The organism is Bradyrhizobium sp. UFLA05-125, assembly GCF_059803515.1.
This window is the reverse complement of record NZ_JBANBJ010000003.1, coordinates 113,988-229,330: the sequence shown is the minus strand read 5'-3', so window position 1 is coordinate 229,330 and position 115,343 is coordinate 113,988. Positions and strand designations below refer to the sequence as shown.

Here is a 115,343-nt window from a genome sequence, read left to right as displayed (position 1 = left end):
CACGCGCCACATGTCCTGCTTGGCCACCCGCGCCTGCGCGGCCGCCTGCCTGCTGCCCTTGCGATCCTCATGCACGACAGTCATCGCGAAGGCGATGCCGATCAGCATCGTGACGACGCCTGGAACGATGAAGGCAAAACGCCAGCCGAGATATTGCCCGATCACGCCGGTGACCAGTGCGGACGACGCAACGCCGAGATTGCCCCAGACGCCGTTGAGCCCCATCTCGCGGCCGAGCCTGTCGGCATAGGACACGATCATCGCGGTGCCGACCGGATGATAGATCGAGGCGAAGATGCCGATCGCGAGCAGTGCCGTGCCGAGCTCGACCTGCGTCTGCACGAATCCGACTGAGATCATGGAGGCGCCGATGCCGATGAAGAAGATCACCATCATGTGGCGGCGGCTCCAGCGGTCGCCCAACCAGCCGGTGAGCAGCGATCCCGCGCCGAAGGCGATGAAACCCGGCGTCGCGTAAGGCAGCAGCTCGGAATAGGCCATGCCGAGCGCCGGCCCCATGATGATCACGGCGGCAGCGAAGATCAGCATCGCATAGTGATCGATGAAATGGGCGGCGTTGACGAAACCGATCACGCGGCCGGGGCTGTTCATGACGTGCGAATCCTCTCCTATCCCGAAATGGGTTATATGTCGGAGCCATGACGGGATGCCGCCAATGACTGTCGTCGAAACGCCAATCAAGGAAGTGCGCGGAAACCACCGCTCGACCGCGGGCGTGCACCTTGTCGCGCGCGACTATCCCAAGGGCCTGCGGCTCGACCCGCACATGCACCGCGAGGCGCAGCTCGTCTATGCCGCGAAAGGCACGATGCAGGTGACCACGCCCAAAGGACGCTGGCTGGTGCCGCCGGACCGCGCGGTCTGGGTCCCGGCCCACCTCGAACACGCCATCGACGTGCTCGCCGACATCGAGATGCGCACACTCTATTTCGACCTGCCCTGGCTCAAGCGCGAGCAGCGCGCCAAGGGGCTGGCCAAGGAGTTCGTGGTGCGGGTATCGCCGCTGCTGCACCAGGCGATCCTGGCGCTGTTTGACCGTCGCAATACGTCGGAGCGCACGGAGCTTCTGGTTCGCCTGGTGATGCTGGAACTGCATCAGGCCGAGGATTCCGCGACCTTCGTGCCGCTGCCGCGCGAGCCGCGCTGCCGGCGCGCCGCCCTGATCGTGCTCGACGATCCGACCGGGAGCTACGAGATCGAGGCGCTCGCGCACGAGGTCGGAACCTCCGCGCGCACGCTGTCGCGGCTGTTCTCCTCCGAGACGCAGCTCAGCTTCAAGAGCTGGTGCCAGCGCGCCCGCATCGCAGCCGCGATCGAAAGACTGTCGACCGATGCCGACGTATCGGTCAAGCAGCTCGCCTCCCAGCTCGGCTATGCCAGCGTGCCAGCCTTCTCCGCCGCCTTCCGCCAGGTGACGGGCCGGACGCCGACGGAGTTTGCGCGGAAGGGGTAGCTCCACCGCACGCCGTCATCACCCGCTTTCGCGCAGCATGACAGCTTTCTCGGGACGCATGGCATGGTTAAGATGCCAAATTCCCCCGCTTGATTGTGATAAGCTTGCACCTAAATCCCGTGTAAGCTTCCGCACTGCACAAGCCAGATTCGAAAAGCCAAATGGCCAACGCCTTTTTCTCCGACCTGCTCGCCACCATCTCCGAGCGCGGCCGCACCCTGCTTCGCCGCGGTGACACCTCGGACACAAGACAGGACGCCGATGGCCTGATCGAGCTCTGCGAGGCGCTGCTGTCGGGCCGGGGCGAGGCCTCGGGCACCGCGATGGCGCGCGAGGTGCTCGACCACTATCAGGACCTCGATGCGACCGGACGCCGCGCCTTCTTCGCGGCATTGGTGCGCGATTTCGGCCCCGATCGCGAGAAGCTCGCCCAGACGGTCGAGAAATGGCGCACCCAACCGAGCGACGAGGACGCCAGCGACCTGCATTTCGCGTCTGAGCCGCGTCGACAGGAATTGATCCGCCGCCTCAACCGCGCACCGGGCGGCACCGGCGATCTCGTCGCCATGCGCGCCGACCTGCTCGGCATGACGAACGGGCACACCGACCTCGCCGCGCTCGACCGCGACGTCGTGCATCTCTTGAGTTCGTGGTTCAACAGGGGGTTTCTCGTGCTGCGCAGGATCGACTGGTCGACACCGGCCAACATCCTCGAAAAGATCATCCGCTACGAGGCCGTGCACGAGATCAGCGACTGGGACGATTTGCGCCGCCGTATCGATCCGGTCGACCGCCGCTGTTACGCCTTCTTCCATCCGGCGCTGGTCGACGAACCCCTGATCTTCGTCGAGGTGGCGCTGACCGAGACGATCCCCGGCGCAATCGCGCCCCTGCTTGCGGTCGACCGCGAGCCGGTGCCGACCGAGCGCGCGCGCACGGCCGTGTTCTACTCGATCTCGAACACACAACGGGGCCTTGGCGGCATCTCCTTCGGCAGCTTCCTGATCAAGCAGGTGGTCGAGGAGCTGCGCCGCGAGCTGCCCAAGCTCGACACCTTCGTGACGCTATCGCCGGTGCCGGGTTTCATGCCATGGCTGAAGCAGGACAAGGACCTGCCGCTGTCCGACGAGGATCGCGAGGTGCTGAAGCATCTCGACGAGCCCAAGTGGTTCGACAATGCGGAGCTGACCGCGCAGCTTCGCGGCGTGATCGAGCCGCTCGCTGCCTATTATTTCCTGAAAGCGCGCACCTCGAAGGGCCGGCTGATCGATTCCGTCGCCCGCTTCCACCTCGGCAACGGCGCGCGACTGGAGCGCGTCAACTGGCTGGGAGACCTTTCGCCCAAGGGCCTGCGCGAATCCGCCGGCGTCATGGTCAACTATCTCTACCGCCTCGAGGACATCGAGAAGAACCACGAGGCCTACGCCAACGACGGCACGGTCGTCGCGTCGAGCGCGGTGAAGAAGCTGCTCAAGGGCGAGCGGCGGCTGTTGGATATGCGGTTGTCGTAGGCCTACTCAATCGTCCCGGACAAGCGCAGCGCAGATCCGGGACCCATAACCACGGGATTGAGTTTGACGAAGACTCGGAGTTACCCGCTCGCTCCATAGCTCCTCCCTGTGGTTATGGGTCCCGGCCTTCGCCGGGGCGACATCGAGTAGTTGGCGCGACCTCGCGTCCCAACCTTACTCCGCCAGCGCCTTCATCTCCTTGTAGAGATCCGTTTTCCCCTCGAACCCGATGCCCGGCAGGTCCGGCATGGTGATGTGGCCGTTCTCGACACGGACGCCGTCGGGGAAGCCGCCATAGGGCTGGAACAAGTCGGGGTAGCTCTCATTGCCGCCGAGGCCCAAGCCCGCCGCGATGTTGAGCGACATCTGGTGGCCGCCATGCGGGACGCAGCGGCTGGGCGACCAGCCATGGGTCTTCAGAACTTCCAGTGTGCGCTGATATTCGCAGAGGCCGTAGGAGAGCGCGCAGTCGAATTGCAGCCAGTCGCGATCGGGGCGCATGCCGCCATGGCGGATCAGGTTGCGGGCGTCCTGGTGGCTGAAGAGGTTTTCACCGGTCGCCATCGGCGCCGGATAAAATTCTGCGAGTGCAGCCTGCAGCGAATAGTCGAGAGGATCGCCGGCCTCCTCGTACCAGAACAGCGGATAGTCCCGCAGCATCTTTGCATAGGCGATCGCGGTTTCGAGATCGAAGCGGCCGTTGGCGTCGACGGCGAGCTGCGCGTCCCTGCCGATCTCCTTCAGCACCGCTTCGATGCGCGTACGATCCTCCTCGATTGGCGCGCCGCCGATCTTCATCTTCACGACATTGTAGCCGCGGTCGAGATAGCCGCGCATCTCGCCGCGCAGCATCGAGAGGTCCTTGCCGGGATAGTAGTAGCCGCCGGCGGCATAGACGAACACACGCGGATTGGCCTTGACGCCATGGCGCTCGGCAAGCAGGTGAAACAGCGGCTTGCCGGCGATCTTCGCCACCGCATCCCACACCGCCATGTCGATGGTGCCGACCGCGACCGAACGCTCGCCGTGACCGCCCGGCTTCTCATTGGTCATCATCGCGGCCCAGACCTTGTCCGGGTCGAGATTGTCGCCGGCAGCATCGAGCAGCGACTTCGGATCGGCTTCGAGGATGCGCGAGGCAAAGCGCTCGCGGATCAGGCCACCCTGCCCGTAGCGGCCGTTCGAGTTGAAGCCATAGCCGACGACGCGCTTGCCCTCGCGCACGACGTCGGTGACGACCGCGACCAGGCTCGTCGTCATCCTGGTGAAATCGATATAGGCGTTGCGGATCGGCGAGGAGATCGGCTTGGTGATCTCGCGGACGTCGACGATGCGGACCATGGGCTTGGCTTTCAATTTGTCAGCGCGTCATTCCGGGATGGTCCGAAGGACCAGACCCGGAATCTCGAGATTCTCAGGTGCGCAATTGCGCACCATAATTCTCGCTTCGCGAGCCCCGGAATGACAGTGTTCTATTTCTTATCCCTGAAATACGGCTCGACCGGCCCGTGCACCTTGATCGTGAGCGGATTGCCGTGGCGGTCCTTGGCGTTGCCGGCGGTGACGCGCACCCAGCCCTCGCTGATGCAATACTCCTCGACATTGGTTTTCTCGATACCCTTGAAGCGGATGCCGACGTCGCGCGCCAGGATGTCGGCGTTGTAATACGGGCTGTTCGGATCGACCGACAGGCGGTCCGGAAATTCATCGCTCATGATTGTCTCGCTCACAACAGTGTTTCGATTTGTTGGCGCAGCCCCTCGGGCCGCGCGGTCGGCGCATAGCGCGCCACCACCTTGCCTGCACGGTCCACCAGGAATTTCGTGAAATTCCATTTGATGGACGCACCTAACAGGCCGGATTGCTGACGTTTCAGGTACTCGTAGAGGGGATGCGCGTTGGCGCCGTTGACGTCGATCTTGGCGAACAGCGGAAAGGTGACGTCATAGTTGGTCGAGCAGAACTGCTGGATCTCGCTTGCCTTGCCCGGCTCCTGGCCGCCGAACTGGTTGCAGGGAAAGCCGAGCACCGTGAAGCCACGCGGGCTGAGGTCGCGGTGCAAGTCCTCGAGCCCACGATATTGCGGCGTGAAGCCACATTTGCTCGCGGTGTTGACGATGAGCAGCACCTGTCCCTCAAAGCGTCGCATCGGCACGTCCTCGCCGAGAAGCGAGTTGGCCGAAAAATCGTAGATCGCCGACATCGTTGTCCTCTAGCCCACGGGATCGATCGGTGACGGCGGCACGCCGCCCGCCTCGATCGCCTCGCCGGCGAGCAGGCAGAGGTCCTCGCGATAGCGGCCGGAGACGACATGCACGCCGACGGGCGCCTTGCCGACGAGACCGGTGGAGACGGCGAGGCCCGGCAGTCCCATGAAGGGAATAGCGATCTGTGGCAATTGCGCGTCCCAGACCCGCTTGAAGGATGCCTCGTCCTTGCGATCGAGATGGTCAGGAAACGGCAATTCGCCGGAGACCGGCGTCAGCACCACCGCGTATTTCTCGAAGAACAGCATCCATTCGCGAGTTAGCGTTGCCCGGCGCATCAGTGCCTTGGCATAGGCCGCCTGGTCGAACGGGGTGACCTTGGCGCGGTTGCCGCGCAGGCAGGCGAGCGCGCCGGGATCGCCCTCGCGCTCGGCGGCTTCGAGCGCGGCCTCATAGCCGTCACCGATCCAGAGCTTGGTCTGCCATTCGGCAGCTTCCCGCATCGGCGGGGTATTGTCGATCACCTCCACCGTCCAGCCTGCCCGCTCAAGCCGCTTGCCGGCGTCGCTGACCGCTGCCGTCACTTCCGGTGCAGTCGCGAGCCCGTCCGGCCTGAGGCACAGCGCCGCGCGCTTGGGCATCGCCGGTCCTTCGAGCGGCGCCGGCACCCACCAGGGGTCGCGCACGTCACGGGCCGCCATCGCGGCGAGCGAAATCCGCAAGTCGTTGATGGTGCGCGCGAGCGGCCCGGAGACCGCGCTGATCTGCGGCCCGATCGGGCGCTCCGACAGGGCAGCGTTGAAGGCGGGAATCCGGCCCATGGTCGGCCGCAAGCCATGCACGCCGCAGGCATAGGCGGGGTAGCGGATCGAGCCTGCGATATCGGTGCCGTGGGCGATGTGGCCGATGCCGGCCGCGACCGCCGATCCGGCGCCGCCCGAGGAGCCCCCCGGGGTCAGCGAGGCATCGCGCGGGTTCTTGGTGTCGCCGTGGATCAGGTTGGTGGTGAACCAGCGGTAGGAGAAGGCAGGGCAGTTGGTGCGACCGAGGATGACGGCGCCCGCCTTGCGCAAATTGGCGACGACCGGATTGTCGGCCTTCGCGATCACCTCGCGCTGGATCTTCAGGCCATTGGTGGTGGCAAAGCCCTCCTGGTCGACATTGACCTTCACCGTGACGGGGACGCCGGCCAGGAGTCCCGGATCCTCGCCACGGGCGATCACGCCGTCCACCACTGCCGCCTGCTTGAGCACATCCTCCGGCCGGTGATCGATCACCGCATTGAGCCTGGGATTGACGGCATCGAGCCGGGCAAGGCCCGCATTGGCGGCTTCGGTGGCGGAAATCTTCCTGGACCGGATGAGAGTGGCGAGGTCGGCGGCCGACAGGCGCCAGAGATCTTGCATGGCATGCTCCGTGTGACCGGGTCTTTTAGCGCCGGTCAGCCGGCAAAGCCATGCGCATTGCGCAGGGGCGGAATCCGGATCGTCAGTGCCGCGTTGCGGATTGATCCGGTAGGTCCAGGAGCGCCTCGGTGAAGGGAAATTCCAGCACGATCTCGCCGTCGTCGTCGGTGACCTCGATGACGGCCTCGAGCAGCGCCGGCTGGGTGCCTTCCGACTTCAGCACCTCCAAAATCATCTGGCGTGCGACTTCCCAGGCGCGATCGGGATTGCGCAGGTCCTCGCCGTCAGGATCCACGATCAATTCGTCGCCGATGCGGGTGTTGAAGAAATATCTGGGCATGCCTGATCCAATGGGGTCGCCTGTAGCGGATTGAAAGCCGCTTCATACTCACAACTGCTTTATCCGGACAGGGATCACGCCCTATCGTCGTTCTTATCGTCATGCTTAGCATGGGGTTGTTTTGCTGTTTTTGCGTCATCTCCGCGGCATGGGCGTGCCTTTCTGCGTTTGCAGCGCAGCATTGCACCAGCCTACTACCTAGGTCGCGGAAGATTTAACTGGCGAACTTTTCCGCCCGCAGTAGTTTAACCGGGGGCGGACACGTCCGATTTCTCAGAAAAGGAGAGCCACAATGGCCTGGAAAGCACCGAAAATCGTCGAAGTGCCGTGCGGCATGGAAATCAACATGTATGTGAGCGCCACCCGCAAGTAAGGGCGGCAATTTCACGTTGAGCGCAGGTGGATCCTTCGGGTGCGCAACATTCCCCGACGAAGGGAGTTGTGTCGGCCTGAGATCCACCTCGACACGTGCCTCCAGGAGACGGATCCATGCTTCGCGTCGTCGTCCTGGGCGCCGCGGCTGGCGGCGGGGTCCCGCAGTGGAACTGCGGGTGCACAGGCTGCCGGACAGCGCGCGCTGACCTCCGACAATTGCAGAGAACCCAGGCTTCGGTCGGCTTCAGCGCCGATGGTGACAACTGGTTCCTGATCAACGCCTCTCCCGATCTTCGACAGCAATTCAACGCCACGCCGCAGCTTCACCCCAAGCCGGGCGAGCTGCGTCACACGCCGGTTGCCGGCGTGATCCTGACCAATGGTGAGGTGGACGCGGTGGCGGGACTTTTGTCGATGCGCGAGGGCTCGCCTTTCACGATCTACGCCCATGACAAGGTGCTGGCGATCCTGAAGGCCAACAGCATCTTCAACGTGCTGAACGAGAAGAACGTGAAGCGCCAGCCGATCGGGGTCGACGAGCCGTTCGAGCCGCGCCTTCCCGACGGCGCACGCTCCGGCATCGAGGTGGTTGCGTTCGAGGTAGCAGGCAAATCGGCCTGGTACCTGGAAGGCAAGGCTCATCCCGGCGGGAGCAGTGGTGCCGGCGACACGCTCGGTTTGAAGATCACGGACAAGTCGACCGGCAGGAGCTTCTATTTCCTCGCCGCCTGTGCCGAGGTCACCGACGCGCTGAGAGCGCAGATTGCCGGCGCGTCGCTGGTGTTCTTCGACGGCACGGTGTGGCGCGACGACGAGATGATCCGGGCCGGACTCGGCCAAAAGACCGGCAAGAGCATGGGACATGTCGCCATGTCCGGCGAGGATGGCGCGATCGCGCGGCTTGCCGACCTCGATATCGACAGCAAGATATTTCTGCATATCAATAACTCGAACCCGGCGTTGCTGCCCTCCTCGCCCGAGCGCAAGGCGGCCGAACATGCGGGCTGGCAGATACCCGCCGATGGAACGGAGATCGTGCTGTGAACGCGATGACGCTGCCCGGAATGACCGCACTGTCGATCGGCAAGGACATCAGGCTCAACTCTGCCGAGGAGCTCGAGGCGACGCTGCGCCACATCGGCGCGACGCGCTACCACAGCCTGCATCCGTTCCATAAGCTCCTGCACGGCGGCAAGCTGAACAAGGGCCAGGTGCAGGCCTGGGCGCTCAATCGCTACTATTACCAAAGCACGATCCCGCTCAAGGATGCGGTGGTGATCTCACGCTTCCGCGAGCGCGCCACGCGGGTGGAATGGCGGCACCGCATCGAGGACCATGACGGCGATATCGGCAGCGAGGGCGGCATCGAACGCTGGCTGAAGCTGACCGAGGGCCTGGGCCTCGACACGGCCTATGTGGAATCGACCGAAGGCATTCTTCCCGCAACACGCTTTGCGGTCGAGGCCTATGTGCATTTCTGCCGCGAGAAGAGCCCGCTCGAGGCCATCGCCTCCTCGCTCACCGAATTGTTCGCGCCGAACCTGCACGAAGAGCGCATCAGCGGCATGCTGGAGCACTATGATTTCGTCAATCCTGATATCATGAGCTACTTCAAGCGCCGCCTGGCCCAGGCGCCGCGTGACGCCAATTTCGCGCTCGACTATGTCAGGAAGCACGCCAGGACTCCGGAGGAACGCGCGTCCGTCTGCAATGCGCTGATCTTCAAGACCAACGTGCTGTGGGTGCAACTCGATGCGCTCTATCATGCCTACGTCGATGGACACATTCCGCCGGGCGCTTTCGTGCCCAAAGCGAGCTGAGAGGAAACAGGAAATGGCCGGGCCGCGTCACATCAGCGTCAGCGAAGCGAGCCGGCCCGTGCTGCCGCGGCATGCCAAGCTGAAATACGACGAGACGCGGAAGGTCTGGGTGATCCTGGCGCCGGAACGGGTGCTGGCCCCCGATGAGATTGCGGTCGAGGTCCTGCAGCTCTGCGACGGCATCCGCAACGTCGGCGATGTGGCTGACCAGCTCGCCGCGAAGTATGCTGCGCCGCGCGAGGCGATCCTGACTGATGTGATCGGCATGTTGCAGGATCTTGCGGACAAGGGCTTTCTCACGGAAGCCCGGGAGAAGACGTCATGAGTGACGTGCTCGGCGACCCCGGTGTTCCCCACGACGTCAGCGATAGCCTGGCGGTACTCGAAAAGCAGCGCTCGACGGCGGAGACGTTTGGCATTCCGCTCGCAGTGCTGCTCGAGGTGACGCATCGCTGCCCGCTGCAATGCCCCTATTGCTCGAACCCGGTCGAGCTCGACCGCGCCGGCAAGGAACTGACGACCGAGGAGTGGAAGAAGGTCTTGACCGAGCTCGCCGAGATCGGCGTGCTCCAGGTCCATTTCTCCGGCGGAGAGCCGACTGCGCGGAAAGACCTCGTCGAGCTCATCAAGCATGCGAGCGACGCCGGCCTCTATACCAATTTGATCACTTCTGCCGTGCTGCTGACGCGCGACAAGCTGCGCGAGCTGGCGGATGCCGGCCTCTGCCATGTGCAGATCAGCTTTCAGGGTACCGAAGATATCGCCGCCGATCGCGTCGCAGGCTACAAGGGCGCGCATCACAAGAAGCTCGAAGTCGCGAAGTGGACACGCGAGCTCGATCTGCCGCTCACGGTGAACGCGGTGATGCACCGCCAGAACCTGCACCAGCTCCCCGACATCATCCAGATGGCGGTCGATCTCGATGCCGACCGGCTCGAAGTCGCCAACGTCCAGTACTACGGCTGGGCGCTGAAGAACCGCGCCGCGCTGATGCCGACGGTTGCGCAGCTCGACGAGACCACCCGTCTCGTCGAGGAGGCACGCGAGCGCCTCAAGGGCACGCTCGCCATCGACTACGTCGTGCCGGATTACTACGCGCTGCGGCCGAAGAAGTGCATGGGCGGCTGGGGCCGGCAGTTCTTCAATATCTCGCCAGCCGGCAAGGTGCTGCCCTGCCATGCGGCCGAGAGCATCACCGGGCTCGACTTCGAGTCCGTGCGCTCCAATCATTCGATTGCCTGGATCTGGCAGAACTCGGACGCCTTCAACCGCTATCGTGGCACCGGCTGGATGAAGGAGCCGTGCAAATCCTGCGAATTCCGCGAGATCGATTTCGGCGGCTGCCGCTGTCAGGCCTTTGCACTGACGGGCGATGCGGCCAATACCGATCCGGCCTGCGCGCTGTCGCCGCTGCACGAGACCATCTTCAAGCAGGCCGAGCGCGAAGCCGAAGGCGAGACCAACCGCTTCCTCTACCGCAACTTTGCCGGTGGCACTTTGGAGCCTGACCCTGGGGAGTCCGGCAAGCATGGCGCCTGACGCCGACGCGGCCAAATCGGCCAAACGCGCCGATCCCTTTGCGCCGCTGACTTCGGAAATGCTCGCCGTCTCCGACGGTCACGAGATCTATGTCGAGAGCGTCGGCCGCACTGACGGCATCCCAGCCGTCTATCTGCATGGCGGTCCCGGCAGCGGCTGCCAGCCCGACCATCGCCGGCTTTTTGATCCTGAACGCTTCCATGCCGTGCTGTTCGACCAGCGCGGCGCCGGCCGCAGCCGGCCGAAGGGCTCGCGCGAGCACAACACCACGCAGCATCTCGTCGCCGACATGGAGTCGATCCGCCAAAGGTTCGGTTTCGAACGCTGGATGGTGATCGGCGGTTCCTGGGGCGCGACGCTGGCGCTGGCCTACGCGCAAGCTCATCCTGAGCACGTTTCGGGCATCGTGCTGCGCGCAACCTTTCTCGGCACACGAGTGGAGGTCGAGACCGGCTTCACGTCGCGGCTGCCGCAACTCTATCCCGCGCTCAACGAGGACTTTTTGAGCCTGCTGTCGGCCGAAGAACGAGAGCAGCCGATCGAGGCGTACTGGCGCCGCATTCTCGATCCCGACCCTGACTTGCATGGCCCCGCTGCGCGGGCCTGGCACGACACCGAGCGCACGCTGTCCGAACACAAGCCGGCGCGCACGCGGCTCGATCTCGCCACGCTCAACGTGTGGCGCACGCTGCCCGCGACGCCGTTCATGGAAGCACACTACTTCATCAATGACTGCTTCATGGTGCCGGATCAGCTGCTGCGAAATGCCGGCAAGCTCGCCGGCATTCACGGCATCATCATCCAGGGCCGCTATGATCTGTTGTGCCCGCCTGAGACATCCTGGGCGCTCGCGAAAGTGTGGCCGGGTTCCGAGATCCGCATCGTGGAAGAGGCCGGGCATTCTCTCTATGATCCCGGCGTGAGGGACGCCGTAATGAAAGCGATCGCGGACCTCGGCTCGAAAGCCGCGCGCTAGAACTATCTCCTCATCCTGAGGAGCGCTCCGAAGGAGCGCGCCTCGAAGGATAGAGGCCGAGATGCTGCAGTGGGGCCTTCATGGTTCGAGACGCGCGAAGACGCGCTCCTCACCATGAGGGTCTGCAAGAGGACAACAAGAAGAATGCCACTCGCCGGGAAGGGCATGCTGCTGACGTCGATGAATATCGACGCGGAGCATGAGGCCGATTTCAACCGCTGGTACGATCGCGAACATCTGGAAGAGCGCGTCGCGATCGAGGGTTTCCTGGAGGCGCGGCGCTATATCGCGCACGCAGCCAGCCCCAAATATCTCTGCCTCTATTCGACCACGACGCTCGACGTGCTCGACAGTCCCGCTTATCGGGCGCAGCTTGCAAGCCCGACCGACTGGTCGCGCCGGACCATGGCGCGGTTTGAGAACATGATCCGCGCAGTGGCGCGTATCACCATCAGCCGCGGCACCGGACGCGGTGTCGCGCTCGGCGTGGTACGGCTGCGCCCGCCCCCCGACAATGCCGGTCGATTGCGTGATGCATTGCGGGAAAAGCTCGCGCCGGAAAAACACGACGGCATCATCTCCATGCATCTGCTGGAGAGTGATGCAGAGCTTTCCGGCCCGACATCGGAGATTCCGTCGGTGCGTAATGCAGACGCCAACGATTGGTTCGTGCTGATCGACGGTACGCGTGTCAGCGCCGTCTCTGCCGTGATTGCCGAACGCTTCACCGGCCCAGCAGCATCACCGTCTTCGCTTCCCGTCTCCGTCGGCACCTACTGCCTGATGTGGGATCTTGCGAAGAGCGACATCGCACGCGGCTGACATCATCACACGCATCACGAGATGCTGCACCGCCACATAGAATGCGCGACTGTTAATGCTATGCTTGCGTAGCTCCTATGAAAGCAGGGCATCGCCCAAATTTGCCTTTGTGCGCGCCTCGGAATGGTTCTAATAAGGTAAGCCTATGATCCAATTTAAGAACCATATCGACGCGTAAGCGTTCGCCAAGCTCAAGAAGGCCGCCGGGTCTTTGGGCCTGTGCGGACAGGGTAGGAATGAAACCGACCGATATCGCGGCCCCCGACTACTTTCACAAGGTAGTCGATTGCCAGTGGGCCTGTCCTGCGCACACCCCGGTTCCCGAATACATCCGTCTGATCGCACAAGGCCGCTACAGCGACGCCTATATGGTCAATTGGAAATCGAACGTGTTTCCCGGAATTCTGGGACGCACCTGCGATCGTCCATGCGAGCCGGCGTGCCGCCGCGGACGCGTCGAGGAAACTCCGGTTGCGATCTGCCGCCTGAAGCGCGTCGCGGCCGACTTCAAGGATGACATCAAGCAACGCCTGCCGCGTCCCTCGCCGAAGAACGGCAAGCGCATCGCGCTGGTTGGCGGTGGCCCGGCGTCGCTGACGGTGGCGCGCGATCTCGCGCCGCTCGGTTATCACTGCACCGTGTTCGATGGCGATCCCGAAGCCGGCGGCATGATGCGCACGCAGATCCCGAAATTCCGCCTGCCCAATTCCGTGATCGACGAGGAGACCGGCTACATCCTCGAACTCGGCGTCGAGTTCAAAGGCGGCCACCGCATCGAGAGCATGAAGGCCCTGCTCGCGGACAAGTACGACGCGATCTTCGTCGGCTCCGGTGCGCCGCGCGGCCGCGAGCTCGACATTCCCGGCCGCAAGGAGGCGGCCGCGAACATCCATATCGGCATCGACTGGCTGTCCTCCGTTTCCTTCGGTCACACCAACAAGATCGGCAAGCGCGTGATCGTGCTCGGCGGCGGCAACACCGCGATGGATTGCTGCCGCACGGCGCGCAGGCTCGGCGGCGAGAATGTCAAGGTCGTCGTGCGCTCCGGCTTCGAAGAGATGAAGGCTTCGCCCTGGGAGAAGGAAGACGCGATCCACGAGGACATCCCGATCCTCAATTACATGGTGCCGGTAGAATTCAAGCATGTAGGCGGCAAGCTCATTGGCGTTACCTTCCAGAAGGTCAGGGCCGAATACGACGCCAAGGGCCGCCGCAATCTCGTCCCCTCAGGCGAACCGGACCAGACCATTCCCTGCGACGACGTGTTGGTCGCGGTCGGCCAGGAAAACGCGTTTCCCTGGATCGAGCGCGACTGCGGCATCGAGTTCGACAAGTGGAATATGCCGAAGGTCGATCCCAAGACCTTCGTCTCGACCAACCCGAAGGTCTTCTTCGGCGGCGACGCCGCCTTCGGGCCGAAGAACATCATCTGGGCGGTCGCACACGGCCATGACGCCGCGCTGTCGATCCACAGGCTGCTCTCGGGCGAGGACATCAACGAGCGCCCGCTGCCAGAGGTGCACGTCACCTCCCAGAAGATGGGTATCCACGAATGGAGCTATGACAACGACATCTCGCCGGAGAAGCGCTTCAAGGTGCCGCACCGCGACAAGGTGGTGGCCCTGAAGGACATCCGTGCCGAGGTCGAGCTCGGCTACGACGTCAAGCTCGCGCTCGGCGAGGCGCATCGCTGCCTGAATTGCGACGTGCAGACGGTGTTCTCCACCTCGCTGTGCATCGAGTGCGATGCCTGCGTCGACATCTGCCCGATGGATTGCATCACCTTCACGCAAAACGGCGAGGAAGCCGATCTGCGCCAGCGCCTGAAGGCGCCCTCACCGCATCCCGACCAGGATCTCTACGTTTCCGGCGATCTCAAGACCGGGCGCGTGATGGTGAAGGACGAGGACGTCTGCCTGCATTGCGGTCTCTGCGCCGAGCGTTGTCCCACCGGTGCCTGGGACATGCAGAAATACCTCATCGATATGACTCACGCAGGATCATCATGTCCGACAAAAAGCCGATCAGCAGCGTAAACGACTTCGTCGTCCGCTTCGCCAACGTCAACGGCTCGGGCTCGGCTTCGGCCAACGAGCTGTTTGCCCGCGCGATCCTGCGCCATGGCGTACCGGTCTCCCCGCGCAATATCTTCCCCTCCAACATCCAGGGCCTGCCGACCTGGTATGAGGTACGGGTGACGGAAGCCGGCCATCTCGGCGCCCGCGGCGGCGTCGACATGATGGTGGCGATGAACCCGCAGACCTGGGACAAGGACATCGCCGGCATCGAGCCTGGCGGCTACCTGTTCTACGATTCAACAAAGCCGATGCCATCGACGAAATTCCGCGGCGACATCACCGTGATCGGCGTTCCCCTGACCGCGATCACCAACTCGACCTATACCGATCCGCGCCAGCGCCAGCTGTTCAAGAACATCATCTATCTCGGCGCGCTCGCTGCGCTCCTCGACATGGATCCCAAGGTGATCGAGCAGCTGATCGGCGAGCAGTACAAGGGCAAGGAGAAGCTGCTCTCCTCCAACGTCCATGCGCTGCATCTCGGTCGCGACTGGGCATTGCAGAACCTGAAATGCCCGATCGGGCTGCGGGTGAAGAAGGCGGACAAGGTCGGCGACCGCATCTTCATCGAGGGCAACAGCGCCGCGGCGCTCGGCGCCGTCTATGGTGGCGCGACGGTGTGCGCCTGGTATCCGATCACGCCATCCTCGTCGGTTGCGGAAGCCTTCACCAGCCACTGCAAGAAGTACCGGCACGATCCCGAGACCGGCAAGGCGAAATACGCCATCGTGCAGGGCGAGGACGAGCTTGCGTCCATCGGCATCGTGATCGGCGCCTCCTGGAACGGCGCAAGGGCCTTCACCGCGACGTCGGGCCCTGGCATCTCGCTGATGACGGAGTTCATCGGCCTCTCTTACTTCGCCGAGATCCCGGCCGTGATCATGAACATCCAGCGCGCCGGCCCCTCGACGGGCATGCCGACCCGCACGCAGCAATGCGACATCATCGCCTGCGCCTATGCCTCGCATGGCGACACCAAGCACGTGCTGCTGTTCCCGGAAGACCCGGCCGAGGCCTTCGAGTTCGCTGCAGCCGCGTTCGATCTAGCCGAGCGGCTTCAGACGACGATCTTCCTGATGCTCGATCTCGATATCGGCATGAACCACCGCCTCTGCCGTCCGCTGAAGTGGGACGACGCGCGGCAATATGACCGCGGCAAGGTAATGACCGCGGAGATGCTGGAAGAGGGCCGCGACTTCGGCCGCTACCTCGACGTCGACGGTGACGGCATCCCCTACCGCACCTATCCCGGCACGCATCCGACCAAGGGCTCCTATTTTACCCGCGGCACCTCGCGCGACCGCTATGCGCGCTACTCCGAGGAAGGCACGGTTTACGCCGACAACATGCAGCGCCTGGTGCGCAAGTTCGAGACCGCGCAGGATCTCGTGCCGCGGCCGCTCCAGGCCAATGCGGAACGACCGACCAAATATGGCGTGATCTATTTCGGCTCTACGGCGCCGGCGATGGACGAGGCGATCGGCCTTTTGGAAGCGCGCGGGCATCAGCTCGACAGGTTGCGCATCCGCGCATTCCCGTTCCATTCGAGCGTGGCGAGCTTCCTCGCCGAGCACGATTTCGTCTATGTCGTCGAGCAGAACCGCGACAGCCAGCTCCGTCAGCTCATCGTCAACGAGAACGGCATCGACCCGGTGCGTCTCGTACCGATCGTACATTACGACGGCTCGCCGATCACCGCCCGCTTCATCGCAAAAGCCATTGGCGACCACCAGGATCACCTCAAGGTGACCCCGCTCCGCAAGGCCGTGTCATGACCTACATTGCAAAGCCGAAATTTCATCACCCGGGCCTGAAGAAGAACGAGCTCGGCTACACGCATCGCGACTACGAGGGCAAGATCTCGACGCTGTGCGCCGGCTGCGGCCATGACTCGATCACGGCCTCGATCATCGAGGCGTGCTACGAACTCTCGATCGAGCCACACCGGGTGGCGAAGATCTCCGGCATCGGCTGCTCGTCGAAGACGCCCGACTATTTCCTCGGCAATTCGCACGGCTTCAACTCCGTGCACGGCCGCATGCCGTCGGTGCTGACCGGCGCCAACCTCGCCAATCGCGACCTGATCTATCTCGGCGTCTCCGGCGACGGCGATTCCGCCTCGATCGGTTTCGGCCAGTTCGCACACTCGATCCGGCGCGGCGTCAACATGACCTATATCGTCGAGAACAACGGCGTTTATGGCCTGACCAAGGGCCAGTTTTCGGCGACCGCCGACCGCGGCTCGAAATCCAAGAAGGGCGTCACCAACACCGACAACGCCATCGACCTCGTCGCGATCGCGCTGCAGTTGGGGGCGACCTTCGTCGCGCGCAGCTTCTCCGGCGACAAAACGCAACTTGTACCACTTATCGCCGCGGCGATCCGCCACAAGGGTGCGTCCTTCATCGACGTCATCAGCCCTTGCATCGCCTTCAACAATCATGCCGGCTCGACCAAGAGCTTCGACTATGTCCGCGAGCACAATGACGCGGTGAACCGGCTCGACGTGCTGGTCGGTCGCGACCCGATCGCCGTCGACTACGCGCCTGGCTCGGTGCAGGTTGTCGAGCAGCATGACGGCAGCAAGATCGCGCTGCGCAAGATCGATGCCGACTACGATCCGCATGACCGGTTAGGGGCGATGACCTTCCTGCAGAAGCACGCCGCCAAGGGGCAGATCGTCACCGGGCTGCTCTATGTCGATCCGGACGCGGAGGATTTGCACGAGCATCTCAACACGGTCGAGACGCCGCTGAACAGGCTGGAGGCAGACGATCTCTGCCCGGGCTCAACCGTGCTGGACAAGATCAACGCCAGCCTGCGCTAAAGCGCGATGAGATTAGGACGAATCGTCATCGCGCTTTAGGTTGTTGTTTACGCATGATCTCCGCGCAAACAAAACCGCTTCGCACTTTGCGCTAACGCGGCCCTTCGGGTCCGGATCATGCTTTAGCCAGCAGACCGGACGAAACCCTATCTGACCCGGACGCTGACCTTGCTCGACACAACGGGCGGGTCGAACGGATAGTGCTTCGCATCGCCGAGCACCAGCTGAAGCGTGTGGGTGCCTGGCGGGAGCTCGAGAAAGGTCTCGGTCTGCCCCGCTCCAAAGTGAAGATGCGACTTGTCCTGCGGAATCGGCTCCTTGGGATCGATCGGGTCGTTGACGTCGATCAGCAGATGATGATGACCACTGTTCTGGTAATCGTCGCCGGCATGCGTCACGCCCATGTTGCGCAAGCCGAACCGGACCCAGAATCCGCCTCTGATCTTCTGACCATCATGCGGCGTGATGAAATAGAGCTTTGCGTCCTTCGGCGCCGGCTTGCCTTGCGAATAGGCTGCGTTGGAGGACAATGCGAGCAGTGCTGAAAGCGCGAGGCAGCAGACGATCTTCATCGCATCTCCCTCCGCGCCTACGGACCAAGTGCTATGCGGAAGCCGTGGGTCGGATAGCGAACATTGGTATCGTAGCTGTCGCGGTTCGCCGGTCGCACATAGCGCGCGTCGTTCTTCCAGGACCCCGAGCGCAGAACATGCGAACCGCAGTCGCCGCCGATCCAGGCTGAGCCGTCGGCCGGAGCGCCCTGGTAGTTCTTGTGCCAGCAATCGGCGACCCACTGATCGACGCCGCCTCCCATGTCGTAAAGCCCAAAGGGATTGGGCTTGAAACTGCCGACCTTGACCGGTTGATCGGCCGCCACGTCTCCGCAATCCTTACAAGCCGCCATGCCCGGCTGCGGCTTGTCGCCCCACCAGTATTTTGTCTGGGTACCGCCGCGGGCGGCATACTCCCATTCCGCTTCGCTCGGAAGCCGGTACGGCTTCTTCGTCGCCTGCGCGAGCCAGCCGGCATATTGCTGCGCGTCCGTCCAGCTTACATTCGTGACGGGAGCGTCGTCCTTTCCGACTGCCGCAAATCCGCAGGCCTTCGCCGCCGCACATTCGTTCCATTCACGGACGGTCACGGGATATTTTCCGATCGCAAATGGTTTGATCGCAACCTGGTGGATCGGTCTTTCCGTCGGATCCTCGTTGCTGCCCATCGCAAAACTGCCGGCGCGGATCGCAATCACTTCCGGCTCCTGGACCTGTGCCGTGGATTGCGTCGCTGGTGGAGGCGAGGCTGCGGGCGCTGGCATTGCTGTCGGCGACGGAGAGGCCACGGGAGCGGCCTGCGGCGCCGGCGCCGTCGAGCCGGGTTCGGTTTGACCGGATTGCGGCGCCGGGGATGCTGCGGGGGGAGCTGCCGCGTGCTGATCGAGACGGGGGCCTTGCTGCGCGAGCAGGTACCAAAGCACGCCGCTCGCGATCACGAGCAAGGTCAGGCCGAGGAGAAACAGCAGGACGGTCTCGCGCCGGCCTCGTGTCCTGCCGACGGCGTCAGCGTCCGGCAGCACGCGATAGACGCGCACGGGATCGGTGATGTTCTTGACCTTGCGGTCCCCGAGCGATTCGTAGCCGCACACGACCTTGTGCTTGATCTGCTCATAGATCGCGCCTGAGATGAAGACCTGACCGGGCTCGGCAATCCCTTCAATCCGCGTCGCGATGTTGACGCCGTCGCCATAGACGTCGTCCGGCTCCACGATGACATCACCGAGATTGACACCAATCCGGTATTCGATCCGTGAATCCTTCGGAAGCGTGGCATTGCGGCCGACGAGGTTCTGCTGGATGACGATGCTGCACCGAACAGCCTCGACGGGACTGTCGAAAATCGCGATGAAGCCGTCGCCCGTCGTCTTGATCAGCGTTCCGTGGTGCTCGACGATGCTGGGCTGGATCAGATCACGCTCGATCCGCTTGACGCGGACATGCGTGCCTTCCTCGTCGGCCTGCATCAAGCGGCTGTAGGACGCGATGTCGCCGACGATAATGGCGGCGAGGCGGCGAGGCATCCTGTTATTCGGAGGCGGCTCACCCTGATTCCCCGATTTGAAGTTGCGAATTTCGCCCATTACTGGGGCTCCACAAACTTGCAAATGGCGGCATGCACGTTCAGCCTCGAAGAGGGCTGCGTACAAAATGCAGGCTATCACATCGCGCAGTACGGACAAGCAAGGTGCGACCGGATCAGAGCTTCTCGCGAAGTATCGGCATCGGGTTCCGGTCGAAAATGCCGCTGCGCCCTTTGAACTTTCTCAATGCCGCGAGCGACTAAAGCTTGCAACGGAACTTCGTCGCGCCGAGCGAGACTTCGCTCACTCGATGGCTTCGTCGGCGCTCGCAAGCAGGTCCGGCGGCACCTCGATCCCCAACAGCTTCGCCGTCCTCAAATTGATGACGAGCTCGAATTTTGTCGGCGCCTGCACCGGTAGATCGGCCGGCTTCGTTCCGCGAAGAATGCTATCCGCATAGGAAGCGACCTGGCGGAACAAGTCCGGGAAATCCAGCCCGTACGACATCAGCGCACCGCCTGTCGGAAAGCTGCGGAACGGATGGATGCTGGGAATACGCAGCTCGTTGGTCAGGCTGACGATCAGATCCTGATGCAGGATCGGCAGGGAGTCGGGTAGCGTCATCAGCCCGGCCCTGGGCAAACCTCCCGCGCCGCGAATGGCGCGCTCGATCTCGCCGGCATCGCCGACGTAGATGGTCTGCACGTTCACGCCGGTTTCGCGTCCGTCGCTCTCGATCTGGCGAGCGAACGGCGCGCTGGTGTTGTTGTCGGGATTGGCGATCAGGACGATACGTTCGATCGTCGTGTCGATGGCCTTCAGCAGATCGACCCATTTGCCCCCGACCGCGAGTTCGAAATTCGTAAAGCCGGTGAGGCTTCCTCCGGGGTGCGACAAGGACGCCACCACCCCGAGCTCGACGGGATCAGCCACCAGCAGGAAGACGACGGGTATCGCGCCTGAATACTTGCGCATTGCCTCGAGTGCAGGACTTCCCTGCGCGATCAGCAGGTCCGGCTTCCGCTGCACCAGCGAAGCCGAGGCCTCCGACAGGGGGGATGCCATCGGTTTGGCCAGCCGCAGGTCGAACTCCAGATTATCGCCGTCGCGCCAGCCGAGCTCGCGCAGCCGGTCCAGGAGTGCGGCGCGAAGCGGCAGCAATTGCTGCTCGCTGAACGAGGAGACCATGCCGACGAGCTTCCTGCGCGGCGCCGGCTGGGCGTTCGCCGCAAGCCACGGCGCGGCCGCCAGGAGCCCGATTGCGCGGATGAAGGCACGCCGGATCATGCGCGGCCCGGATTGGCTAGAATGCATCATGCGCGTGTATCAGCATTCGGCCATCCAGGGGATGGGTAAATCCGGGGCTTGCCCGGCGCACCAGGCCATCGCGGGCAAGTGAACGCATCCTGCCCGCGTGGCGACTAACCGCCATATCCCGCCGTCCGGCAGCCGGACACCTCACCCGGTTCGAAGCGCTCAGGACCAAACATGAAATTTCCCCTCCTCGTCGCTTTCACCCTCGCCGCTCTCGCCGGCACCGGCCAAGCCCAGGAGGCGACCAAGGCCCAGTCCGATGCTTTTGACGCGCGAATGTTTGCGGGCGCCCCCGGCCACAAGGCCTATGCCTGCTTCGTCCGCCGCTACGATGCCGACCATCTGGCTCACCATCCGAAGCAGAAAGTTGCCTCCATGAAGCTGCTGGTCTCGGCCGAATACGAGAAAGAAGACAAGGAGCTGCATTACGCCTTCCGCCTCGGCTTCCGATACCGGCACCGCTCGGGCGAATTCGATTCCTCCGGCTCCTGCGGTCACGCGCTGTTTCAGGACAATGGCGACGAGGTCCGCTTCGGCTGCGGCGTCGATTGCGACGGCGGCGGCATCGGGATTGCCCTGTCGAAGGACGACAAGTCGGCGATCGTTCGGCTCGAACGCGTCAAGGTCTGGCAGAACAACAAGCTCGACGACGACGCCGAGGAATCGCTGGTCGCCGGCGTCGATGACAAGATTTTCCGGCTCGACCGCACCGATGCCAGCGAGTGCGCCTCGCTTGTGACCGACCGCAAGGAACTCGCCGCGCTTCGCCACAAGTGACAGGTTCGACCCGAACTCGAGAGACCCGCGATGAACCGACGTAGTATTCTGTGGAGCGCAGTATCAGCGTTGGGCACGGCCTTCGCCGCGTCGCGCGCGAAGGCTGCGACCGAACCGACGCCCGCGGACAGGCTGAAGGTCGTCTATCATTTGAGCGATGCCGAGAAGGTCAATTTCGTGCTCGGCAATATCCAGAATCATATCGACGGCGTCGGCGGTCCAGAGCACGTGACGATCGCGCTCGTCATCCACGGGCCGGCGCTCAAGGCGTTTCATTCGGCGCGAGCCAATCCCGACGTCAGCAAGCGCGTCGGCGATTTCTCCAGGGACGGCGTTGAGCTCGCTGCCTGCAGCAATACCATGAGGGCGCAGAACATCACGCTGAGGGATCTCTTGCCCGGCTTCGTCGCCGCGGAAAAAGGCGGCGTGGTTCGCCTCGCGGAGCTGCAAGCGCGGGGGTATTTGTATTTACGGCCGTGAGGCCAATGCGAGCCGCCTTCCCTTCTCCTCTTGGGGAGAAGGTGCGCATCCTGTGAATTGCCTACGCCGCCGCGGGGATCGGCCGCGGGCTCACGACGTACTCCCGCAAAACCTTGTCGTTGGCATCCACCTCGATCAACGACACGTCGTAGGTCCAGAGATCGGCGAGATGCTGGAGCACGCGCTTGGCGTCGGTCTCGTTGAGCTGCGAGCCCTTGATGACGTGGTGATGCAGGATCAGCCGGCGGTCGCCGGCGAGGTCGACGTCGACCACCTCGATATTGGCATCGATGAAGCCGACATCGTGCTGCCGTGCGAGCTCACGGCGGACGCGACGGAAGCCGCGCTCGTCGTGGATGGCATCGACCCGGATGCCGGCACGCTCCTCCGGATTGTCGTGGAGATGGAACATGCGCAGGTGCCGCATCAGCCTGGGACTGAGGAACTGCCCGATGAAGCTCTCATCGCGGTAGTTCGCCCAGACGTCGCGCAGCACGCCCATGGCGTCGCCCTTGCCGGCAATGTCCGGGAACCACTCCCGGTCCTCGGCCTCGGGATTTGTGGCGATCCGCTCGATATCCTGCATCATCGCAAAGCCGAGCGCATAAGGATTGAAACCGGAGAAGCGCGGATCGTCGAACTCCGGCTGGAACACCACGTTGGTGTGTGATTGCAGGAATTCGAGGAAGTTGCCGTCGGTGATGCGGCCCTGCTTATGCAGGGTCGACATGATGCGATAGTGGACGTAGGTCGCCGTCCCCTCGTTCATCACCTTGGTCTGGCTCTGCGGATAGAAATACTGCGCGATGTGGCGGACGATCCGCAACAATTCACGCTGCCAGGGCGCCAGCCGCGGCGCGCTCTTTTCCAGGAAGTAGAGCAGGTTTTCCTGCGGCAGGCCGAGCAGCTTGCGACGCCGCTCGATGCTCAGCACCGACCGGCTCTTGCTCGGACCTGTCGGCACGGTGCGCCAGAGGTCGTTGAAGACCTCCTCCTCGTGCTGGCGACGGCGGCCGGCGCGCTTTTCCTCGGCCCGCAGATCGATATTCTTCTTGCCGGGATACCGGTCGATGCCGTGCGACATCAGCGCATGCGCCGCGTCGAGCGTGCGCTCGACCTCGACGCGGCCAAAGCGCGCCTCGCATTGCGAGACGTAGTTCTTGGCGAAGTCGAGGTAGTCCAGGATGCCGTCGGCATCGGTCCACTGCTTGAACAAATAGTTGTTCTTGAAGAAGTGGTTGTGGCCGAACGCGGCATGCGCGATCACCAGCGTCTGCATCGTCGCCGTGTTCTCCTCCATCAGATAGGAGATGCAGGGCGAAGAATTGATCACGATCTCGTAGGCGAGGCCCATCAGGCCCTTGCGGTAGGAGGCCTCGTGAAACGCAAAATGCTTGCCGAAGGACCAGTGCTTGTAGAACAGCGGCATGCCGACGGATGAGTAGGCGTCCAGCATCTGCTCGGCGGTGATCACCTCGATCTGGTTCGGATAGACGTCGAGGCCGAGCACCTTCTTCGCGACATCCTCGCAGGCATCGTGGATACGCTGCAAGGTGAGGAAGTCCCAGTCCGCGCCTTCGAACAATCGCCCGGTCTTGTCCGTCATGGAGCGGCCTTCTCCTGATTTTCGCGGCGCTGGAACAGGTCGTGGAACACCGGGAAGATTTCGCCGCGCTCGCTGACCTTGCGCATCGACAGCGGCGCGCCGCTGTTGCGCAGGCGCTCATAAAGCGTCCAGAGCGAGGAATCGGAGAGATCGAAGGCGCTGCCGCCCGACTCGCCAACCTCGAGATAAGCGAAGAACTGGCAGACCGGCAGGATTTTCTCGGTCAGGAGCATGCCGGCGAGTTCGCCGTCGGAATAGGAGTTGTCGCCGTCGGAGGCCTGGGCGGCATAGATGTTCCAGTCCGATGGATTGAAGCGCTCGCGCACGATCTCATGCATCGCCTGGAGCGCGCTCGACACCAGCGTGCCACCCGATGCCGGACCATAGAAGAAGGTCTGCTCGTCCACCTCCTCCGCGCGGTCGGTGTGGCGGATGAAAACGATCTCGACGTGCTTGTAGCGACGCTTCAGGAAGACGTAGAGCAGCATGTAGAAACGCTTGGCGAGATCCTTCATGTGCTCGGACATCGAGCCGGAGACGTCCATCAGGCAGAACATCACCGCCTGCGCTACGGGCTTCGGAACCGTCTCGAAGCGGCGATAGCGGATGTCGAGCGGATCGATGAAGGGGATGCGCTTGGATTTCACCTTCAGCTTCTCGAACTCGGCGACGAGCGCCGCGCGCTCGACTTCGTCGGTGCATTCGGCGATCCTGGCTTCCAGCTCATCCATTTCGCTCTTGCGCGGACGGCGCAGCGCGATACGGCGGGCGAGCGCGAGCTGGACAGTCCGGTTGACGGAGATGTTCGCAGGTGAGCCAGACGTGGTGTAGCCGGCGCGCTGGAGGCCCTCGCTTTCGGTCTGGGTGATCTTGCGCTTGGCGAGATCGGGAAGCTCGAGATCATCGAGGAAGAGATCGACGAACTCGTCGCGGCTCAAGACGAAGCGAAAGGCGTCCTCGCTGTCGCCTTCACCGGGACCGGAGTCCTTGGCGCTGCCCTGCCCCTGGCGCTGCAGATAGTCGCCCTCGACGAACTTCTTGTTCCCGGGCAGCACCATGTCGCGCGTGCCACCTTCGCGGCGGAAGCGCGGCTCGTGCATCCCGTCGAGGGGGATCGTGACCTCCCCTCCCTCCAGGACGTCCTTGATATCGCGTTCCTGCGAGGTCTTCTTGACGGCGCCCTGCACCAGGGATTTGGCTCGACGCAAGAACCGCTGGCGGTTCTCAAGACTCTTGCCGCCCGGATTCAGGCGCCTGTCAATAATGTGGGCCACGTTCTCATCCGCCTCAACCGGCCTGCTTCACACGCATATACCACTCGACCAGCCGGCGAACCTGACGCTCGGTGTAGCCGCGCTCCACCATGCGTGCGACAAACTCGCCGTGCTTCTTCTCGGTCTCGCCGTCCTTCTTGGACCCGAACGAGATCACCGGAAGCAGGTCCTCGACCTGAGAGAATATCCGCTTTTCGATCACGTCGCGAATCTTCTCGTAAGAGGTCCAGTTCGGATTCTTGCCGCTGTTCTGAGCCCTGGCCCGTAACGAGAATTTGACCACCTCGTTCCGGAAGTCCTTCGGGTTGGCGATGCCGGCCGGCTTCTCGATCTTGGTCAACTCCTGGTTCAAGAGTTCGCGATCCAGGAGCTGTCCCGTATCGGGATCCTTGAAGTCCTGATCCTCGATCCAGGCATCGGCATAGTCCACGTAGCGGTCGAACAGGTTCTGGCCGTAATCCGAGTAGGATTCGAGATAGGCCTTCTGGATCTCGTTACCGATGAACTCGGCGTAACGCGGCGCAAGCTCGGCCTTGATGAATTCCAAGTAGCGCTTCTCGGTCTCCTCGGGAAGCTGCTCGCGGCGGATCGCCTGTTCCAGCGCGTACATCAGATGCACGGTATCGGCTGCGACCTCCTGCGGATCGTGGTTGAAGGTCGCGGCCAGGATCTTGAAGGCGAAGCGAGTGGAAACGCCGTCCATGCCCTCATCGACACCGGCGGCATCACGATATTCCTGGACGCTGCGCGCCTTGGGATCGGATTCCTTCAGGCTTTCGCCATCGTAGACCCGCATCTTGGCAAACAGCGTGGAATTTTCGTGCCTGCGCAGACGTGACATCACTGAGAACCGCGCCATCGTCTCCAGCGTCGCGGGCGCGCAAGGTGCCGAGGCAAGCTCTGAGCCCTGGATCAGCTTTTCGTATATCTTCTGCTCCTCGGTGTATCGCAGGACATAGGGCACCTTGATCACGCAGATGCGGTCGATGAAGGCTTCGTTGTTCTTGTTGGACTTGAAACTCGCCCACTCGGCCTCGTTCGAATGCGCGAGGATGATGCCGGTGAAGGGGATCGCACCGATGTTCTCGGTGCCGATATAGTTGCCCTCCTGCGTCGCGGTGAGTAGCGGATGCAGCATCTTGATCGGCGCCTTGAACATCTCGACGAACTCGAGGATGCCCTGGTTGGCGCGGTTGAGACCACCGGAATAGCTGTACGCATCCGGGTCGTTCTGCGCGTAGGTCTCGAGCTTGCGGATATCGACCTTGCCGACCAGCGAGGAGATGTCCTGATTGTTCTCGTCACCGGGCTCTGTCTTGGCGATCGCGATCTGGCGCAGCCGCGACGGCTGGATCTTGGCGACGCGGAATTGCGAGATGTCGCCGCCGAAGGCCTCCAGCCGCTTGTAGCACCACGGGCTCATGAGGCCGGTGAGACGCCGGCGCGGAATGCCGTACTTCTCTTCCAACATCGGCCCGAGCTGCTCGGGATCGAACAGGCTGAGCGGGCTTTCGAACACCGGGCTCAGTTCATCGCCAGCCTTCAGCACGTAGATGGGCTGCACCTCCATCAACGACTTGAGCCGCTCCGCGAGCGAGGACTTGCCGCCGCCGACCGGGCCGAGCAGATAGAGGATCTGCTTGCGTTCTTCGAGGCCTTGCGCGGCGTGACGGAAGAAACCGACGATGCGCTCGATCGTTTCTTCCATGCCGTAGAAGCCGGCGAAGGCTGGATAGGTGCGGATCGTGCGGTTCAAAAAGATACGGCCAAGGCGTGGGTCCTTGGCCGTGTCAATCGTCTGGGGTTCACCGATCGCAGCTAGTAGTCGCTCGGCTGAGTTCGCGTACTTCATGGGATCGCTTCGACACGATTCCAGATATTCCGCCATCGACAAGTCGTGCTGGCTTCTCGCCTCGAACGACCGAGCGAAAGCGTTGAACAAAGAATCGTTGTACATGATCCCTCTCCGCGTGATTTCCGCTACTCAAGCTGAAACGAAAGCAGTTACCGGACCGTTCCTCAGCGCCCGTCTCGAATCAGCGTGAGCACATGATGATCATTGGACACCCGAGCGCCTTCTTGGCGCAACGCACGACGTAGGCACCGGGTGAGTTACGAACAGGCACTTGCCTGTTATTTATGCGAATCTATACCCGTACCTGATAATTTCCAGCAAATGTCGCCTCGCCGCAACATCCGGGCGTTACCGGGGATGAGACCATCCGGCAGCGCAACATGGTTGCCCCGCCGGCGGCAAACTTATGACGCTTTGACGGCGAAGCTTTGAGCGTCGTGACAGCCCTTCTGCTGCAATGCGGTGCGCCGTTCGCTCGCGTCGTAACGAGCCTGGCAGGCTCGCAGCAGCGTCGCGAAGTCCGTCGCCAGTCCGGCCGGATCGATGACGATGAAATCCGTATCACTCTGTGGCGAGATCGCGCGTCTGCTCCTGACGCAGCGAAGTCGCCGCAGCAGCGCCGGCGTGTGCGTCAGCATCACGGCTTTGCATCCGCGGCTTTGGCGCACCGAAACGTCTTCGAAGGAGTCCCAGAACAGGCATTCATTGCTAATACGCAAGGCCAGGATGCCGTAGCGGCTGACTATCACGACCGCGCCCCGCTCGGCCGGCAACATCCAGATCAGTCGGCAGGTGACGAGCCCGAACAGCAGAACACCCGCGCAGTCTGCCGCCCGCTCCGAGGCGCCAAGGCCACTCCACAACTCGAAGGCAAACGTGGCGCTGACAAGGGTCATGACAAACCCCAGCGCAATCAGCCCTCCGAGGTGGGAAACGCGGATATCGAGATCGTCGGTCGCACCGGGATCGGCAGGAAGGCCAGATCGATGCGGCGTGACGGCAATCGCAAGGCCGTCAGAATTTGCGTTCATGCTCATCCCCCAGCACGGCAGTTCATTAATGAACCAACGCAACCCGCCACACGGGCAAATGCTTGAGCCCGCAGGACGAAACTCCGTTCGGCGGAGGCTCACGTTCCGCTCAGAACTCTGGCCGAAAAGCGCGGCCAAGAACTTTCACGCAACGGGACGACCGATCGGCTGGATCGCTATGATCTCAGTAGAGTTATGCCGAGAGTATGACGCACATACCCTTGATTGGTTCCCTCCCAAGGTCATGTTAACACACCATAGCGCGTCAGGACCGGCGCTGGAACCCCTCGCCCGCCACCGGCTCGGAGAAAAGAGAGACCATGAATCCCGTCAAAGAACTGGAAAAGCGCGGACAGGCCGTCTGGCTCGACTTCCTGGCCCGCGGCTTCATCGCCAAGGGCGACCTGAAGCGGCTGATCGAGACCGACGGCGTCAAGGGCGTCACCTCCAACCCGTCGATCTTCGAAAAGGCGATTGGCAGCTCGGACGAATATGACGCCCCGATCGGCAAGGCGCTGAAGCGCGGCGACCGTCCGGTCGCCGAGCTGTTCGAGCAGCTCGCGGTCGAGGACATCCAGAATGCCGCCGACGTGCTGCGTCCGGTCTATAACCATCTGAAGGGCCAGGACGGCTTCGTCAGCCTGGAGGTATCGCCCTATCTGGCAATGGATACCAAGGGGACGGTCGCGGAAGCCCGGCGGCTCTGGAAGGACGTCGATCGCAAAAACTTGATGGTCAAGGTGCCGGCAACGCCGGAGGGCCTGCCGGCCATCGAGCAGCTCATCGGCGAAGGCATCAGCATCAACATCACCCTGTTGTTCTCCAAAGAGGTCTATCTGGAGGTCGCCGAGGCCTATCTTGCAGGCCTCGAAAAATACGTGGCCGGCGGCGGCGATCCGTCGCATGTCGCAAGCGTCGCAAGCTTCTTCGTTAGCCGGATCGACACCTTGGTCGACAAGCAGCTCGACGAGAAGATCGCCCGCGCCAATGACCCCAATGAAAAAGAGCGGCTGGCGGCACTCAAGGGCAAGGTCGCGATCGCGAACGCGAAACTCGCCTACCAGGACTATAAGCGCCTGTTCTCCGGGCCGCGCTGGGACAAGCTCGTCGCCAAGGGCGCGAGGCCACAGCGAATGCTGTGGGCTTCCACCGGCACCAAGAACAAGGACTATAGCGACGTCCTCTATGTCGAGGAATTGATCGGCCCGAACACCATCAACACCGTGCCGCCGGCCACGCTCGATGCGTTCCGCGACCACGGCAAGCTGCGCGACAGCCTGGAGGAGAACGTCGAGGAGGCCGCCCGCGTGCTGGAGGAGCTCGAGCGCTCCGGCATCTCCCTCGACGAGATCACGGAGGAGCTCGTCAAGGATGGCGTGAAGCTGTTCGCCGACGCCGCCGACAAGCTCTATGGCGCGGTCGCCTCCAAGCGCGCCACCGTGCTCGGGGCAGCGATCGACCGCCAGCACTTTGCCCTTGGCGAGGGGCTCGGCAAGGCCGTGACCAAGAGCACCGAGGAGTGGCGGGTCTCGGCAAAGATCCGCAGGCTCTGGCAGCACGACAAATCGGTCTGGACCGGTGCGGACGAGAACAAGTGGCTTGGCTGGCTCGACTGCGCGGCGAAGGTCGACATCGCCGACTATGCGGATTACGCAGGCCGGGTGAAGGGGCAAAAATTCTCCGATGCCGTCGTGCTCGGCATGGGGGGATCGAGCCTCGGGCCCGAAGTGCTGGCCGAGACGTTTGCGCGGAAGGCCGGCTTCCCGAAGCTGCATGTGCTCGACTCTACCGACCCGGCGCAGGTACGGGCGATGGAAGCCAAGATCGACATCGCCAACACCGTGTTCATCGTATCCAGCAAGTCCGGCGGCACCACCGAACCGAACGCGATGAAGGACTATTTCTACGACCGTGTCGCGCAAGCGGTCGGCTCCTCCGTCAAGACCGGCCATCGCTTCATCGCGGTCACCGACCCCGGCTCGTCGCTGGAGAAGGCTGCCAAGACGCTGAACTATGCCCGCGTCTTCCACGGCGAGCCGTCGATCGGCGGCCGTTATTCCGTGCTCTCGCCCTTTGGCCTCGTGCCGGCCGCGACCGCCGGCATCGATGTCGGAAGCTTCATCAAGCACACGCTCGCCATGGTGCGCTCCTGCGGACCGGACGTGCCGCCGCATGAAAATCCCGGCGTGCAGCTCGGCCTCGCCATGGGGCTCGCCGGCCTCGAGGGCCGCGACAAGGTGACGATCTTTTCGTCGAAGAAGATAGCTGATTTTGGCGCCTGGGCCGAGCAGCTCATCGCGGAATCGACCGGCAAGGAGGGCAAGGGCCTGATCCCGATTGACGGCGAACCGCTCGGAGATCCTTCGATTTACGGCAACGACCGCTTCTTCGTCGATATCCGTACCGAGAGTGAGACGGACGATGCTCACGAGGAGAAGCTCGCCGCACTCGAGCGCGCAGGTCACCCCGTGGTACGCATCGTCATGAAGTCGGTCGACCATCTTGGCCAGGAGTTCTTCCGCTTCGAGATGGCGACCGCGGTCGCGGGCTCCATCCTCGGCATCAACCCGTTCGACCAGCCGGACGTGGAAGCAGCCAAGATCAAGACCCGCGAGCTCACCGCCGCGTTCGAGAAAGCCGGCGCGCTGCCGCCCGAAGAGCCGGTCGTCAGCACCGCGGACGCCGATCTCTACACCGACGAAGCCAACGCCGCGGCGCTCCGTGCGGCCGGCGCGAACGGCGACCTCACCTCGTGGCTGCGAGCGCATCTCGGCCGCTCCCGGCAAGGCGACTATGTCGCCCTGCTCGGCTACATCGCGCGTGACAAGGCAACGATCGAAGCCTTGCAGGCGATGCGGACGGAGGTGCTCGAAAAGCGCCATGTCGCCACCGCCGCGGAATTCGGTCCGCGCTTCCTGCATTCGACCGGACAGGCCTACAAGGGCGGGCCTGACAGCGGTGTGTTCCTGCAAATCACGACCGACGACGCCAAGGACCTTCCGGTACCGGGCCAGAAGGCAAGCTTTGGCGTGATCAAGGCGGCGCAGGCGCGCGGCGACTTCGACGTGCTCACCGAGCGCGGACGACGCGCGCTCCGCGTGCACCTGAAGGGCGGGCTAAAGAAAGGCCTCGCCGCGCTGAACGCCGCGCTCTCGCAAGCGTTGAACTGAAAGAGGATACGTCAATGCAGCTCGGCATGATCGGCCTCGGCCGTATGGGCGGCAACATTGTCCGCCGGCTGATGCGGAACGGCCATTCGGCCGTGGTCTATGACAAGGACGCCAAGGCCGTCGCCGACCTTGCCGCGGACGGCGCGCAAGGCGCGAGCACGCTGGAAGAGTTCGTCGCCAAGCTCGACAAGCCGCGCACCGCCTGGGTGATGCTGCCCGCCGGCCGCATCACCGAGACGACGATCGAGACGATCGCAAAGCTGATGCAAGCCGGCGACGTCATCATCGACGGCGGCAACACGTTCTGGCAGGACGATGTCCGCCGCGGCAAAGCGCTCAGGGAACACGGCATCCACTATGTCGACGTCGGCACCTCCGGCGGAGTCTGGGGGCTCGACCGCGGCTATTGCATGATGATCGGCGGCGACAAGGCGGTCGTCGACCGGCTCGATCCGATCTTCGGCACGCTTGCGCCGGGCGCCGGCGACATTCCACGCACCCCGGGGCGCGAAGGCCGCGATCCCCGCATCGAGCAGGGCTACATCCATGCCGGCCCGATCGGCGCCGGTCATTTCGTCAAGATGATCCACAACGGCATCGAATACGGCCTGATGCAGGCCTATGCCGAGGGTTTTGACATCCTCAAGAACGCTGACATCGAGGCGCTGCCGGCGGATCATCGTTTCGATTTCGATCTCGCCGACATTGCCGAGGTGTGGCGGCGCGGCAGCGTCATCCCGTCCTGGCTGCTCGACCTCACCTCGACCGCACTCGCCGACAGCCCGGCCCTGTCTGAGTATTCAGGATTCGTGGAAGATTCCGGTGAAGGACGCTGGACCGTGAATGCGGCGATCGACGAGGCGGTGCCGGCCGAGGTTCTGACCGCAGCGCTATTTGCCCGCTTCCGCTCGCGCAAGGAGCACACTTTCGCGGAGAAGATCCTCTCCGCCATGCGCGCCGGCTTCGGGGGGCACAAGGAGCCGAAACAACCGGGCGTATCCAAGCCCAAAGCCTGAAGGCCCGCCATTCGTGACAAAAGACCCGCAGCCCAAACGCAAGCCCGAAAATTGCGCCTTCGTCATCTTCGGCGTCACGGGCGATCTCACCCATCGCCTGGTGATCCCATCGCTCTACAATCTCGCCGCTGAGAACCTGTTGCCGGAGAAATTCTGCGTCGTCGGCGTCGCGCGCAAGGGCATGTCGAATGACGAGCTGCGCGACGGCCTGTTGAAGGGTCTGCGCGAGCATGCCACCCGTCCGGTCGACGACGTTGTCGCCCAGCAACTCCTGCAATGCGTGACTTTCGTCGAGGCCGATACGAAGGATCCACAGTCCTTCGATACGCTACGCGAGCATCTGGACGCGCTCGAATGCTCACGCGGCACCGGCGGCAACCGGCTGTTCTATCTCGCGACCCCGCCAGCGGCGTTTGCACCGACCGCGCGCGAGCTCGGCCGCACCGGATTGATGAAGGAGGACAACGGCGCCTGGCGGCGCCTCGTGGTCGAAAAGCCATTCGGCACCGACCTTGCCTCGGCGCGCGCGCTGAATGCCGAGCTCCTGAAGATCATGGAAGAGCACCAGATCTACCGGATCGATCACTACCTCGGCAAAGAGACGGTGCAGAACATCCTGGTGCTGCGCTTTGCCAACGGCATGTTCGAGCCGATCTGGAATCGCAACCATATCGATCACATCCAGATCACCGTGGAGGAGCGGCTTGGCGTTGGCCATCGCGGCGGCTTCTACGACGCAACGGGCGCGCTCCGCGACATGGTGCCGAACCATCTGTTTCAGCTGATGTCGCTGGTCGCGATGGAGCCGCCGAGCCGTTTCGATGCGCACTCCGTCCGCTCTGAAAAAGCAGAGGTTCTCTCCGCGATCCAGCAGCCGAGCGAAGAGGAAGCGCTGAAGAGCTCGGTTCGCGCGCAATATCTGGCAGGCCGCATCGGCGATGCCGATATCCCGGACTACCGCAAGACGGAGGACGTCAAGTCCGGCAGCACGACCGAGACTTATGTGGCGCTGAAACTCCTGATCGACAACTGGCGCTGGGCCGGTGTGCCCTTCTACCTGCGCACCGGCAAGGCGCTGGCTCACAAGCGCACCGAGGTTGCGATCAAGTTCAAGCAGGCACCGCTGTCGATGTTCAGCGGCACCACGGTCGACCGCCTGTCGCAGAATTTCCTCACCATCGGAATTGCGCCGAGCGAGACCATCGAGTTGCAGTTCAACGCCAAGATTCCGGGACCGAGCGTCACGATCGACGGCGTCGAGATGAAGTTCCGCTACGGCGACTATTTCAAGGCCGATCCAAGCACCGGCTACGAGACGCTGATCTATGACTGCATGATCGGCGACAACATCCTGTTCCAGCGCGCCGACGGCGTCGAAGCCGGCTGGCAGGCCGTGCAGCCGTTCCTCGATGCCTGGAAGAAGGCGGGCACCAACGGCATCGAGACTTATCGCGCCGGGAGTGACGGCCCCTCCTGCGCCGACGAGCTACTCCGGCGCGACGGGCGCAGCTGGCGGAAATATTCGTAATGGCTGCCGCCGACCAGCCGAAACTGATAGTAGCCGCCGACGCCGATGCGCTGGCGCAGGCCGCAGCCGGACGCGTGATGGCGCGCATCGCGGCCAATCCGGGCCGCATTGCGATCTGCCTTACCGGCGGATCGAGCCCGAAGAAACTCTATCAATTGCTCGCAAGCGAGACCTGGCGCGACAAGATCCCCTGGGAGCGCGTGCACTGGTTCATCGGCGACGAGCGATTCGTGCAGGACGATGATCCCCTCAACAACATGACGGTGGCGCGCGCGATCCTTCTCGATCGCAGCGCGCCACCCGGCCATGTCCACCCGATCCCCACCGCGACCGAGAGTCCCGATCAGAGCGCCTTGGCCTATCAGCGCGAGCTCCAATCCTTCTATGGTGGGGACCAGCTCGATTCGTCACGCCCACTGTTCGACCTGGTCCTGATGGGCGCGGGGCCGGACGGCCACACCGCCTCGCTGTTTCCCGGCTATCCCGCGGTCGAGGAGACAGAACGCTGGGTCGTTGGCGTGCCCAAGGCCAATGTCGCGCCTTTCGTGCCGAGGGTCTCGCTCACCTTGCCCGCGTTGGCGTCATGCCACGAAATGCTGTTCGAGATTGCCGGGCACGACAAGCAAGCGATCTTGACGCGGCTCCTCAATGGCGAGAACCTGCCGGCCGTACGCGCGCGCTCGAATGGTGAGACCGTCTGGCTGGTCGACCAGGCCGCGCTCCCGGAGGGGATTCGTGGCGGGCAGTGAAGCACTTTGTGCATTGATCGTGATGGGCGTGTCGGGCTCGGGCAAGAGTACGGTTGCGGAAGCACTTGGTGAGCGGCTCGGCTGGCGATTCGAGGACGGCGACAGTTTCCATCCGCCGAGCAATGTCGCGAAGATGAGCGCCGGCCACCCGCTCACCGACGAGGACCGCTGGCCCTGGCTCAACGCTATCGCCGACGAGATTGCGCGTGTCTGCGAGGCCCGCGAGCACGTCATCATCGCCTGCTCGGCGCTGAAGCACACTTATCGCGACGTGCTCTTGCGTGGACGCGATGACGTCCGCTTCGTGTTCCTGAGGGGCACCCAGGAGCTGATCGCCGACCGGCTCGCCCACCGCAAGGGGCACTTCATGCCGCCCGGACTGCTGACCAGCCAGTTCAAGACGTTGGAGCCGCCGGAAGCGAGCGAACACGTGATCACCGTCTCGATCGACGAGACCGTCGAGGCGATAGTTGATGGCGTCTTGCGGCAGTTGAAATTCGGCAGCGAGCAGCACAAGGCAATGTCATGACGCCCATCTCACTCGTGGTCTCCGACGTCGACGGCACGCTGGTGACCAAGGACAAGACTCTCACCGAGCGCGCCAGGGCCGCGGTGCAGCGGCTGCGTGATGCCGGGATCGGCTTCACCATCACCTCCAGCCGCCCCAGCATCGGCATGCGCTTCCTGATCGAGCCGCTGGCGCTCTCACTGCCGGTCGGCGCCTTCAACGGCTCCTCGATCGTCGATCCGCAGATGAAGCCGGTCGAGCAGAATCTGATCCCGGCCTCAGCCGCCGAGCGCAGCGTCAAGATCCTCGACGAGTTCGGCGTCGATATCTGGCTGTTCACATCGGACAAGTGGCTGATCCGCAATCCGGAGGGGAAATACGTCGGTCACGAGCAGCACACGATCCGCGCCGATCCGACCGTCGTCAGCGACTTCTCGCCCTATCTTTCGAGCGCGTGCAAGATCGTCGGCGCCAGCGCCGACGCGCCGCATCTGGAGGCCTGTGAAAAGGCGATGCAGGAAGCGCTGGGGACTCAAGCCGAGGCGATCCGCTCGCAGACCTATTATCTCGACGTCACTCCGCCCGGCTGCAACAAGGGCACTTTCGTCCAGTCGATGGCGCGACGACTCGGCATCTCGACCGATGCGGTCGCGACGATCGGCGACATGCAAAACGACCTTGCGATGTTCCGCGTCAGCGGCCTGTCGATCGCGATGGGCAATGCAACCGATAATGTCAAGCAGCAGGCAACTTACGTCACGACGACCAATGAGCAGGAAGGCTTTGCCGGCGCCATCGAGATGATCCTGAAGCGGAACGGGATCCGTTAAGCCAGCTATTGCGACCGCTGCACCGCCGGCTTCTCGGCGTGGGTCCTTGCGGCCGACAGATTATGCGCCGTATTGATCAGCGCGATGTGGGTCAGCGCTTGCGGGAAATTTCCGGTCTGGCGTCGCGCCACCGAGTCGTATTCCTCCGCCAGGAGCCCGACGTCATTGGCGATGCCGACCACGCGATCGAACAGCGCCTGCGCCTTGTCGAGGTCGCCGGCGAGCACATGAGCATCCGCAAGCCACAGGCTGCAGGCGAGGAACGCCCCCTCGATCGGCTGTGTCTCCTCGGACACTTCGCGGGGATCATGCCGCAGGACGAATCCGTCGCGCATCAGGTGCCGTTCGACCGCCGCGATGGTTCCGCGCACCCTGGCATCCTTTGCCGGAAGGAAGCCGACCGCGGGCAGCAGCAGCGCGCTGGCGTCGAGAACCTTCGAGCCATAGGATTCGACGAAAGCGTTCGCCTCGGCGTCGAAACCTCTCTGACAGACGTCCCGGTGGATGGCGTCGCGCAAGGCGCGCCAGTGCAGTAGCGGCGCCTTGAAGCCGAAGGTCTCGGCGCTCTTGATGCCGCGGTCGAAGGCAACCCAGGTCATCACCTTGGAGAAGACGTAGTGCCTAGGCTTGCCGCGGCGCTCCCAGATGCCGTGGTCGGGATGATCCCAGACCTCGGCAAGATGCTGGAGCACGGCGCATTCCAGCGCCCAGCTTTCGTCGTCGAGCTTCAACTTCGCCATGCGCGACTGGTGGAACGCGTCGATCAGCTCGCCATAGACGTCGAGCTGCAATTGCGCGTGGGCGGCATTGCCGACGCGAACCGGCTTCGCTCCCTCATAGCCGTCGAGCCATCCGGCCTCCCATTCGAGCAGCCGCCGCTGGCCCCAGATGCCGTACATGATCTGCATGTTCGCCGGTGAACCGGCGGCCGCGCGCAACAGCCAACTGTGCCAAGCCGATGCTTCCTCGGTATAGCCCGAGTTCATCAGCGCGAGCAGCGTGAAGGTGGCATCGCGCAGCCAGCAGAAGCGGTAGTCCCAGTTTCTGGCGCCGCCGAGCTTCTCGGGCAGCGAGGTCGTGGGCGCCGCGACGATGCCGCCGGTCGGGTCGAAAGTCAGTGCCTTCAGCGTGATCAGCGAGCGCATGATGAGATCGTGATACTCGCCGTCGCTATTGACGTGGCTGCACCAGTCCTTCCAGAAGGCTTCGGTCTCCGCGAGTGCGCGCTCGGGATCGATTGCCTCGGGCGGAGCGAGATGCGACGGCCCATAGGTCAGCACGAAGGGGATGGTCTCGCCCGCAGCGACCTCGAACTCCGCGACGGTGGTCAAGTCCTCGCCGCGGGTCTCGACGGGCGTGCGGAGCACCGTCATGTCCTGCCCGCAGATCGCAAGCACAGTGGAGCGATCCTCGGTGCGCCTGACCCAGGGGATATCGACGCCGAAGCCGAAGCGGATGATGAGCTCCATCCTGAGCTTGACGCGGCCCTTCAGGCCGCGCACCAGCCGGACGATGTCGGACGCCTTGCCGCGCGGCGGCATGAAGTCGATCAAGGCGACGGAGCCGCCGTCCGTCTCGAAACGGGTCTCGAGGATCAGCGTGTTGCCGAGATAGCGGCGGGCGCGAGCCGTCAGGGCTTCGCTTGGCGCAATCTGCCAGCGCCCGTTTCTCCTGGTGCCGAGGATTGCGGCGAAGCAGGCGTCGGAATCGAAGGCCGGCCAGCACAGCCAGTCGATCGAGCCGTCGTGGCCGACGAGGGCCGCGGTCTCGCAATCGCCAATCAGCGCATAATCTTCGATCTTCTGTGACAATTCCGTGTAACCCACCTGAAATTGTCGTGCTGGACTCTAACCGTGCGACCGCTCCCGCGTTGCGGCTTTCAGCGCCGCGCGATCGATGCTCGACGCAATCTTGTCCAGCGCGAGCGGCAGCCGCTGGCGCCAGTTGGGGTGCTCGTCGATCGTGCCGGGGATGTTCGGCTGGTCGATCACGCCCAGGAGATCCTCGAGCGACACCGCGAGAAGGCGGGAGGGCGTCCGGGACAGGAACGCCAGCACCGAATAGAGATCGTTAGCCTGAATGGCGTTGAAGCGCAGGATCTCGTCGAGCATGCCGAGGGCGTGCCAGCGCGCCTCCTCGTTCTCGCCGGGGTCGAGCCCGAGCGAGAGCTTCATCTTGAGATCGCTGAACGAGCGCCAGCCGGCATAGGTACACAGATCGTGCGTGTTCAACGTGACGAGGGCGTTGGACCTGTAGTGATCGAGATTGCGGAAACGCCCGGCGTCATCGCGCTCGAACATCATCACGAGATAGGACCAGATGCCCCAGTCCTGCATGGTCTCGCGAAAACCTTCCGGCACGGTGCCGAGATCCTCGCCGATCACGATGCATTTGTGCGCGGCGCTCTCGCGCGCGACCGCCGCCAGCAGCGCCTCGAATGGCATCTGCACATAGGCGCCGTTGTCCGGCTTGAAACCGCGCGGCACGAGGTAGAGCCGCTTCAGCCCGAGCACGTGATCGAGCCGGATCGCGCCGGCATGGCGCATCGAGGCGGCCAGCATGTCGGCGAACGGCACGAACGATTGCGCCTCCAGGCCACCGGCATTGAAGCCGGCGAGACCCCAATCCTGGCCCACCGTGTTCAGTACATCGGGAGGTGCGCCGACTGCGAGATGGCGGGAGATCGCGCCCTGCTCGTTCCAGGCGTCGAATCCGTCGGACTGCACGCCGACCGCGACATCGAGATAGAGCCCGACCTTCATGCCGAGCCGGCCTGCGAGCTCCTTGGCCGCAGCCAACTGCTGATCGGCCGTCCATTGCACGAACTCGACGAACTCGACCTCGTCATGATCGGGGCCTGCGCGCAGCTCCGCGCATTTCGTCTCGTCAGGCCGCTGCCACTCCGACGGCCATTCCCACCACGGTCGTCCTGGGAAGCGATGGCGTAGCACCTCGAAACAGGCAAAGCGCAACAACAGCGGACCCCGCTCGAGGCGGAAGGCATCGAATGCCTCTCGGCGCCCGGGGCCAGCCTTGGCCTTGAACGCGTCGAACGCGGCGCGCAGGCCGCGCCATTTCAGCGGCCCTGCCTCGCGGTATCGCACGCGGTCGCCTTCGCGCAAGGACGTCGCGGTCGCGCGCGCCTCCGGCAGCAGGCCAGGCGAAAACTCCGGAATCTTCTCGACGTCGATGTAGAGCGGGTTGAGGAACAGCCGGCTGTTCGGCGAATAGGGGCTGCAATCAGACGGCCGGTCGTCGAACAGCACATGCAGCGGGTTGAGGCCAACGCCATCGGCGCCGAGTTCTTTGGCGAGCGTGACGAGATCGGCAAGGTCCGTGAAATCGCCGATCCCCCAATTGCGTGCGGAGCGAACGCTGTAGAGCTGCACCGCGAGCAGCCAGCCGCGGTCGAAATCGCCGGTGAAAGCGCGCTCGGGCGCCACGATCAGCGGCACCTCTTCCGCCGCCCCGGACGCATCGACGAGCTTCAGCCGATGGTAGCCGGACGGCAGATGATCGGGCCAGACAATGATGCGCTCGCGCGCCTCGCCCTGCGCGACCGTCACGGTGCCGTTTGCGACGGACCAACGCAGCGGAAGCTTGGCAGCCTCGGTGAGGTCGGTGCGCGGCTGCCGGCTGGTGCGAACCACGACAGCACCGCTGACGAAGCGGTAGGTGCGCTTCTCCGGCAAGGCCTGGAGTATCGACGTCAGGGCATCGGGCGCGGTGACCCGCAGCTTGCCCAAGGCATCGACGAATTCGGACTGGACGCCCTTGGTTCTGGCTTCAGCTAAAAGATCCATTCGGCACGCAGCTTGCAGGCCACCATCAGCCGGCGGCATTCATTTTCATGAGGCGGAGGAATAGGATAGTCGGAATCAACGCGCTGACTGCGGCTACCGTTCCTGACGGGAACTAATGACACACAAGAGGCTTTCTATATAGGTACCAAGCGTCGGTTCCCGGCAAGGGAAGCGAGACGTTACTTTGTTGTCAATGGCATCACCGTGAACAAGACAATTCAAACTGTCGAGAGTGTCGCAGCCGGCGGCGCTTTCCTTATTGAAGACGTCTATCCGCTGGTCGATGGCGGCCGCTTTGCCGTCAAGCGCGTCGCGGGCGAGCGCGTCGATGTCTGGGCGGACATCTACCGCGACGGGCACCACGCGGTCAGCGCCGCGTTGCTCTGGCGCCGCGAGCAGGATCGGGAATGGCAGCGCACGCCGATGCTCCATCATGGCAATGACCGCTGGGTCGGCGCGTTCACCCCGCCCGGGCCGGGCCAATACGTCTACGCCATCGAGGCCTGGACCGACGAATTCGCGACCTGGCGTCACGGGCTCGCGCTCAGGCAGCGATCCGGAGCCGATGTCACGCTCGACGCGATCGAGGGCGCGGCCCTCCTGACCAGGGCCCATGGCGCAGACGATGACGCCGCGGCCATCATCCTGCAGCAATGCGAGATTTTCCTGCAGAGCGGCGAGGTCACCCCGCTGATGGCGGATGAGCTGCGGGACGCCATGGCCGACAGCCAGTCGCGGCCCGACCTAACCCGCTCGCCCCTTTTCCCGCTGGTCGTCGACCGCGAGGAAGCGCGCTTCAGTACCTGGTACCAGATGATGCCGCGCAGCCAGGGCAAGGTGGCGGGCCAGCACGGCACGCTCAGGGATTGCATCGCGCGTGTCCCCGATATCGCCGCGATGGGTTTCGACGTGCTCTATTTCACGCCGATCCACCCGATCGGTCGCACCCGCCGCAAGGGCCGCAACAATTCACCGGTCACCGCCTCAGGCGATCCGGGCTGCCCCTATGCCATTGGCGCGTCCGAGGGCGGTCACGATGCACTGCATCCGGAGCTCGGCACCATAGAGGATTTCCGCGCGCTGGTTGCGACCTGCCTGGAATATGGCGTCGAGCTTGCACTCGATTTCGCGGTTCAGTGTTCGCCGGATCATCCCTGGCTGACGCAGCATCCGGAATGGTTCAAATGGCGGCCGGACGGCTCGATGCGAACGGCGGACTATCCCGACATCGTCGTGCCCGATTTCTCCTGCCTGACCCGAAGCGAATTGTGGAACGCCTTCCGCGACGTCATGCTGTTCTGGATCGACCACGGCGTGACCATCTTTGCCATCGACAATCACGACACTGCGCCCTTCGGCTTCTGGGAGTGGTTGATCCGCGATATCCGCCGCCGGCATCCCGAGGTGATCCTGTTCTCCAAGACCTATACCCGACCGAAACTGATGAAGGGTCTCGCCAAGCTCGGCTTCGCCCAGTCCTCCAGCTATTTTCCGTGGCGAACACAGAAATGGGAGTTGGAGCAATATTTGACTGAGCTGACCAGCTATCCCGAGCACGACTTCTATCGCCCCAACCTGTTCGTCAACACGCCCGACGTCTTGCCGCATCATCTCCAGAGCGGTGAGCCCTGGATGTTCAAGTCGCGCGTCGCGCTGGCGGCCATGTTGTCAGGCAGCTACGGCATCTATAGCGGGTTCGAACTGCTCGAGCACCAGGCCGTCCCGGGGCTCGAGGAATATCTCGACTCCGAGAAATACGAGATCAGGGTTCGCGACTGGGATCGCCCCGGCAACGTCAAGCCCTACATCGCCGAGCTTAATCGCATCCGCCGCGACAACAAGGCGCTGCAACAAACGTCGAATTTGCGCTTTCTCGGCATCGACGATGGCGACGTGATCGCGTTCGCCAAGGAGTCGATTGACCGGACCAACACCGTCCTCGTCGCCATCGCCCTGTCGTCCAACGTGCGGGAGGTCTGGCTCCCGCTCGGCGACGTCACTGTCGACGCGAACGGGGAACGTCACCATATCGCACGCGTTGAGAACCTTCTCACCGGCGAGCAGTCCGCAATCGAATGGGGCGGAATCCGGCTGCGCATCGATCCCTATCGCGATCCGGCGTTCTTGTTCCGTTGCTTAGCGTGAGGGTCCACGGCATGAACGTTCTTTCCTCCGTTGACGAGAAGAAGGTCGAAGCTGCCGAGGTCGTGGACGAGCTCTGGTACAAGGACGCGATCGTCTACCAGCTCCACGTCAAGGCGTTTGCCGACAGCAATCATGACGGTATCGGCGACTTCGCCGGGCTGACCGAAAGACTGCCTTATTTGCAGGATCTCGGCGTCACCGCGCTGTGGCTGTTGCCGTTCTATCCCTCGCCCGGCCGCGACGACGGCTACGACATCGCCGACTACGGCTCGGTCAATCCCGATTTCGGGACGATGAAGGACTTCAAGCGCTTCATCCAGGAGGCGCAGCGGCGCGGCTTGCGGGTGATCACCGAGCTCGTCGTCAACCACACCTCCGACCAACACAGATGGTTCAAGCGCGCGCGCAGGAGCCCCGCGGGCTCGAGCGCGCGCAACTGGTATGTCTGGAGCGACACCGACCAGAAATATCAGGGTACGCGGATCATCTTCACCGATACCGAGAAATCCAACTGGACCTGGGATCCGGAGGCCGGCGCGTTCTACTGGCACCGTTTCTTCTCGCACCAGCCCGATCTCAACTTCGACAATCCGCGGGTGGTCAGTGCCATCATCCAGGTGATGAAGCGCTGGCTCGACGCCGGCGTCGACGGATTCCGGTTGGACGCGATCCCTTATCTCTGCGAACGCGAGGGCACCTCGAACGAGAATCTTCCCGAGACGCATGCCATCATCAAACGGCTGCGCCAGGAGCTCGACGCCTACTCCAAGGGCAAGCTGCTGCTGGCCGAAGCCAATCAGTGGCCGGAGGACGTGCAGGAATATTTCGGCCGCGGCGACGAATGCCACATGGCCTACCATTTCCCGCTGATGCCGCGCATCTACATGGCGATCGCACAGGAGGACCGCTTTCCGATCACGGACATCCTGCGCCAGACGCCCGACATTCCCTCGAGCTGTCAATGGGCGCTATTCCTGCGCAATCATGACGAACTGACGTTGGAGATGGTCACCGACGTCGAGCGCGACTATCTCTGGTCGACTTATGCCAACGATCCGCGGGCGCGGATCAATCTCGGTATCCGCCGGCGGCTCGCGCCGCTGATGGACAACGACCGGCGCAAGATCGAGCTGATGAACTCGCTGCTGCTGTCGTTCCCGGGCACGCCAATCATCTATTACGGCGACGAGATCGGCATGGGCGACAACATCTATCTCGGCGACCGCAACGGCGTGCGCACACCGATGCAGTGGAGTCCGGACCGCAATGGCGGCTTCTCGCGCTGCGACCCGGCCCGCCTCTATGCGCCGCTGATCATGGACCCCGTCTATGGCTATGAGGCGGTCAATGTGGAGGCGCAGTCGCGCAGCCTGTCCTCGCTGCTCAGCGCCACGAAGCGCCTGATCTCGGTGCGCAAGTCGACGCTCGCCTTCGGCCGCGGCACCATGACCTTCATACGCCCGGCCAACCGATCCGTGCTGGCCTATGTCCGGCAATATCGCGACGAGGTCATCCTGTGCATTGCCAATCTCTCGCGCGCAGCACAGGCGACCGAGCTCGATCTGTCGCCGTGGAAGGACCGGGTCCCGCAGGAGATGCTCGGCCGCACGCGTTTCCCCGCGATCGGCGAGCTGCCTTACATGATCACGTTGGGGCCCTATGGCTACTACTGGTTCCAGCTCCGCGAGCGCGACAAGTCCGAGCCGGTGACGCCGCGCGCGGTGCCCGAATTCGAGACGCTGGTGGTGCCGGTCAACTCGACCTGGGTCTCGCTTGCGCGCGAGCGCGGCGTGTTCGAGCGCGACGTGCTGCCGGGATTTTTGTCGCGGACCCGCTGGTATCCGGAGCGCAGTCCCACGCAGATCCGGCCGACCCTGACGTCTGCGGTCCCGTTCTGCGACATCGGCGACAACCGGCCCTGGCTCGCATTCTTCGAGGCGACGCAGCGCGGCGTCACATCGCGCTATGTGATGCCGATGCAGATCGAATGGGTTCGCTTCGACCGCGAACGGTTCAACCCGAGGGCACTGGCCGCAGTGCGCCAGGGCGCGCGCGAGGGAACGCTGCTCGACGTCGCGACCGACCAGATCTTCATCGGCCTGTTCCTGCGCAATCTCAGCCAGTCCCTGATCGTCGAGGAAAACAATCTGCGGCTGGACTTCAAGGCGACCAGCCGCTTCGGTGCGGACACCGTCAAGCAGCCGGAGCAGATCCGCGCCATCGAGCAGGCCAACAGCACCGCACTGGTCGACAATCAGTATGTCACCAAGATCTATCGCCGGCTCGAAACCGGCACCAACCCCGAGATCGAGCTCGGCTACTACCTCACCGAGGTTGCGCAGTTCGCCAACACGCCCGCGCTACTCGGCAGCGCCGAGCTGGTGGAGGATAGCGGGCGAAGCGCCGTCGGCGTCGTGCATGCCTATGTCGAGAACCAGGGCGACGGCTGGGCGGTGACGTCGGGCTATCTCGACCGCTACATCGACGAGCAGCGTCTGCTCGCCGCAAGCGAAGCCCCGCGCGGGAACAAGGACCAGGTGCCCTATCTGCATTATCTCGCTCAGACCGGCCGGCGACTGGCTGAGCTGCATATCGCGCTCGCCAAGGCCGACGGCGACGATCTCGCGCCCGAGCCCGTCACCTCTGCGCACATCGCCCAATGGACCACGGATCTCCTCAAGCGCGCCGAACATACCTTTGAAATGCTGGCGCAAAGCCACAACGGCTTGCGAGAGGCCGATCGTCCGCTGGTCGACCATCTCCTGGACCGGCGTCCGGCCCTTTCCGACCTGCTCACGAAGCTATTGCCATCCGACATCGGCGGGTTGAACATCCGTCATCATGGCGACTTCCGCCTCGGGCAGATTCTGATCGTGAAGGACGACATCTTCATCATCGACTTCGATGGCAATCCCCATCTCCCGCTGGCCGAGCGGCGGCGCAAGGCGCCCGCGGCGCGCGACGTCGCGAGCCTCGTCTGCTCGATCGACCTTGCCGTGATCGCGGCGGTCGACCGCGCTCTCAAGGGTGCGCGGGACGAACAGGGACGGCTCGCGACCGCGCTCGGCGAATGGCGCGAGCGCGCCACTGCGACGTTCCTCACCGCCTATCGCGAGGCCATGACCGATCGACGCCTGCGGACAAATGGTCCGCATTCGGCGGACGGCCTGTTAAGATTTTTCCTGCTTGAAAAAGCGTTCGATGAGGTGGAGTACGAACTGTCTCACCGGCCGGAGGCGCTCAATGCGCCACTGACCGGGCTGCTTCGCATTCTGTCCAATGCGGAGAGCGAAGCACATGCCTAAACTGTCTGCCGAGGCCTACGCGATCATCGAGGGTCGCCACTCCGATCCCTTCCATTATCTCGGGCTCCATCCCGAAGGCGACAAAAGCGTGGTGCGCGCTTTCCTGCCCGAAGCCTCCAATGTCGAGGCGATCGGCGAGCATGGCGAGGTGGCGAAACTCGACCGCATCCACGAGTCCGGCCTGTTCGCAGGCACGCTCCCCAACGGCGCCAAGCGCTACCAGTTGCGCGCGACGTTCGGCGGCAATGTCGTCGAGCTCGAAGATCCCTATCGATTTCCGCCGATCCTGACCGATTTCGACCTCTATCTGCTGGGCGAAGGCACGCATCAGCGGCTCTATGACAAGCTCGGCGCGCATCCGATGACACTCGACGGGGTCGATGGCGTCGGCTTCGTCGTGCTGGCGCCAAATGCACGCCGGGTCAGCGTGGTCGGCGACTTCAACTTCTGGGACGCGCGCCGCCACCCGATGCGCGTGCGAGGCGTCGGCTATTGGGAGTTGTTCATCCCGCATGCAAAGGCGGGCGATCACTACAAGTTCGACATGGTCGGACCACACGGCCACAATCTGCCGCTGAAATCCGATCCGCTGGCGTTTGCCGCTGAAGTGCGCCCGAAGACGGCGTCGATCGTGTTCGACGAAGCGCACCTGCCGCGCCCGCGGCCGGCGCCCGACGGCATCAACGCGCTCTCGGCGCCGATGTCGATCTACGAGGTGCATCTCGGCTCCTGGCGACGCAAGAGCGACAATGAATGGATGACCTATCGCGAGCTGGCCGAGCAGCTTCCGGCCTATGCGCGCGACATGGGCTTTACCCATCTCGAATTCCTGCCGGTCAGCGAGCATCCTTTTGACGGTTCCTGGGGCTACCAGCCAACAGGCCTCTATGCGCCGACCAGCCGCTTCGGGACGCCGGAGGATTTCGCCGCGCTGGTCGATGCCTGCCATCGCGAGGGCATCGGCGTGCTGCTCGATTGGGTGCCCGGACATTTTCCCGACGATCCGCACGGGCTCGGCCACTTCGACGGCACCGCGTTCTACGAGCATGCCAATCCCCTGCAGGGTCGCCATCTTGACTGGGGCACGTTGATCTACAATTACGGCCGCACCGAAGTGACGAACTTCCTGGTGTCGAACGCACTGTTCTGGCTGGAGCGCTACGCCATCGACGGCCTGCGCGTCGACGCGGTCGCCTCCATGCTTTATCTCGATTACAGCCGCCCCGCGGGCGCGTGGGTCCCGAACCAGTATGGCGGCCGGGAGAACATCGAGGCGATCGCATTCCTGCGGCGCTTCAATACGGAAGTGTTTGCGCGCTTTCCGCAAGCCACGACCGCCGCGGAGGAATCCACCGCCTGGCCGCAGGTTTCCCGGCCCGTCGAATTTGGCGGCCTCGGCTTCGGCTACAAGTGGAACATGGGCTGGATGCACGACACGCTGAACTACATCAGCAAGGATCCGATCTACCGCAAGCACCATCACGGCGAGATCCTGTTCGGCTTGCACTACGCCTTCTCGGAAAACTTCATCCTGCCGCTGTCGCACGACGAGGTCGTGCACGGTAAGCGATCGATCCTTGGCCGCATGCCCGGCGACGAGTGGCAGCGCTTCGCGAACTTGCGTGCCTATTACAGCTTCATGTTCGGCCATCCCGGCAAGAAGCTGTTGTTCATGGGCGGCGAGTTCGCGCAAGGGAAGGAATGGAATCACGACCAGTCGCTCGACTGGCATCTGCTCGAATACAAGAACCATTCCGGCATTCAGTCGCTGGTCCGCGACCTCAACCGGCTCTATCGCGCCGTGCCTGCGCTGCATCAGATGGATTGCGATCAGGCCGGCTTCGAATGGACGATCACCGATGATGCCAACCGCAATGTATTCGCCTGGCTGCGCAAGGGATTTGACGCCCGTGCGCGCTGTCTCGTGATCGTGAATTTCTCGCCGAACGTCTATCGCAACTATCGCGTCCGGGTGCCGTTCGCCGGCAAATGGCACGAGGTCTTCAATTCCGACTCCGCTCACTATGGCGGCAGCAATGTCGGGAACGTCGGAGAGGTACAGGCGGCTGACGGCAAGACGCCGGAACTGCGCCTGACCATTCCGCCGCTGGCTGCGATCTTCCTCGTTCCGGAAAGCTGACCCATGCGACTGACCGCCGGAACGCCCGCACGCCTCGGTGCAAGCTGGGACGGACGCGGCACCAACTTCGCGCTGTTCTCCGCCAACGCGCACAAGGTCGAGCTGTGCCTGTTCGACGGCCAGGGGCGGCGCGAGCTCGAGCGCATCGAATTGCCCGAGCGCACCGAAGACGTCTGGCACGGCTATCTCAACGACGTCTCGCCGGGCCAGCTTTATGGCTACCGCGTGCACGGCCCCTACGAGCCCGAGCACGGCCACCGCTTTAATCCCAACAAGCTCCTGCTCGACCCCTACGCCAAGCGGCTCGCCGGGCGGATGGTGTGGAGTGACGCGCACTTTGCCTATCGCACCGGCAGCCCGCGCGAGGATTTGTCGTTCGACCGGCGCGACAACGCACGCGGCATGATCAAGGCCGCCGTCGTCGACGAGACCTTCAACTGGGGCCGGCGCGAAATCCGCCCGAACATCCCGTGGGACGAGACGATCATCTACGAGGCCCACATCAAGGGGCTGACGCAGAGGCGCGATGACGTGCCGCCGAACCTGCGCGGCACGTTTGGCGGATTGTCCTCGCCCGCCATGATCGAGCATCTGAAGCGGTTAGGTGTCACCACCGTCGAGCTGCTGCCGATCCACGGCTTCATCGACGACCGGGTGCTGGTGGAGAAGAAGCTCGCCAACTACTGGGGCTACAACACCCTCGCCTTCTTCGCGCCAGAGCCGCGTTACGCGCAGGACAATCCGCTGGACTCCTTCCGGACGACCGTGGCGCGCCTGCACGACGCCGGGATCGAGGTGATGCTCGATGTCGTCTATAACCACACTGCCGAAGGCAACCATCTCGGCCCGACGCTGTCCTTCCGCGGCATCGACAACGCCTCCTATTACTGGCTGAACCGCGAGAACCCGCGCTACTACGACGACTTCACCGGCTGCGGCTCATCGGTCAACCTCACCCATCCGCGCGTGCTCCAGATGGTGACGGATTCGCTGCGCTACTGGGTCGAGGTCTGCCACGTCGATGGCTTCCGTTTCGATCTCGCCACCACGCTCGCGCGCGGACCGAACGGGTTTGACCGCGGCAGCTCGTTCCTGACCGCGGTCCGCCAGGATCCCGTGCTCCAGGGCGTAAAGCTCGTCGCCGAACCCTGGGACCTCGGCCTCGGCGGCTATCAGGTCGGCGCGTTTCCCTCGCAATGGTCGGAGTGGAACGACCGCTACCGCAGCGCCATGCGTCGCTACTGGAGCGGCGAAGGCAGCCTGATCGGCGATATCTCGAGCCGCATGACGGCGTCCTCCGACCTGTTCCACCATGACGGCCGCAAGCTGCGCGCCAGCATCAACCACATCACCGTGCACGACGGCTTCACCCTCGCCGATCTCTTCAGCTACAACCAGAAGCACAACGAGGCCAATGGCGAGGACAACCGCGACGGGTCCAACGACAACCACAGCAACAATTGCGGTGTCGAGGGCCCGACCGACGATCCGCAAATCCTGTCGCTGCGCCGCCAGCTCCGCAAGAACGTGCTCGCCTGCCTGATGCTTGCACAGGGCACGCCGCTGTTGCTCGCCGGCGACGAGGTCGGAAACACCCAGTCCGGCAACAACAATGCCTATTGCCAGGACAATGAGGTGGGCTGGGTGCTCTGGGACAATCTCGGCAAGGACGGCGAGGACATGGTCGAATTCGTCAACCAGCTCGCCGAGATCCGCCGCCGCTTCTCGCAGCTCCGCAGCCAGCGCTGGCTCGACGGCCGTCGCGCCGACGGCTCCTACGGTGTCTTGTGGCTGACGCCGGCGGCCGAGGAGATGAAGGAGAGTGACTGGAATTTCCCGGAAGGGAGATTTCTCGCCTATGTGCTCGGCCCGCTGGAACCCGGCGTGCCCGCGATCTTTATCGTCCTGAACGCCGCACCGGAAGAAATCGGATTTAAATTGCCCAAAATGGCCGAATACAAGAGCTGGCAGCAGATCCTGAACACGACCGATGCCAAGTTGAACACGGTCGATTTCCTGCCCGGCACCGACAGCAAGGCGCCGCCGCGCTCGGTGCTCGCCTTTGCAGGTGCGCTATGAGGCCTTCGTTCGGCGCCAAGTCAAGCAAGGAGGGCGTGTCGTTCCGGCTCTGGGCGCCCGGTGCGAGGCACGTCGACCTCGTGCTGGACAAGCGCCATGCGATGCGGCGCCGCGAAGACGGCTGGTATGTGGCCGATATTGCCGGCTTGACGGCGGGCGCCCGTTACCAGTTCAGGATCGACGACGAGCTCGACGTACCTGATCCGGCGTCGGCCTTCCAGCCAGAGGACGTGTTCGGGCCGAGCGAGGTGATCGACCACGACAGTTTCGAGTGGCGCGCCAGAGATTGGCGCGGCCGGCCGTGGCATGAGACAGTGCTGCTGGAATCCCACGTCGGCACCTTCACACAAGAAGGAAGCTATCGCGCCATGATCGACAAGCTCGATCATCTCGTTGCGACCGGGATCACCGCGCTGGAATTGATGCCGCTGGCGGACTTCGCCGGCAAGCGCGGCTGGGGCTATGACGGCGTGCTGTGGTATGCGCCCGACAGCGCCTATGGCCGGCCCGAAGACTTGAAGACGCTGATCGACGAAGCGCACCTGCGCGGCCTCATGGTCTTTCTCGACGTCGTCTACAACCACTTCGGCCCCGAGGGAAACTATCTCGGCCGTTACGCGCCGAATTTCTTCACCGATGCACATACGCCGTGGGGCAGCGCGATCGATTATCGCGTGCCGCAGGTCCGCGCCTTCGCGGTCGAGAACGCGCTTTGCTGGCTCAGCGATTACCGTTTCGATGGCCTGAGGCTGGATGCGGCCAATCACATCATGGCGATCCCCGGCGAGCAGTCGGTGCTGCACGAGCTCAGCGTCGCCGCGGGCCAGCTTGCGGCGGCGACCGGGAGGCACATCCATCTCGTGCTGGAGAATGGCGACAATCGCGCGAGCCTGCTCGACCCCACCGAGGAGCCGGCGAACGGAAAATATCGCGGCCAGTGGAACGACGATTATCATCACGTCTGGCACGTGATGCTGACGCGCGAGTCCTCCGGCTATTATGGCGACTATCAGCGCTCGCCGCGTGGCGATCTTGCCCGCGCGCTGGCGTCGGGCTTCGTCTATCAGGGTGAGGTCTCCGCGTTCTGGGGCAACAAGCCACGCGGCGAGCCAAGCCGGCAGCTTCCGCCGGACACCTTCGTCAATTTCCTGCAGAACCACGATCAGATTGGCAACCGGCCGTTCGGCGATCGGCTGGAGAGCATTGCGAGCCCCCGAGCGATCGAGGCGGCGCTCGCCGTTACGCTGCTCGCGCCGATGGTGCCGATGCTGTTCATGGGCGAGGAGTGGGGCTCGAAAAAGCCCTTCCCGTTCTTCTGCGATTTCCATGGCGATCTCGCCAATGCAGTTCGCAACGGACGGCGCCAGGAATATGCCTGGGCCTACGAGAAATATGGCGACGAGGTGCCCGATCCGCTCGATCCGGCGACGCCGCAATCCGCCGTGCTCGTTTGGGAGACGCGCACGCCGGAGGAGGAGGTGCGGCTGTCGCTGGTACGCGAGCTCCTGCGCATTCGCCATTCCGAAATCATGCCACGGCTTGCCGGCGCGGCCTTTGGCGAGGCCAAGGCTGAGGAGAGCGGCCTCTTGACTGCGCATTGGCGCTTGGAGGACGGCGCAACGCTGCACCTTATCGCCAACCTGTCGGATCGCGATATCACATCACCTCAAATCACGGGCGCGCCGATCTGGGGCGGCGAGCCCGGCGATCGACTTCCGCCCTGGTTGGTGGTCTGGCGCCTTGCGAGGTGAGCATGCCTCCCGCCATCCCGCTCGCCACCTATCGCCTGCAATTCACCGCCGAGTTCAACTTCGACGATGCCGCCCGGGTCGTACCCTATCTCAAGGCGCTCGGCATCACGCATGTCTACGCTTCGCCGCTGATGAAGGCGCGCAAGGGCTCGACCCACGGCTACGACATCGTCGACCACAGCCAGTTCAATCCGGAGCTCGGCGGCGCAGCCGGCTTTACCCGTTTCAGCGACACGCTAAAGCAGCATGACCTTGGTCTGATCCTCGACTTCGTCCCAAATCACGTCGGCGTCCACTTCGCGGATAACCCGTACTGGCTCGACGTGCTGGAATGGGGACAGGATTCGCCTCACGCGGTGTCCTTCGATATCGATTGGGACCAGTTGCCGTATCGCGCCCGAGGCGGCGTGCTGCTGCCGATCCTCGGTTCACCCTATGGCGACGCACTCGAGCGCGGCGAGATCGAGCTGCGCTATGATGCGGGCGAAGGCAGCTTTTCGGCATGGTATTTCGAGCATCGCTTGCCGATCGCGCCGGAGCGCTACGGCGAAGTCCTGCGGATGATCGTGAAGGAGGCGAATGCCGCCGGCAGCGAGGCCGGAAAACGTCTGCTTGAGCTCGCCGAACGCTACAAGGGACTGCGGCATCCGAACCGCAAGGAGGCTCCGGCCTTCAAGGTCGAGCTGAAGGCGATCGCCGGTGCTCCCGATATCATGGAGCGAGGTCTTGCCGCCTATCGTTCGGCCAAGGACCGCCCGACCCAAACGCTTGCCCTGCATCACCTGCTCGAACGCCAACACTACAAGCTCGGCCATTGGCGGCTCGCCTCCAGCGACATCAACTATCGCCGATTCTTCGACGTCAACGGTCTCGCCGGGCTGCGGGTCGAGGACGCCAGCACATTTGCGGCCACGCACCGATTGGTCAAGCAACTGGTCGCGGACGGCAGGTTGCAGGGCATCCGGCTCGATCATATCGACGGCTTGCGCGATCCCGCGCAATATTGCCAGCGGCTGCGCCGAATCGTCCGCGACGCGCAAGGCCCCGCAAAGCCGTTCTACACCGTGATCGAAAAGATCCTGTGCGAGCACGAACGGCTACCGCGCTTCGCCGGCGTTCACGGCACCACCGGCTATGAATGGATGAACGCCATCACCCAGGTGCTGGTCGATGCCAAGGGGCTCGACGCGCTCGACGAAATCTGGCGCCAGATCAGCAACCGCTCGCCGCGGCTTGCGCCGTATCTGATGGAAGCCAAGAGGCGCGTGCTGGATACGCTTCTCACGAGCGAATTCACCGTGCTGACACGCCTGCTCGCCCGCATTGCCAACGGGCACTACTCGACCCGCGACTTTTCCGCCGACAGCCTGCGGCAGGCGCTCGAGCTCTACGTGCTGCATTTCCCGGTGTACCGTACCTACATCACGACGAGCGGACCAACCGATCACGACCGCAAGCTGATCGAAGAGACCATCGCGCGCGCTCGTGCGGAATGGTTCGCGGCCGACGACGGCATTTTCGACTTCCTGAGCGACGCCCTGACCATGGACCTGCTCAAACCGGATCGGCCGCCGCACAGCACCCCGCGCGTGCGCCGCTTTGCGCTGAAGGTGCAGCAGTTCACCGGGCCGATGCTGGCGAAGTCGCTGGAGGATACGACCTTCTATCGCTATCACCGCCTGCTCGCGCTGAACGAAGTCGGCGGCGATCCCGCCGCAAAGGCCTTCGCACTACCCGCCTTCCATGAGACCATGAAGGCACGCGCCAGGGAATGGCCGCATGGCATGACGGCCACGGCCACGCATGACACCAAGCGCGGCGAGGATGCGCGGGCCCGGCTCGCCGCGATCAGCGAAATCCCGGGTGAATGGACCAGCGCGGTGGCACGCTGGAAGGTGCTGAACGTGCCGCACATCACGACACATGGCGAGATGCGCGCGCCGTCGGCGACGTTCGAATACATGCTTTACCAGACGCTGCTCGGCGCCTGGATGTTCGCGCCTGACGCGAGCTTCATCGACCGCATCCAGGCCTACGCGCTCAAGGCTGCCAGGGAGGGCAAGGAGGAAACGAGCTGGCTCAATCCGAACGAGGCCTATGAGGCAGGCGTACAGAACTTCATTGCGAAGATACTCGATCCCACGGTCTCCGCCGAATTCCTGGAGGCGCTTCAGGCGCTCGCGCGACGCACCGCCCTGCTCGGTGCGCTGAATTCGCTGAGCCAGCTCACGCTGAAGGCAACGCTCCCGGGCGTGCCGGATTTTTATCAAGGCACCGAATTCTGGGATCTTTCGCTAGTCGATCCGGACAATCGCCGTCGGGTTGATTTTGTCGAACGGCAAGATGCGCTCGCGACACTGGACCGCCCCGATTGGAACGGTCTTGCCCCGAACTGGTCGGACGGTCGACTGAAACTCGCCTGGATGCGGCAGCTCCTGAAACTGCGCTCCGAGCTTGCCGACGTCTTCACCCGTGGCGACTACCAGCCTCTGGTGGTGAGCGGACCGCACGCTGACCATGTCATCGCTTTCGCACGGCGCCACGGGCGCAACGCAGCGATCGTCTTGGTGGGACGAGCCTTTGCACCGTTCACGCAAAGTGGCCGCGCATGGCCGTCATTCGAAGCGCTCGATGCGACTATGGACGCGAAAGGCTATGCGATCGCGGGTCACGAGGGCCAGGATCTGCGGCTCTCGCAGGCCTTTGGCTCGTTTCCCGCAACCGTCCTGAAAGCTCGTATTGCGCGTCCCGCAAGAGCGGCGCGGCAATCCGCGGCGGCCTGACGCCGAGAAACTACTTTCCATCGCCCTTTGTCAGCAACAGTTGCCCACGCTTGCGGATCGTGGCCTGCGCCAGCTCGGCGAAACGCTGCAACAGCCAGGGCAGCATCACCTCAACCCGCACCTGATCCTCGCCAACATCGACCCGACCGGCCGCGACCTGGCCGAGCGCTCGAATGCGGAAATTCATGCGGTCGCCCTCCCAACGCTCCTCCTCGACGTGCATCACGGGAATGCTGGCGGCTGCGCGGCCAAGCCCGGACTTCAGACGACGCGCAGCCTCCTCGCGACCGAGACGGTGCGGGATCGAAACGACGAGCGGTGCTGACATGACGATGTCCTCTGCCGACTGATGTGAATCAGGCCGCGTTCGAACCAAAGGTTCCGCTGCTTGATGCCTTCTTATCACGATCCGAGCGAGGAACTTTCGTTATGACGACAAGTTGCCCCGACGAAAGTCGGTCAAGACAACGACCCTTCTTTGAGGGGGCTGGAGGAGATTTGCATGTCCATCGGTACAATCATTCTGATCATTTTGGTCATCGCGCTGCTCGGCGGCTTCAGTGGTATCGGCGGCGGTCCGTTCTACGGCACCGGCTACTACGGTGGCGGCGGACTCGGACTCATTGTCGTCATCCTGCTGATATTGGTGCTGCTGGGAAGAATCTAGCCAAGTCCTCGTAGGGTGGGCAAAGGCGCGACGCGCCGTGCCCACCTCTTCTTTGTCAATCTGGGCAAGCAATGGTGGGCACGCTGCGCTTTGCCTACCCTACGATTTCCGCATCTGCGGTTAACAGTGTGGCTACTTCACCTTCCCCGCCAGCTTCTTCATTGCCGCCTTGATCGATGTCGCCGCGTCATCATAGCCCTCCCACGCCTTTGATCGCGCCAAAAGGCCCGGCACGGTGCGCAGCGTATAGCGCCTCGGATCGAGATCACTCTTCGCCTGCGCCCAGGTCAGGGGCATGGAGACGGTGGCGCCGTCGCGAGCGCGCGGCGACAGCGGAGCGACCGCGGTGGACATGCGATCGTTGCGCAGATAGTCGAGGAAGATCTTTCCGTTGCGCAGCTTTTTCGACATGTTGAGCAGATATCGCTCCGGATCGTCATCGGCCATCCAGCGGCACACGCCTTGCGCAAAGGCTTTCGCCTCCTTCCAGCCCACCTTGTCGCGGGCGCCGTAGAGCAGCGGCACGACGACGTGCAGGCCCTTGCCGCCGGTGGTCTTGCAGAAGCTCTCCATACCTACGTCGGACAGACGCTGCCGCATCTCCCTGGCCGCCTCGATCACATCGGTGAAGGCCACGTCCGGCGCCGGGTCGAGATCGAACACCAGCCGGCCTGGCGTGTCATAGGCGTAGGGCGCGCAATTCCAGGGATGAAGCTCGACACCGCCGACCTGCGCCACCGCCGCAAGCCCCTCGATCCGATCGATCTGCAAATACGGCTTGCGATCGCCGGAAACCTTTGCGAGCTCCAGCAGGCTCGACGTGCCCTGCATGGCATGGCGCTGGAAGAAGCTCTCACCTTTGATGCCGTCGGGCGCGCGAATGAGCGAGCATGGCCTTCCCTTCAGATGCGCGATCATCCATTCGCCGACCGCCTCGAAGTAGCGTGCGAGATCGAGCTTGGTGACGGGCTCGCCGTCCCCGCCATCCGGCCACAGCTCCTTGTCGGGCTTCGAGATGACGACGCCCATCACTTCCGCGCCGCCGGGCTGCTTTGATCTTGGCTTTGACGCAGCGTTCGCCTTGCCTTTCCGCGGCGACGGTTCGGCAAGCTCGGTCTTCACCGGCGTCTCGGCCTCGACCTCCTCGGCAGGCTTATCCTGCCGCAGGCCCTTGAACGCGGCCTGGCGGATATTACCGTCGGCGGTGAAGCCCGCGAACTCGATCTCAGCCACGAGCTCGGGTTTCAGCCAATGCACGTCGCGCGTCTTCTTCGGCGCGTTGTTGCCGGCGAATGGGCTCTCTTTGGCCACCGCCGCCCTCAACAGCGGCATGATGCGCTTGACCTTGTCGGCACCAAAGCCGGTGCCGACGATGCCGACAAAGGCGAGATCATCGCCGCGGTGCACGCCCGCCATCAGAGAGCGGAACTTACCATTCGTGGTCTTGTAGCCGCCGATCACGACCTCATGGCCGGAGCGGCATTTTGCCTTTGTCCAGCTTTCGGTGCGACCCGAACGATAGGGTGCGTCCAGCTTCTTCGACACCACGCCTTCGAGCTCGAGCTTGCAGGCCGATTGCAGCACCGCATCGCCACCGCTCTCGAAATGCTCGACATAGCGGATCTGGCTCGACTTCTTCCTGCGCGCGCCCAGCGACTTCTTGAGCTGCGTCTTGCGGTCCCCGAGCGGCAGCTGGCGCAGGTCAAGGCCTTCGGCGAACAGGAGATCGAAAGCAAAGAAGATGAGGTCATCGGTCTTGCCGTCCGAAAGCGCAGCCTGGAGCGCGGAGAAGCTCGGCGCTCCGTAGTGGTCGAGGGCGACGATCTCGCCGTCGATCAGCACGTCCGGCAGCGCGCCGCCCTCCTTGGCGATCGATGCGAACTTTTCAGTCCAGTCGAGGCCCTTGCGGGTCTTGAGCGTCGCTTCGCCATCCTCGATGCGAAGCTGCACGCGGTAGCCGTCGAACTTGATCTCGTGGCACCAGCCGCCGCCCGGGTGCGGACGCTCCACCGCCGTGCAGAGCTGCGGCGGGACGAAGTCCGGCATCTCCGACACTTTCTTCGCCGTCGTTACTGTCGTCGCCTTGCCCTTCTTCAAGGCCGCGCGCGGCGCAGGCTTGATGGTGCGCATCTCCTGCTCGGCGCGATTGGATTGCCAGACCGCGTCGGCCTTGCCCTTGGTCCCCTTGGCCAGCATGAACGGCTTTGGCGCGCGCCCTTTGCCCTCGGCGATCTGCTCCATCGCCCGGCCGGAGGCGACGGATCTGTCCGCGTCCAGGATGTCGTTGCCCTCGCCTTCGCGGGCATAGTCGTCGCGATGCTTGATCAGCAACCAGTTGGTGCGCTTTTCGCCACCGCGATTGCGCATGCGCACGAGCACCCAGCTTCCATGCAGCTTGTCGCCGTGCAGCGTGAACTTCAGGTCGCCCTTCTTGAAGCCGCGCTCGGGATCCTCAGACTCCCAATATCCGCGGTCCCACAGCATCACCGTGCCGCCGCCATACTGGCTTTCCGGAATGGTACCTTCGAAATCGCCGTAATCGAGCGGATGGTCCTCGACCTCGACCGCGAGCCGTTTGTCATGCGGGTCGAGCGAAGGCCCCTTCGTCACCGCCCAGGACTTGAAGACGCCGTCGAACTCGAGTCGGAGATCGTAATGCAACCTGGTCGCGTCGTGCTTCTGGATCACGAAACGCCGCTGCTTCGACGGCGCCACCGCGGTCTCGCCGGACGGCTCCGGAGTGATCTCGAAATCCCGCTTTTTCCGATAGGTGGAGAGGTTTCTCAGCACGACCGGTCCCGTATTTTTGTAAGCGCATTCGAGCCTATCACGGCCAAAGTCCCACCCGGAACCAAAACCCATAAGGTGGGTTGGAGTTCCGAAAACGCATTGAAAACATTGGAGATTGGAATGGCTCCCCGCGCCTATTGGAAAGGAACGTTGAAGCTGTCGCTGGTGACCTGCCCGGTCGTCCTTTATCCTGCCGCGACCGCTGCGGCGAAAACACGGTTTCACATGATCAACCGGGAGACCGGCAACCGTCTGAAACAGCAGATGGTCGATGCCGAGACCGGCGAGGTCGTCGAGAGCGATCAGAAGGGACGCGGATACGAGCTACGCAAGGGCAAATATGTCGAGATCGAGCCGGGGGAATTGGAAGCGGTTCAGATCGAAAGCAATCACACGATCGACATCGAAAGCTTCGTGCCGCGCGAGGAGATCGACAAGCGCTACCTCAACCACCCCTACTATGTCGCGCCCGACGGAAAGGCTGCGCTCGACGCCTTTGCAGTGATTCGCGATGCTATGAAGGACGAGGAGCGCGTGGCGCTCGCCAGGATCGTACTGACGAACCGCGAACACGTCATGACCATCGAACCGCTCGGCAAGGGTTTGCTCGGCACCACGCTGCGTTATCCCTACGAACTGCGCGACGAGGACCAGTTCTTCGATGACATCAAGAGCCCGAAGATCACCAAGGACATGATCGAGCTCGCCGGGCATATCCTGCATACCAAGGCGGCGCATTTCGACCCCAGCAAATTCAAGGACGAGTATGAGGACGCGCTGAAGGCGCTGGTGAAGCGAAAAGCCAGCGGCAAGAAGATCGAGCTGCCCGAACCCGAAGAGCGACCAAGCAACGTCATCAATCTGATGGACGCGCTGAAGCAAAGCTTGAAAGGACGAGGCAGGGGACGGGCGTCAGCGCGGTCCCATCCGCGGCGAAGCACGAGCCGGCATCGCAGCGCGCGCAAGACGCATCGTTCGACGGCAAGGCATCGCAAGGCTGGTTAACGTACTCCGTCATTGCGAGCGCAGCGACGATGTGATGCATACTCATCCATGCCCGGGCTTGTCCCGGGCATCCACGTCTGCCCCACGTGCGGAAACGCGTGGATGGCCGGGACAAGCCCGGCCATGACGGCCGTTTCCGCGATGGTTCAATCCCCCGCCTTCAACCGATACCCGATCCCCGTCTCGGTCAGCACATATTGCGGCCGCTCGGGGTCGGCCTCGATCTTCTGGCGGAGCTGGCGGACGTAGACGCGCAAGTATTGCGCATCAGTCAGTTCGTCCCACAGCTCCTTCAGAAGAAACCGGTGCGTCAGCACCTTGCCGGCGTGCTGCACGAGCACGCGCAAGAGATCGTATTCCTTCGGCGACAGCTTTACGTCGCGTTCGCCGACCTTGACGATGCGGCGAACGAGATCGACGGAGAGGTCGCCGGTGCGGAACACCGGGCGCTCGCCCTGGACCTGGAGCTGGTGCCGCAGCGCGGCGCGCAGCCGCGCCAAGAGCTCGTCCATGCCGAACGGTTTTGTCAGATAGTCGTCGGCACCGAGATCGAGCGCCTGCACCTTGCCGGCCTCGTCGCCGCGGCTCGACAGCACGACGATCGGCACGCTCTCGTTGCGTGCGCGGATGGTGCGGAGCAGCTCGTGGCCCTGGATGTCGGGCAGACCGAGATCGAGGATGATCAGAGCCGGCTCCTCGGCGAGTTTTTCCAGCGCAGTCTTGCCGTTCGACGCTTCCAAGATGTCATAGCCCTGCGTGCTCAGCCCCATCCGCAGCAACTTGCGAATCGGCGGCTCGTCGTCGATGACCAGAACCTTGATCGATGGTGCGTTCATGCGGCGGTGTCCAATGCGTTGGTCTGCGCGGGGATCGGCAGGCGAATGGTCAGCACCGCACCGCGGCGATCCCCGCGGTTCGCCGCCGTGATCGTGCCACGCATCGCCTCGACGAAGCCGCGGGAGATCGCAAGCCCGAGCCCGGTGCCGGGCCGGACATGATCGCCCTTCTGCACACGGTAGAACTTGTCGAACACGCTCTCGAGCTCGCCCGGCGGGATACCCTCGCCTTCGTCGGCCACCTCCAGCACGACACGGTCCTTGTCGCGCTGGCTATGGATTGCGATCGTGGTATCCGGCGGCGAATATTTTGCCGCGTTGTCGAGCAGATTGAACAGCACCTGCTCGAACAGCACGGCGTCGAGTTCGAGCATCGGCAGATCTGCTGCGAGCCGGAGCTCGACCTTGTGACGCGTCAGGATCTTGCTCGCTCGCCTCAGCGCGCTGCCAACGATCTCGCCGACGTCATGCAGCGACGTATTCGGAACGATGGCGCCCGATTCGAGCTTGGTCATGTCGAGCAGATTGGCGATGAAGCGGTTGAGCCGCTCGGACTCGTCGATCACGGTCGCAAGCAGATCGCGTTTCTCGGTGTCGGACAGGGCGCCCGCGAGGTCGCGCATGGTGGAGGCCGCGCCAAGCACGGAGGCGAGCGGCGTTTTCAGGTCGTGCGAGATCGAGGTGAGCAGCGCCGAGCGCAGCCGCTCGGATTCGACCGTGCGCTTGACGCGGTCCATGTCTTCGACCAGCAGCACGCGCTCGATCGCGAGCGCGCCCTGGTCGACCAGCGCATCGAGCAGGCGGCGCTGATCGGGCGTCAACAACGGGCCGGTGCGATCATTGTCGATGCCGATGACGCCGATCGGGCCGCGCCCGGTGCGCATCGGCAGGAACAGGCGCTTGGCGCCGGGCAGCGTGTCGGAGCCGCGGCCTGCAGACCGGTCGTTGCTCCAGGCCCAGTTGGCGGCAGCAAGGTCAGCCTGGTCGAGCTCATCCTCCGGTGGATAGCCCGACTTTACCGTCAACAGCCCCTCTTCCGGCAGCAGCAGCACGACGCGAACCTTCAGCATCAGCGCGATCTGGTAAGACGTCGCCCACAAGACATCATCGAGGGTCGCGGTGCCCGCCAGCTTGCGGCTGAAGGCATGGAGTTGCTCGGTCATCCTGATCCGGCCGATCGCGGTATCGGCCTGGGTGCGCACGCGAGCCGCGACATTGGACACCAGCATCGCAACCACCATGAACAGAACAAACGCCGCAACATTGGTCGGATCGGTGATCGTGAAGGTATAGATCGGCGGCAGGAAAAAGAAATTGTAGGCAAGCGACGCCGCGACCGTCGCGAGCAGCGACGGCCAGAGCCCATAGCGCACGGCAACCGCCACCACCGCCGTCAGCAGCACGAGATCGACGTTCTCGATACCGAAGTAGGGCTGGATCAGCTTGGCCGCGCCAAGTCCAAGCAGAGCGATCCCGAGTGCCTTGAGATAGGGGCGCGGATCGAAGGACTCCGTTCGGGCCGCCGTCTGCACCGCCATCTTCGGCGCCGCCTCGCCGGGCAATTCGTCGCCGGAAATGACATGCACGGTGATGTTACCGGAGCGGCGCACGAGGTCGTGCACGACAGAGCCGCGCGTGATCTCGAACCAGCGCGATCGCGTCGACTTGCCGATCACGATCTGCGTGACGTTGTTGCCTTGCGCGAAGTTGACGACGTCGTCGGCGATGCGACGGCCGACGCCGGGGATGGTCAGCGCCTCGCCGCCGAGCGATTCGGCAAGCCGCAGCGTGTCGGCGAGCCGGTCGCGCTCCGCGTCAGAGAGCTGGAGCGATCGCCGCGTTTCGATCGAGATCGCCGTGAATGGCGCGTGCAGGCGGTCGGCCAACCGCTTGGTGTAGCGCACGAGGCCGGCTGCACGTGGATCCTCGCTGACGCAGACCAGGATGCGCTCGCCCGCGGCCCAGGGACCGGCAATGGCGTTCGCCTGCATGTGGGTGAGGAGCTGCTCGTCGACGCGCTCGGCGGTCCGCCGCAGCGCCAACTCACGCAGCGCCGTGAGATTGCCCGGTGAAAAGTAGTGCTCCAACGCCCGCTCGGCCTGCTTGGGCACATAGACCTTGCCCTCCTTCAGCCGCTGGATCAGGTCGTCGGGCGTGAGGTCGATCAGCTCGATCGCGTCTGCGCGGTCGAACACCGAATCCGGCACGGTCTCGCGCACCCGGACATGCGTAATCTGCGCGACGACGTCGTTGAGACTTTCGATGTGCTGGATGTTGACGGCAGTGTAGACGTCGATGCCGTTCGAGAGCAGCTCTTCGACGTCGAGATAGCGCTTGGGATGTCGGCTCCCATGCACGTTGGTGTGGGCAAGTTCGTCGACGAGGGCGATTTGCGGCCGACGCGCGATCACCGCGTCGAGGTCCATCTCCTCCAAAACCTGCCCGCGATAGTCGAATTTCTTGCGCGGGATGACTTCGAGCCCGCGAAGCAGCGATTCGGTCTCCGCGCGGCCATGGGTCTCGACGAAACCGACGACGACGTCGATGCCCGCCTTGCGCTTGGCGTGCGCGCTTTGCAGCATCTCATAGGTCTTGCCGACGCCGGGGGCGGCGCCGACGAAGATCTTGAGCTTGCCGCTCGCGCTCTCCTCCCGGCGCGCCGCTTCCAGCAGCGCCTCGGGCGAAGGACGTTGTTCGGGATCGCGGCGCTCTCGGACCATCAGCGCATTATAATCATCCGGCCACGGGGAGCCTAGGCCGCTACTTGCCGGCGCGATCGAGCGCCAGGTTCAGCGCCAGCACGTTGACCCGGGGCTCGCCGAGCAGGCCGAGCAGGCGGCCCTCGGTATTGCCGGCCACCATCTGCCTGAGCTGCTCTTCCGACATATTCCGCGCCCTAGCCACCCGTGGGACCTGGAATTGGGCGGCTTCGGGCGAGATGTGCGGGTCGAGACCGCTGCCCGATGTCGTGACCAGGTCGAGCGGAACGGGCTGGTTCGGGTTCTCCGCCTTCAGCTTGTCCACGTCTTCCTTCAACCGATCGGCCAGCGCCTTGCTGGTCGGGCCGAGGTTGGAGCCGCCCGAGTTGGCGGCGTTGTAGGGCGCGGACACGGTCTTGGTCGAGTCATTCGGATCCGGCGCGACCGTCGCCGACGGGCGGCCGTGGAAATATCTATCGTCCTTGAACTCCTGCCCGATCAAGGCAGAGCCGACGACCTTGCCGTCCTTCTCGACCAGGCTGCCCTGTGCTTGGGTCGGAAAGAGCAAGCCGGCAATGCCGGTCATCGCGAGTGGATAGGCCAGTCCCGTGATGAGGGTCAGCGCGACCAGCAGGACGATGGCGGGGCGGATTTCTCTGAGCATGTTACGTCTCCTAATTCTCCGAGGAGCGAAGCGACGAAGCAATCCACGCTATCAGCCGCGGCGGCATTTCTGGATTGCTTCGCTTCGCTCGCGATGACGCTCAAGCAAGGTGCAAGGCGGTGACCACGAGATCGATCGCCTTGATACCGATGAAGGGAATGATGATGCCTCCCAAGCCGTAGACCATCAGGTTGCGGCGCAGGAGCGCACCGGCGCCGACGGCGCGGTACGCGACGCCCTTCAGCGCCAGCGGTATCAGCGCAATGATGATCAGCGCGTTGAAGATGATCGCCGACAGGATGGCGCTCTGCGGGCTCGTCAGGTTCATGACGTTGAGCACGTTGAGCTGCGGGTAGAACGCCAGAAACATCGCCGGGATGATCGCAAAATATTTCGCGACGTCGTTGGCAATCGAGAACGTCGTCAGCGCGCCTCGCGTCATCAACAGTTGCTTGCCGATCTCGACCACCTCGATGAGCTTGGTCGGGTTGGAATCGAGGTCGACCATGTTGCCGGCCTCGCGCGCGGCTTGCGTGCCCGTATTCATGGCGACGCCGACATCGGCCTGCGCGAGCGCCGGCGCGTCATTGGTGCCGTCGCCGCACATGGCGACCAGCTTGCCCTTGGCCTGCTCGTCGCGGATCAGCTTGAGCTTGTCCTCAGGGGTTGCCTGCGCCAGGAAATCGTCGACGCCGGCTTCGGCAGCAATCGCGGCCGCCGTCATCGGATTGTCGCCGGTGATCATGATGGTGCGGATGCCCATGCGACGCAGCTCCGCAAAGCGCTCGCGAATGCCGCCCTTGACGATGTCCTTGAGCTGGACGATGCCGAGCAGGCGACCGTCCTTGGCCACCGCCAGCGGCGTACCGCCCGATTTCGACACCTCATCCGCGATCGCCTGGATCTCGCGTCCGACCTCCGAGAGCGCAGCCGGTTGCATCACGCGTGCCGTGTTACCCGAAGCGACAAGCGGCGCACCGCCGCCGATATAGTTGAGCATGGCGTCGACTGCACCTTTTCGCACCGATACGCCACCGGCATCGACGCCGCTCATGCGGGTCTGCGCCGTGAAGGGGATGAAGGTGGCCCCTAACTCAGCCATATCGCGGCCCCGGATGCCGTATTTCTCCTTCGCCAGCACGACGATGGAGCGGCCTTCGGGCGTCTCGTCGGCGAGCGAAGCGAGCTGTGCGGCATCGGCGAGCTCCTGCTCGGTTACCCCGCGCACGGGACGGAACGCGGTCGCCTGGCGGTTGCCGAGCGTGATGGTTCCGGTCTTGTCGAGCAGGAGCGTGTCGACGTCGCCGGCGGCCTCGACGGCGCGGCCGGACATGGCCAGCACGTTGAAGCGCACCAGGCGGTCCATGCCGGCGATGCCGATCGCCGACAACAGCGCGCCGATCGTGGTCGGGATCAGCGTCACGAACAGCGCGACCAGCACGATCACCGAGATCGAGCCACCGGCATAGGCCGCGTAGCTCGGAATGGTGACGGTGGCGAACACGAAGATGATGGTGAGGCCTGCGAGCAGGATGTTGAGTGCGATCTCATTCGGCGTCTTCTGCCGCTCGGCGCCCTCGACCAGCTTGATCATGCGGTCGATGAAGGTCGAGCCCTGCGCCGCGGTGATGCGGACGCGGACCCAGTCGGAGAGCACCTGCGTGCCGCCGGTCACCGCCGAGCGGTCGCCGCCGGACTCGCGGATCACGGGTGCGGACTCGCCGGTGATCGCGGCTTCGTTGACGGAGGCGACGCCTTCGATCACTTCACCATCGGAGGGAATCGTATCGCCGGCCTCGACCAGCACGACATCGCCGACCTTGAGGCTGGTGCCTGGCACCAGCTTGAAGGTCCGGTCGGAGCCGGTCAGGAGCTTGGCCTGGCTTTCCGTGCGGGTCTTCCGCAGCGAATCGGCCTGCGCCTTGCCGCGGCCTTCCGCCACCGCCTCAGCAAAATTGGCGAACAGCACCGTGAACCACAGCCAGAGAATGATCTGGAAGGTGAAGGCGAGGTTTGCGCCGCCGGTGACGAGGTCGCGCAGGAAGATCACGGTGGTCAGCGCGGCCACGATCTCGACCACGAACATGACGGGGTTCTTGATCATGGCCCGCGGATCAAGCTTGGTGAAGGACGCGCGGATCGCCGGCACGACGATCTTCGGATCAAGCATCGCCGAGACGGAAGCGCGCTTTTGCAGTTTCATGGTTTCCATGGAGGTCACTCCAGATAATTCTGTCAGAAGAGGTTGCCAGCGTTCATCGCGAGGTGCTCGACGATCGGGCCTAGCGCGAGCGCGGGGAAGAATGTCAGGCCGCCGATGATCAGGATGACGCCGACGACCAGGCCGACGAACAATCCGCCCGTGGTCGGGAACGTGCCAGCTGACGGCGGATGAGTCTTCTTCTCCGCCAGCGAGCCGGCGATCGCCATTGCCGGGATGATCATGAAGAACCGGCCAACGAACATCGCACTGGCGAGCGTCAGGTTGTAGAAGAAGGTGTTTCCGGTCAGGCCCGCGAAGGCGGAGCCGTTGTTGCCGGTGGCTGACGTAAAGGCGTAGAGCACCTCGGTGAAGCCATGCGGCCCGGCGTTCGCCATTGAAGCCACCGCTGGCGGGAACACTACCGCGACCGCGGTCCAGCCGAGATACATCAGCGGCAGCACCAGGATCGCGAGCATCGCCATCTTGACCTCGCGCGCCTCGATCTTCTTGCCGACATATTCCGGCGTGCGGCCAACCATCAGGCCTGCGACGAAGATCGCGATCACGACGAACAGCAGCATGCCGTAAAGGCCGGCACCGACGCCGCCGACGATGATCTCACCAAGCTGCATGTTGATCAGCGGAATCATGCCGCCGAGCGCGGTGAAGCTGTCATGCATGGCGTTGACAGCGCCGCAGGAGGCGGCGGTGGTGATCACCGCGAACAGCGAGGAGGCAACGATGCCAAAGCGGACTTCCTTGCCCTCCATGTTGCCGCCGGTCAGCCCGAGCGCCTGAAGCGTGGAGGTACCGCTCGCTTCCGCCCAATAGGTGACGGCGACGCCGGCGAGGAAGAGCACGCCCATCACGGCGAGGATCGCCCAGCCCTGGCGCTGATTGCCGACCATACGGCCGAACACGTTGGTGAGGGCAGCACCCAGCGCAAAGATCGAGATCATCTGCACGAGATTCGACAGCGCCGTCGGATTCTCGAAGGGATGCGCCGCATTGGCGTTGAAGAAGCCGCCGCCATTGGTACCGAGCATCTTGATCGCGACCTGCGAGGCGACCGGGCCGACCGCGATGGTCTGCTTGGCACCTTCCAGCGTGGTCGCCTCGACATAGGCCCCGAGCGTCTGAGGCATGCCCTGGGAGACCAGGAACAGCGCGTAGACGATGCAGATCGGCAGCAGCACATAGAGCGTGCAGCGGGTGACATCGACCCAAAAATTGCCGATCGTCCGCATCGATGCGCGCGAGAAGCCGCGGATCAGCGCCACCGCTAGCGCGATGCCGGTCGCCGCCGACAGGAAATTCTGGTGCGTCAGGCCCAGCATCTGCACGAGATACGAGACCGTGCTCTCGCCGCCGTAGTTCTGCCAGTTGGTATTGGTGATGAAGGAGATCGCAGTGTTGAAGGAGAGATCCTCGGCCACCGCAGGCTGACCTGCCGGATTGAACGGCAGCAGGGCCTGGAGCCGCATCACGCCGTAGATGATGAGGAAGCCGCCGACGTGGAACAGCAGCATGGCAACTGTGTAGGTCAGCCAATGTTGCTCGCGCCTTTCGTCGACGCCGGAAATCCAGTAGATCCCGGTCTCGACCGGGCGCAGCACCGGCGACAGGAAGGTGCGCTCGCCATTGAAGACGCGCGTCATGTACCAACCGAGCGGCTTGGCGAGCGCGACGATGATGGCACAAAAGAGAATGATCTGGAGCCAACCGATCACGGTCATGGTTTATGTCCTTGGCATCAGTCTTTGAGAATTGGTCTCGAGCGCAGCAGCGCGAGAAGCAAAGCAAGCAGAAGGACGACGAGAACGACGTCCGCCAGCAACAGTTTCAGGAGCAGGAGCACCCTCAGAAGCGCTCGGGCCTGAGCAACGCGTAAGTCAAATAAAACAGCAAGCCGACGGAGACGAGCCCTGCGAGCGTATATTCGAAGATCATGACCGCTCTCCCGTCACAGCCGTTCGCAGGCATAGGTGTAGCCGATCGCAAGCGCGAACCAGCCGAAGGCCAGCGCCACCACCAGAATGTCCATCATCGTGGTACTCCTTATTGCGGCCAAACCGGCGCAACCATTTCGTTGGGTTCGGGCGGGCATCTTGCGGCAGATCAGAGGCGAGCCGTATCCGCACCGCCCAGCCGGAATTCTCACGGCGGTGAGGTGCCACTGGGGCCATAGGTTTTCGAGATGAGGGCTATGGCGAAGTTATAGGAATCTCATAAAGGCAGGGCCGCCCGCCTTATCGACGATCGGCTCTGACGGGCTGCGACGCGGCTCCGAAATTCTACAATCGCCGCCTCCCACGCTTATGAAATCCTTATATTTCCGGCTCTGAGGCCCCCTCGTTTTCAAATGCCTTCTCGGCCCATTCTATAGGTGCCGACCTACGCGGCCGGCTTGCCGAGAATATCCCCATGCCCGTGCTCAACCAGCATTTCGATCCCATTGCGCTCACCGAGCGACTGCGCATCGCGCATGTCGTCACCCGGCCGCTGATGCAGGACATCCTCGACAAGGCCTGCCGACGGATGCCCTGGCTTGGACGCAGTGAAAAGGCAGCACGCCTGACGCGGTTGATCGATGCCGAGGCCTGGGCCGACGCGGCCTTGGCGCTCCTGGAGCTCGAATTGCCGCTCTGGCAGGTTCGCCGCATAGTCTATGACCAGGGCGAATGGTATTGCGCGCTCTCGCGCGAGCGCGAGTTGCCGGACTGGTTGGACAGCTCGATCGAGACGCAGCATGCGGATCTCGCGCTCGCGCTGCTCTCGGCCTTCATCGAGGCGCAGATGCTGAGCGCGGAAGCGACGCGGCCGAGCGTTCCGTCCGTCCGCGCCGCGCTGGACCCGCTGTACGAGCCGGCGACCTGCGATAATTTCAGCTAGCTCTGAATCAAATCGTTTCGAACCTTGGCGCGACCTTCCGATAGGCCATTCACGCTCAGCTCAGCAAGGGTGCTTGCGCGATTCGCCGCGCGTATTCTGGTTCTCTTGGGCTTTGCCTCATTCAGCAGCGTCCGCTTCGAAAGCGCGCTCGCCCCGCTGCTCTGGATGGCCATCATTCTTTGCGCCGTCGTCGGCCTTGTCAGGCGAGAACGGCCGTTCGGAGGCGAGCTCAACCATTGGGACGAGGGCGCAGCTTTCGGCGCGCTGTTTGCGCTGGTCCATGTCGTCGGCAACCTGAGCGCCTGAACATCAGGGTTCTCACTTTATGACGTTCTTATGAGATCGCCCCTCGACCGCCCTCGAAATCATATTCGCAAGCCAGGATATTAGGCAGGCAAATTACGCAAAGCGTGCCCGCAACGAATTCTCCCAACATTCGTCGAGAGCGGATAGCCGCAGTCAGCGGACACGGATCGCGTCGATCACAAGGACTACGAAGATGAAACTCGTCGAACCTCCGTCGTGCAGCTCGCCTTCAACTGTTGTCTTCATCGGCCGGAATCGCAGGGGACAGTGGGTCGCCCAGGAACAGAACGGCCTCTATGGCGGGCTCTTCGTCAGCCGCGCGCAAGCCATCAAATACGCGCTGTTCGAGAACGGACATCATCTCGAAACCATCGTCGAACTGCCCCGCGAGATCGAGCTCGACATGAGCCGCACGCCGCAAGCGGCCGCCGATCGGCGCGCGGCCTGACAGAACGCATATCTTCCCAAGGAGTATCCGGATGCTCCAGCTTCACTCGTTCATCTCCGAGCAAGATCAGGTCGTCGATACCATGATTTCGCTCACGCACCTCTCCAACCTCAATCGGGCGATCGTTGCGGGCCAGGGCAGCACCAGCCTGTATCTCGCCTTGCGGCGGCGCGGCCTTGTCCGGATTGGATTCCCCTCGACGTTTCGCCTGCGCAAGGCGACATGCGCCGTCGGCCTCATCACCGTCCAGGAATCGATGGACGAATTTGAGATCGCCTTGGCGCAAGTCGCTCCTTCACTGGGTACCGCGGCGACAGTTGCGGTTCTCATCAAGGCGAGCGAAAGTGGTTTCGCGATCAAGATCCGCAAAAAACTCGAACAACTCGGTTTCCGGATCGAAGCGGGCGTGAGGTGCCATCAAGGGCTGGTTCTGTCTGCGAGGCGGCAAGGCCTTGCGCAGATGGACCGCGCGGCGTGAGGTCCCTTGACCATGCTCGTCCCTCCCTCCGCCTGGCTCACCGGCTACATCCCTGATCTGCCGACCCCGTTCAACGCGGCAGGTCTTGTCGATCTCAAGGCCTTCGCCTCGCTTTGCGAGCGCCAGATCGCAGCCGGCGCTCCGGCGCTCCTGGTTTGCGAGACGGCCGGTGAAGCCCCAACGCTGTCGGCTGCCGAGCAGGAGCTCATCATCCGCGCCGCGATCGATGTCGCGCGCGGCCGATGCAGGATCATCGCCGGCGCCGTTGCTAACGCGACCAGTCATGCCATCGAGCTAGCCCGGCGCGCCGAGGCCGCCGGAGCAGACGCCGTGCTGTCGGTCGTACCCTACTACAACAAGCCAATGCAGGAGGGCATGCTCGCACATTTTCGGGCGATCGCGAACGCGACCGTCCTGCCCATCATCCTGCACGATGTTCCCTCGCGCACCTTGCGCCCTCTCGCCGACGACACGCTCGCGCGTCTCGCCGAGAACAGGCAGTTCGTCGGCCTGCGCGATGGCAGCGGCGACATCTGCCGGCCAATGCGCCTCAGCGGGCACTTGCCTGCCGGCTTCCGCCTGTTGTCCGGCGACGACGCAACTGCCTTCGGCTTCATCGCGAGCGGCGGCGACGGCGCGATCTCACTGATTTCGAACGTCGCGCCGGATCTGTGTCGGACCATCTTCTCCAACTGCCGGCAAGGCCGGATGCAGTCCGCACGGTACTTGCAGAAGCGGCTCGCGCCGCTCGAAGCTTGTCTTTCCAAGGAAAGTCCAGCGGCTCTCAAGTACGCGTTGGGCGTGCTTGGCCTGATGCTGCCCAGCACTCGCTTGCCGATCGCAGGGTTGGATGACGCGGCCAAAGCCGAGGTCGCCCGTGCTTTCGTCGCGATCAACGACGAGGAGTTGATCGATGTTGGCGAGGGGTGATGCCGTCCGACAAAGTTCGGCCAAGCAGTCATGAACTCGCTGAAACCCGCAGAGGGTCACGGCAAACTGCTGCGCGCTTGGCAGTTGGCGATCCTACGCTTTGCAATCACACTTGACGACGCGGACCGGTTCAACGTTGCGGGTCTCGCTGCGGAACTCGACCGGCTCGGGCGTCGAGATTCCGAAGACTCCCCGCATTTCTTCCGCCGAACAAGCTCCCAGCTTTGCGCGGCGATCAGTGGGCAGCAGCAGAATGCGGACGCCATCTTGAAATGCTTTTTCAACCAGATCGATGTACCGCGCCTGCGCCTCGCCTTCGCTGCGGCCGTCGGAACAACGCGTTCGGATGCTGGCCCGCCCGCGGCGCGACCAAAGCGGAACCGCGACCTGTTCAGAGGGCTGCCGGCGCAACGAACGGCACCTTTATGAAATTCTTATGCGGCGGCCTCGGTGTTCGTCTCGCAATCCTACGCCGCGATGGACATCATACGAGGCAGATCGGAGCGGCGATCTCACCCCGCCACGGATTAGGATTCCTCAAATGTCGATGCTGATACATGGCTTTGAAAGGCCCTTTGACTGGGCGGAGCGCCCGGCGCGGATCTCGAAAGCGCGGAAAGCCCAGCTCAAGCGCCTCGCTTTGCGCGTGCTCGGCGTACTCTCGGCGGGTGGCGTGCTCGCCGCGCTCATCGCACTGAAGACCGCAATCTATGTCTGGCGCTTCCACGCTTGACCGGCATGGTAGACGATCATGACCTTAGAGATGTCTGAGGAGGCCGCCATGGCCACGATCGCCCTTCAAGCTGCGCATCTCCCGCCTCGGCCTCCGCAGGCGCAACGGGCATCCGAGCCGACGACAGCGCTCCAGCCGCTCGATCCTGAGATCATCAGCGCCTCCATCCCCGCCTTCTTCATCGGCCGCAACACGGCCGGTCTCTGGGTCGCCCGCGAGGCCAGGGGACGCGTTGGCGGGATCTTCCTGTTCAAGAGCTCGGCGGTGGAGTTTGCACATCGGCAGAGCAAACCGGCACAATGCGCGCTGGTGTTTCCATCCGATACGTTCGAGCTTGATGTCGAGAACGACGGCAATCCTCTCGCCGCTCAACTGGCGCGGTGGACTAGTCAAGCCAGGCGCCGTCTGGCGCGACTTGCCGCATGATAGCGGAGAACGCGTGAAATGACCGAACTCAAGATCATCGTCATGGTTGCGCTGATGGGAGCTCTCTTTCTCGGCACGCGCGTTGGCGCGCTGCCTGCCCTCGCATCGGACGATTGAGATGCGGCCCGCCAAGGCAAATCTCGAGCACGCGGTCACGGTCACCATCTTGACCATGACGCTGAGCCTGATCTGGGGCGGCATCCTGACGCTCGTGATCACGCTGATCGCGCGTGGATTGGGCGTCTAGACCGGAGGCCGATGGCGGCCTTTGAGGGCGGCAACAGGGTCAGGACGGAGATCGCAATGCCCTCCGGTTAGGCAGCTCGAGCGCAGGGAAAACGCTGCCGCCGATCTGGCGCGAGCCCGGGGAACCGTGTAGAGCGGTTACCATGGGTAGCTGCAACGTCCACGTCGTCGATCATCCCCTGGTCCAGCACAAGCTCTCGCTGATGCGGGAGAAGGACCGCTCGACCAAGAGCTTTCGCGAGATCCTGAACGAGATCGGGATGCTCCTGTGCTACGAGGTGACGCGCGACCTGCCGCTGGAGCTCGTGGAAATCGAGACGCCGATTTCGGCGATGCAGGCACCAAAAATCGCCGGCAAGAAGCTCACGCTGGCGCCGATCCTGCGCGCCGGCGTCGGCTTCCTCGACGGCATGCTGGCGCTGATGCCATCCGCCCGCATCGCCCATATCGGGCTCTATCGCGATCCCGCTACCTTGCAGGCCGTGGAATACTACTTCAAGGCGCCGCAGGACCTGTCCGACCGCACCGTCATCCTGATGGACCCGATGCTTGCGACCGGCAACTCCGCCCGCGCCGGCGCGTCCCTGCTGAAAGCGCGCGGCGCTCGCGACATCCGCTTCGTCTGCCTGCTGGCTGCCCCGGAAGGCATCGCGCAGTTCCAGTCGGAACATCCGGACGTACCGATCTGGACCGCCTCGGTCGACGAGCGGCTCAACGATCATGGCTATATCGTGCCGGGCCTGGGCGATGCCGGCGACCGGATGTTCGGCACCAAGTAGACAGCTTTGCACGATCGGGTTACTGCGGGTAGCCATGCGCCCCAACGATCGCTCGCTGCAATCGCTGATCGGGATCGAGATCTTCTCCGATCCCGCGCTGGTGTTTGACCGCACGCCCGTCCCGCGCGCCGAATTGTCGGGCAGGATCGACCAGACCGCGGCGTGGCTCGCTGCGCAAGGCATCGGCAAAGGGGATGTAGTCGCAGTCTGGCTGGTCAATCGCATCGAATGGATCGCGTTGCTGTTCGCTGCCGCCCGACTTGGCGCAATCATCGCCGCGGTCAACACACGCTACCGCAGCGCGGAAGTCGCCCACCTCCTCCACCTCTCCGGTGCGAAGCTTCTGGTGATGGAAGCAGCGTTTCGCTCGATCGACTTTGCCGCCATTCTCGCCGATATCGCCGCAAGCGATGTGCCGGCGCTTGAAAAGCTCGCCGTGGTCGGCGCGGATACGATCCCGGCCCAATGGCCCTGCATACGCTTCGACGCCTTCGAGAGCCTCTATCCGGCGGCGCCATCACGCGGCGACGTCGACCTGCCAGCACTGCTCTACACCACCTCGGGCACGACCAAAGGGCCGAAGCTGGTGGCGCATTCGCAAGCGACGCTGGCCATGCATGCAGCTGCTATCGCCAAGGCGCTGGCGCTGTCGCCGCAACGCCATTCGCTGCTCGCAATGCTTCCGTTCTGCGGCACGTTCGGGATGACCGCCCTGCTTGCCTTCCTCACGGCCGGCGTCACCATCCACGTGCTCGATGCGTTCGACGCTGCGCCGGCGCTCAAAATCTTGGGTGAGCACGCGATCACGCATTCCTTCGGCTCGGACGAGATGTTTCGCCGTATCCTGGCGCTGACCGATGCGCCACGGCCGTTCCCACATGCGGAAGTGTTCGGTTTCGCCGCGTTCCAGCCCGGCTGGCGCGAGTTTGCGGCGGAAGCGGAGGCGCGGGGCTTGCCGCTGTTCGGCCTGTACGGCTCGAGCGAGGTGCAGGCCCTGTTCTCGATCGGCCGGCGCGATGCCGCCTTCTCCGACCGCATCGAGGGCGGCGGCTGGCCGATGTCGCCGGATGCTCGCGTCCGCATCCGCGATACGGACAGCGGCGAGCTGATGGGACTTGGTGTCTCCGGCGAGATCGAGATCAGCGCTCCCTCGCGCTTCCTCGGTTATTTCAACAATCCGCAAGCGACACACGAGGCAACTACCGCCGACGGCTTCTTCCGCACCGGTGATATCGGCCGGCTGCGTGGCGACGGCTCCTTCGTCTACGAGACGCGGGCGGGCGATGCCATGCGGCTCGGCGGCTTCCTGGTCGCGCCCGGCGAGATCGAGGACGAGTTGAAGTCGTGCGCCGGCATTGCCGATGCGCAGGTCGTCGCCGTCGATATAAACGGACAGGCCCGCTGCGCCGCCTTCGTGATCCCGGCAAAAGAGCCACCGCCTGAGGCTGCACTGGTCGCGCGCCTGCGCGAGCGGCTGGCCGGCTACAAGGTCCCCGCGCGCATCTACTTCGTCGACGCTTTCCCCGTCACCGACAGCGCCAATGGCGTCAAGATCCAGCGCGCCAGGCTGCGCGCCAAGGCCATGGAGAAGATTGCCGCCGAATAGCGGTGCTATTTCAGGTAGCTCGCAAGATTCATGCCCAGGATCTTTGCGAGCGCCGAATAGGACGCGGTAAGCTGGGACTGATAGGTCGACAATTGCGCGGTGACGGCGGCCACGTCGACGCTGGTGAGATCGCTTCCCAGCGTCTCGGCATAGCTCTTGTAATCGCTCTGGCGTGTGCTCGCCGTCTCGATCTGCGAGGCCGCGCTCGACAGCTTCGCCTGGACGGCAGCAGTGTCGTCCAGTGCGGTGCTCGCCAGATCCAGCGCGCTGGTGATGTCGGAAGAGGACAGCGAGGAGCTGTTGGCGACATACTTCAGGACGCGCATCACCTCTTCGAAGGCCGAATTGTCCGCCGTTACACCGTAGGACACGCTCTGGTCGGTCGCAACGCGGACCGAGGCGATCTCGCTGTCGCCGCTATAATAGCTGGTGTCCGCCGTCGTGGTAGATCCCGTACCTGTGGCGAAGCTCGTGAGATCGACTGGCGCCGTCTCCGTCTTGCCCCCCGCGAAGACGTACTGGCCGTCATATTGCGTGTTGAGCAGTGACCCCATCTCCTCCAACATCTGTTGCGCAGAGGAGATCACCGAACTGCTCTCCGTCGAACTTCCGGTCGAGGCGGCGCTGAGCTGGGTGCGGAGCTGGGTAATGATATCGGTCACCGAGCCGACCGCGGAATACATCACCTGCACCTTGCTGTCGGCGAGCGACGCGGCATCGATATAGGATTGCGCGCGCGTCACCGAAACCTGGAGGTTGACCACGTGCTGCGTGGTCGAGCCATAGCCGCCGAAATCGCTCGAGATGACACCCGACGATTCCTGGATCTGCTCGTTGGCCATGACGGCCTGCACGCGCATCGCGTCCGCGATCATCGTGTTCGACTGCGCGAACGTGGCAACCCGCATCGCCACCATGGCCCGCTCCTCGCTTAGCCCGATTGCACGGCGGTCAATAGCGCCGAGTACATTGTGTTGATGGCCTGGATCAGGGCGGAGGCCGCCGTGTACTTGTTCTGGAGCGTGCTAAGCCGCGCCGATTCTTCGTCAAGATTGACGCCCGATTGCGACGACAGCGAGCTCGCATAGGTCGACTGCGCGGTCTCCTTTGCGGTGTAGTTGGTGGAGGCCTCGGAGGACTTGCTCGCGACATCGGAAACGATCGCCGCGGCATAATCGGCGAACGAGCCGGTGGTAGCGGCCAGCCCGCCGGACGACGCGAATGTCCGCGAGTCCGTCAGCGCGTCGTAGAAGTTGTTGACCACGGTCGCCGAGCCCGACGTCAGTACCTGGCTGCCGACGGTCAGGCTCGACGAAGAGTCCAGCGTCGCCAGCTGCAGCTCGTCGGTGCCGGAAAGGATGCTGCTGTTGACCGCGATATCGGACGCGCTGGTGCCCGTCACCAGATCGTTGAGGCCGAAATACTGCGAAAATCCCTCGCTCGAGCTTCCGACCGAACTCGTCATCTCGTTGATCGCGACGCCGTCGCTGGACTCGGTCGACGTGATGGTCAGGTGGCCGTTCGAATCGATCGAAGCTGAAAGCCCGGAGATCTTGTTGATGGCGGAGACGAGGTCTCCGACCGTGGAGTAGGACGAGAGATCGAGATCGCTGTATGAAACGAGGTTGCCGCTCTGATCGGTGACGGCAAGGCGCACCGTGCCAGTGGCCGAGAGCAGCGTGGAGCTGGTGACGCTGGTTGTCCCCGTCAGGGTGGTCGGCGGCGGCACCGATGACGCGCTGTTCGACACGCTGTTCATCGCCGAGGCGAGCTGCTGGGCGAGCTGGTCGAGCTGGGACTGCGCGGCCGGCAGGGTCTTGTCGCGCAGCGTGATCAGGGCTCCGATGTCGCCACCGGTGATCTGCGAAGTGATGTCTTCCCCATTCACCGTAATGGCGCTGAAGCCGCTGGACGATGAGCCGGCACTGTAGACCGTCGACGAGGAGACGTTGGCCGCCGTCGTATAGCTGATGGTGTGCGCGGTGCTGTCGACCAGCGCCTGGCCAGACGTGGTGTAGATCTGGAGATCGCCGTTCGAGGCCGTGTAGTAGCTGACATTCATCTTGGAGGCGACGTCCTGCAACGCGGTGTTGCGCTGGTCCTCCAGATCCGCCGTCGACTGGCCCGCTGCCGCGGTCTGCTTGATCTCGGCATTGAGGTCGGCGATCTGCTGCAAGTCCGAGTTCACGTCGTCGATCGAGGAAGAGATATCCTGGTCGGCATTGGAGCGTAGCTTCTGGATGCTGCTCGACGTCTCCCGCAGCTGGCTCGCGACGTCGTCGAGTGCACTGATGACATTGGATTGCAGCGAAGCGCTGCTCGGCGTGCTGGCGAGCGACGACAGCGCAGATTCCAGCGACGCGATCGTATTGGCAAGCGACGTTCCGGTCGACGATGAGCTTGAGCTGCTGGTCGAGCCGTAGAGCTTCTCGAGCGAGGTAAGGTAGGTGTTGGTCGTGTCGGCCGAGCCAAGGTCCGAGGTCGCTGAGATCAGCGACTTCAGCAACAGCTTGTTGACGTTCGAGGTGATGCCCGTCACCGTGACGCCGGTACCGACGCCATTGGTGACGCTGCTCGCCTGGTTTGCGGTCTTCTCGGTATAGCCTGTCGTGTCGGCGTTCGAGATGTTCGACGACGTCACGCTGATCTGCACCTGCGTGGCCGACAGCCCGCTGAAGGCGATCAATCGTGCGATATCGAGCGACACGGCGGCTGCCCCTTCCCTGCCCTCAGGCCTGACGAATGGTGCCGCTGGAGACCGCGCGCGCGGCGAGCCGACCCGACGCGCCATAGGGCGACACCGCGGCGATCTGCTCGCGGATCGCCTGCATCACCGCCTCGATACGACGGTTGCTGGCCTCGATCGCCGCGCGCAGGCGCACCAAATTCTCATCCATCGCCGCGCGCAGCGTCAGGATCCGCTCCATGAGCTGTTCGCGCAGGATCCGGTCGCGGACATGCAGGCTGGTCGAGCCGGCAGCGCATTCCGCAACGGTTCTCTCGAAGATTTCCGCCAGCCGGTTCTTCTCGTCGACCTGTTTCAGCCGCGAGGCCGGGAGCCCTTTGGCAAGCTCGGCGTTCTCTTCGGCGACCAGCGCGGTCAAGACGTCGATCAGCGCGATCAGCGATTTGATGCGCGTGTCACTTTCGGCGACGCTGGTCCTGGTCATTTGAGCCTGTTTCATGTTCGTTGCTTTCGTGGTCTCAATTGTGCCGCCGGCCGCGGCCGATCTGTGCGCCGCGCAAATAGGCGCCGATCGCCGTGGTTCGCACGCTCGTCTGCCGCGCTTCGTCTTCGATTGCCTCGGATTCGCGGATCAGGCCGCGGCGCGCCGTCTCGATGTCGTCGAGCAAGGCGAGCAGTTCTTTGCGCTCGCGGCCAGCAGCGCGGGCGCGCGCAATCAGTCGCCGCAGTCGCAGCAGCAGCGCCTCTCCCGCGGCATGGCTCTTATCCCCGCCCATCGTCTACCTCATCGCCGAGATCAGGGTGTCGTACATCTTGTTGACGGTCGAGATGACCTGCGAGGCCGCAGAGTAGGCCTGCTGCGCCGAGATCATGCTGGAGAACTGGCTCGAGGTGTCGGTGGTGGAGGATTCGAGCTCGCTGCCGTAGATCGTGCCCGCGCCATTCTCGCCGGAGGCTTGAAGTGTCGGATCTCCCGATGCGACGGTCGCCGAATACATCTGGTCGCTGCTGGCAGACAGACCATTAGGATCGGCAAAGGTCGCCACCGCGATCTTGTAGATCGCGATCGTCTTGCCATTGGAATAGGTGGCATCGACAACGCCGTTCTTGCCGATCGCGATGCTCGACAGGGTGCCGTAGGACAGGCCGTCCGAGGTAATGCTGGTGACGTTGACCGACGGCGTGGTTTCGCCTGACGCATATTGCGTCAGGCCGTCGGTCCCGCCTACGGTGCCGAGGTCGAGCGTGATCTTGCTGTCGGCGGCGCCGTCCGACCAGCCGGTCACCGCGACGGTCGCGGGGCTCGGGCTGGTGCTCGCCAGCGAACCGTCGGAGTTGAAAACGATGTCGATCGTGCCGCTCGTGCCGGCCGTCGCGCTGGTCGCAGTCGTAGTCGTGGTGTCGGACGTCGAGGTCGGTTGGGCGACGCTCGCGCTCCAGGTATTGGTCCCGGTCTTGGTCCAGGTGATCTTCATCGAGTTCGCCGCACCGAGCGAATCGTAGACCGTCATCGAGCTGGTGTAGGTATCGCCCGTAGCAGCATCCGACGGCAGGTTGGCCGCGATCGTCGTCGTGGTGGTCGCGCTGCCGCTGGTCGATGCGACCTGGGTATTGATGGCTTCGAGATTGCTGGCCGATTCGTTTCCGGTGACGTTGCCGTCAGCGTCGGTGCGCCAGCCCTCGAGATAATAGCCGTTGTTCTCGAGGTAGCCTGCGTTGTCGATGGTGAAGGCGCCGTTGCGGGTATAGGAGACGGTGCCGCCGGACGTCGCATTGGTCGCCACGAAGAAGCCCGAGCCCTGGATCGCGACGTCGGTTGCGTTGGACGTCGCAGCCAGCAGGCCCTGCTGGGTGATATTAGCCCGGCCGGAGACCGTGACGCCACCCGAGGCATAGGAGGTTGCGTTGCTCGATGCGGTGACGAGATCATCGAACATCGCGGACGTCGTCTTGTAGCCGGTCGTGTCGGAATTGGCGATGTTGTCGCTGATCATCGACAGGGCCTGGCTCTGCGAGCTGAGCGCAGAGATTGCCGAGGAAAGTGCGCCGCTGAGGCTCATGATCGAACTCCGAAAGAAATCAGGACGTGACGCCGATGATGTTGGCAGCGCTCACCGAGACGCCGTTCACGGTGAGCGATGGCGTCGAGGTCGAGGTGTCGATGCCGGTCACCGTGCCGGTAACGGTCGTGTAGTTGAGAACGGAATTGCCAGCGCTGTCGGTCGCGGTCACCGAGATCGTGTACTGGCCGCCGTCAGTGAGTTGGTTGCCGGACGAGTCCTTGCCGTCCCAGGTGAAGCTATTGGAGCCGGTGGTGCCGGTGGTGGTGGTCGTATAGACCGTGTTGCCGGACGAATCCTTGATCGTGATCGCAACGTCCGAGGACGCCGCCGACAGCGAGTAGCCAAACGTCGCCGAGCCGTTGCTCAGCGTCGCGGTATCGGACTTCGCTTCCACCGTGTGGCCGATGTAGTTGACCGAGTTCAGCGTCACGAGGCTCGAGAACGAGCTCGCGAGCGCGCTGAGATTGGTGTTGATCGACTGCTGCTGGCTGAAATTGGCGTAGGACGTGAGCTGGTTGATGAAGTCCGTCGTCGAGGTCGCGTTCAGCGGATCCTGGTTCTGCAGCTCACTGACAAGCAGGCTCAGGAACTCGTTCGACGTCAGCGATGAAGTCGATGAGGAGCTCGACGACGATGTCGTCGTCGTTGCTGTCGAAGTGGACGTCGTCGCGGCAACGGTCATCAGTATCCTCGGTTCCTGTGCAACGCGCGGCTAGCGAACGCGTCGGGTTGCGACTTGAAATCTGTGTGCTGATGAAACGCGCTGGCGCGTGAATTCAGGCGGGGATTCGCGCGCCGCGACGCGCTTTCCGAGGCGGCAAAATCTGCCGTGCAGGCGCGACTTAGAGAAGCGACGAAATTAAGCGGATCTGCCGGCGCGGAACGGGCGAGGTCCTTCGCCACACTTGCGCACGGAGTGATTGCGTATGCGCATCCGCAAGTTCGTCATGCCCGGGCTTGTCCCGGGCATCCACGTCCTTGGTGCCGCGGGCAAACGCGTGGATGGCCGGGACAAGGCCCGGCCATGACGATGTGGAGACAGGGTTGCCCCCAGCGCTCACGTCATCTGTGATGGCTCCGCCGCGGACGGGATGAGGTGACGAAAGGCTTCGCGTCCGCTTCAAAGTCGAAGCTAATGAAGCACCTGAAACGAGAAGCTCAGTTCCCCGCCGTCTCGTCCTGGGCGTGGGGCTTGGCGGGATCGGCCGTGCGTTTGGCGGCGGCGACGATACGATCGGCAAGTCCGGCGGGCGCCCGCACCGGCGGTGCGGCCAGCGCATTGCGGAGCGCGCGTGCCGCTTCCAGCAGGGCGCGCGCATCGGCGGAATGACCGAGCAGCTCTTCGGCGAACGAACGACGGTCTTCGGGCCAGAGGGACAGGTCCTCGCCCAACCGATCGATCAGATCCTCAAACTCGGTGATGTCCATCGCCCGGGTCCCGCACCCCCGGGCCTGTCATAAAGCATTGCAGAGGCGACGGAAACCGAATTCGCCTGTCGGGACGCGACAGGACCGGCGACGCTCCCGCGGAATTATCGCGGAAACCACCGCCCGAGCGAAGAAATACGGGACGCCGGAATCCCGCGCCGGTCCAAACCGACGCCGGCGCAAGGGCCTCAGCGCTTCTGCGCCGAACCGACCGGCCCAGCCTTGGCCGTCCGCACGGTCGCATCGACGAATTCCCAGGCCTCGCGCAGCTCGGTCAGGCCGGCGATGATCCGCCCATAGCTCTCGCGGGCATGCGGCCGGCCGTAAGCGCGCAGGCTCGCCAGGATCATTGCATTGTAGGTCTGGTAGAGCCGCTCGGCCACCGCTCCGCCCTTGGTGAAATCGAGATTATGACCGAGCCCGCGCAAAATCGCGGTCGCCTTCATCAGATACTCATGCCCCTCCTCGAAGCGCCGCGCCTCTTGCGAAGCAAGCGCCTTCTGGAGAAACGTGATCGCGCCGCCAAGCAGCATCGACACCGCCTTGAGCGGCGGCACGGTGGTGGCCGCACCCCGATAGGCCTGATTGGCCATGTACGCCATCGGATTATGCATCATTAACTACTCGAGCTGGAGTTGAGCAAAGCCTTGAGATAGGTCAGCGTGTTGTTCGCGCTCTCGATCGCCGCCTGGTACTTCGCATATTGCGCTTCCAACTGCGTCTGATAGGCCGACGCGGCGCTCTGAATGTCGTCGACCTTCTGCTGTAGGTCGTCGTCGCGCGTTTCCAGGTTGGTGATCAGCGTCTGCAGCGACCCGGTGCTCGACGAGGCATTCTTGGCAACCTGATAAAGCTGCGTGGCGATTCCTGACGTCGACGTCACCGTGATCGATTGCGAGGTCGTTCCGGAATAGGTGAAAGCCATGCCGGCATAAGCCGTGCCGGCGTTACCGATGATGGTGGTGCCGCTGACCGTGAATAGCGATGAGTCGCCGCCGACCGAGGCCGAGCTCAGATTGCCGGAGGAATCGACCGTCAGGTCCAGCGTGAAGGATTGCGGCGAAGTTCCGGTATTCACGACGCTGAGCTGGCTCGATGAGGTCGTGGTCTGCGCCGACAAAAGCGTGGTCACGCCGCTCAGATTGGTGCTCAGGATCGAGGAGAGCGTGCTGGTATCGAGCTCCAGCTCGTTCTTGTCATTGAACGACAGGCCGAGGTCGGCCATCGTCAGCCCGCCCACCGTACTGTTGAGCGCGTTCTCGAGCTGGCTCGTGATGTCGCGCATGGTTCCGTCGCCGAACAGCACCGCGCTGGACGACGCCGTACCGTCCGAATTGGTCGCTTGCTGTGCGATGACGGCGTCACGATACGCATTGTAGTTCGTGACGAAGGTGGTAAGCGCCGACGTGATCTGGCTGGTATCGGTCCCGATGCTGATGTTCAGCGTCGCACCGGTGGTTGTTGCCTGTAGCAGATCGAACGTGACGCCTGTCAGCACGTCCGTTATGTCGTTGGTATCCCGGGTCATCGAGATACCGTCAAGGGTGAACTTCGCTGCCTGGGACGTCTGCAGCACGTCGGAGAATGATCCGGAGCTGTCGGTCACCCCCAACTCGTTGAGGATGTCGTTGCCGGACGTGCTGGAATAGGTGATGTCGGCGGCATCCTCTGTTCCCGAGAGCACCATCTCGTAGGATCCGCTGGAGACCTGCACGATCGACGCCTGGACGTTGGTCGTCGAGGTCTGGGCATTGATGGTGTCGACGATATCCTGGAGCGACATCGTGCTCGTCACGCTGATGCTGGCGGTGCTGCCGCTACCCAGCCCCAGCGAAAACGTCCCGGTATAGCCGAGCGCGGTGGTTTCGCTCGACTGCGAGGTCCCGATCACCTTCTGCGCCGTCGCGATCTGGCTGATCGTCAACGTATGGTCGCCGGTCGCAGCGCCATTGCTGACGCTCATGGACAGCGCGGACGACGCGCTGACGTCGCCGGTCGAGCTGATGGACGCCGAGCGCGTTGCGAACACGTTCGTCGCGAGCGAATTGACGACCGAAGTCGCGAGCGACGAAAGCCCGGAGGACAACGTCGAGAGGTCGGTCTGGAGTGTCTGGTAAGCGGAGACCTTGGCCTCGTTGTTGGTGATGGTGGTCGAGATCGTGGTCGCCGCAGTGAGCTTGGCATTCACAGCCGCCGTGATCAGCGCGCTCCAGTCGACGCTGGTCGACGTGGTCGTGCCGGTCGTTGTCACCGATGAAGCGCTCGACGCCGTCGAACTGGTCGACGTGCTGCTGGTGCTTGAGCTGACACTGGTCACTGATGTGCCCGACCTATCGCAGGAAAAGCCGGGCCGGCCTCATGCCGGCCCGGAAAGACGATTCTTAGCCGAGCAGCTTGAGCAGGTACTGCGGCATCTGGTTCGCGGCGGATTCCGCCGACACCGCGGCCTGAGTCTTCACCTCGGCCGAGGACAGCGTGGCCTGCTCGGCTGCGATATCCACGTCCTTGATCGCCGAGTTGGCGGATTCGAGGTTCTGGGTCTGGGTCGAGATCGAGTCCGAGGAGAAGTTGAAACGCGACTCCTGCGCACCGATCGAGGCGCGGGCGGCCGAGACCGTGTCGATCGCGGTATCCAGTGCGGTCAGCGCCGAGGTCGCGCCCGTCTGGGTGCTGACGTCGAGCGAGGAGACGGCGAGCGAGGACGCCGTCAGATTCGACAGCGTGATGGTGATGGTGTCCGATCCCGACGAGCCGACCAGAACCGAGACGCCCGACGAAAATACGCTGGTGCCGTCGAGCAGGCTCTGGCTGGAGTAGCGCGTGCCGCTCGCGATGGAATCGATTTCGCTCGTGAGCTGCGAGAATTCCGATTGGATGTAGGTGCGGCTGGAGCTGGTGGTGGTGCCAGAGGACGACTCGGAAGCCAGCGACTTCATGCGGGCGAGAATGTCGGAGATGTTCGAGGCGCCGCCGTCGGCGGTCTGGAGGACCGCGGTCGCCTGCGAGGCGTTGGTCGCGGCCTGCTGCAGCGTGGTGACGTCCGAGGAGATGCGGGTGGAGATCGCAAGACCCGCGGCGTCGTCGGAGGCCGAGGTGATGCGCGAGCCGCTCGACAGTTTCGAGAGCGCGCTGCTCTCCTGCGCGGAGTTGATGTTGAGGTAGCGGACTGCGGCATTCGCAGCGGTATTGGTGGAAATCGCGGGCATTGCAGGCTCCTGTGCTGATGGGCATGACGTGCCGCATCGTGATTAAGCGACTGACGACGCGGGCGCAGCCCCGTCCGTTCGCTCAAACGGCGGAGCGCAAGGAGATCAGGCGAAAATAATTTCGGATGCGGGATTTTATGGTTAGCAATCTGTAAACGCGGTGCGAATGTCGCGTTCGTGCCGCCGCAGCAGCTGGCGGAGCTGCTGGCGGCCACGCTTGAGAAGCGACTCCACCGCAGCGACCGTGGTGTCCATCACCTGGGCGATCTCACCGTTGCTCATGTTCTCATGATACGACAGGATCACCGCGACGCGCTGCTGCTCGGGCAGCCGCTGCATTGCGACCTCCAGCATGTCGTTCAGCTCGTTGCGCTCGATGATGTCGGCCGCATCCGGCTGACCATCGGCAACCTCCGGCACCGTGTCGACGTTCTCCGTGCGCGGCTTGCGGCGCAGATCGATGCAGCGGTTGGAGATGACACGGTAGAGCCAGGTGGAGAACTTTGCGCGACCATGCTGCCAGCGTCCGCGATGGCTCCAGATCTTGAGCATGGTGTCCTGCACCACGTCCTCGGCATCCGCGGCGTTGCCGACGATGCGAAGCGCGATTGCATAGGCACGATCGATGTGACGTTCGACCAGCATGCGGAACGCCGCTTCGTCATCGGTCGCAAGGCGATCGAGCAGCTCGCTGTCTTCATCGAGGACGATCTCGGCGGCCGGCATCGCGTCCGGCGCGAGCGGCGCGGACGGCATCACCGGCAACGTCTCGTCGACCGGCACCGTCGTCGTGACTTCGGCCTCGGCGGGCGCCCAGACATCAAGCGCGTAACTCATCCCGCAATCTCCAACCCGCAATGCCGGCGGCGCATATTCCACACGGCTTCCAGGCGTTGAACGCGGGAGCGAACCAATCCAGGCGGAGAATTTTTGTTATTTTTCAAGATGTTATCCGGAATCTTTTGCCGAGTGACCGGCAACAATTGCCGACATTGCGCGAAGCGCGCGCTACTGTCCTGCAATCATCGACATCGTCTCGCGTCATTTGCGGATCATTCATCCCGAACAGATGCAGCTTCGAAAACTCGAGGAGATACACGGCACTAAACCGAACACGCGCTCTGCGCGCGAGGCACGCGGCGATCGATTGTGTCCAAGTGTGAATGAACGCGAGACGATTTTCTCACTCGGCAATTTTTGCCGAATCACCTTTTCGAACCTAGCGGATTTTTTGAATCTGTCAGTCGCGACATGCGCGGTTTTGAATCGCGCGCGAACTTTTTTCGTCACGATCGCGCCTGACTTGCAACACGGCAGCGTTAATCGGTTCGATTGGCGGGGAATTGCAGCATGAAGATCGTGACGGCCGACGCGAAACGTCGGAGGAGAATTGTTTCTGCTTGGTCATTCGATGTTTTCGATACATTTCTCGTGCGCGCCTGCACGACGCCAGATGGCGTATTTGAAAGGACTTACGAGCTATCAGGCATTTCAAGAATATGTCCGAACGTTTCCACCAGTTTCGTTCAACATCGCATACAGGCCGAATCGCGCGCACGCCGAAGCGCGAAGGACAAACGCGGTGTGAGCGAAGTGCATATCGCCGAGATCTATTCCTATTTTCCGTTCAAGCTGTTCGGACTCGATCGCCACAATCTCGATGATCTCGTCGAGGCCGAGTTCGCCGCCGAGATCGAGCTTTGCCGCGTCAATCCGGAAATGCTCCAGCAATATCTGGACATGAAGCGCGCCGGTCATCGCACCGGATTCATCTCGGACACCTACTGGGATTCCGCGCAGCTCGCCCGCCTGCTGCGCGCCTGCCGTCCCGGCCTCGACTGGGACTTCCTCTATGCGTCCTGCGATCACGGCAGTAGCAAGAGCGAGTGCTTGTTCGCCAAATACATCTCTGATCAGGGCATCGATCCGGCCGCGTCCTTTCACGTTGGCGACAACGAGAGCGCCGACATCAAGGGCGCGCGGCGCCACGGCATCCGTCCCCGCTACTATGCGCAAGCCTCCGCGCCATTGGCCTTGAAGCTCCAGCGCGAGACCGCGATGTTCGACTTGCTGTGCCAGGGCAAGCCATCGCGGCTCGACCAGGGCGCGCGCACGCTGCGGCGAATGGTGGCGTCGCGGAGCGCGGAGAAATCAACGGCGTTCCAGTCGGGCCTGACCGTGCTTGGTCCGGTCATGACGGCGTTCGATGCTTTCGTCGCGTCGCGCTGCGAGGCGCTGGCGCAGCCAGGCCGGCGCGTGACCCTCGGCTTTCTCGGCCGCGATGGATTTTTGTCACACCGGATCTGGCAGGAACGCCGCGGCCCAACGTCGGCCTATGTCGAGATCAATCGCCGCGTCAGCCTGATCGGCTCCGCCGATTCGATGGAGCCGCTCTGCGATCTCCTCGGCAAGGTGCTCAGAATCGATGCGCCGACGCTGCGCGACATGCTCAAGATCCTGCCGCCAAAGGTCGCCGCCTTCTTTGCGAACTATCCCGACGGGATCGCGCCCGGCGACGAGCTTGCCGAAGCGCTGCCGCACCTGATGGACGCAAGCGAGATCACCGAGCTTGCCGCCGGCTTGCGCGCCCGCCTGCTCGCTTATCTCCGCCACACCATCCCGGGGTTTGACGACTGCACGGACCTCGTTCTCGCCGATCTCGGCTATTCCGGCAGCGTACAGAAGGCACTGCGCCGCATCTTCGACCAGGAAGGTATCAAGATCCGCCTGCACGGTGCCTATCTGATCTCGCTCGACGACGCCTTCGACGACATCGCCGAGGGCGATACTGCGGAAGGCTTCGTCTCCGATCTGGTGGTGACGCCACACGTCAAGCGCATGCTGATCCGCAATGTCGCGCTGCTCGAGCAGATCTGCTGCTCTGCCGACGGCTCGGTGCGAGACTATCAGGACGAGACCGTCCTGCGCGAGATCAATCCGCGCCCCGCCGAACAGATCGCGCTGGCCACCGAGATCCAATCGGGCGCGCTGGCCTTCGCGGCAGCAGCGGACAAGATCGCCTCCGAATACGAGCTGGTGCCTTATGCTGCGCTCGACGTCGCCGCAAGCTGGAGTGCGGCGATGCTGGCGCGCCTGTTGCTGCTGCCGGACGACGACGAGATCGCGCTGCTCGGCGGATTGAAGCACGATGTCAATCTCGGCACCCATGCGCTGGCGCCACTGCTCGACGGCGATTTCGTCCGCAACCAGCTCACGGCTCGCGGCCTTTCCGCCGCCTGCACCTCGGCCGCGCCGCCGATGTGGCTTGCCGGCAGCTTTGCCGGCCTGTCGCCGTCCTATTCCTATCTCTACACGCTGTTCGGCGCGAACCGCCTGCCCCCCGACGTGTTCGAGGAAGCCGCCTGCGGTACGTTACAGATCGGCCTGTTCCGAACCGAGGGCAGCGCCTCGATGGAAACGGTGACCGTTTATCGCACCGGACTTGGCGAGCTGCGCCTGCGCATCCCGTTATCGCGGGCGATGGCCGTCGCGACGATCGCCGTCCCGCTGGCGAAGCTCGCCCGCGAAGGTCTCCTTCACGGCGTGACCGTCCAGGGCGGCGACAGCGTTCGCGACGCCTCCGAAAGCCAGGACGTGACCGGGATCGCTGCCGACGGCCTGGTCCATGCCGGGCTCCAGCGAAACGGCTCCTATTACTGCGCCGAGAACGACGGCGGCTGCCTCCTGATCCCGGTCGCCCCGATGGCGCGGGACGTCGCGGTCTATTCGATCGCGCTCACCTCGCTCAGTCACGCCCGCATCCTTGCCACCCCGCGCGAATAATGCGCCTGATCGCGCCCCCTCGCCCGTTGAAGCCCAAGGGCCGACACGAAACGAGGGGGCACGGAGTTGACGGACGAAACGCAAACAGATCTTGACGGCCTTTTGCATGCGGCCGGCATCCGGCTCGGTGACGCGCAGCGCTATCGCCTCGGCTGGCTGGTTGGCCGCTGCGGCGCCCCGACGGTGCAGCAGGCGCATGAAGGCCGCCGAAGCGGCGGGGTGGTCATCCTGACCGAGCCACCGAGCGGCGCCGCGGCCGAGCTGTTCTACCGCACCCTGACTCCGGGCTGCGCGGTCGTCATCCCGCTCAGCGAAAATCCGGGCTTTGACTTCCTCAAGTCGAAGCTGACCGAGTTCGGCACCGTCGGCCCGAGCGCCGAGGGTCCGCATGAAATGTGGTGGGGCGGAATCGGCTGGTCGAGGTTTCTCGCGGCCGCGGATCAATGCACGGTGCGGCCGCGCGTCATCTCCTACTACCCTTACGGCACCGACCCTTCCGCGATACGCGCCTTGCAGTGCTCACTCGAGGCCTTTGAGCTCGACAGCCATATCGAGCCGATCGCAGCCGAGCTCGGCGAAGAGTTGCTTTGCTTCGAGAAGGCCGAGTTCATCGCGCGGATTTGGAGCCGCTACAGCGAACCGCTGCTTTTCGTCGAACCAGGCGCGGTACTGCGCGAGGCGCCTCTGCTGCCGTCCGCGCTCGGCTGCGACGTCGCTCTCCACAAGTGGAACCGTTGGGAGATGTCGGCGCGTACGCTCTATCTCGGCCGTACGACCGGCGCGGAGCAATTCCTGCAGGCCTGGCACCACCTTGCCGCCTCCCATCCCACGATCTGGGAAGGCTATCTGCTCGACCAGGCCTGGAGCCACGCCTCCTCGCATGGCCCGCTCGACACGGTTTGGCTCCCCCGCTCCTATCATACGCTGACGGGTGACCTCGCCGCGAGCCGCGCCAGCATTATCCATGCGCAGCCGACGACCACGACCGAGCTCGGACCTGATCCCAGCTTCGCCTCCCTCGTGCGCGCGGCCCGCCGCGCCGGCCGGACCGGCGCGGGTGACGCCTTCATGGTCATGACTTCGAAGGCCACCCCCGACAATGGCGTCGCCGTGATCCTGCGCGACGTCGAGGCCAACGAGGCGCGTGCGGTCGCCGCCACCGTCGAGGCGGTGACCGGCGCCTTTGCCCGCGACTGCGGCGGTTATGGTCGGTTCGAGCTGTCGCTCTGCGGCTGGCAGGACGATGTCAACACCGCACGGGAAGCGGCGCGCCTCGCGCGCTATCGCGTGTTCGAAATCACGCCGGGACAGAAGATCGCCGGTGACTTCTTCGCCAGCGCCGCCGCCGAAGCCACGCGCTGCCATCTCATCCCCTGACGAGAGCAATTCCGATGCTGAAGACCATCATCCTGCTCACACAAACCGGCCAACAGCAGCTACCGCTTGCTGCGCTGCTCCGCGAGCACAATCCAGGCCTGTCCTTCTGCTCGGCGCTGTCGGCCCGCGACCTCCTCGCGATCGCACCTGAAACCTTACGCGATGCGCGGCTGGTGTCCTTTGCCAACGATGTCGCAATCCCCGAGAAATTCCTGCTCCAGCTCGGGTGCGGCGCCTACAAATTCTATGTCGCGCCCGTTCAATATCCCGGTCTGCCGACGGCGCCCGACGACGGCGATGATCCGCGCTGCTTCTCGGCGATCGCGCAATCGATGACGATCTGGCCCGACACCCGCCGCGTGGTCGGACTTGAAACCCTGACCGTTCCGGAAGAGGCGCCGTTGATCGAACGCGAGCGGCAGACTTTCACCCGACTCGCACACCTGTTCTGGCGGATGGCCGGCATGATCGCGAATGAAGCGACCGAGCTGCCGGGAATCATCGACAGCACAGAGAGCAAGCCGAGCTTTGCGCAGATGAATTGAGGCTATCGCCCTCGCTTCATCAACTCCGCGGACAAGGCATCGCGATGCGCCGGCGCCGCGATCGTGATCAGGCGGCGCGCGCGTTCGGCAAGACTAAGGCCGCGCAGCTCCGCCACGCCCCACTCGGTCACGATGGCATCGACATCGGCGCGCGGCGTCGTCACGGTCTCGACATCGGGCACGATGCGGCTCGTTCCATCCGAGGCAGTTGCGGGTAACGCAATGATGGCTCTGCCGCCCGGCGAGGCGTTGGCACCGCGCACGAAGTCGAGTTGCCCGCCGATCGCGCCGACCGCCACGCCGTTCAAGGTCTCGGAATTGACGGAGCCGTCGAGACCGACCTGAAGCGCGGAATTGATTGCGACCAGCCGGCTGATCTGCGCCAGCACGCCCTGGCTGTGCGTGTAGGACGCGGGGCGCACCGCAATCGCGCTATTCTCATGCACGAAGCGATAGAGCCGCTGCGTGCCGATCACCTGATTGGTGACGGTGATGCCAGCATCCAGCCCCTTGCGCGCGTTGGTGACAGCGCCACGCTCGATCAGGTCGACGACGGCATCGTTGATCAGGCCGGAATGAATACCGAGATCGCGCGCATGCGAGAGCGAGGACAGGATCGCGTCCGGAATCCTGCCGACCCCGAACTGCAAGGTGCTGCCATCGGCGATCAAGCCTGCCGCATGGGCTGCGATGCGGCGCGATACATCATCAGGCGGCGTTGACGGCAATTCAACAGGCGGGCGGCGTACGGCAACCCGCAGATGGATCGGCACGTCGTCCGGCCATTCCGCACCATAGGTCCAGGGCGCATCTGCATTGACTTCCACAACGACCAGGCGCGCACGGCGAGCGGCGTCGATCACATAGTCGTTCGAAAGGCTGGCGCTGAGCCTGCCGTCGTTCGCTTGTGCGAGCTGTACGAGCACGACGTCGGACCGGTGCCGACCCGTGGCGAAATCAGCGCAGAAGGCGCTGTAGTTGCTCGGGATCACCGCGAGCCGGCCGGCCTTGGCGAGGCGTCGCGCGTTGCCGATCACGCCATAGCTGAGGAACGAAATGTTCGGTGCGCATTCGGACGAAAACGTCTCGGAGAAGAGTGGGCCGACCAGCAGGCGGAACGACGGAAGACGGTCTGCCTGTGTCACGAGCGCTTCGGCGAGCGTACGCGGCTCGGCCGTCGCCTGCCCGCACACCACGAGATCGCCGTCCCGGATCAGGCCGGTGAAGTCGATCGATGGCGCATCGCAGGACACGACTCAGTATGACTTGGCGAGGCCGAGCACTTTCTCCGCTATGAAGCTGAGTGCAAGCTGGGGGCTGACCGGCGCGATCCGCGGGATCAATATCTCGCGCAAATAGCGCTCGACATGAAACTCCTTGGCATAACCGAAGCCGCCATGCGTCATCACGGCCTGCTCACATGCCGAAAAGCCGGCCTCGCCCGCGAGATATTTTGCGGCATTGGCGGCGGCGCCGCAGGGCATGCCCTTGTCGTACTGCCAGGCGGCCGACATCACCATCAGCCAGGCCGCCTCGAGCTCGACCCAGTTCACCGCAAGCGGATGCTGGATGCCCTGATTCTTGCCGATGGGGCGATTGAACACGACGCGGGTCTTGGCATATTCGGTCGCGCGCGACAGCGCGAGCTTGCCGAGGCCCACCGCTTCCGCAGCGATGAGAATGCGCTCCGGATTCATGCCTTCGAGGATGTACTCGAAGCCGCGTCCCTCTTCGCCGATGCGGTCCTCCATGGGGATCTCGAAATCCTCGAAGAACAGCTCGTTGGAATCAACGATCTTGCGGCCCATCTTCTCAATCTCGTGGACCTTGATCTTCTTGCGGTCGAAATCGGCATAGAACAGGCTGAGGCCGTGGGTGGGCGAGCGCACCTCCTCGAGCGGCGTGGTGCGCGCGAGCAGCAGGATCTTGTGCGCGACCTGCGCGGTCGAGATCCACACCTTCTGGCCGTTGACGATGTAGCGGTCGTTCTTGGCTACCGCACGGGTCCGGAGCTGCGTGGTGTTGAGGCCGGTGTTGGGCTCGGTGACGGCAAAGCATGCCTTTTCGCGGCCCTCCACCATCGGCGGCAGCATGCGCATGCGTTGCTCTTCGGTGCCGAACACCACGACCGGGTTGAGGCCGAACACGTTGATATGCACAGCCGAGGCGCCGGACATGCCGGCACCGGATTCCGCGATCGTGCGCATCATGATCGCGGCCTCGGTGATACCGAGACCGGAGCCGCCATAGGCCTCCGGCACGCAGATGCCGAGCCAGCCGGCATCGGCGAGCGCCTTGTGAAAATCGTGCGGGAAGCCGCCTTCGCGGTCCTTGTTCAGCCAGTAGGCGTCGTCAAAGCCCTCGCAGATCTTCGCGATGGCGTCGCGGATGGCTTCCTGCTGATCGGTGAGCGCAAAATCCATGGTTGGTCTCCTTTGCCGGAGGCTCGTAAGTTAGCGCCCCATCTGCGAGGGCAGCCAGAGGATGATACTCGGGAATGCGACCAGGATCGCGATCGCGATCAGGTGCGCGATGAAATGCGGGAAGGTGCCGTGGAAAACTTCCGCCACCGGGCGCTTGGCGTAGCGCGCGACGATAAAGCAATTGAGCCCGACCGGCGGAGTGATCATGCCGACCTCCGCGGTGACGATCTTGATAACGCCGAACCAGATCGGATCGAAGCCGAGCGTCTTGATGAGCGGCAGCACGATCGGCACCGTCAGAACCAAGATCGCGATCTGATCCATGAAGGAGCCGAGCACGATATAGCCGCAGAGGATCAGCGTGATGATCACCCACCGCGAGGTCGGGAGCGAGCCGATCCAGGCGACGAGGTCCTGCGTCACATGCGTCAACGTGAAAAAGTAGCCGAAGATCGAGGCACCCACCAGGATCATGATGATCATGCAGGTGCCGTGACAGGCGCGCAGCAGCGTCTTGTAAAGGGAAGACGGCGTGATCTTGCCCTTGACGATTGCGAGGAGGAAGGCGCCGAATGCGCCGAAGGCGGAGGCTTCCGTCGGCGTCGCGACGCCGAGATAGATCGTGCCTGTCACGATCGAGAACAGCACCACCATCGGCGAGACCTGCCACAGCAGCGCGAACTTGTCGCGCCACGGCACCGATTTTGCGCCCGGCGCACGCGACGGATCCTGCCAGACCAGGAAGTAGATCGTGGCCATGATGGTGATGGTGACGAGGATCGCCGGGATGATGCCGCTGATCAGCAGCTTGCCGATGTTCACTTCGGCAAGCAGGCCGAAGATCACCAGTGCGACGCTGGTCGGCAGCAGCATGGACAACGTGCCGGAGATCGCGACCACGCCGGCCGCCATCTTCGGCTCGTAACCCTGGCGGATCATCGCCGGCAGGCTGGTCGAGGACAGCGTCGCGGCCGAGGCCGTCGAGGTGCCACAGATCGCGCCAAAGCCTGCGCCGGCAAGTGCGGTCGCCATGCCGAGCCCGCCGGGAATGCGGCCGACCCAGGCCGACGCCGTCTTGAACAGATCGTCCGCGACACCCGACAGCAGCACGAGATCGGCCATCAGCAGAAACATCGGGATGGTGATCAGCTCATAGGAGGACACAGTCGAAAGCGGCGCGGTCTGCAAGATGCCCGACAGCGTCGCAAAGCCGCCGACCATCACGAGCCCCACCGAACCGGAAAAGGCCATCGCAAAGCCGACGGGCGTGCCGAGCGCGAGCAGGCAGAACAGAAGGCCGAGAACGATAAGAGGTGTCATCGGCCGCTACTCGAAGGATCTTGCTTCACCGATTCCCGTCACCGGCGGCAAAGGATAGAGGTCGCGCCCGCTGACAAGGCTCAGCGCATTGCCGACGAGTTGAAGGGTCAGCCGCAGCACCAGCACGCCGCAGCCGAACGGCACCAGCGCCGCTGAGATCCAGGTCGGCCAGGGGATCGCGCCAGCCAGCACGTCATGCTGCTCGTAATTTTCCAACGCTCGCTCGAAGCCGACCTTACAGATCAGGACGAATACGAACAGCCCGGCGAGCGCGGTGATGATCTCCGACAGCCGCCGTCCCGCCGGCGAGAAGCGCGACAACAAAATATCGACGCCGACATGGGCATGCTCGCGCAGGCCGTCCGATAACGTGAGAAAAAACACGCCGGCCAGCAGGTAGAGCCCGATCAGATCATAGGTAAAGGAGAACGGGCGGTTCATGACGTAGCGCATGAACACGTCGGCGACCACCAGCATCATGATCACGAACAGAAACACCACCGCGATCACCGTCAGCGCGCGCTCCAGCGTGCCGAGCATATTGCTGAGCTGCTTGATCACCTCAGGCGCCTCCCTTCACTACTTCGCGCCGCCGGCGGCGAGCAGCCCCTCGAACTCCTTCAACGCGGCGGAAGCCTGCTTGCCGCGGCTGTCGAGACCGGCCGCCCATTCCTGGCCGACGCCTTTGAGCTTCTCCTTGATCTCGGCGCGCGTCGCGTCCGGCAGCGGCTCGAAGCTGACACCACTCTCTTGCAAGTGCTGCTTCGTCGCGTCCTGCTCCTTGTCGACGTCAGCGCAGGCCTTCGGCTCGATCGCCTCGGACGCTTCGTCCATCGCCTTCTTGACGTCCTCCGGCAGCTTGTCCCAGACCGACTGGTTGATCGAATAGGCAACGATGAAGCTGCCGAAGCTGACGCCCTCGGTCGCGTGCTTCACGAGCTTGTCGAGACCATAGGCGACGACGCTTTCCATCGGAAACAACAGGCCGTCCATCGTGCCGCGCGATAGCGACTCGTAGGCGTCGGGCGCGGCCATGCGCACCGGCACGGCGCCGAGCGCGCGCAGCGTCAGATCCTGCGCGCCGCCGGTGGTGCGCAGCTTCAGGCCCTGCATGTCCTTCGGCGTTTCGACCTTCGCCTTGGCGGTCCACACCTGATAGGGCGGCAGCACGACCTCGAACAACAGCTTGATCTTGTTGGGTGCGTATTCCTGCTTGGCGAGCAAGCCTTCGCGCGCCGTCTTCCAGTAGGCGAGCGTGCCTTGGCAACTCGTCTGGAACGCGCCCGGCAACTGCGCGACTTCCGACAGCGGCATCTTGTCCGAGACATAGGACGGCCCGATGTAGCCGATGTCGACGACGCCGGATTGCGTCAGGCGCAGCATGTCGGCAGCTTTGCCGATCTGCTGGTTCGGGTAGTAGGTGAAGGTGACGTCGCCGTTGGTTCGCCTGGTGACGTCGTCCATCCACGGCTTCAGCATCAGGCGGACGAGGTAATGGCCGGCGGGAAAGGAGTCGGCGACCTTCAGCTCCAACGCCCGCGCCGGGCTGATCACGGTCGGCAGCGCCAGCGCCGCGAGAGCCCACACCAGCCTCTTGTTCATTCGTTTCTCCCTGACGCGGTGGCAACGCCGGAGCCGCAGCTCATGCGGCTGGCTCCTCGCACCATTTCTTGCTTGAGCCAAACGTACATATATGTGAATTTATCTGTCAAGGTTATGAACAATGCATGGGCCTATGCGCCGTGGAAGCCGGGAAGGTTTGCTTCGTGAGCCGGAATTCCGCCCCCGGGTTCACGCATCTGAACCATCGGCTTGAAGGGAGAGACAGGATGGCCGGGCTTTACTTCGAGGATTTTTCGGTCGGCCAGGAGTTCAGGCATCCGCTGACCCGGACCGTCACCGAGATGGACAACACGCTGTTCAGCCTGCTGACGCTCAACCCGCAGCCCCTGCACATCGATGCGCACTTTTCCGCGCAGACCGAGTTCGGCCAGCGCATCTTCAACAGCCTCTATACGCTCGGCATCATGATCGGCATGACGGTCTACGACACGACACTCGGCACAACCGTCGCCAATCTCGGCATGACCGACGTGACCTTCCCCAAACCGGTCTTTCATGGCGACACGCTGCGCGCGACGACAAAGGTGCTGTCGGTGCGGGAGTCCAAATCGCGGCCCAAGGCGGGCATCGTCGAGTTCGAGCACCATGCCTACAACCAGAACGACGAGATCGTCGGCAAATGCCGCCGCATGGCGATGATGCACAAGAGGCCGGTCTGATGCGTTCGATGCTGTTCGTGCCGGGCGATTCCCCGCGCAAATTCGCGAAGGCCAGCGAAGGCAAGGCCGACGCCCTGATCATCGACCTCGAGGATTCCGTCGTCACCGAGAAGAAGGACGAGGCGCGCGGGCTGACGCTTGCAATGCTCAAGGGGCGCTGCGGGGCGCACCAGCTCTATGTCCGCGTCAACGCGCTCGACACCGGCATGACGCTCGCCGATCTCGCCGCGGTCATGCCAGGCGCGCCCCACGGCATCGTGCTGCCGAAATCGCGCGGCGGCGACGACGTCCGCCAGGTCGCGCTCTGGCTCGAAGCGTTCGAGGCGGCTGCCGGCACCACGGTGGGCTCGACCCGCATCGTCGGCGTCGCGACCGAAACCGCTGGCTCGATCTTCGGCCTCGGCACTTACAAGGATTGCTCCCCGCGCCTCGCCGGCCTGATGTGGGGCGCCGAAGATCTCTCCGCTTCGCTCGGCGCCACTGAGAAAGCGAGCGGCGGCGTGTTCCACAGCCCCTATCGCCTGGCCCGCGATCTCTGCCTGATGGCGGCGGCCGCAGCGGAGGTAGCGCCGATCGACACCGTCTATATCGACATCGACAACCTCGCGGGTCTCGAGCAGGAGACGCGCGCCGCCCGCCGCGATGGATTTTCCGCAAAGGCGCTGATCCACCCCAAACATGTCGACATCGTCAACGCCGCTTTCGCCCCGACCGACGCCGAGCGTAGCTGGGCGGAGAAGGTGATCGCGGCCTTCGCCGACAATCCCAATTCCGGCACGCTGCGCCTCGACGGCATGATGATCGACAAGCCGCATCTTCGCGCCGCGAAGAAGATCCTTGACCTTTCTTAGGACGTCATCCCCCAATGATCGTTCGCCAAGCCGCCAACGTCCTGGAGATCATGGAATTCTTCGCGCAGGCCAGGAAGCCGGCGACGCTCGCGGAGATCGCCGATCATTTCGGCTGGCCCCGCTCGTCGACCTTCAACCTGCTCGCAACACTGTCGGAGAAGGGCTATCTCTACGAGCCGCGGCGCCGCGGCGGCTACTACCCGACGCCGCGCTGGCTGACGCTGGCGCGGATGGTCTCGGAAGTCGAGCCGCTGCCGCCATGGGTGCATGCGCTGATCTCGGAGCTTTCGGCCGAGACCGGTGAGACCGCATCCATCGTTGCGCCGTCAGGCGTCATGGCTGTTTTCATCGACGTCGTGGAATCGCAGGCCCCGATCCGCTACTTCGCCACGATCGGCCATCGCATTCCCATCCACGCCAGCGCCAGCGGCCGCGCGCTGCTGCTGCAATATTCCAAGGAAGAGCGCGATCAGCTCTATCGCAAGATCGAGTTCAGGCAGTATGGCGCGTCGACACCGATCAGCATCGAGGCGGTCGAGGCGGAGCTGCGCAATTCGATTGCCCGCGGCTATTGCCAGAGCTTTGGCGACTACAGCCGCGACCTCGCGGGCGCCGCGATCCCGCTGCCGATCGGCGATCGGCGCCTGTCCGTTGTCGTCGCCGGACCGGAATTTCGCATCGGCCCCAAGGTGCCCGATGTTGCGGCGCTGATCGCAAGGACGATCGATCGGCTCCGGCCAAAGACGGCGGCCTGAACCTTACTCAAATGCTTGAACGGGCGGCGCCGAGGTCGGCGCCGGCGCAGCCGGAGCTGCCTGAACCGGCGGACTGTTAGCTGGCCCCATTTGTGCGACACGGCCATTGGCTTCCATCGGTACGCTGCTGGTGGGCCCCGGGGCCGCAGAGTTGGGCGTCGGCGCTACTGGGGCGGACGCTGGAGGCGGGGCCGAGCTCGGGACGCGACTGGCTTCTCTGCGTTGCCGCTGCCGGCTCGCCGCCGACCGAGAACCGCGAAGGCCCCATGAGCGCGCGATAGAAGGACCCGCGGCGTAGCCGACGAAGGCTCCCGCCACTGCACCGATTGGCCCCAGCACGACCGCACCGGAAACGGCTCCAAGAGCAGCATCGCCGGCGCGCTCCTGCGCAACGGCACCTGCCGGAACCAACGCCAGCATCACGACTGCGGCCATCAAAAATCTGTTCATCCGAGCGCCTCCCTCAAGGGAAATTCACTCTTACGAAAATATGGCAGCAGGACGTTTGTTTATCGCCCAACACAGGGCAATCGGCCGATGGAACTCGAGATTGTAGCCCGCATGCAGCGTAGCGGAATGCGGGACCAGTGGCCCCGGATTGCTCTGCGCTCCATCCGGGCTACGGCAGTTGCGCATGGAGAAGATTCTAGACGATCTTGATCGACATGTCCGGCAGGCCTTCGAGCTTGCACAGGAGCACGTCACCCTTCACCACCGGGCCGACATTCTCCGGCGTGCCGGAATAGATGATGTCGCCCGCCTTCAGCTCGAAGGCTTCCGAGAGCTTTGCAATCTGCTCGGCGACGCTCCAGATCATCTTCTCGAGATCCGAGTTTTGTCGCACCACGCCATTCACCGCGAGCGAGATCGCGCCCCTGCTGAGATGCCCGACCTTCGACGCGGGATGGATCGGGCCGATCACCGCGGCATGGTCAAAGCTCTTGCCGATCTCCCACGGCTTCTTCTCCGCAGCCATGCCGTTCTGAAGATCCCGCCGGGTCATGTCGAGGCCGAGCGCATAGCCATAGACGTGGTCGAGCGCCTTCTCCGGTGGGATGTTACTGCCACCGGATTTCAACGCGGCGACCAGTTCGACCTCGTGATGGTAGTTCTTGGTCAGCGACGGATAGGGATGCTCGGCGACCTCGCCGACCGCGACGTTCTGGATCGCATCGGTCGGCTTCTGGAAGAAGAACGGCGGCTCGCGGTTCGGGTCGGAGCCGCGCTCGATCGCATGCGCGGCATAGTTGCGGCCGATGCAGTAGATGCGGCGGACCTGGAACACATCCGTCTCGCCGATGATCGGGATCGTCGTCATCGGCACCGGGAAAATCGGCTTCGGCCCTGCTTGCGCGGCGGCCGGCGCAGCCTCGGTCATGGTGGCCGCGGTTGCCGCGGCGGCGGCGGTCGCAAGCAGCTCGCGTCGCGAGGGTGAGGAGGTCTTTTTCATGTTTTATGCTCCTGTGGCGCAGTCAATTGGGCCGGACCGATGGAATAGTGGATCAGGCACTTCCTATCAACTGCCCTTGATACGGCCCCGCCCACTGGCAGGCGCAAGGTAGGATCGATCCGGAAAAGACATCAGCGAAGGGTGTCACGACGTGCACGCTACGCCACAGCCCAGCCGGAACGGCGTCATCGCAACGCTATTGTTCGTCATCGCAACATCCCCTGCAGCGGGTGCAAGAGCGCAACCGATCATGCCGGCGCGCATGACGGCGATCGGCACGATCGACACCCGCTTTCAATCCTACAATATCGAGATGGTCGAGGTGACGGGCGGACGCTTCTGGAAGCCGTACGCCCGAAGCTCCAACGCGCAGATCGCGCGCGACCGCTACAGCTACAGGCCGCCAATCAATCTCGCCAGCACGCGGCTGCGCAAACTCGCCGCTGCTCTGGGCCCGACCTTTATGCGCGTCAGCGGCACCTGGGCGAACGCGACATTCTTCGCCGATACGGACAACGCGCCGGCTGCACCACCTCCCGGTTTCAGCTCCGTGCTGAGCCGCGCGCAATGGCGCGGTGTCGTCGACTTTGCCCGCGCAGTGGATGCGGAGATCATGACGTCGTTTGCCATCAGTGCAGGCAGCCGCAACGCGGACGGCCGTTGGACGCCGGACCAGGCGCAACGGCTTCTCTCTTTCACCCAGTCGCTCGGCAGCCACATCGCAGCCGCCGAATTCATGAACGAGCCGACGCTCGCGGCAACGAACGGAGCACCGCCAGGCTATGACGCGCAGGCCTATGGCCGCGACTTCGCGATATTCCATTCGTGGATACGCCAGCATGCTCCCGACACGCTGATCGTCGGTCCCGGCTCCGTCGGCCACTCGTCCTCGCCATCAACCGATGGCATCCGGACCCGCGATCTGCTCGCCGCATCCGGCCACGGCCTCGATCGCTTCTCCTATCATCACTACAATACGCTCTCGCCGCGTTGCGGCGTTCGCGATGATCCGGCGCAGGCGCTATCGGCGGATTGGCTCGCGCGCAGCAATCGCACGCTCTCGATCTACCGCGGCTTGCGCGACGAATTCGCACCCGGCACGCCGATCTGGCTGACCGAGACGGCCGATGCCGCCTGCGGCGGCAATCGCTGGGACGCGACTTTCCTCGACACCTTCCGCTATCTCGACCAGCTCGGACGGCTCGCGAAGGCCGGCGTCCAGGTCGTGATGCACAACACGCTGGCCGCGAGCGACTACGGGCTGCTCGACGAGACGAAGCTTCGTCCACGGCCGAACTACTGGGGCGCGCTGCTGTGGCATCGCCTGATGGGAACGACCGTGCTCGACGCCGGAGCTAGCGGCACGCCCGATCTTAACGTCTATGCGCACTGCCATCCCAAGACGAGCGGCGCCGTGTCCATCCTTGCGATCAATACGTCGTTGAGCAAGTCGCGCAGCCTCAAGCTGCCGATCGCATCGGAGCGCTACACGCTGGATGCGAGACAGCTGCAAAGCTCGACAGCACGACTGAACGGAAGGACACTCGAACTCGACGTCAACGACAGGCTTCCGGCACTCGAAGCGCGCACGACTCCGGTCGGGACGATTGCCCTGGCGCCGAAAACTATCACCTTCCTGGTGATCCCTAACGCTAGCAATCCCGCCTGCCGGTGACACGCTCCGGGATCGGGAACCCATCGGAACCAGATTTCATCATTGACAAACTAGTTTGCTAATATCTAACTTACGTCCTAATGCATAACCCGCTGCGCAAGCGGTATCAGGGAGAGGAACGACAATGAGAGGGCTTTTGGCCTTTGCCATGCTTGCGGCCACGACGACTGCCGCGACCGCGCAGGTGTCCGATGACGTGGTGCGGATTGGGGTGCTGACCGATCTGTCGAGCTGGGGCCGCGACAATAGCGGTCCCGGTTCGGTCGAAGCCGCGAAGATGGCGGTGGAGGAATTCGGCCCGACCGTGCTCGGCAAGCCGATCGAGATCATCAGCGCCGACCACCAGATGAAGACCGACGTCGGCGTGCAGATCGTGCGCGGCTGGTTCGACAATGGCAAGGTCGACGCGGTCGTCGACATCCCCAACTCCGGCATCGCAATAGCCGTCCACAACATGGTGCGCGAGCGCAACAAGATCGCGCTGCTCTCCGGCCCCGGCGCAAGCTCGCTGACGGACGAGCTGTGCAGCCCGAACACCGTGCATTTCACCTACGATACCTATGCGCTGTCGAAGGTCACGGCCTCGGCCGTGATCAAGGAAGGCGGCAAGTCCTGGTACTTCATCACCGCGGACTATGCCTTCGGCCAGCAGCTCGAGAAGGACGCGACGCGTTTCGTCAACGAGATGGGCGGCAAGGTTCTGGGCGGCGTGCGGCATCCGACCAACACCGCGGATTTCTCCTCCTTCGCGCTTCAGGCGCAGAGCTCGAAGGCCGATGTCGTGGCCTTTGCCAATGCCGGCCAGGACACCGACAATGCAATCAAGCAGTCCGGCGAGTTCGGCCTCGTCCAGGGTGGGCAAAAGCTCGTTGGCCTCTTGATGTTCGACACCGACGTGCACGCCATCGGCCTGAAGGCCGCGCAGGGCACCTACATGACCACCGCGTCCTACTGGGCCATGGATGAAGCGACCCGCGCCTGGTCGAAGAAATTCTACGAGCGCACCAAGGTGATGCCGACCATGATTCAGACCGGCGTCTACGGCTCGGTGCTGCACTATCTCAAGGCCATCAAGGCCGCCGGTACGGACGATCCTGCCCAGGTGATGGCCAAGATGCGCGAATTGCCGATCGAGGATACGTTCGTCCATGGCGGCAAGCTGCGCGAGGACGGCCGCGTGATCCGCGACATGTATCTCGCCAAGGTGAAATCGCCCGAGCAGTCCAAGGAGCCTTGGGACTATCTCGAGATCGTCAAGACCGTGAAGGGCGAGGACGCCTTCCGTCCCGCCTCCGAATCCAAGTGCCCGCTCCTGAAGAAATGAGGCCCGGCATGACTGGCGACGCGCGCAACACAGGCGAAACCTACGAGTGCGATGTGCTCGTCGCAGGATCGGGCGCGGCCGGAATGGCGGCCGCGATCACAGCCCGCGCGCGCGGCCTTGACGTGCTGATCGTCGAGAAGGAGCCGCGCTTCGGCGGCACCACCGCGCGCTCCGGCGGCTGGCTCTGGATTCCCGGCACTTCGCTCGCCCGCTCCTATGGCATCGAGGAGAGCCCGGACCAGGCACGCACTTATCTGCGACACGAGGCCGGTAACAATTACGACGGCGCGCGCGTCGATGCCTTTCTCAGCGCTGGCCCCGAGGCGGTCGACTTCTTCACGACGAAGACCGCGCTGCGTTTCGACATGCCGCTGGTATTTCCGGACTACCACGCCGAAGCACCGGGTGGCGCGCAGGGCGGCCGCTCAATGGTGACGCGCCCGTTCGACGGCCGCGAGCTCGGCGACCACATCAAGACGCTGGGTCAGCCGCTGCCCGAGCTCACCGTGTTCGGCATGATGCTCGGATCGGGCAAGGAGATCATCCATTTCATGCGCGCAACGAAGTCGCTGACGTCGGCTGTGTATGTTGCAAAGCGCTTGTCCCGTCACTTGATGGACGTTCTGCGCTACGGCCGCGGCATGACACTGACCAACGGCAATGCGCTGGCAGGACGGCTCGCGAAATCCGCACTCGATCTCGACATTCCAATGTGGCTGTCCGCGCCGTTGCGCGAGCTCACGCTCGAAAACGGCGCCGTCACCGGCGCCATCGTCACGCGCGAAGGACGCGATGTGCGGATACGCTCACGTCGCGGCGTCGTGCTCGCCTGTGGCGGCTTCCCGCATGACGCTGCGCGGCGCAAGAAAATGTTTCCGCACGCGCCGACGGGCAACGAACATTACTCGCCGGGGCCGACCGGCAATACCGGCGACGGTTTGCGCCTTGCAGAAGCCGCGGGCGGGCGGATCGAGGATCGCCTGCCGAACGCGGCGGCCTGGGTGCCCGTCTCGGTGACGACGCGCAAAGACGGCTCAAAAGGCGTGATGCCGCACTTCATCGACCGCGCAAAGCCCGGCGTCATCGCCGTGATGCGCGACGGCAGGCGATTTGCCAACGAGGGCAATTCCTATCACGACTTCGTCCAGGCCATGACGAAGGCGGCGAAGCCCGGCGAGGAGATCGCCGCGTTCCTCGTCTGCGATCACAGGACCTTGCGCAAATACGGCCTCGGCTGCGTTCCGCCCTTCCCGATGCCGCTCGGCCATCATTTGCGCACCGGCTATCTCATGTGCGGCGAGACGCTCGAAGCCCTTGCGGCCAAAGCCGGCATTGACACGAAAGCTTTCACCGAGACCGTCGCGAAGTTCAACGCCACGGCGGGGCAAGGCTACGACGCTGCCTTCGGCAAGGGGTCGAAGGCCTATAACCGCTACCAGGGCGATGCGCTACACGGCCCGAATCCTTGCGTCGCGCCGCTCGAGCGCGGCCCGTTCTACGCCATCAAGATGGTGATCGGCGATCTCGGCACCTATGCCGGCATCGTCACCGACGCCGACGCACGGGCGCTCGATGCCGAAGGCCGGATCATTCCCGGGTTGTATGCCGCGGGCAATGACATGGCGAGTATCATGGGCGGCAATTATCCCGGCGCCGGCATCACGCTTGGGCCGGCGCTGACCTTCGGCTACATTGCCGGCCGACATCTCGCGAGGAGTGCTGCGGAGCGCAGCGCGGCGTGAACGGGAGCCCGGGAAAGCTAGATGAAGAAGGAAAGCCGCGGGATCCAGTCGGTCGAGGTCGGTGGCGAGTTGCTCCGCGCGCTCGCGAAGAGCGGCGAGCCGATGATGCTGCGCGATCTTGCGCGCGAGGCCGGCATGGCGCCGGCGAAGGCGCATCCCTATCTCGTGAGCTTTGTGCGGATCGGGCTCATTGAGCAGGATGAAACGACCGGACGCTACGAGATCGGTGCACTGGCACTCGAGCTCGGCCTGATCAGCCTGCGGCGCCTGTCGGCGGTTCGCATCGCGACGCCGAAGATCAAGGCGCTCGCCGATAGCATCGATCACGCGGTGTCGCTCGCCGTCTGGGGCAGCCATGGTCCAACCGTTGTCCAGATCGAGGAGCCCAGCCATCCCGTGCACATCGCGATGCGCGTCGGCTCGGTCATGGCGCTCCTGGAGACCGCGACCGGTCGCGCCTTTGCTGCGTTCCTACCCTCGAAGACGGTCAATGCAGCTCTTGATAGCGGCCTCGATCGCTTCGGCGTCGGCTACAATCCCAAGCGCGCGACGAAGGGCGCGAAGGTCGCCGAAATGCTCACCGAGGTACGCAACCATGGCCTCGCCCGCGCCCTCGGCGATCCCCTCCCCGGCGTCAATGCGTTCGCAGCGCCCGTGTTCGACCACGCCGGCCACGTCGCGCTGGTGATCACCGCGATGGGACCGGAGGCAACGTTCGACGCCGGCTGGGATAGCAGACTCGCGAATGCGCTGCGCGATTGTGCGGGTGGCATCTCGAAGCGGCTGGGATACGGGACCGTGAAAGCGGCGGAGTGAGGTCGCTCTTCGTCAGCGCGCCTCAATTCGCCGTCTGTCTCGTCGCCGGCATGTAGATCTGCGCGTAGCCTTCCTTGATCGCCGAGGTGATGCGATCGAGCCGCCGGTCGATATGTTTTTCGAGCACGGAGACGCATGTCGCCTCGTCGCGCGCCTTGAGGCCTTCGACGACGGCACGGTGCTCGGCCTGCGTGTTGGAGCGGTTGACGCGGTCCATGTCGATCCAGCGCACGAAACGGATCCGGGCGTTAACGTTGCGCAGTACGCGCAGCATCTCGGCATTGTCAGACATCGCCATCAGTCGCTCGTGAAAGGTCTCATCCAGCTCGACCAGTTCGACCGACGAACGCTCGCCGGGATCGGGGCCGGTGGCTTCGAGGAATTTGAGTAGCGCGTCGATGTCCTCATCCTTGGCGCGCTTGATGGCGAGGCGGACCGAGGCGACCTCGATCGACTTGCGCAGCTCGTAGAGATCGAAGATCTCGTGCGCATCGAGTTCGCGGCAGAAGAAACCCTTGCCCGGCGTGAAGCGCAGGAAGCCTTCAGTATTCAGGCGATTGAGCGCTTCACGCAGCGGCGTGCGGCTCACGCCGAGGCGCTTTGCCAGCTCACCCTCGTTGAGCCGCTCGCCCGGCTTGAACTCGTAGCTCACCGCCATCGCCTTGAGCTGCTCATAGACGCGATCGACGATGCTGTCCGAAGCGAGTTGCAGGTCCTTGTTCTCCAGGTCCTTGTTCATGGGCTTGTTCATGACCAGCTTCTCGAGCTCTAGCCAAACCGGCGCGGCCGCAGTCCGGCATGAAACCACGTGATCATGGAATAAATATCATAGACAGGCAGGCCCACCTCCGCCTGCAATGCAGCAGCGTAAGGCGGCATATTGGTGCATTCAAGCACGATGGCGCCGACATCGGGGTGCTGCGCGACGAGCGCCTTACCGGCATCGACCACATCGCGCTCGGCCTGCGCGATATCCATGTCGTCCTTCTCGGCCTTGATCAGGACGCGGAAGAACTCCTTGCCGTTCTCGGTGCCGACCAGCGGCGTGTCGAGCGGCACGCCGGCACCTTCCAGATGGGCCGGCGACAGGGTCGAGCCCGACACCGTGACGAGGCCGACGCGCTTGCCGGGCGGCAGGGTCGCCTGCACCCACGGCACCTGCATCAACGATGACGTCGCCACCGGTACGCCGACGGCGGCGGCAAGCTCTTTCTGAAACAGCGCGAGGAAGCCGCAATTGGTGGTGATGGCTTCGGCGCCAAGCCGTACCAGCTCCTTCGCCGCGTCGACGAAATCCGGCAGCAGCCCGGCCGCGCCCTTCAGCACGACCTTCTCCGGGCTCGCTCCGCTTACCACGCGATAGAGCACCGGGAACGGCCAGGTCGTGCCGTTACCCATGTCGCCGGGGATGCGGGGAAAGCGCGCTTCCAGCATCAGGATGCCGAGCGGCGCGCCATAGAGCGCCTTGCCACCACGGGCGATGCGGGGTGAGGAATTTTGCGGATAGGTCATGATGCGATCTCAGAGGAAGCGGGCGGGAGCGAACGGTTCGAGCGGAATCTCCGGCGTCTTGCCGCTGACGAGCTGCGCGACGAGGCGGCCGGTGCGGGCCGAGCCGACGAGGCCGATATGGCCATGGCCGAACGCATAGACGATATCGCGCGAGGCGCGGGCATAGCCGATGCAGGGACGGCCATCCGGCATGCTCGGGCGGTGGCCGAACCACATCTTGATGCGTGAGGCCGGAATGTTTTTCGGCAGCTTCGGAAACATGCTCAAGAGATTGTCGCGCAGGATCTCTGCGCGCTTCCAGTTCGGCTCCGCGTCAAGCCCGGCGATCTCGACCGTGCCAGCGGCGCGCAGACCCTTGTTGGTCCAGTTCACGACCATCTTGGCGTCGGAGGCCATCATCGAAGAGCGCGGTCCCGTCTCAGGATGCTTGATCATGACGTGATAGCCGCGCTCGGTCTCGAGCGGCAGCGGATCGCCAACGGACGCGGTGAGCAGTTTTGAGCGTGCGCCCGCTGCGACCACGGCGGCATCGCAGGCGATCTCGCCGGTCTCGGTGAGGACGGCAACGAGCTTGCTGCCGTCGAGCTTGAGGCCGGTCGCCTTGGCGCGCACCAGCTTCGCCCCACGAGCGAGCGCATGATTGGCGAGCGCCGCGACGTAAGCGCCGGGATCGCGACAGCGCCCAGCCTCCTCCACTACCACACCGAATGTGTAGCGCGGATCAAGCTCAGGCTCGCGCTGGCGCATCTCGTCCGAAGAAAGCTCCAGCCATTCGACACCGACGCGCTTGCGGATGCGCCAGCCGAGATCGCCGTCGAAATTCCCGCGCGACGTGAAGACGTGCATCACGCCGTTGCGTTCGATCAGCTCGGAAACACCGGCCTCGTCCGCGAGCTTCTTGTGCAGCAGCGGCGCATCCTTCAGGAGCGCGCGCAGCGCGACCGCCGTCTTCTCAACGCGCGTCTCGGTCCAGCCGGAGAGCAGGTACTTGATCAGCCATGGCAAGGCCTTCGGCAAGTAAGACCAGCGGATCGCGAGCGGACCGAGCGGATCCATCAGATAGCCAGGCACCTTCCTCCAAATGCCGGGCTCGGCCGGCGGGATCACCGAATGCGACGACAACCAGCCGGCATTGCCATAGCTCGCTGCCTGCTCGCCACCGGGCTCACCGGGATCGATCAGCGTGACACGATGGCCTTCGCGCAGCGCCTCTATGGCGCTGATCACGCCGACCGCGCCGGCGCCGATGATGGCAACGTGGCGGCTGGTTGACATCAGAGCGTTTTCTCCTGCGGCACAAAATCCTTGCCGACAGACAGCGCACGCTGATCGAAGATGCAGTGCAGGATCGACGGCTTGCCCGAGGCGAGTGCGCGCTCGAAGGCCGGCGCGAACTCTTCCGTGCGCTCGACGCGCTCGCCATGGCCGCCGAACGCTTTTGCGTACATCGCAAAGTCAGGATTCTTGAGCTGCGTGCCGACCACGCGGCCGGGATAGTCGCGCTCCTGGTGCATGCGGATGGTGCCGTATTGCGCGTTGTCGATCACGACGACGATCAGGGCAGCATCATACTGCACGGCGGTCGCAAACTCCTGGCCGTTCATCAGGAAGCATCCGTCCCCGGCAAACGCCACGACGACACGATCCGGAAATTGCCGCTTGGCAAGCACGCCGGCCGGCACGCCATAGCCCATCGAGCCCGAGGTCGGCGCGAGCTGCGCGGCGAAGGCGTGGAAGCGGTGATGGCGATGCAGCCAGCCGGCGTAGTTGCCGGCGCCGTTGCAGACAATCGCATCCTTCGGCAGGCGGTCGCGCAGCCAAGTCATGACCTGGCCAAACTGGAACGAACCCGGCAGTTCGCGCGCGGTCTCGGTCCAGGCAAGATAATCCGCATGCGCCTTGGCCGCCTCGCCCTTCCAGGCCGGCGTCGCAGCAGGCTTCAGCGTCTCGACGGCCGCGGCAAAGGCTGAGGGAGTCGCCTGGATCGCGAGCGTGGGCTGATAGACGCGGCCGAGCTCTTCCGAGCCTGGATGAACATGGATCAACTTTTGACTCGGCACGGGAATGTCGAACAGCGAGTAGGACGAAGACGGCATCTCCGACATGCGGCCGCCGATCAGCAGGATGACATCCGCGCCGGTGATGCGCGCCCTCAGGCTCGGGCTCGGCCCGATGCCGAGATCGCCGGCATAGTGGGAATGATCGGCGTCGATGAGCGACGCCCGGCGGAACGAGGTCGCGACCGGCAGATCGAACCGCTCGGCGAAGCGCGCGACGCCCTTGGCCGCTTCCGCGGTCCAGCCGGAGCCACCTAGAACGATGAGCGGCGCCTTTGCGCCGGCAAGCATCGCCGTCAGACGTTCGAGATCGGCCGGCGCCGGCCAGCTCACGGCGGGCTCGACGCGCGGCGCATCGGCGACCGCCGCCGTCTCGGTCAGCATGTTCTCCGGCAGCGCGATCACGACGGGACCGGGTCGGCCCTGCATCGCGACGCGGAACGAGCGTGCGACGAGCTCGGGAATGCGATCGGGACGATCGATCTCGACCGCCCACTTCGCCATCGTGCCGAACACCGCCTTGTAGTCGAGCTCCTGGAACGCCTCGCGCTCGCGCATGCCGGTATCGACCTGACCGACGAACAGGATCATCGGCGTCGAATCCTGCATTGCGATGTGGACGCCGTGGCTGGCATTGGTCGCGCCCGGACCGCGGGTGACGAAGCAGATGCCGGGACGACCGGTCAGCTTGCCATAGGCTTCCGCCATCATCGCGGCGCCGCCTTCGGCGCGGCAGATCATCACGTCGATGGAGCTGTCATGCAGTGCATCCAGCGCGGCGAGATAGCTCTCGCCCGGCACGCAGGTGACGCGCTCGACGCCCTGCGCGACCAGCTGGTCGATCAGGATCTGGCCCCCGGTGCGGGCGTTACGAATGCTCATGACGACTCCCTGAAAGGCTTTGGCGTTGCGATCGAGCGCGCGCCAGTTTGTTCTGAGGTGGCGTAGGACAGGCGGACGGAGCACGCAAGATCGAAAGGCTTCTCGTATCCTGCGCCGACATCATGCCTGTCCCCGATGTTTGCAACTACCGGCCAGTCGCGATGATGCGGCGGCAATGATCCAGCGCCGCACCGATGAGATTGTCGCTCGCCTCCGGCGTACGGAACGCCGAATGTGCCGACAGCGTCACGTTCGCAAGCTTGGTCAGCGGATGGCCAGTCGGCAGCGGCTCGACGGTGAAGACGTCGAGGCCGGCATGCCCGATATGGCCTGCGCGCAGCGCCTCGATCATGGCGTCTTCATCGACCACTGCGCCGCGCGCCGTGTTGATCAGGATGCTGCCTGGACGCATCATCGCGATGCGCTCGCGGGAGAGGAATCCTTTGGTCTCATCATTGAGCAAAAGATGCAGCGAGACGACGTGGCTCTCCGTCAGCAGCTTTTCCAGCGTGACGAAGTCGACGCCCGGATGCGCCTTCGGCGTCCGGTTCCAGGCGATTACCTTCATGCCGCTGCCGTGCGCCATGCGTGCGGCTTCAGCGGCGATGCCGCCAAAGCCGATCAGGCCGAGCGTCTTGCCGGTGAGCTGGACGGCGTCGCGGCGCAGCCAGTTGCCCTCGCGCATGCCGCGATCCATCTCGCCAAACCCTTTTGCGGAGGCCCACATCAGCGCGATCGCGCATTCGGCGACCGCGGTGTCGCCATAGCCCTTGATGGTGTGGACAGCGATGCCGTGCTGGCCAAGCTCGTCCGGATTCATGTAGCTGCGCGCGCCGGTGCCGAGGAAGACGATATGCTTCAGAGCCGCACACTTCGCGGCAACCGCCATCGGCACTGCGGTGTGATCGACAATCATGATCTCCACGCCGTCCAGGAGGCGCGGCAGGTCGTCGGGCGAAATCCCGGGGTCGCGGTTGATGCCGACCGGGAGGCTGTCCGCACGCAGCAGCTTTTCGGTGACGGCGGCAAGCGTGTCGTTGGCATCGACGAACAGGGCACGCATCGGCTGATCTTTCTATTTCCAGGTCAAAAATACCGTATTGCATTTTAAGCTGAATACAGAAATAGTCCAGAAGCCGGGGTTGGATGTCAGGGGTAACTGCCCAGGAGAACTGCCATGAATCGCAGGGACGCACTCACCACCGTCGCCCTCGCCGGCGCTGCGATGGCCGCAGCCACCTCGGCCAGGGCTGACACCGCACCAAGCTCCACCCTCGACCGGATCAAGAAGAACGGCGTGCTGCGCATCGCGGTCATCGCCGGCCAGGATCCCTATTTCCACAAGGACCTCGCCACTAATCAATGGTCGGGCGCCTGCATCGACATGGCGAACGACATTGCCGGCAAGCTCGGCGCCAAGGTCGAGACCCTGGAATCGACCTGGGGCAACCAGATCCTCGATCTCCAGGCCGAGAAGATCGACCTTGCCTTTGCCGTGAACCCGACGCCCGAGCGCGCGCTGGTCATCGACTTCTCCTCGCCCATCCTGGTGCACTCCTTCACCGTCATCACCAAGAAAGGTTTTGCCAAGCCGCAGACCTGGGCCGAGATCAACAAGCCCGAGGTCAAGATCGCCGTCGACATCGGCTCCACGCACGAGACGATCGCACGGCGCTATTGCCCGAAGGCGACGATCCTCGGCTTCAAGGAGCGCAACGAGGCAATCCTTGCCGTCTCCACCGGACGGGCGGACTGCAACATATCGCTCGCCGTGCTATCGGTCGCGACGTTGAAGAAGAACCCGACGCTCGGCGAGCTTGCGGTACCAAAACCGCTGCTCACGCTGCCGACCAATCTCGGCATCCGCACTGAGGCCGATCGGCGCTACAAGGATTTCCTCAGCGCCTGGGCCGATTACAACCGCGCGCTGGGCCAGACCCGCGAATGGCTGCTCAAGGCCTTTGAAACCGTCGGCCTGACTGCCGAAGACATTCCCGGCGAAATTCAGTTCTGATCGCCACCGATACGTGTCCGGAAGTACGCGGCGCTCAAGCCGCGGGTGGCTTCACGCCGGCTCGATCTCTCGTCATGAGGTCCGGTTTCTCGAAGGAGAAGAACCATGAAGCTGCGTGGCGGCTACACGAACTACGGTGAGACCATCGGCATTCTGATGCTCGACACCCGTTTCCCGCGTCCGCGCGGCGACATCGGCAACGCGCTCTCCTATGATTTTCCGGTGCGCTACAAGATCGTGCGCGGCGCCCATGCCACCAGGATCATGGGCGACCATCCCGACCCGGCGCTGATCGAGCCGTTCATCGCAGCCGCCCGCGAACTGGAGGCAGAAGGCGTGAAGGCGATCACGACGAGCTGCGGTTTTCTTGCGCCGTTCCAGAGACAGATCGCCGCCGCGGTGAACATTCCGGTCTTCACGTCGAGCCTGATCCAGGCGCCTCTGATTCACGCCATGCTGCCGCCGGGCAAGGTCATCGGCCTCTTCACCGAGCGCGGTCATCACATGAATGAGGGGCATTTCCGCGGCGTTGGCTGGTCGCAGGACGAGATTCCCGTTCAGGTCCAGGGCATGAAGCCCGACGCGCAATTCCCCGCGACCTACATTATGGGCCGGGAGGAATTGGACACCGACGTGCTGCGCGCCGAGATGATCGAGATGACGGAAGCCTTCATGGCGTCCTGCAAGAATCCCGGCGCCATTCTGTTCGAATGCACCAACATGTGTCCGTTCTCGAGGGACGTCGCCGAAGTGTCGGGCCTTCCGGTGTTCGACATCAACACGCTGATCCATTTCTTCTACCGTGCCGCCAATCCGGTCGCCTTCCTGCGCTAGGCTCGGACCGCTCGCAAATGCGTGAGACGCCGGAGCGCTGAACATCATGTTCAGCCTGCCGCATCTCTTGGTCATTGACAGCAAAAGCCGGCATCGCCGACCTTCGCTGCACAATAATCAGGGGAGGATTTCATGATCACGCGGCATCCGCGCCTCGTCGCCAGCGCAGCCGTAGCGGCAGCGCTCGCGCATTTCGCTTTCGTCAGCCCGGCCGGCGCCGAGGAGAAGACGATCAAGGGCGGCGTGCCGGTTAATCTGGCGACATTGCAGCCCGGCGTCACCTACACCGACATCCCGAACGGCTTTGCGCGACCGCATCTGATGATGGACATCATTAAGCCGGTCAGCGACAAGCCGGTGCCAGCGATCGTCTTCGTCTCCGGCAATGGCTGGCGCAGCATCGACCGCGCGGCGCTGATCCCGCAGCTCTCACCGATCGCCAAGGCCGGCTACCTCGTCGCCGCGATCGACTACCGCATCATCGGCGAAGCCAACTTCCCGAAGCCGCTCGAGGACGTGAAGACCGCGATCCGCTTCCTTCGCGCCAATGCCAAGACCTACAACGTCGACCCCGACCACATCGCCGTCTGGGGCAATTCCGCCGGCGGCCATCTCTCGGCGATGGCGGCGACCACCGGTGAGATGAAGGAGTATGACAGCGACCGCTGGCCCGGCCAGTCCAGCGCCGTGCAGGCGGCGGTGATCTTCTACGGCCCGATGGACCTCTCCCATCGCATGGATGCCAGTGCCGTCAACGGCAGCCCGGGCATGTCGGTGGAGAGCGCCTTCCTCGGCTTCGATGCCAAGGATCCGGCCAATGCCGAGAAGGTGAAGAAGGCCAATCCGATTGCGCAAATCTCTGACAAGACGCCGCCGATGCTGATCGTGCACGGCACCAAGGACATCGTCGTTCCCATCAGCGAAAGCGAGGAGCTCTATGCGGCACTCACCGCGGCCAAGCGTCCCGCCACCTTCATCCGGGTCGAAGGCTCCGGCCACAGCTTTGGCCAGGTCAGCAGCAACCCCGAGGTGATGGCGGAGGTGCTCGCCTTCTTCGATCGCACGCTGAAGGGCAAGCCCTGAGCTCGCGCGAGCGGTCTCTCACTGACAAACGAGGACGGGGATTCTCGCCTGCGTCAGCACCTTGTTTGTCACGCTGCCGATGAGAAGCATCGAAAGCCCGCTGCGCCCATGCGATGACATCACGATGAGATCGCAGCCTTTGTCCTCGGCTGCCGCGATGATGGCTTGATGGGGGTGCCCGCTCTCCGTTTGAATCGTCTCGCAGGAAACACCGGCGGCCTTGGCCGCATTTGCCGCGCGATCCAATACGCTCCTGGCTTGTTCCTTGCGCAGCTCGGCATATGTTGCGACGGCTTCGAGGAACCGTCCCGTCAACTCTGAAAACGGTTCCACGACGAAGATCACGGATACTTTCGCTCCAAGGGATTTCGCCAACGCCAGTCCATGCGCCACCCCATGCTCTGCCAGCTCCGACCCATCTGTCGGAATGAGAATATGCCGGTACATGCATCACCTCCCGATTGTCCGGACGTATCCCTGCCCTCCGAAGGTTGAGCCCGCGATCCCGATACCCGTCTTGAGCTAAATCAATCTTTTGCGCGCCGCTGACGCCCGAACAATTGGCCAGTTTTTCCACGTCGAAGGCTACGGGCCTCAGCCTTGGCCGGAAAAGAGCCGTGCAACGAATTGCAGTCAGCCAAGTTGATTGTGCTCGGAAGTTGCGGATTGGAGCAACGTCATGTCTATGTCCAAAGTTCCTGCAGCGCTTCTCGTGATCGGTGCGATATCACTCTGCGCACCTGCAATGGCCGCCCCGATCACTCCTTTATCCACGACTGCCAAGCCGGTGGTACAGGAAAGTGACGCAGTCCAAGTGCGTTGGCACTGGCACTGGGGCCATTGGCACGGCGGAAGCTATCGGTGCGCCCCCTACTGTCGTTGGGGCGGCTAAGGTCCGTAGCCCGCATGAAGCCGGCGCGGAGCGCCGCCCGATGACAGGCTCCGCGGAATGCGGGGCCGCGAGACCCGGATTTCGCTGCGCTCCATCCGGGCTACGGGGCGGGCGTCAACGCACTCAACCTGCCCGCATCATCGTCTTGTCGCCGGCGGCCGGGGCGGATCGGCCCTCAAGCTCCGCCCAGAGGCGGAAGCGCTCGCCCACGTTGAGGCGGGCAATATGGAACGGCCGGTCGAAGATGGCGAGGGGTTCCTTGCCGAGCTCGAATCGCGGCCAGGCGTCGGCTGTATCCGGTGCACCAGTCGCGACGAAGCGCAGCATGCTGGCCTGCAGGCGTGTGGCGACTTCGATATCGCCGGGTGTCATCAGGCCGCCCTTGCGCCGAAGGATGGGGCGATCGACGAACTTAGGCAGGTGCGCCCAGACGCAGGCATTGTCCGCGCCGTGCGTCGGCCCCTGTGACAGGAACGGCTCCAGCGCGGGACGATGGTCGAAGCGGTTCAGCCAGACAGCACCGCCGGCCGCACACTGATGGCGCGCAATCGCGGCCAGCGGCCGATGCCAGAATGCATCCGACAGCAACGCCTCGTAAGAATCTTCATCGAGACGGGCCGTCGCGCGATAGCAGCCGAGCAGGCGCTCAAAACCGGCGTCACCGAAGGCCGAACGGATGTGCCGCTCGGTGACGCGGATCATCGCGGCAGGCGGCGAGCTCTTCAGGAACATCACCATCTCGTCGCGGCAGGAGCCGAGCCAGAGCGGGACATTACGTAACGCGCCATCGGCAATGGCGTCGACCGGATCGCGGGGGATCACTGCGCCATCCAGCACCGGGCCGAACACGGTGCCGGCATCCGTCCCGTCCGCCAGCCTGCGACCCACGCTTTCCACCGCCGAGAAGATCTGCGCCAGCGGCACGGCTGCGATGGCGCTCGCATCGTCTTCCAGCCCGAGCTCTGCGATCACCCGTCGCGTCACCTCATCGGCGTGCGCAGGGTTCATGATGCCGCGGCCCGGTGCGCTGAAGGCGATGGCCCGCGCGAACTTGCCCTTTGCTTGCGGCAACGTGGCCAGCGCGATCACAATTGAAGCACCGGCAGACTGGCCGAACAGCGTCAGCGCATCGGGATCACCGCCGAAATTCGCGATGTTGGCGCGCACCCAGTCGAGCGCAGCGAGCGCATCCGACATCGCGAGATTGCTGGCCTCCGCCAATCTACCGCCGAGGCGATGCAGTTGCAGGAAGCCGAGCGGCCCGAGCCGGTAGTTGATGGTGACGACGACGGCCGGCCCCTGCGCGGCGAGGAAGCCGCCGTCATAATCGGCGCCGCCGCCGGTAACGAAAGCGCCGCCGTGGATGAAGAACAGCACCGGCAAGGGCCGATCGGCCGCGGCCGGTGCAAAGATGTTCAGGCTGAGACAGGCCGCTTCATTCGCATGATCGAGATGGCCGGGCTGCGGCGCGTAGGCGCCGTACGCCGTGCAGGCGATCGGCTCCGACCACGCGCGCGGCGGCACCGCTTTCGCGAAGCGTCGCGCGGTCGCATAGGGCACGCCCCTGAAGGCGCGCACGCCCTTCTGCTCAAGGCCGAGGATCGGTCCACTCGTGGTCGAAACTGCCTGCGTCAACATGCGAACGTCGCTCCTTGCTTCAACCGCGCCGTCTGCCGAGATCGGCGATGTCGACCCTGTGCGTCTCCCGCGCCGTTGCGGCAGCCGCAGCCGAGATCACGCAGCAGGCGGCGACGAAGATCGCGACGGGAATCCAGCCCTGCGGCCCCTCGCCGACCAGGCTCGCACTCACCAGCGGCGTGAAGCCGGCGGCGAGGAAGCCGAGCTGGGTGCCGATCGCCGTGCCGGAATAGCGCACGCGCGCTTCGAACATCTCCGCATAGAACGACGGCCAGATCGCGTTTGGCGCGGAATAGACGATGTACATGCCAATCGCGGCGGCGAAGATCGCCGGCGTGCTGCCCGACGTCACCAGCATGAAATAGGGAAACAGCAGCACGGCACAGCCGAGCACGCCGCCGATGAACACCGGCTTGCGGCCGATCCTGTCGGCGAGCAACGCCCAGAGCGGCTGCGCAACCAGCGCCACGACATTGCCGAGCACGCCGGCCCACAGCATGGTCGGACGCGCAACGCCGAATTTGCTGGTGGCATAGCCGAGTGCGAACACCGCGGTCAGGGTGCTGACGGTCGCGATCAACGCGCAGACGATCACGCGCAGCACGTCCGGCCAGTAGTCGCGCAAGAGCGCGACGACTGGAAAGCGGGCGACCTGATCCTTGTCCTTGATCTCCGCGAAGACCGGCGTCTCCGGCATGGTCCGCCGCACGAGGTAGGCGACCAGCAGCACCAGCGCGGAGAGCAGGAACGGAATGCGCCAGCCCCAGCTCAGCAATTGATCTTCCGGCATGCTGGCGACGGGAATGAACACCAGCGTCGCCAGGATCGCGCCTGCCTGCGTGCCGCTCAGCGTCCAGCTCGTGAAGAACGCGCGGTTGGAGTTGGCGGAATGCTCGAGCGTCAGCGAGTTCGCGCCGCTCTGCTCGCCGGCCGCCGACAGGCCCTGCAACAGGCGCAGCAGCGTCAGGATGATCGGCGCGGCGTTGCCGATCGTCTTGGCATCCGGCAACAGGCCGATCGCAAGCGTCGAGGCGCCCATCACCACCAGCGTGAACAAGAGCACCGTCTTGCGCCCGATGCGGTCGCCGAAATGGCCGAGGATCACGGCGCCGACGGGACGCGCGATATAGCCGATGCCGAACGAGAGCAGCGCGAGCAGCGTCGCCGTCGAGGGATCGACATTGGCGAAGAACACTTTTGGAAAGATCAGCGCGGCCGCAGTTCCGTAGATGAAGAAGTCGTAGTATTCGAGCATGCTGCCGACGAAGCTGACGAGCGCGGCGCGCTTCGGCAGCTTGTTCTGCGCGGCTTCCGTTGCGACGGGCGCGTGCAGCGATGCAGTTGACGTCAACGTCATGAAATTCCTCCCCGTGTGATGTGCGGCAGATCCCGCGTCTTTGCCGG

General features: G+C 63.8%; 102 protein-coding genes (1 of these 102 only partly in view). 53 read left to right on the top strand and 49 right to left on the bottom strand.

Features of this window, described 5'->3' with window-relative positions; all coding sequences use genetic code 11:
* Positions 1-612: the 5' portion of an MFS transporter gene (locus tag SO156_RS06215; protein WP_498534184.1), read on the bottom strand. The gene continues 567 nt to the left of window position 1, outside the view; the window shows 612 of its 1,179 coding nt (coding positions 1-612); it begins with the start codon at positions 610-612; its stop codon lies off the left edge, out of view.
* Positions 613-676: 64 nt separating this feature from the next.
* Between SO156_RS06215 and SO156_RS06210 the strand changes: the two genes are divergently transcribed.
* Together SO156_RS06210 and SO156_RS06205 are read left to right on the top strand one after the other, a co-directional pair.
* Positions 677-1,474: an AraC family transcriptional regulator gene (locus tag SO156_RS06210; protein ID WP_498534183.1), complete on the top strand. Its 798-nt coding sequence runs from the start codon at positions 677-679 to the stop codon at positions 1,472-1,474.
* A gap of 161 nt (positions 1,475-1,635) precedes the next feature.
* Positions 1,636-2,985 (top strand): malonyl-CoA decarboxylase, encoded by a 1,350-nt coding sequence (locus tag SO156_RS06205; RefSeq protein WP_498534182.1) that lies wholly within the window; start codon positions 1,636-1,638, stop codon positions 2,983-2,985.
* A 174-nt stretch (positions 2,986-3,159) separates the two neighbouring features.
* Here SO156_RS06205 and tarD read toward each other — a convergent pair whose 3' ends face one another.
* From tarD to SO156_RS06180, 5 genes are all read right to left on the bottom strand, one after another.
* A complete protein-coding gene (gene tarD / locus SO156_RS06200; protein WP_458147703.1) occupies positions 3,160-4,326 on the bottom strand; it encodes a D(-)-tartrate dehydratase in 1,167 nt (388 codons plus the stop codon).
* Between the two features lie 131 nt (positions 4,327-4,457).
* Positions 4,458-4,700: a DUF3297 family protein gene (locus SO156_RS06195; protein WP_029674077.1), complete on the bottom strand. Its 243-nt coding sequence runs from the start codon at positions 4,698-4,700 to the stop codon at positions 4,458-4,460.
* Between the two features lie 11 nt (positions 4,701-4,711).
* Entirely contained in the window at positions 4,712-5,188 is a 477-nt protein-coding gene (locus SO156_RS06190) for a glutathione peroxidase (protein WP_458147672.1), read from the bottom strand.
* Between the two features lie 9 nt (positions 5,189-5,197).
* A complete protein-coding gene (locus SO156_RS06185) occupies positions 5,198-6,598 on the bottom strand; it encodes an amidase family protein (RefSeq protein WP_498534181.1) in 1,401 nt (466 codons plus the stop codon).
* An 82-nt stretch (positions 6,599-6,680) separates the two neighbouring features.
* Positions 6,681-6,938: a DUF6894 family protein gene (locus SO156_RS06180; protein ID WP_027522469.1), complete on the bottom strand. Its 258-nt coding sequence runs from the start codon at positions 6,936-6,938 to the stop codon at positions 6,681-6,683.
* A 292-nt stretch (positions 6,939-7,230) separates the two neighbouring features.
* Here SO156_RS06180 and pqqA point away from each other — a divergent pair, with 292 nt between their 5' ends.
* From pqqA to SO156_RS06130, 10 genes are all read left to right on the top strand, one after another.
* Entirely contained in the window at positions 7,231-7,311 is an 81-nt protein-coding gene (gene pqqA, locus SO156_RS06175; protein ID WP_007595659.1) for a pyrroloquinoline quinone precursor peptide PqqA, read from the top strand.
* Positions 7,312-7,427: 116 nt separating this feature from the next.
* Positions 7,428-8,357 carry a pyrroloquinoline quinone biosynthesis protein PqqB gene (gene pqqB / locus SO156_RS06170; RefSeq protein WP_498534180.1) on the top strand — a complete coding sequence of 310 codons (930 nt, stop codon included), beginning with the start codon at positions 7,428-7,430 and terminating at the stop codon, positions 8,355-8,357.
* A gap of 20 nt (positions 8,358-8,377) precedes the next feature.
* Complete coding sequence (gene pqqC / locus SO156_RS06165) at positions 8,378-9,133, top strand: pyrroloquinoline-quinone synthase PqqC (protein WP_498534211.1); 756 nt, start codon at positions 8,378-8,380, stop codon at positions 9,131-9,133.
* Positions 9,134-9,146: 13 nt separating this feature from the next.
* A complete protein-coding gene (gene pqqD / locus SO156_RS06160; RefSeq protein WP_458147675.1) occupies positions 9,147-9,458 on the top strand; it encodes a pyrroloquinoline quinone biosynthesis peptide chaperone PqqD in 312 nt (103 codons plus the stop codon).
* Positions 9,455-10,672, top strand: a complete 1,218-nt coding sequence (gene pqqE / locus SO156_RS06155; protein WP_458147676.1) for a pyrroloquinoline quinone biosynthesis protein PqqE — start codon at positions 9,455-9,457, stop codon at positions 10,670-10,672. Before pqqD ends, pqqE begins: the two co-directional genes overlap by 4 nt.
* Positions 10,662-11,648 carry a prolyl aminopeptidase gene (pip, locus tag SO156_RS06150; RefSeq protein ID WP_498534179.1) on the top strand — a complete coding sequence of 329 codons (987 nt, stop codon included), beginning with the start codon at positions 10,662-10,664 and terminating at the stop codon, positions 11,646-11,648. The genes pqqE and pip overlap by 11 nt, the downstream gene beginning before the upstream one ends.
* Positions 11,649-11,792: 144 nt before the next feature.
* Positions 11,793-12,470: a hypothetical protein gene (locus SO156_RS06145; protein WP_458147678.1), complete on the top strand. Its 678-nt coding sequence runs from the start codon at positions 11,793-11,795 to the stop codon at positions 12,468-12,470.
* A gap of 236 nt (positions 12,471-12,706) precedes the next feature.
* On the top strand, positions 12,707-14,506 hold the full coding sequence (locus SO156_RS06140; protein ID WP_498534178.1) for an FAD-dependent oxidoreductase: 1,800 nt from the start codon (positions 12,707-12,709) through the stop codon (positions 14,504-14,506).
* Positions 14,476-16,323 carry a 2-oxoacid:acceptor oxidoreductase subunit alpha gene (locus tag SO156_RS06135; protein WP_458147680.1) on the top strand — a complete coding sequence of 616 codons (1,848 nt, stop codon included), beginning with the start codon at positions 14,476-14,478 and terminating at the stop codon, positions 16,321-16,323. The genes SO156_RS06140 and SO156_RS06135 overlap by 31 nt, the downstream gene beginning before the upstream one ends.
* Positions 16,320-17,375: a 2-oxoacid:ferredoxin oxidoreductase subunit beta gene (locus SO156_RS06130; protein WP_458147681.1), complete on the top strand. Its 1,056-nt coding sequence runs from the start codon at positions 16,320-16,322 to the stop codon at positions 17,373-17,375. Before SO156_RS06135 ends, SO156_RS06130 begins: the two co-directional genes overlap by 4 nt.
* A 146-nt stretch (positions 17,376-17,521) precedes the next feature.
* Here the strand turns inward: SO156_RS06130 and SO156_RS06125 are convergent, their stop codons facing one another.
* The 3 genes from SO156_RS06125 to SO156_RS06115 form a co-directional block, all read right to left on the bottom strand.
* Positions 17,522-17,947, bottom strand: coding sequence for a DUF4399 domain-containing protein (locus tag SO156_RS06125; RefSeq protein WP_458147682.1), 426 nt, complete (start codon positions 17,945-17,947; stop codon positions 17,522-17,524).
* A gap of 17 nt (positions 17,948-17,964) precedes the next feature.
* A complete protein-coding gene (locus SO156_RS06120; RefSeq protein ID WP_498534177.1) occupies positions 17,965-19,509 on the bottom strand; it encodes an SUMF1/EgtB/PvdO family nonheme iron enzyme in 1,545 nt (514 codons plus the stop codon).
* A 243-nt stretch (positions 19,510-19,752) separates the two neighbouring features.
* On the bottom strand, positions 19,753-20,637 hold the full coding sequence (locus SO156_RS06115) for an ABC transporter substrate-binding protein (protein ID WP_458147684.1): 885 nt from the start codon (positions 20,635-20,637) through the stop codon (positions 19,753-19,755).
* Here SO156_RS06115 and SO156_RS06110 point away from each other — a divergent pair.
* From SO156_RS06110 to SO156_RS06100, 3 genes are all read left to right on the top strand, one after another.
* A complete protein-coding gene (locus SO156_RS06110) occupies positions 20,636-20,848 on the top strand; it encodes a hypothetical protein (RefSeq protein ID WP_458147685.1) in 213 nt (70 codons plus the stop codon). The genes SO156_RS06115 and SO156_RS06110 overlap by 2 nt on opposite strands.
* A gap of 89 nt (positions 20,849-20,937) precedes the next feature.
* Positions 20,938-21,540, top strand: a complete 603-nt coding sequence (locus SO156_RS06105) for a hypothetical protein (protein WP_498534176.1) — start codon at positions 20,938-20,940, stop codon at positions 21,538-21,540.
* 30 nt (positions 21,541-21,570) lie between these two features.
* Positions 21,571-22,020, top strand: a complete 450-nt coding sequence (locus SO156_RS06100) for a DsrE family protein (protein WP_498534175.1) — start codon at positions 21,571-21,573, stop codon at positions 22,018-22,020.
* Between the two features lie 61 nt (positions 22,021-22,081).
* On the opposite strand, the gene SO156_RS06095 is transcribed toward SO156_RS06100, so the two are convergent.
* From SO156_RS06095 to SO156_RS06080, 4 genes are all read right to left on the bottom strand, one after another.
* Positions 22,082-23,626: a SpoVR family protein gene (locus tag SO156_RS06095; RefSeq protein ID WP_458147688.1), complete on the bottom strand. Its 1,545-nt coding sequence runs from the start codon at positions 23,624-23,626 to the stop codon at positions 22,082-22,084.
* Entirely contained in the window at positions 23,623-24,900 is a 1,278-nt protein-coding gene (locus SO156_RS06090; protein ID WP_458147689.1) for a YeaH/YhbH family protein, read from the bottom strand. The genes SO156_RS06095 and SO156_RS06090 overlap by 4 nt, the downstream gene beginning before the upstream one ends.
* Positions 24,901-24,913: 13 nt before the next feature.
* On the bottom strand, positions 24,914-26,857 hold the full coding sequence (locus tag SO156_RS06085; RefSeq protein WP_458147690.1) for a PrkA family serine protein kinase: 1,944 nt from the start codon (positions 26,855-26,857) through the stop codon (positions 24,914-24,916).
* A 302-nt stretch (positions 26,858-27,159) separates the two neighbouring features.
* A complete protein-coding gene (locus SO156_RS06080; protein ID WP_498534174.1) occupies positions 27,160-27,924 on the bottom strand; it encodes a TMEM70/TMEM186/TMEM223 family protein in 765 nt (254 codons plus the stop codon).
* A 182-nt stretch (positions 27,925-28,106) separates the two neighbouring features.
* On the opposite strand from SO156_RS06080, the gene SO156_RS06075 reads away from it, so the two are divergent.
* The 6 genes from SO156_RS06075 to SO156_RS06050 are packed head-to-tail and all read left to right on the top strand — an operon-like array spanning position 28,107 to position 35,587.
* Positions 28,107-30,956, top strand: a complete 2,850-nt coding sequence (locus SO156_RS06075) for a bifunctional transaldolase/phosoglucose isomerase (RefSeq protein WP_498534173.1) — start codon at positions 28,107-28,109, stop codon at positions 30,954-30,956.
* Between the two features lie 14 nt (positions 30,957-30,970).
* Positions 30,971-31,972, top strand: a complete 1,002-nt coding sequence (gnd, locus tag SO156_RS06070) for a phosphogluconate dehydrogenase (NAD(+)-dependent, decarboxylating) (RefSeq protein ID WP_498534172.1) — start codon at positions 30,971-30,973, stop codon at positions 31,970-31,972.
* Between the two features lie 13 nt (positions 31,973-31,985).
* A complete protein-coding gene (gene zwf / locus SO156_RS06065) occupies positions 31,986-33,500 on the top strand; it encodes a glucose-6-phosphate dehydrogenase (RefSeq protein WP_498534171.1) in 1,515 nt (504 codons plus the stop codon).
* The gene (gene pgl, locus SO156_RS06060) at positions 33,500-34,249 is read left to right on the top strand and encodes a 6-phosphogluconolactonase (protein WP_498534170.1); all 750 of its coding nucleotides are present in this window, start codon (positions 33,500-33,502) and stop codon (positions 34,247-34,249) included. The genes zwf and pgl overlap by 1 nt, the downstream gene beginning before the upstream one ends.
* Complete coding sequence (locus tag SO156_RS06055; protein ID WP_498534169.1) at positions 34,236-34,778, top strand: gluconokinase; 543 nt, start codon at positions 34,236-34,238, stop codon at positions 34,776-34,778. Before pgl ends, SO156_RS06055 begins: the two co-directional genes overlap by 14 nt.
* Entirely contained in the window at positions 34,775-35,587 is an 813-nt protein-coding gene (locus tag SO156_RS06050) for an HAD family hydrolase (RefSeq protein ID WP_498534168.1), read from the top strand. Before SO156_RS06055 ends, SO156_RS06050 begins: the two co-directional genes overlap by 4 nt.
* 5 nt (positions 35,588-35,592) lie before the next feature.
* Here the strand turns inward: SO156_RS06050 and SO156_RS06045 are convergent, their stop codons facing one another.
* Complete coding sequence (locus tag SO156_RS06045) at positions 35,593-37,398, bottom strand: glycoside hydrolase family 15 protein (RefSeq protein WP_458147705.1); 1,806 nt, start codon at positions 37,396-37,398, stop codon at positions 35,593-35,595.
* Positions 37,399-37,434: 36 nt separating this feature from the next.
* Entirely contained in the window at positions 37,435-39,390 is a 1,956-nt protein-coding gene (gene malQ / locus SO156_RS06040; protein WP_498534167.1) for a 4-alpha-glucanotransferase, read from the bottom strand.
* A 204-nt stretch (positions 39,391-39,594) separates the two neighbouring features.
* Here malQ and SO156_RS06035 point away from each other — a divergent pair, with 204 nt between their 5' ends.
* Genes SO156_RS06035 through treY form a run of 6 tightly spaced genes read left to right on the top strand, consistent with a single transcriptional unit; the run spans position 39,595 to position 53,593 of the window.
* Complete coding sequence (locus SO156_RS06035) at positions 39,595-41,535, top strand: maltotransferase domain-containing protein (protein WP_498534166.1); 1,941 nt, start codon at positions 39,595-39,597, stop codon at positions 41,533-41,535.
* Positions 41,536-41,546: 11 nt separating this feature from the next.
* Complete coding sequence (gene treS / locus SO156_RS06030; protein WP_498534165.1) at positions 41,547-44,840, top strand: maltose alpha-D-glucosyltransferase; 3,294 nt, start codon at positions 41,547-41,549, stop codon at positions 44,838-44,840.
* Entirely contained in the window at positions 44,833-46,980 is a 2,148-nt protein-coding gene (glgB, locus tag SO156_RS06025; protein WP_498534164.1) for a 1,4-alpha-glucan branching protein GlgB, read from the top strand. The genes treS and glgB overlap by 8 nt, the downstream gene beginning before the upstream one ends.
* A gap of 3 nt (positions 46,981-46,983) precedes the next feature.
* Positions 46,984-49,059, top strand: a complete 2,076-nt coding sequence (gene glgX / locus SO156_RS06020; protein WP_498534163.1) for a glycogen debranching protein GlgX — start codon at positions 46,984-46,986, stop codon at positions 49,057-49,059.
* A complete protein-coding gene (gene treZ / locus SO156_RS06015) occupies positions 49,056-50,810 on the top strand; it encodes a malto-oligosyltrehalose trehalohydrolase (protein ID WP_498534162.1) in 1,755 nt (584 codons plus the stop codon). The genes glgX and treZ overlap by 4 nt, the downstream gene beginning before the upstream one ends.
* Positions 50,811-50,812: 2 nt before the next feature.
* Entirely contained in the window at positions 50,813-53,593 is a 2,781-nt protein-coding gene (gene treY, locus SO156_RS06010; protein ID WP_498534161.1) for a malto-oligosyltrehalose synthase, read from the top strand.
* A 10-nt stretch (positions 53,594-53,603) separates the two neighbouring features.
* Here treY and SO156_RS06005 read toward each other — a convergent pair whose 3' ends face one another.
* Positions 53,604-53,921: a polyhydroxyalkanoic acid system family protein gene (locus SO156_RS06005; RefSeq protein ID WP_498534160.1), complete on the bottom strand. Its 318-nt coding sequence runs from the start codon at positions 53,919-53,921 to the stop codon at positions 53,604-53,606.
* Between the two features lie 174 nt (positions 53,922-54,095).
* Here SO156_RS06005 and SO156_RS06000 point away from each other — a divergent pair, with 174 nt between their 5' ends.
* Positions 54,096-54,260, top strand: a complete 165-nt coding sequence (locus tag SO156_RS06000; protein ID WP_458150651.1) for a DUF3309 family protein — start codon at positions 54,096-54,098, stop codon at positions 54,258-54,260.
* 132 nt (positions 54,261-54,392) lie between these two features.
* On the opposite strand, the gene ligD is transcribed toward SO156_RS06000, so the two are convergent.
* Positions 54,393-57,050: a DNA ligase D gene (ligD, locus tag SO156_RS05995; protein WP_498534159.1), complete on the bottom strand. Its 2,658-nt coding sequence runs from the start codon at positions 57,048-57,050 to the stop codon at positions 54,393-54,395.
* A 120-nt stretch (positions 57,051-57,170) separates the two neighbouring features.
* Between ligD and ku the strand changes: the two genes are divergently transcribed.
* Positions 57,171-58,055 carry a non-homologous end joining protein Ku gene (gene ku, locus SO156_RS05990; protein WP_498534158.1) on the top strand — a complete coding sequence of 295 codons (885 nt, stop codon included), beginning with the start codon at positions 57,171-57,173 and terminating at the stop codon, positions 58,053-58,055.
* A gap of 146 nt (positions 58,056-58,201) precedes the next feature.
* On the opposite strand, the gene SO156_RS05985 is transcribed toward ku, so the two are convergent.
* The 6 genes from SO156_RS05985 to SO156_RS05960 all read right to left on the bottom strand — a co-directional run bounded on the left by SO156_RS05985 (position 58,202) and on the right by SO156_RS05960 (position 66,407).
* Positions 58,202-58,891 (bottom strand): response regulator, encoded by a 690-nt coding sequence (locus tag SO156_RS05985; RefSeq protein ID WP_498534157.1) that lies wholly within the window; start codon positions 58,889-58,891, stop codon positions 58,202-58,204.
* On the bottom strand, positions 58,888-61,611 hold the full coding sequence (locus tag SO156_RS05980) for a DUF4118 domain-containing protein (protein WP_498534156.1): 2,724 nt from the start codon (positions 61,609-61,611) through the stop codon (positions 58,888-58,890). The genes SO156_RS05985 and SO156_RS05980 overlap by 4 nt, the downstream gene beginning before the upstream one ends.
* Before the next feature lie 40 nt (positions 61,612-61,651).
* On the bottom strand, positions 61,652-62,254 hold the full coding sequence (locus SO156_RS05975; protein WP_458150646.1) for a K(+)-transporting ATPase subunit C: 603 nt from the start codon (positions 62,252-62,254) through the stop codon (positions 61,652-61,654).
* A gap of 100 nt (positions 62,255-62,354) precedes the next feature.
* Positions 62,355-64,466: a potassium-transporting ATPase subunit KdpB gene (gene kdpB / locus SO156_RS05970; protein WP_498534155.1), complete on the bottom strand. Its 2,112-nt coding sequence runs from the start codon at positions 64,464-64,466 to the stop codon at positions 62,355-62,357.
* A gap of 23 nt (positions 64,467-64,489) precedes the next feature.
* Positions 64,490-66,193, bottom strand: coding sequence for a potassium-transporting ATPase subunit KdpA (gene kdpA / locus SO156_RS05965; protein ID WP_458150643.1), 1,704 nt, complete (start codon positions 66,191-66,193; stop codon positions 64,490-64,492).
* Positions 66,194-66,317: 124 nt separating this feature from the next.
* On the bottom strand, positions 66,318-66,407 hold the full coding sequence (locus SO156_RS05960; RefSeq protein WP_498534154.1) for a K(+)-transporting ATPase subunit F: 90 nt from the start codon (positions 66,405-66,407) through the stop codon (positions 66,318-66,320).
* Between the two features lie 474 nt (positions 66,408-66,881).
* Between SO156_RS05960 and SO156_RS05955 the strand changes: the two genes are divergently transcribed.
* From SO156_RS05955 to SO156_RS05905, 11 genes are all read left to right on the top strand, one after another.
* Positions 66,882-67,349, top strand: a complete 468-nt coding sequence (locus SO156_RS05955; RefSeq protein WP_498534153.1) for a hypothetical protein — start codon at positions 66,882-66,884, stop codon at positions 67,347-67,349.
* Between the two features lie 69 nt (positions 67,350-67,418).
* Positions 67,419-67,655: a hypothetical protein gene (locus SO156_RS05950; RefSeq protein ID WP_498534152.1), complete on the top strand. Its 237-nt coding sequence runs from the start codon at positions 67,419-67,421 to the stop codon at positions 67,653-67,655.
* A 193-nt stretch (positions 67,656-67,848) separates the two neighbouring features.
* Positions 67,849-68,103, top strand: a complete 255-nt coding sequence (locus SO156_RS05945) for a hypothetical protein (protein ID WP_458150639.1) — start codon at positions 67,849-67,851, stop codon at positions 68,101-68,103.
* Positions 68,104-68,134: 31 nt separating this feature from the next.
* The gene (locus SO156_RS05940; protein WP_498534151.1) at positions 68,135-68,581 is read left to right on the top strand and encodes a hypothetical protein; all 447 of its coding nucleotides are present in this window, start codon (positions 68,135-68,137) and stop codon (positions 68,579-68,581) included.
* Positions 68,582-68,593: 12 nt separating this feature from the next.
* The gene (dapA, locus tag SO156_RS05935) at positions 68,594-69,511 is read left to right on the top strand and encodes a 4-hydroxy-tetrahydrodipicolinate synthase (protein WP_498534210.1); all 918 of its coding nucleotides are present in this window, start codon (positions 68,594-68,596) and stop codon (positions 69,509-69,511) included.
* 30 nt (positions 69,512-69,541) lie between these two features.
* Positions 69,542-69,940, top strand: a complete 399-nt coding sequence (locus SO156_RS05930) for a hypothetical protein (protein WP_498534150.1) — start codon at positions 69,542-69,544, stop codon at positions 69,938-69,940.
* Positions 69,941-70,052: 112 nt separating this feature from the next.
* Complete coding sequence (locus tag SO156_RS05925) at positions 70,053-70,244, top strand: hypothetical protein (RefSeq protein WP_458150636.1); 192 nt, start codon at positions 70,053-70,055, stop codon at positions 70,242-70,244.
* Positions 70,245-70,292: 48 nt separating this feature from the next.
* Positions 70,293-70,670, top strand: coding sequence for a hypothetical protein (locus SO156_RS05920; RefSeq protein ID WP_498534149.1), 378 nt, complete (start codon positions 70,293-70,295; stop codon positions 70,668-70,670).
* 118 nt (positions 70,671-70,788) lie between these two features.
* A complete protein-coding gene (locus tag SO156_RS05915) occupies positions 70,789-70,917 on the top strand; it encodes a hypothetical protein (protein WP_458150633.1) in 129 nt (42 codons plus the stop codon).
* A 142-nt stretch (positions 70,918-71,059) separates the two neighbouring features.
* Entirely contained in the window at positions 71,060-71,695 is a 636-nt protein-coding gene (gene upp / locus SO156_RS05910) for a uracil phosphoribosyltransferase (protein ID WP_458150632.1), read from the top strand.
* A gap of 34 nt (positions 71,696-71,729) precedes the next feature.
* Positions 71,730-73,301, top strand: a complete 1,572-nt coding sequence (locus tag SO156_RS05905; RefSeq protein WP_498534148.1) for an AMP-binding protein — start codon at positions 71,730-71,732, stop codon at positions 73,299-73,301.
* 5 nt (positions 73,302-73,306) lie between these two features.
* Here SO156_RS05905 and SO156_RS05900 read toward each other — a convergent pair whose 3' ends face one another.
* The 11 genes from SO156_RS05900 to SO156_RS05850 form a co-directional block, all read right to left on the bottom strand.
* On the bottom strand, positions 73,307-74,218 hold the full coding sequence (locus tag SO156_RS05900) for a flagellin (protein WP_498534147.1): 912 nt from the start codon (positions 74,216-74,218) through the stop codon (positions 73,307-73,309).
* Positions 74,219-74,232: 14 nt separating this feature from the next.
* Positions 74,233-76,008, bottom strand: a complete 1,776-nt coding sequence (gene flgK, locus SO156_RS05895; protein WP_498534146.1) for a flagellar hook-associated protein FlgK — start codon at positions 76,006-76,008, stop codon at positions 74,233-74,235.
* Between the two features lie 22 nt (positions 76,009-76,030).
* Positions 76,031-76,486, bottom strand: coding sequence for a flagellar protein FlgN (locus tag SO156_RS05890; RefSeq protein ID WP_498534145.1), 456 nt, complete (start codon positions 76,484-76,486; stop codon positions 76,031-76,033).
* A gap of 19 nt (positions 76,487-76,505) precedes the next feature.
* Positions 76,506-76,763 carry a hypothetical protein gene (locus SO156_RS05885; RefSeq protein ID WP_498534144.1) on the bottom strand — a complete coding sequence of 86 codons (258 nt, stop codon included), beginning with the start codon at positions 76,761-76,763 and terminating at the stop codon, positions 76,506-76,508.
* A 3-nt stretch (positions 76,764-76,766) separates the two neighbouring features.
* Positions 76,767-78,047: a flagellar hook protein FlgE gene (gene flgE / locus SO156_RS05880; protein WP_498534143.1), complete on the bottom strand. Its 1,281-nt coding sequence runs from the start codon at positions 78,045-78,047 to the stop codon at positions 76,767-76,769.
* Between the two features lie 19 nt (positions 78,048-78,066).
* The gene (locus tag SO156_RS05875; protein ID WP_458149848.1) at positions 78,067-78,732 is read right to left on the bottom strand and encodes a flagellar hook assembly protein FlgD; all 666 of its coding nucleotides are present in this window, start codon (positions 78,730-78,732) and stop codon (positions 78,067-78,069) included.
* Between the two features lie 476 nt (positions 78,733-79,208).
* Positions 79,209-79,478, bottom strand: a complete 270-nt coding sequence (locus SO156_RS05870; RefSeq protein ID WP_498534142.1) for a hypothetical protein — start codon at positions 79,476-79,478, stop codon at positions 79,209-79,211.
* 188 nt (positions 79,479-79,666) lie between these two features.
* Complete coding sequence (locus SO156_RS05865; RefSeq protein ID WP_458149850.1) at positions 79,667-80,095, bottom strand: flagellar export chaperone FliS; 429 nt, start codon at positions 80,093-80,095, stop codon at positions 79,667-79,669.
* The gene (fliD, locus tag SO156_RS05860; protein ID WP_498534141.1) at positions 80,095-81,795 is read right to left on the bottom strand and encodes a flagellar filament capping protein FliD; all 1,701 of its coding nucleotides are present in this window, start codon (positions 81,793-81,795) and stop codon (positions 80,095-80,097) included. Before fliD ends, SO156_RS05865 begins: the two co-directional genes overlap by 1 nt.
* A gap of 64 nt (positions 81,796-81,859) precedes the next feature.
* Entirely contained in the window at positions 81,860-82,684 is an 825-nt protein-coding gene (locus tag SO156_RS05855; protein WP_498534140.1) for a flagellin, read from the bottom strand.
* Positions 82,685-82,825: 141 nt separating this feature from the next.
* The gene (locus SO156_RS05850; protein WP_498534139.1) at positions 82,826-83,521 is read right to left on the bottom strand and encodes an RNA polymerase sigma factor; all 696 of its coding nucleotides are present in this window, start codon (positions 83,519-83,521) and stop codon (positions 82,826-82,828) included.
* A gap of 747 nt (positions 83,522-84,268) precedes the next feature.
* Between SO156_RS05850 and SO156_RS05845 the strand changes: the two genes are divergently transcribed.
* The 3 genes from SO156_RS05845 to SO156_RS05835 all read left to right on the top strand — a co-directional run bounded on the left by SO156_RS05845 (position 84,269) and on the right by SO156_RS05835 (position 88,389).
* Complete coding sequence (locus SO156_RS05845; protein WP_498534138.1) at positions 84,269-86,467, top strand: hypothetical protein; 2,199 nt, start codon at positions 84,269-84,271, stop codon at positions 86,465-86,467.
* Between the two features lie 66 nt (positions 86,468-86,533).
* Positions 86,534-87,844 (top strand): hypothetical protein, encoded by a 1,311-nt coding sequence (locus SO156_RS05840; RefSeq protein WP_498534137.1) that lies wholly within the window; start codon positions 86,534-86,536, stop codon positions 87,842-87,844.
* Positions 87,845-87,858: 14 nt separating this feature from the next.
* Positions 87,859-88,389 (top strand): hypothetical protein, encoded by a 531-nt coding sequence (locus SO156_RS05835; RefSeq protein ID WP_458149856.1) that lies wholly within the window; start codon positions 87,859-87,861, stop codon positions 88,387-88,389.
* Positions 88,390-88,391: 2 nt separating this feature from the next.
* On the opposite strand, the gene SO156_RS05830 is transcribed toward SO156_RS05835, so the two are convergent.
* Genes SO156_RS05830 through SO156_RS05810 form a run of 5 tightly spaced genes read right to left on the bottom strand, consistent with a single transcriptional unit; the run spans position 88,392 to position 93,734 of the window.
* Positions 88,392-89,642 carry an acetyl-CoA hydrolase/transferase family protein gene (locus SO156_RS05830; RefSeq protein WP_498534136.1) on the bottom strand — a complete coding sequence of 417 codons (1,251 nt, stop codon included), beginning with the start codon at positions 89,640-89,642 and terminating at the stop codon, positions 88,392-88,394.
* Positions 89,643-89,645: 3 nt separating this feature from the next.
* Positions 89,646-90,812, bottom strand: a complete 1,167-nt coding sequence (locus SO156_RS05825; RefSeq protein ID WP_458149859.1) for an acyl-CoA dehydrogenase family protein — start codon at positions 90,810-90,812, stop codon at positions 89,646-89,648.
* A gap of 30 nt (positions 90,813-90,842) precedes the next feature.
* Entirely contained in the window at positions 90,843-92,132 is a 1,290-nt protein-coding gene (locus SO156_RS05820) for a TRAP transporter large permease (RefSeq protein WP_458149860.1), read from the bottom strand.
* Between the two features lie 6 nt (positions 92,133-92,138).
* The gene (locus SO156_RS05815) at positions 92,139-92,672 is read right to left on the bottom strand and encodes a TRAP transporter small permease (protein ID WP_458149896.1); all 534 of its coding nucleotides are present in this window, start codon (positions 92,670-92,672) and stop codon (positions 92,139-92,141) included.
* Between the two features lie 39 nt (positions 92,673-92,711).
* Positions 92,712-93,734: a TRAP transporter substrate-binding protein gene (locus tag SO156_RS05810; RefSeq protein WP_498534135.1), complete on the bottom strand. Its 1,023-nt coding sequence runs from the start codon at positions 93,732-93,734 to the stop codon at positions 92,712-92,714.
* Between the two features lie 125 nt (positions 93,735-93,859).
* Between SO156_RS05810 and SO156_RS05805 the strand changes: the two genes are divergently transcribed.
* Genes SO156_RS05805 through SO156_RS05795 form a run of 3 tightly spaced genes read left to right on the top strand, consistent with a single transcriptional unit; the run spans position 93,860 to position 96,020 of the window.
* Positions 93,860-94,414: a MaoC family dehydratase gene (locus SO156_RS05805; RefSeq protein ID WP_458149862.1), complete on the top strand. Its 555-nt coding sequence runs from the start codon at positions 93,860-93,862 to the stop codon at positions 94,412-94,414.
* Complete coding sequence (locus tag SO156_RS05800) at positions 94,414-95,265, top strand: HpcH/HpaI aldolase/citrate lyase family protein (protein ID WP_498534134.1); 852 nt, start codon at positions 94,414-94,416, stop codon at positions 95,263-95,265. Before SO156_RS05805 ends, SO156_RS05800 begins: the two co-directional genes overlap by 1 nt.
* A gap of 14 nt (positions 95,266-95,279) precedes the next feature.
* Positions 95,280-96,020: an IclR family transcriptional regulator gene (locus tag SO156_RS05795; protein ID WP_498534133.1), complete on the top strand. Its 741-nt coding sequence runs from the start codon at positions 95,280-95,282 to the stop codon at positions 96,018-96,020.
* Between the two features lie 3 nt (positions 96,021-96,023).
* Here the strand turns inward: SO156_RS05795 and SO156_RS05790 are convergent, their stop codons facing one another.
* The gene (locus SO156_RS05790) at positions 96,024-96,470 is read right to left on the bottom strand and encodes a hypothetical protein (protein WP_458149866.1); all 447 of its coding nucleotides are present in this window, start codon (positions 96,468-96,470) and stop codon (positions 96,024-96,026) included.
* Positions 96,471-96,666: 196 nt separating this feature from the next.
* Positions 96,667-97,470: a fumarylacetoacetate hydrolase family protein gene (locus SO156_RS05785; RefSeq protein ID WP_498534132.1), complete on the bottom strand. Its 804-nt coding sequence runs from the start codon at positions 97,468-97,470 to the stop codon at positions 96,667-96,669.
* A 250-nt stretch (positions 97,471-97,720) separates the two neighbouring features.
* Between SO156_RS05785 and SO156_RS05780 the strand changes: the two genes are divergently transcribed.
* From SO156_RS05780 to SO156_RS05765, 4 genes are all read left to right on the top strand, one after another.
* Complete coding sequence (locus tag SO156_RS05780; protein WP_498534131.1) at positions 97,721-99,145, top strand: glycosyl hydrolase family 79 N-terminal domain-containing protein; 1,425 nt, start codon at positions 97,721-97,723, stop codon at positions 99,143-99,145.
* 124 nt (positions 99,146-99,269) lie between these two features.
* Positions 99,270-100,469, top strand: a complete 1,200-nt coding sequence (locus SO156_RS05775) for an ABC transporter substrate-binding protein (RefSeq protein WP_498534130.1) — start codon at positions 99,270-99,272, stop codon at positions 100,467-100,469.
* 8 nt (positions 100,470-100,477) lie between these two features.
* On the top strand, positions 100,478-102,211 hold the full coding sequence (locus SO156_RS05770; protein ID WP_498534129.1) for an FAD-dependent oxidoreductase: 1,734 nt from the start codon (positions 100,478-100,480) through the stop codon (positions 102,209-102,211).
* A 21-nt stretch (positions 102,212-102,232) separates the two neighbouring features.
* A complete protein-coding gene (locus SO156_RS05765) occupies positions 102,233-103,027 on the top strand; it encodes an IclR family transcriptional regulator (RefSeq protein ID WP_498534128.1) in 795 nt (264 codons plus the stop codon).
* 22 nt (positions 103,028-103,049) lie between these two features.
* Here SO156_RS05765 and SO156_RS05760 read toward each other — a convergent pair whose 3' ends face one another.
* From SO156_RS05760 to SO156_RS05740, 5 genes are all read right to left on the bottom strand, one after another.
* Entirely contained in the window at positions 103,050-103,778 is a 729-nt protein-coding gene (locus SO156_RS05760; protein ID WP_498534127.1) for a GntR family transcriptional regulator, read from the bottom strand.
* Between the two features lie 17 nt (positions 103,779-103,795).
* Positions 103,796-104,539, bottom strand: coding sequence for an aspartate/glutamate racemase family protein (locus SO156_RS05755; protein WP_458149873.1), 744 nt, complete (start codon positions 104,537-104,539; stop codon positions 103,796-103,798).
* Positions 104,540-104,548: 9 nt separating this feature from the next.
* A complete protein-coding gene (locus SO156_RS05750; RefSeq protein ID WP_498534126.1) occupies positions 104,549-105,814 on the bottom strand; it encodes an NAD(P)/FAD-dependent oxidoreductase in 1,266 nt (421 codons plus the stop codon).
* Positions 105,814-107,478: a thiamine pyrophosphate-binding protein gene (locus tag SO156_RS05745; RefSeq protein WP_498534125.1), complete on the bottom strand. Its 1,665-nt coding sequence runs from the start codon at positions 107,476-107,478 to the stop codon at positions 105,814-105,816. The genes SO156_RS05750 and SO156_RS05745 overlap by 1 nt, the downstream gene beginning before the upstream one ends.
* Positions 107,479-107,623: 145 nt before the next feature.
* Positions 107,624-108,541, bottom strand: coding sequence for an NAD(P)-dependent oxidoreductase (locus SO156_RS05740; protein ID WP_498534124.1), 918 nt, complete (start codon positions 108,539-108,541; stop codon positions 107,624-107,626).
* Between the two features lie 114 nt (positions 108,542-108,655).
* Between SO156_RS05740 and SO156_RS05735 the strand changes: the two genes are divergently transcribed.
* From SO156_RS05735 to SO156_RS05725, 3 genes are all read left to right on the top strand, one after another.
* On the top strand, positions 108,656-109,492 hold the full coding sequence (locus SO156_RS05735) for a transporter substrate-binding domain-containing protein (RefSeq protein ID WP_458149877.1): 837 nt from the start codon (positions 108,656-108,658) through the stop codon (positions 109,490-109,492).
* 105 nt (positions 109,493-109,597) lie between these two features.
* Positions 109,598-110,326, top strand: a complete 729-nt coding sequence (locus SO156_RS05730; RefSeq protein ID WP_458149878.1) for an aspartate/glutamate racemase family protein — start codon at positions 109,598-109,600, stop codon at positions 110,324-110,326.
* Between the two features lie 132 nt (positions 110,327-110,458).
* Positions 110,459-111,409 carry an alpha/beta fold hydrolase gene (locus tag SO156_RS05725; protein ID WP_498534123.1) on the top strand — a complete coding sequence of 317 codons (951 nt, stop codon included), beginning with the start codon at positions 110,459-110,461 and terminating at the stop codon, positions 111,407-111,409.
* Between the two features lie 18 nt (positions 111,410-111,427).
* On the opposite strand, the gene SO156_RS05720 is transcribed toward SO156_RS05725, so the two are convergent.
* From SO156_RS05720 to SO156_RS05710, 3 genes are all read right to left on the bottom strand, one after another.
* Complete coding sequence (locus tag SO156_RS05720; protein ID WP_458149880.1) at positions 111,428-111,856, bottom strand: universal stress protein; 429 nt, start codon at positions 111,854-111,856, stop codon at positions 111,428-111,430.
* A 568-nt stretch (positions 111,857-112,424) separates the two neighbouring features.
* Positions 112,425-113,939: a carboxylesterase/lipase family protein gene (locus SO156_RS05715; protein WP_498534122.1), complete on the bottom strand. Its 1,515-nt coding sequence runs from the start codon at positions 113,937-113,939 to the stop codon at positions 112,425-112,427.
* A gap of 19 nt (positions 113,940-113,958) precedes the next feature.
* Positions 113,959-115,296, bottom strand: coding sequence for an MFS transporter (locus SO156_RS05710; RefSeq protein ID WP_458149882.1), 1,338 nt, complete (start codon positions 115,294-115,296; stop codon positions 113,959-113,961).
* Positions 115,297-115,343 lie beyond the last annotated feature (47 nt).

Bases quoted from the DNA above. Each gene is read 5' to 3' on its own strand.
- SO156_RS06125 (WP_458147682.1), bottom strand. From the start codon at position 17,947: ATGAAGATCGTCTGCTGCCTCGCGCTTTCAGCACTGCTCGCATTGTCC.
- SO156_RS06135 (WP_458147680.1), top strand. From the start codon at position 14,476: ATGTCCGACAAAAAGCCGATCAGCAGCGTAAACGACTTCGTCGTCCGC.
- SO156_RS06130 (WP_458147681.1), top strand. From the start codon at position 16,320: ATGACCTACATTGCAAAGCCGAAATTTCATCACCCGGGCCTGAAGAAG.
- SO156_RS05710 (WP_458149882.1), bottom strand. From the start codon at position 115,296: ATGACGTTGACGTCAACTGCATCGCTGCACGCGCCCGTCGCAACGGAA.
- SO156_RS05885 (WP_498534144.1), bottom strand. From the start codon at position 76,763: ATGGGCGGGGATAAGAGCCATGCCGCGGGAGAGGCGCTGCTGCTGCGA.
- SO156_RS05760 (WP_498534127.1), bottom strand. From the start codon at position 103,778: ATGAACAAGCCCATGAACAAGGACCTGGAGAACAAGGACCTGCAACTC.
- SO156_RS05740 (WP_498534124.1), bottom strand. From the start codon at position 108,541: ATGCGTGCCCTGTTCGTCGATGCCAACGACACGCTTGCCGCCGTCACC.
- SO156_RS06095 (WP_458147688.1), bottom strand. From the start codon at position 23,626: ATGACGGACAAGACCGGGCGATTGTTCGAAGGCGCGGACTGGGACTTC.
- SO156_RS06075 (WP_498534173.1), top strand. From the start codon at position 28,107: ATGAATCCCGTCAAAGAACTGGAAAAGCGCGGACAGGCCGTCTGGCTC.
- SO156_RS05750 (WP_498534126.1), bottom strand. From the start codon at position 105,814: ATGTCAACCAGCCGCCACGTTGCCATCATCGGCGCCGGCGCGGTCGGC.
- SO156_RS05890 (WP_498534145.1), bottom strand. From the start codon at position 76,486: ATGAAACAGGCTCAAATGACCAGGACCAGCGTCGCCGAAAGTGACACG.
- SO156_RS05765 (WP_498534128.1), top strand. From the start codon at position 102,233: ATGAAGAAGGAAAGCCGCGGGATCCAGTCGGTCGAGGTCGGTGGCGAG.
- SO156_RS05925 (WP_458150636.1), top strand. From the start codon at position 70,053: ATGTCGATGCTGATACATGGCTTTGAAAGGCCCTTTGACTGGGCGGAG.
- SO156_RS05815 (WP_458149896.1), bottom strand. From the start codon at position 92,672: ATGCTCGGCACGCTGGAGCGCGCGCTGACGGTGATCGCGGTGGTGTTT.
- SO156_RS06210 (WP_498534183.1), top strand. From the start codon at position 677: ATGACTGTCGTCGAAACGCCAATCAAGGAAGTGCGCGGAAACCACCGC.
- SO156_RS05810 (WP_498534135.1), bottom strand. From the start codon at position 93,734: ATGAACAAGAGGCTGGTGTGGGCTCTCGCGGCGCTGGCGCTGCCGACC.
- treZ (WP_498534162.1), top strand. From the start codon at position 49,056: ATGAGGCCTTCGTTCGGCGCCAAGTCAAGCAAGGAGGGCGTGTCGTTC.
- SO156_RS06145 (WP_458147678.1), top strand. From the start codon at position 11,793: ATGCCACTCGCCGGGAAGGGCATGCTGCTGACGTCGATGAATATCGAC.
- treY (WP_498534161.1), top strand. From the start codon at position 50,813: ATGCCTCCCGCCATCCCGCTCGCCACCTATCGCCTGCAATTCACCGCC.
- pqqE (WP_458147676.1), top strand. From the start codon at position 9,455: ATGAGTGACGTGCTCGGCGACCCCGGTGTTCCCCACGACGTCAGCGAT.
- SO156_RS05940 (WP_498534151.1), top strand. From the start codon at position 68,135: ATGCTCCAGCTTCACTCGTTCATCTCCGAGCAAGATCAGGTCGTCGAT.
- SO156_RS05785 (WP_498534132.1), bottom strand. From the start codon at position 97,470: ATGAAAAAGACCTCCTCACCCTCGCGACGCGAGCTGCTTGCGACCGCC.
- SO156_RS06195 (WP_029674077.1), bottom strand. From the start codon at position 4,700: ATGAGCGATGAATTTCCGGACCGCCTGTCGGTCGATCCGAACAGCCCG.
- SO156_RS05730 (WP_458149878.1), top strand. From the start codon at position 109,598: ATGAAGCTGCGTGGCGGCTACACGAACTACGGTGAGACCATCGGCATT.
- SO156_RS05755 (WP_458149873.1), bottom strand. From the start codon at position 104,539: ATGACCTATCCGCAAAATTCCTCACCCCGCATCGCCCGTGGTGGCAAG.
- SO156_RS05945 (WP_458150639.1), top strand. From the start codon at position 67,849: ATGAAACTCGTCGAACCTCCGTCGTGCAGCTCGCCTTCAACTGTTGTC.
- SO156_RS05930 (WP_498534150.1), top strand. From the start codon at position 69,542: ATGAACTCGCTGAAACCCGCAGAGGGTCACGGCAAACTGCTGCGCGCT.
- SO156_RS05800 (WP_498534134.1), top strand. From the start codon at position 94,414: ATGCGTTCGATGCTGTTCGTGCCGGGCGATTCCCCGCGCAAATTCGCG.
- kdpA (WP_458150643.1), bottom strand. From the start codon at position 66,193: ATGACCGTGATCGGTTGGCTCCAGATCATTCTCTTTTGTGCCATCATC.
- SO156_RS06085 (WP_458147690.1), bottom strand. From the start codon at position 26,857: ATGTACAACGATTCTTTGTTCAACGCTTTCGCTCGGTCGTTCGAGGCG.
- SO156_RS06110 (WP_458147685.1), top strand. From the start codon at position 20,636: ATGCCGACGAGCTTCCTGCGCGGCGCCGGCTGGGCGTTCGCCGCAAGC.
- SO156_RS05955 (WP_498534153.1), top strand. From the start codon at position 66,882: ATGCCCGTGCTCAACCAGCATTTCGATCCCATTGCGCTCACCGAGCGA.
- pqqA (WP_007595659.1), top strand. From the start codon at position 7,231: ATGGCCTGGAAAGCACCGAAAATCGTCGAAGTGCCGTGCGGCATGGAA.
- SO156_RS05735 (WP_458149877.1), top strand. From the start codon at position 108,656: ATGAATCGCAGGGACGCACTCACCACCGTCGCCCTCGCCGGCGCTGCG.
- SO156_RS06000 (WP_458150651.1), top strand. From the start codon at position 54,096: ATGTCCATCGGTACAATCATTCTGATCATTTTGGTCATCGCGCTGCTC.
- pqqD (WP_458147675.1), top strand. From the start codon at position 9,147: ATGGCCGGGCCGCGTCACATCAGCGTCAGCGAAGCGAGCCGGCCCGTG.
- SO156_RS05855 (WP_498534140.1), bottom strand. From the start codon at position 82,684: ATGCCCGCGATTTCCACCAATACCGCTGCGAATGCCGCAGTCCGCTAC.
- SO156_RS05790 (WP_458149866.1), bottom strand. From the start codon at position 96,470: ATGAACAGATTTTTGATGGCCGCAGTCGTGATGCTGGCGTTGGTTCCG.
- SO156_RS05725 (WP_498534123.1), top strand. From the start codon at position 110,459: ATGATCACGCGGCATCCGCGCCTCGTCGCCAGCGCAGCCGTAGCGGCA.
- SO156_RS06190 (WP_458147672.1), bottom strand. From the start codon at position 5,188: ATGTCGGCGATCTACGATTTTTCGGCCAACTCGCTTCTCGGCGAGGAC.
- malQ (WP_498534167.1), bottom strand. From the start codon at position 39,390: ATGGATCTTTTAGCTGAAGCCAGAACCAAGGGCGTCCAGTCCGAATTC.
- SO156_RS05865 (WP_458149850.1), bottom strand. From the start codon at position 80,095: ATGATGCATAATCCGATGGCGTACATGGCCAATCAGGCCTATCGGGGT.
- SO156_RS05920 (WP_498534149.1), top strand. From the start codon at position 70,293: ATGGCCACGATCGCCCTTCAAGCTGCGCATCTCCCGCCTCGGCCTCCG.
- pip (WP_498534179.1), top strand. From the start codon at position 10,662: ATGGCGCCTGACGCCGACGCGGCCAAATCGGCCAAACGCGCCGATCCC.
- SO156_RS05985 (WP_498534157.1), bottom strand. From the start codon at position 58,891: ATGAACGCACCATCGATCAAGGTTCTGGTCATCGACGACGAGCCGCCG.
- SO156_RS06140 (WP_498534178.1), top strand. From the start codon at position 12,707: ATGAAACCGACCGATATCGCGGCCCCCGACTACTTTCACAAGGTAGTC.
- SO156_RS05870 (WP_498534142.1), bottom strand. From the start codon at position 79,478: ATGGACATCACCGAGTTTGAGGATCTGATCGATCGGTTGGGCGAGGAC.
- SO156_RS05900 (WP_498534147.1), bottom strand. From the start codon at position 74,218: ATGGTGGCGATGCGGGTTGCCACGTTCGCGCAGTCGAACACGATGATC.
- gnd (WP_498534172.1), top strand. From the start codon at position 30,971: ATGCAGCTCGGCATGATCGGCCTCGGCCGTATGGGCGGCAACATTGTC.
- SO156_RS05820 (WP_458149860.1), bottom strand. From the start codon at position 92,132: ATGACACCTCTTATCGTTCTCGGCCTTCTGTTCTGCCTGCTCGCGCTC.
- SO156_RS05915 (WP_458150633.1), top strand. From the start codon at position 70,789: ATGCGGCCCGCCAAGGCAAATCTCGAGCACGCGGTCACGGTCACCATC.
- SO156_RS06205 (WP_498534182.1), top strand. From the start codon at position 1,636: ATGGCCAACGCCTTTTTCTCCGACCTGCTCGCCACCATCTCCGAGCGC.
- SO156_RS06180 (WP_027522469.1), bottom strand. From the start codon at position 6,938: ATGCCCAGATATTTCTTCAACACCCGCATCGGCGACGAATTGATCGTG.
- SO156_RS05770 (WP_498534129.1), top strand. From the start codon at position 100,478: ATGACTGGCGACGCGCGCAACACAGGCGAAACCTACGAGTGCGATGTG.
- SO156_RS05795 (WP_498534133.1), top strand. From the start codon at position 95,280: ATGATCGTTCGCCAAGCCGCCAACGTCCTGGAGATCATGGAATTCTTC.
- treS (WP_498534165.1), top strand. From the start codon at position 41,547: ATGAACGTTCTTTCCTCCGTTGACGAGAAGAAGGTCGAAGCTGCCGAG.
- SO156_RS05775 (WP_498534130.1), top strand. From the start codon at position 99,270: ATGAGAGGGCTTTTGGCCTTTGCCATGCTTGCGGCCACGACGACTGCC.
- glgB (WP_498534164.1), top strand. From the start codon at position 44,833: ATGCCTAAACTGTCTGCCGAGGCCTACGCGATCATCGAGGGTCGCCAC.
- glgX (WP_498534163.1), top strand. From the start codon at position 46,984: ATGCGACTGACCGCCGGAACGCCCGCACGCCTCGGTGCAAGCTGGGAC.
- SO156_RS06050 (WP_498534168.1), top strand. From the start codon at position 34,775: ATGACGCCCATCTCACTCGTGGTCTCCGACGTCGACGGCACGCTGGTG.
- dapA (WP_498534210.1), top strand. From the start codon at position 68,594: ATGCTCGTCCCTCCCTCCGCCTGGCTCACCGGCTACATCCCTGATCTG.
- SO156_RS05980 (WP_498534156.1), bottom strand. From the start codon at position 61,611: ATGGTCCGAGAGCGCCGCGATCCCGAACAACGTCCTTCGCCCGAGGCG.
- ku (WP_498534158.1), top strand. From the start codon at position 57,171: ATGGCTCCCCGCGCCTATTGGAAAGGAACGTTGAAGCTGTCGCTGGTG.
- SO156_RS05720 (WP_458149880.1), bottom strand. From the start codon at position 111,856: ATGTACCGGCATATTCTCATTCCGACAGATGGGTCGGAGCTGGCAGAG.
- SO156_RS06100 (WP_498534175.1), top strand. From the start codon at position 21,571: ATGAACCGACGTAGTATTCTGTGGAGCGCAGTATCAGCGTTGGGCACG.
- pqqC (WP_498534211.1), top strand. From the start codon at position 8,378: ATGACCGCACTGTCGATCGGCAAGGACATCAGGCTCAACTCTGCCGAG.
- SO156_RS05850 (WP_498534139.1), bottom strand. From the start codon at position 83,521: ATGAGTTACGCGCTTGATGTCTGGGCGCCCGCCGAGGCCGAAGTCACG.
- SO156_RS05780 (WP_498534131.1), top strand. From the start codon at position 97,721: ATGCCGGCGCGCATGACGGCGATCGGCACGATCGACACCCGCTTTCAA.
- SO156_RS05825 (WP_458149859.1), bottom strand. From the start codon at position 90,812: ATGGATTTTGCGCTCACCGATCAGCAGGAAGCCATCCGCGACGCCATC.
- SO156_RS05875 (WP_458149848.1), bottom strand. From the start codon at position 78,732: ATGACCGTTGCCGCGACGACGTCCACTTCGACAGCAACGACGACGACA.
- kdpB (WP_498534155.1), bottom strand. From the start codon at position 64,466: ATGGAAACCATGAAACTGCAAAAGCGCGCTTCCGTCTCGGCGATGCTT.
- SO156_RS05960 (WP_498534154.1), bottom strand. From the start codon at position 66,407: ATGATCTTCGAATATACGCTCGCAGGGCTCGTCTCCGTCGGCTTGCTG.
- SO156_RS05975 (WP_458150646.1), bottom strand. From the start codon at position 62,254: ATGCTCAGAGAAATCCGCCCCGCCATCGTCCTGCTGGTCGCGCTGACC.
- pqqB (WP_498534180.1), top strand. From the start codon at position 7,428: ATGCTTCGCGTCGTCGTCCTGGGCGCCGCGGCTGGCGGCGGGGTCCCG.
- upp (WP_458150632.1), top strand. From the start codon at position 71,060: ATGGGTAGCTGCAACGTCCACGTCGTCGATCATCCCCTGGTCCAGCAC.
- SO156_RS06120 (WP_498534177.1), bottom strand. From the start codon at position 19,509: ATGGGCGAAATTCGCAACTTCAAATCGGGGAATCAGGGTGAGCCGCCT.
- SO156_RS05905 (WP_498534148.1), top strand. From the start codon at position 71,730: ATGCGCCCCAACGATCGCTCGCTGCAATCGCTGATCGGGATCGAGATC.
- SO156_RS06115 (WP_458147684.1), bottom strand. From the start codon at position 20,637: ATGGTCTCCTCGTTCAGCGAGCAGCAATTGCTGCCGCTTCGCGCCGCA.
- SO156_RS06185 (WP_498534181.1), bottom strand. From the start codon at position 6,598: ATGCAAGATCTCTGGCGCCTGTCGGCCGCCGACCTCGCCACTCTCATC.
- SO156_RS06105 (WP_498534176.1), top strand. From the start codon at position 20,938: ATGAAATTTCCCCTCCTCGTCGCTTTCACCCTCGCCGCTCTCGCCGGC.
- flgE (WP_498534143.1), bottom strand. From the start codon at position 78,047: ATGAGCCTCAGCGGCGCACTTTCCTCGGCAATCTCTGCGCTCAGCTCG.
- SO156_RS05745 (WP_498534125.1), bottom strand. From the start codon at position 107,478: ATGAGCATTCGTAACGCCCGCACCGGGGGCCAGATCCTGATCGACCAG.
- tarD (WP_458147703.1), bottom strand. From the start codon at position 4,326: ATGGTCCGCATCGTCGACGTCCGCGAGATCACCAAGCCGATCTCCTCG.
- SO156_RS06005 (WP_498534160.1), bottom strand. From the start codon at position 53,921: ATGTCAGCACCGCTCGTCGTTTCGATCCCGCACCGTCTCGGTCGCGAG.
- SO156_RS05805 (WP_458149862.1), top strand. From the start codon at position 93,860: ATGGGCCTATGCGCCGTGGAAGCCGGGAAGGTTTGCTTCGTGAGCCGG.
- SO156_RS05715 (WP_498534122.1), bottom strand. From the start codon at position 113,939: ATGTTGACGCAGGCAGTTTCGACCACGAGTGGACCGATCCTCGGCCTT.
- SO156_RS05835 (WP_458149856.1), top strand. From the start codon at position 87,859: ATGCTGAAGACCATCATCCTGCTCACACAAACCGGCCAACAGCAGCTA.
- pgl (WP_498534170.1), top strand. From the start codon at position 33,500: ATGGCTGCCGCCGACCAGCCGAAACTGATAGTAGCCGCCGACGCCGAT.